The following is a 110679-nucleotide window of genomic DNA, read 5'->3' on the forward strand; positions in this document are numbered from 1 at the left end:
ACCGGCGCCAGCCCCGGCCAGTGGATCACCACCCAGCGCACCGAGCGCGCCCGTCAGCTGCTGGAACGCACCGATCTGACGATCGACCAGGTCGCCCGGGAGTCCGGTTTCGGCACCGCCGCCTCGTTGCGGCTGCAACTGCGCGGCCGCCTCGACGTGGCGCCCAGCGCCTACCGGCGCACCTTCCGCGCCGTCCCCCGGTAGTCCGCCGGCAGTCCGCAGGCAGGCCCTCCGACAGACCGGTCGGCAGACCCGTCGGTGGATCCGTCGGCGGCGGTCCAGCCGGCAAGGCAGCACGGGCAAGGTCCGGACGTCGGCCCGGTGGTGGCCGGATTCCGCCGCTCGACGGCGACGCAGTGGATGGCGGCAGGCCGCGCGCACCCCGAGCACGGCACGGCACACCGCCATCCAACCGCGACGCGCGGGCCCTGAACCCGCGCCGCGGCCTCCGCACTCGCCGAGGAACGGTCCGCGACCGGCAGTCCGCGGCCCCCCTCGCTGACACGATCCCCCTGGACAGCGGCACCGCGGCGGTGGACGGACGAACCCCTCGGCGTCCCCTCGCAACGGAGAGCCGCACCCAAGCGTGATCAGTCGGATACGTCACGTCAATGGGTAGTCGGAAATTCGGAATGGTTGCGTCACCTTTCGGCCGGTGATCGCCACGGGCCCGCGGCCACCGGGAAAGCCGCTATTGCGCCAAAGCCGCCCAGTCCACGTCAGCCAGCGGATCGGCCGGCCGGGCGTCGGCGCCGATCTCGCACCAGACCCGCTTGCCCGAGCCGTCCGGGTACCAGCCCCAGCGCTCGCAGAGCAGCTCGACCAGCTCCAGGCCGCGCCCGTTGGTCGCGTCCTCGTCGGCCCCGGCGTGCCGCGGGGCGGGGGCGGCCTGGCTCGCGTCGGCGACCTCCACCCGCAGCGGGGCGGCCGACCCACCCGCCACCTGCGGCTCCTCGGTCATCGGCAGGCAGAGCCGCAGCACCGCCGGACAGCCGGTGTGCACCACGGCGTTGGTCACCAGCTCCGAGACCACCAGCACCACCGTCTCGGCCATCGGCGCGTCCGGGTCCACCCCGTGGTTCAACAGCCGCGAGCGCACCCACCGACGGGCTCGGCCGACCTCGGCGGGGTCCGCCTGCACCGCAAGCTGTACCTGAAGAACCTGCACCGCTCCACCACCCGCACTCGCAGTTCGGCCTAAGTCCCGATCGGGCCGGATCGACCGGCCGGCGGGCCCTCGCACTCCGCCCGGCGCCACCCGAGCCGCACCCGGGCGACCGCCCGGTCCGTCCACCCGCGCCCACTCGTCCGCGCCGGCTCGTCGGTCGCGCACCGGCCGCGACACGAATACGCCTCAGGATGAGCGGGCCGACGGACCGCAGCAAGCGCTTCGGGCATATTCCGGCGATCGGGGGACAGGGCAGTGCATACTGTCCCGCTCACTCTCGCGAGCCTCGTACCGGCGCTCGTCCGGCCCGGGCCGAACCACCGGTCCCAGCGGGCGCGTCCGAGCGTTCGCGCTGATCCGACGCCGGTCGTCGGCCACGCCCTGGTCCGGAACCTACCGCCGGACACCCCCGGCGCCCCGGCCGCCACTCGCGAACCACCCGTGCGACATATGTCCAGCGGGTCTCGAACAGCGGCATCGGCGGACGGTCCCACGAGCGGACCGTCGCACCATGTGACCGTCCCGGCCGGACGGACGATCCGCGCCGGGCCGACGATCCACGACCGCCCGGCGGTCCGGCGATCCGGCGACGGCGATCCGGACGTCCGGCGATCCGCGAGGGCGGGTTCCGTTCTTGCCGGATTCCGTCCCACCGCGGACCGGCCGCAAGATACCGTTGGGTAAGCCAGCGACCCCGGGCAGGAGGGTGGTTCCCGATGGCCACCCCGGAGCGGCCCCTGCGCTGGGACGAGCAGTTGCAACGCCGCCTCGCGCGCGGCGAGGAGACCGCGCTCGGCGAACTCTACGACCAGCTCGCGCCGATGGTGCACGGCCTGGCCGGACGGATACTGGCCGACCAGGCCGCCGCCGCCCAGTTGACCCGGGAGATCTTCGCCCACGTCTGGGAGCACCCCGAGGACTTCGACCCCGCCCAGGGCACGTTGCGCTCCTGGATCGGCGCGCTCACCCACCGACGCGCCGTCGAACGGCTGCGGGCGCGCCGGGCCGCCGAACACGTGCCGGGCGGCGACCCCGGGGGCGCCGAGGCGGAGATCCGCGCCGTGGCCACCGCCGCACGCGTCCAGTACGTGGTCGACTCCCTGCCCCAACCCCTGCGTGAGACCATCGCCGTGACGTACTACGACGGCCGCACCTACCGGGAGACGGCCCGGCTGCTCGGCATCGGCGAGCAGGCCGCCAAGCAGCGGATGCGGCTCGGACTGGAGCTGCTGGCCACCGAACTGGCCGAGGAGCGGGCCCGCCAGGACGAAGCCGGGAACGGGGAGACGTGAGCAGCACTGAGGAGCAGCACGACGCCCTGCGCTCGCTGCTCGGCGCCTGGGCCCTCGGTGCCTGCCCGACCCGCGAGGCCGGCGACCTGGAACAGCACCTGCGCGGCTGCCCGGAGTGCGCCGAGGAGGGGGCCCGGCTGCGCGACGCGGCCGGCTGGCTCTCCCTGGACGAGCCGCTGGACCAGCCCGGCTCGCTGCGCCAGCAGGTGCTCGACTGGTGCCTGGCCCGCCGACCGGCCGAACTTCCCGTCCCCGCCTGGGGCATGCCGTACACCGCGGAGACCGCCAAGCTCGACGCGCTGCTGCGCGACCTCGGCCCGGAGGAGTGGCAGGAGGTGGCCGAACTGCCGTGGCACGGCGGCACCGAGCGGCTGCGCCCGGCCGAGGTGCTCTCCCGGCTGACCGCGGTGGACGGCTTCCTGGCGCTCGCCCTCGGCCTGCCCGACCCGGTGCCCGCCGTTCCGGGTGCCGCCGCACCCGGCGCCGCTTCCGTGGCCGCCGGACGACGGGTGCCGCCGCAGGACCCGGCCGGTCCGCCCGCGGTTCCGCGCGTCCCGCCGCAGGGTGGCCGGTACGCCGCGATCACCGCGCGCACCGCCCGGTTGCTCGGCGACCAGGGTGCCCTGGCGCCGCAGTCGGTGCGCTCCCGGTGGCGGCGGCAGACCCACGACCTGGTGCGCAGCGCCGCGCTCGCCCCGCAGGGCAACACCCCGGTCGACTACGGCTGCACGGTGCTGCCGCTGCGCGACGCCTTCGTGGACCGCGCCCTGGAGTGCTACGTGCACGGCGAGGACGTGGCCCGCGCGGTCGCCTACCCGTACGACCCGCCGACGCCGCAGCACCTGCGGCAGATGGTGGAGTTGGTGGTCCGGCTGCTCCCCCGGGCGCTGGCCGGCCTGCGTACCGCCCGTCCCGAGCACGCCGGGGCACCGGCCGCGCCGGACGGCGGGCACCGGGCCGCCCGCCGGCTGCGGCTGGTGGTCGACGGCCCGGCGAGCGGCGAGTGGCTGGTCCCGCTGGACGGCGGCGACGGCTCGGGCGGCCCGGGCAGTACGGGCGGCCCGGACGCGGGGCCGTCCGGCGGGGAGCCGGTGGCGTCGATGGTGCTGGACGGCCTGGAGCTCTGCCTGCTGGCCGCCGCGCACCGCGACCCGGACCGGCTACCGGTCGGCGAGCACGGCGACCGGGCCGCGGTGCGCGAGGTGCTGCACGCGCTCCCGCTGCTGTCCCGCCCCTGAGGCTCAGGCGAAGACGACGGTACGGGTGCCGTCGAGCAGCACCCGGTGCTCGCTGTGCCACTTCACCGCACGGGCCAGCGCCTGGCACTCGACGTCCCGGCCGATCGCGACCAGCTGGTCCGGGCTGACGTCGTGGGTGACCCGGGCCACCTCCTGCTCGATGATCGGGCCCTCGTCCAGGTCGGCCGTGACGTAGTGCGCGGTGGCACCGATCAGCTTCACGCCGCGGGCGTGCGCCTGGTGGTACGGCTTGGCGCCCTTGAAGCTCGGCAGGAAGGAGTGGTGGATGTTGATCACGCGCCCGGACAGCTCGGTGCACAGCTGGTCGGAGAGCACCTGCATGTAGCGGGCCAGCACGACCAGTTCGACCGCCTCCTTGGCGACCAGGTCCAGCAGCTGCTGCTCGGCCTGCGCCTTGGTGTCCTTGGTGACCGGGATGTGGTGGAAGGGGACCCCGTAGCTCTCGGTCAGGTCCTGCAGGTCGGTGTGGTTGGAGACCACCGCGACGATCTCCACCGGCAGGGCGCCGATCCTGGTGCGGTACAGCAGGTCGTTCAGGCAGTGCCCGAACTTGCTGACCATGAGGATGATCCGCATCCGCTCGTCGGTCGGGTGGATCTGCCAGTCCATCCCGAAGGAGGCGCCGATCGCGGCGAAGCTGGCCCGCAGCTTGTCCGCGGTGACCGGCTCCGGGGCGGAGAAGTGCACCCGCATGAAGAAGAGCCCGGTGCCGCCGTCCCCGAACTGCTGGCTGTCGATGATGTTGCAGCCGGTCATGAAGAGGTAGCTGGAGACAGCGTGGACGATGCCCTGCTTGTCGGGGCAGGACAGCGTGAGGACGTACTGGGCGCCGGCCGGCTGCTGTTCCACGTGGGGGTATCCCGTTCTGAGTTCGTGGCGTGCGGTGGACGGTCCAGCGTGTCACATCCTGGACAGCCGCCGCCCCGCTGCCCGTACTGCGGGACGGCTTCGTCCGGCCGGGGCCGGACCCGGGCGCCCCCGGGTCAGACCTGGGTGAGGATGCGCAGCACGTCCAGCGACTTGGGCGGCGCGTCCGGGTCGTCCCCGTCGCCCACGGCCAGCAGCACGTGCGCCTCGCGGGCGGCCCGGACGGTCTCCGGCCAGCCGGGGTGGCCGAGGTAGGCGGAGGCCGGGGCGTCCGCACCGACCTCGTGCAGCATCTGCACCGCGCGCAGCACCGCGACGTCGACCAGCGCGGCCTCGGCGGAGTCCCGGAGGATCGTGCCCACGTACTTCTCGGCGGACCAGCGGTCCAGCCAGGTGTCCTCGACGAGCCGGTAGACGGCGTCGGTCACGTCCCCGTACCCCTCCCGGGCGGTCAGCCAGGCCTCCTGCTGGAAACCGGGGTCGGACAGCATGTGCAGCGCCGAGCGCAGTCGGGCTCGCCAGCGCCACCAGGGCAGGTCGTTGAGCGGCATGCCGCCCATGGTGCTGGAGCGGTACCCCGGACGAGAAGTGTTTCGGGCGGACCGGTGCGAAGAATCTGTGCTGGCGGACATGGTCAACGATCGTACGTTCCCCGTCCGTTCGTACTCCACTCGCGATCTACACGCGTACCCCTCCGGTCTTCAGTCGTCGTTTGCCGATCGTTCACACTTCGGCCCTCTCTGCTTGTGGCGCCGGGGCTTGGCTGGTTCCCGGTGCGCCGGAGTGCGCCCCAGAGAGGGAGATCGATGACCAGCCGAAGGGACTCGTTCCGGGCCCGTCCCCCGATCGGGCGGCGCGGCCGCCGCCGTCCGATCGCCGCCGCCGCGACCGCCGCGGCGCTGCTCCCCACCCTCTTCTCGGCCTCCGCGTGCGGCGGACCGGCCGATGCGTCCGCCAGCGGCAGCGAGCTGACCGTGATGACCTGGGCCCCGGCCGGGACCGGGTCCGCCGACCGGCCGGGCATGACCGCGCTCGCCTCCGCGATCGGCCAGGACGTCAACATCAAGGGCGGGCTGAACGGCCACCGGCTGCGGGTGATCACCTGCAACGAGCACAACTCCGTCGACGGCGCCCGCGCCTGCGCCCAGCAGGCGGTGGACGCCAAGGCCGTCGCCGTGATCGGCTCCTACAGCCAGTGGGGCGAGGCCTTCATGCCGGTGCTGGAGCGCGCCGGCATCCCGCTGATCGGCGGGTACGGGCTCTCCCAGCCGGAGTTCGCCAGCCCGCTGTCCTACCCGGTGGACGGCGGCATGCCGGCCCTGATCGCGGGCAGCGGCCGCCAGCTGGTGGACGCCGGCTGCAAGGCCGTGGCCCTGGTCCGCCCGGACACCCCGGCCGGTGACAACCTGATCGGCTACCTCGGCACCGCGCTGCGGCCGGCCGGGCTCAAGCTGCTGGACGTCAAGGCGCCCGAGCAGTCCTCCGACTACACCCAGGTGGCCCGCAAGGCGATCGGCAAGGACGAGCCGGGCAACTGCATCACCAGCGCGCTGACCGCCGAGCCGACCGGCAACCTGCTGGACTCCTACCGTCGGCTGAACCCGAAGAACACCCGGATCGCCTCGGTGATCGGCAGTGTGCAGCAGTCGGTGGTCGACTCCACCGGCGGCGACTCCGGACCGCTCAACGGCGCCTACGTCACCAGCTGGTACCCGCCGGAGTCGGCGAAGATCTGGGACGGCCTGCGCTCGGTGGTGCGCGCCGACACCACCGGCGGCAGCACCATCGACGTCGCCGACCCCGGGGTACAGACCACCTGGGTCGCGTACGAGGTGTTCCGGACGGTGGCGCAGAAGCTGTCGGAGGCCGGCAAGCCGGTCACCCCGAAGTCGATCACCGGGCTGCTGGACGCCGGCGAGGGCATCGACACCGGGATCACTCCGCCGCTGAACTGGGGCACCACCAGCATGCTGCCCAGCACGGCGTCGCCCCGGCTGGTGAACACCTGGGTCACCTACCAGGTGGTCAGGAACGGGCGGATGACCCTGCAGCAGCCGGGCTTCGTGGACGTCCGCTGGGTGCTCGCCGGGGGCCGTCCGCCGGCGTGACGCGCGACGGGGGCGGGCCGTCCTCGGCCCGCCCCGTCCGTCGCCCCGGCTACAGGTCGCCGTCGCCGCGGGCGGGCAGACCGGTCTGGCCGGCGATCGTGTTCCAGAGCGGGGAGGCCTGCTTCTTCGCGTTGGTCGCGCTGCCGCTGGCCTGCACGGCATTCTTGTAGTGCTGGTTGTCCTGCTTCTTCGCGTCGCAGGAGGCCTGGGCGTCCTGCGCCCACGCCGCGTACTCGTCGTCGGCCTGGGCCGAGGCGGCCCAGGCCGCGTTCAGCTGCTCGACCAGCTGCTGGCCGCCGGGCAGCTTGTCCGTCTTCAGCTGGCCCAGCTTGGTCTGCAGCTCGCGCCGCTTGCCGGCCGCGGCGGTGAGCACCTGCTGGGACTCCGGCAGCTTGTCGCACTTCTGCACCGAGGCGACCGCGGAGACCACCGAGCTGCGGCTGTCGCTCGCAGTGCCCAACAGGTCCGACAGCGGCTGTGCCTGCGCCTTGACGTCCGGGTCGACGGCGGCGCCGGAGCCGCTCGCGCTCGCCGTGCCGGGGGCGGTGCCGGCGGTGGTGGCGGCCACCGGAGTGGTCTTCCCGCCGCCCTTGGTGTCGTCGCCGCCGCTCATCAGGACGGCGACCAGGATGCCGGCCGCCGCACAGCCCGCCACCACCCCGCCGATGATCAACTTGTTGGACGGGCGGCTGCCGCGACCGGATCCGCCGCCCTGGGTCGCGTCGAAGCCCTGCCCGCGGTCCGGGGCGTAGCCCTGGTTGTGGTCCTGCGCCGGGTGGGCCGGCTGGGGCTGCGCGACCGGCGGGTACCCGTAGCCGGGCGCGGACTGCTGCTGCGGGAAGCCGGGCTGGGCCTGCGGCGCGGGGTAGCCGCCACCCTGCGGATCGCCGACCGGGTACGGCGGCAGGTACTGGGTCTCCGGGGCCGGGTCGCCCTGCGGGACGCCGTACCCGGGCTGCGGCGCACCCCACGGCGCACCCGGCGCGGGCATCGCCTGGCCTGGCATCGGCTGGCCGGCCAGCGACTGGCCACCCATCGGCTGGCCACCCATCGACTGGCCCGGCATCGGCTGGGCGGGCATGGCCTGGGTCGGCAGCGCGTGCGCGCCCTCGCCGAGGTACTCGGGCTGCCCGGACGGCTGCCCCACCGGCGGCACCGCCGAGTGCCCCTGCGGCTGACCCGGCTGGCCCTGGAACTGCGGCTGCCCCTGGAACTGCGGCTGACCCGGCTGGCCCTGCGGCTGGCCGGGCTCGGGGCGGAACAGGTCGTCCAGGTTGAAGTCACCCGAGTTGGGGTACGAGCGGCGCTGACTCAACGCGATTCCTCACCTGTGCAGGACCGCGCGCTGACGGCGGACCACATCTCGTCGGTTCTTGGGAGCATCACAGTTCCTTGGACGTCGCGCCCACGCTACCGGTTCGCCTCACCGGGTGACCACGTGGGCGGGACATCCGTCACGCTCCCTGCACAGACGGTACGGGTCCGCCGCTGGTCAGGCCGCCTCCGCGTCCGCCCTGGCGTGGAACTCGCGGACCACCCGCTGCTCCCGGTAGGGCTCCAGCCGGCGCCGGAACTCGTCCAGGTACTCCACGCCCCGGTTGGAGCGCAGCCCGCTCAGCAGCCGGACCGCCTGGGTGCCCGTCTCGCAGGCGCGTTCCAGGTCCCGCTGCTGCAGCTGGGCGGTGGCCAGCAGCACCAGGTCCACCGCGCGGCGCCGGACCCGGGTCGGCGGGTGCAGGTCGAGCGCCCGGCGGGCGTAGTGCTCGGCCTGGCCGGCCTGCTCCAGGTCCCGGTGGCAGTGGGCCAGCTCGTCCGCGAGGTAGGCGTCGTCGAAGTGGACGATCCAGTCCGGGTCGTCCTCGGGGCGGCGCTTCTCCATCATCTCCAGCGCCCTGGCCGACACCGCCTCGCAGGAGCGGGCGTCGCCGAGCAGGGCGTGGCCGCGGGCCTCGGCGGCGTAGAACATCGCCATCGCCGTCGGGGTGGCCACCGACCTGGCCCCCTCCTGGGCGGCCCGGGCGAGCTGGGCGATCTCCCGCGGGTTGCCGAGGGTGGCCGCCAGGTGGCTCATCGAGGCGGCCAGCACGTAGCCGCCGTAGCCGCGGTCGTCGGCCGCCTGGGCGAGCCGGAGCGCCTGGATGTAGTAGCGCTGGGCCAGCCCCGGCTGCCCGGTGTCCACCGCCATGTAGCCGGCCAGCTCGGTCAACCGGGCCACCGCGGCGAAGAGTTGGCGACCGGTCTCCTCCCGGTAGGCGCCGCCGAGCAGGCCGGAGACCACCGAGTTGAGGTAGTGCACCACCACCGGGCGCACGTGCCCGCTGCCGAAGCGGTGGTCCAGGTCGACCAGCATCGCGGTGGTCGCCCTGATCGCGGACACGTCGGTCGGGCCGACCCGGGGGCCGCCGGTGCGCGCCACCACCGGGTCCGGCGGGGTGATCAGCCAGTCCCGGCTGGGCTCCACCAGCGCGGAGGCGGCGACCGTCGCCCCGGTGAGGAAGTCCCGCCGGCCGACGTCGCTGCGCCAGAGCTCGCAGACCTGCTCCAGGGCGGCGCCCAGCGTCGGGGCGAACTGCAACCCGATGCCCGAGCTGAGGTTCTTGCCGTCCGCCATGCCGATCTCCTCGACCGACACGCTGCGGCCGAGCTTGCGGCCCAGGGCCTCGGCGATCACCGCCGGGGCCTGCCCGCGCGGCTGCTGACCGCGCAGCCAGCGGGCGACGGAGGTCTTGTCGTACCGCAGGTCCAGTCCGTGCTCGGCGCCGCAGAGGTTGACCCTCCGGGCCAGGCCGGCGTTGGAGCAGCTGGCCTCCTGGATCAGTTGCTGCAGACGCTCGTTGGGCTGTCGTGCGACGAGTGGTCTCGCGGCCATTGGGCTTCGCCTCCCCACACCCTCCGGTCCCGGCCGGCGGGCGACGATTCTGCTGATCTGTTGCCGACTGTCCGACCGTCCAAGGAATCTGACACCAGGTTAGCGATCAGCAACGCCAGCGGGATACCCACGGTGACGATCCGCACCCCCCTTGCGCCCTGGGAAATGCTCCCGTGCGCCCCCGCTGCGCCCGGCCTCGGCCGCCCCAACTCGGTCGAGTAACCGGAACGGGTGACATTGCCGGGATGCGCCCAACCGGGCACCTCCGGGCCGTAACCAGGCTCACACACGGTAGTTGAGCAGCGCGTGGAAGACATCCCCGACGCCTCCGGCCAGGACAAGAACGCCGGCCTGCCCCCGCTGCTCATCGAAGCCGTCGGCTACGCCGAGAACCGCCACTGGGAGGTCGCTCCGGGCGCCTGGCTGATCGACGGCGACGGGACCGCCCGCTGCTCTTGCGGCGACCTGCGCTGCACGCTGCCGGGCGCCCACCCGCTGGACGCGGACTGGGCCCGCAGGGCGAGCGCGGGGCCGGGCGCGGTGCGGCGCTGGTGGACCGAGCGGCCCCAGGCCTCGATCCTGCTGCCCACCGGGCGCTCCTTCGACGTCCTGGACGTGCCGGAGACGGCCGGCTGCCTGGCGCTGGCCCGGATGGAGCGGATGGACCTCCAGCTCGGCCCGGTGGCGGTGCTGCCCGCCGCGCCCGGGCGGATCGGCCGCCGGCTGCACTTCCTGGTGCTGCCCGGGGTCGCGGCCAAGCTCCCGGAGATGCTCCGCAAGCTCGGCTGGCCTCCCGGCCGGCTGGACCTGGTCGCCCGCGGCGAGGGGGACTGGACGGTCGCCCCGCCGTCCCGGATCGGCTCCACCGGGTACGCCCAGTGGGCCCGCTCCCCCTCCGCGCTCAACCGCTGGCTGCCCGACGCCGCCGAGCTGATCAGCCCGCTCGCGTACGCCTGCGGCCGCGAGGCGCCGGCCCACCGCGCCGCCCGGGCCGCCCAGCCGGCGGCGGTGGGCTGAGCGGGGCCTCCCCCGCCGGTTCACCCTCCCCTGCACGGCCGCCCTACGCCGATCGGGCGAGGGCGTGCACCGCGCGACACCACGCGCGCGAGTGACGGGCCTTGCCCCCCACCGGGGGTAGGGCCCGTCATACGCATGTCCGGATAAGGCTTCCGTCTACCCGCTGGTCAACCGGAGAAGCCCCTCGTACGAGTGACAGCGCTCAAGGATTGCCATGATCGGCCGAGGGGAGGAATTGCGGTGTGGGAGCGCCGGAGGGTCGCTCGGACGGGGAAGCCGGGCGAGGCGCCGGAGGGGAGCCGGAGGGGACGGGAGGGAGCAGGGAGGGAGCAGGGAGGGAGTGGAGGGGACGGGAGGGAACAGGGAGGGACGGGGAGGACGAGCGGGGCCCGCTGCACGGAACGCAGCGGGCCCCGGTCGTCGTACCGAACGGTGGAGCCTCGGCCCGGGCGGTGGAGCCCCGGGCCGAGTGGTGCAGCCTAGGCCTGGGCGACGAAGACGTGCTGGGCGATGTCCTTGCCCAGCTCCGCCGCGTTCTCCCCGCTGCCGACCAGCACGCCGCCGACGACGCCCGCGTTCACCTTGACCGTGGAGCCCGGCCGGACGCCGGCCCGGCGCAGCGTGCTCATCAGCGCGCTGTCGGTCTGGATCGGCTCGCCGATCCGGCGCACCACGACGTCGGCCCCGGTGTCGCCCGGCTTGACGCTGTCCAGCGGGACGAGCCCGGCGTCGAAGCCCTCGCCCTCGGCCTTGGCGTCGCCCAGCTCGTCCAGGCCCGGGATGGGGTTGCCGTACGGGGACTGGGTGGGGTGACCGAGCATGGCGAGCACCTTGCGCTCGACCGTCTCGCTCATCACGTGCTCCCAGCGGCAGGCCTCCTCGTGCACCTGCTCCCACTCCAGCCCGATCACGTCGACGAGCAGGCACTCGGCGATGCGGTGCTTGCGCATGACGCGCACCGCGAGCCGCCGCCCCTCCTCGGTGAGTTCGAGGTGACGGTCCCCGGCGACCTGGAGCAGACCGTCGCGCTCCATCCGGCCGACCGTCTGGCTGACCGTGGGCCCGCTCTGTTCCAGGCGCTCCGCGATCCGGGCGCGCATCGGGACGATGCCTTCCTCCTCCAGCTCCAGGATGGTGCGAAGGTACATCTCAGTGGTGTCGATCAGCCCAGACATCGCCGCTGGCTCCGTTCTTCGGTGTCCTCATCGCCAATTCTGACGTACCGGGGCGACAACCGGGGCCGCTCGAGGGCTTCCGGTACGGCATTTCGTTCCTGTTGACAGCGGGACCGCCGGGAAGCGACCGTGCTCGCCGTAGCTTTCTCCACCGGCGGTCTGGACCACCCGGACCGCCCCACCCGGCCGGCTCCCTCACCGGCAGAGAGCGGAGGCACCCGATGAACGACCTGGTCGGCAGGTACTTCGACGCCGCGATCGCCCACCTCCAGCGGGTCCGCGAGGAGGAGGCCGACACCATCGAGGCCGCCGCCGCGCTGCTGGCGGAGGCGATGACCGAGGGCCGCCGGGTCTTCACCTTCGGCGCCGGACATTCCTCGCTGCCGGCCCAGGACGTGGTCTACCGGGCGGGCGGCCTGGTCCCGGTGAACCTGCTGAACGTGCCCGGGACGACCGGGGTGACGGTGATGCCCGCTCCGCTGTCGAGCGCCCTGGAGAGGGTCTCCGGGCTGGCCACCGCGACCCTCGACCTGACCCCGGCGACCACCGGCGACCTGCTGTTCGTGATCTCGCTGTCCGGCCGCCAGGTCATGCCGGTCGAGCTGGCCCGCTACGCCCGGGACCGCGGCCTGAAGGTGGTCGGGGTGACCTCGCTGGCCTATCCGGAGGAGGTGCCCTCGGCGCACCCCTCCGGCACCTACCTGAAGGACCACTGCGACGTGGTGCTGGACAGCAAGATCGCGGTCGGCGACGGCGAGCTGACCCACCCGGGCGCCGAGACCACCTTCGGCCCGGTCTCCACCATCGTGACCAGCGCGCTGATGCAGGCCGTGGTCGCCTCGGCGGTCGGCCGGCTGGCCGACCGGGCCGCCGCCGGGGACGCCCCCGCCCCGCCGCTGTTCCGCTCCGGCAACGTCCCGGGCGGCACCGAGTGGAACGCCCAGCAGATGGCCGAGAACGCCGAGCGGGTCCTCTACACCTACTGAACCGCCCACACCCGCCGAACCGCCGCGCCCCGCACGCTGGGTGGCGGCATGAACACGCGGAGTACCGGACAAACCACCGGGCCTTCCCGGCCATTGCGGGCCGCCCGGGGCCGCGCCAGGCGTACCGGGAAGCCCCCCGGGGCAGGAGAGCGGTGCGACCGGAGCGACGGGTGGGGGCCGAAGATGGCGTCTGGGGCGGGGCGGACCGGGTGGGTGCGCGAGCGGGACCTGCTGCCCGGGTTCTTCTGGGCCGCCGACGCGGCCTCGCTGCACGGGCAGCGCCGCTCGGTGCTGCTCTCCGCCTGGGAGCTGGTCCTGCTGGTGGTCGCCGCCGCGACCGGCTCGGCCGACGGCGAGCCCTGGGCCTGGCCGGCCGCCGCCGCCTACCTCGGCGCGGTCGCGCTGGCGGTGGTGATGAGCCGGCAGAACCCGCAGGGCCTCTGGTACGAGGGCCGGGCGGCCGCCGAGTCGGTGAAGACCCTGGTCTGGAAGTACGCCGTCCGGGCCGACGCCTACCAGCCGCCGCCGCGCACCCTGCCGGACGCCGAGGGGCTGTACCGCTTCCAGCTCGGCCGGGTGCTCGGCGCGTTCCGGGACAGCCCGGTGGCCGTGCCGGGGAGCGGGGCGGAGATCACCCCGGCGATGCTCGACCTGCGCGAGCAGCCGCTCGCGGTGCGCCGCGAGGTGTACCTGGGCGAGCGGATCCAGCCGCAGCACGACTGGTACCGCGCCAAGGCCCGCTACTGCGCCCGGGCCGGCCACTGGGCCGGGGTGCTGGGCGTGCTGCTGCCCGCGCTCGGGCTGGTGCTCGCACTGCTGCGGGCGCTCGGCGCGTTCACCTACGACGCGCTGGGCACCGTCTCGGCGGTGGCCGCCTCGGTCACCGCCTGGGCGCAGCTGCGCCAGTACCGGCCGCTGGCCGCCGCGTACGGGCTGGCCGCCGAGGAGCTGGCACAGATCCAGCGCCAACTCGCCGAGCTGGACCTGGATTCGCCGGAGGCCGAGGAGATCTGGGCCCGTCTGGCCCGGGACGCCGAGGACGCGATCTCCCGCGAGCACACCACCTGGCAGGCCCGCCGGGAGGTGCGCACCACCACCGAACGGGAGCAGGAGCAGGAGCAGGAGCACGACCGGGAGCAGGACCGGGACGGCGCCCGGGAGCCGGAGACCGAACGGGAAAACGGAACCGCCCCGGAGCACCGAACCGACCGGGACTGAGGAGGCCGCAGGTGTCGTTACGGATGGTCAAGACCGCGGACGACCGCGCCCTCGCGGTCGAGTCCCTCGGCGACCCGCGCGGCCGGCCGGTGTTCCTGCTGCACGGCATGCCCGGCAGCCGGGTCGGCCCGCACCCGCGCTCCACCGTGCTGTACCGGCTGGGCGTGCGACTGATCTCGTACGACCGGCCCGGCTACGGCGATTCCACCCGGCTGTTCGGCCGCCGGGTGAGCGCGGCGGCGGCCGACGTGCGGGCCATCGCGGACGAGTTCGGGCTGGACAGCTTCGCGGTGCTCGGCCGCTCCGGCGGCGGCCCGCACGCACTGGCCTGCGCGGCGCTGCTGCCGGAGCGGGTCAGCCGGGCCGCGGTGCTGGTGGGCCTCGCGCCGCGCAACGCGACCGGCCTGGACTGGTACGCCGGGATGACGCCCTCCAACGTCCGCGCCTACCGGGAGGCCGAGCGCGGGCACGGCCGGATCGCCGACGCGATGGAGTTCCGCTCCCGGCAGATCAAGGACGACCCGGTCCGGCTGCTGAACGGGCTGCGCACCGAACTCTCCCCCGCGGACCGGGAGGTGGTGGCCGACAGCGGGCTGCGGCGGATGCTGCAGAGCAACTACGTGGAGGCGTTCCGGCACGGCGCGGACGGCTGGATCGACGACGTGCTGGCCTTCACCGCCGACTGGGGCTTCGAGGTCGGGTCCATCCGGGTGCCGACCTGGCTCTGGCACGGCGCGGACGACCAGTTCTCGCCGGTCGACCACTCCCGCTGGCTGGCCGACCACATCCCGTCCGCCGAGCTGTTCCTGGAGCCCGGCGCCGCGCACTTCGGGGCGTTCCGGGTGATGACCACCGCCCTGGCCTGGGCGGCGGGTTAGCCCGGCCGGTCGGCCCGGGCGGGTCGGACCGCACCGGCTCGGCGCCGTAGCAGCTCGGGGCCGAACCGGGTCAAGACCGCACCGGGTCGAGACCGCACCGGCTCAGGGCCGCATCGCTCGGGCCCGCACGGCTCAGGGCCGCACCGGGGTGAGCGGCTCCGCGCCGCCGAGCACCGCGAGGACGTTGTCCACGGCCAGGCCGCCCATCGCCTGCCGGGTGGCGACGGTGGCACTGCCGAGGTGCGGGGCCAGCACCGCGCGCTCCTGGGCGAGCAGCGCGGCCGGGACGGCGGGCTCGTGCTCGAAGTTGTCCACGGCGGCGGCGAACAGCGCCCCGGACTCCAGCGCGGCGGCCAGCGCCTCCTCGTCCACCACTCCGGCGGTCATGCTGACCACCACCGCGCCGCGCGGCAGCAGCGCCAGCCGGCGGGCGTCCAGCAGGTGCCGGGTGGCGTCGCCGAGCGGGCAGGTGACGACCAGCACGGTGGAGGTCGCGAGCAGCTCCTCCAGCGGCTTCCAGTCGGCGCCCGCGGCCTGCTCCGACGGCAGTTCGCGGCGGTTGTGGTAGCTGACCGGCATGTCGAAGGCGCGGGCCCGACGGGCCACCGCCTGCCCGATCCGGCCCATGCCGAGCACGCCCAGCGGGGTGCCGGCCAGCTCCAGGCCGAGCAGGAAGTTCGGCGCCCAGGTCCAGGGCGCGCCGGAGCGCAGCAGCCGCTCGCCCTCGCCGAGCCGGCGGGTGGCGGCCAGCAGCAGCGCCCAGGCCATGTCGGCGGTGGCGTTGGTGAGCACGCCGGGGGTGTGCGAGACCGGCACGCCGCGCTCGGCGCAGGCGGCCAGGTCGATGTTGTGGTAGCCGACCGCGTGGTTGGCGACGATCCGCAGCCCGGGGCCGGCCGCGTCGAGGAACTCGCCGTCCACCCGGTCGTCCAGGGTGGTGAGCACGGCCCGCCGGCCGCGGACGGCGGCGAGCAGCTCGGCCCGGTCCATCGCCTGGTCGGAGTCGTGGTGGGTGACGGCGTGGTGGGCGGTCAGCCGTTCGATGACGCCGGGTGCGAGGCGCCGGGTGACCAGGACCGGGGGCGGGGTGTCGACCATGGTTCGGCAGCGTACCCCGCCCCCTTCCCCGGCTGGACCGGCTGGACCGGCTGGACCGGCTAGACCGGCTGCGGCTCCAGGTCGCGGTTGATCCGCTTCCAACCGCGTGCCGACACCGTGTTGGGGTGCTCCTCGCCGAACTGCCGGATCAGCTCGGCGATCGACCGCGAGCGCAGCTCGGCGGCCTGGGTGTGCCGGCCGGCCGTCCGCAGGGTGACCGCCAGGTTGGCCTCGCAGGCCACCGCGTCCGGGTGCTGCGGCGAGTAGCGCTCGCACAGGCCCTGGTACGCGGCCCGGCCGAGCTGTTCGGCGAGCGCCAGCTGCCCGTCGTCACCGTAGGCGTTGGCCAGGTTGATCATCGCGTTGAGGGTGTACGGGTGTTCCGGCCCGACCGAGCCGGTCAGCCCCTCGACGGTGAGCCGGCCGCGCTCGATGGCGCCCTGGACGTCGCCGCTGCCGCGCAGGTAGATGCCGAGGTTGTTGGCGCAGGCCAGGGTGAACGGGTGTTCGTCGCCGAACAGCCGCCGGTGGCCTTCGAAGACGGTGGCGCAGAGGTCGCGGGCGGCCTCCTTGTCGCCGGAGGCGCTGTGGTCGGCGGCCAGGTTGAGCGCGCAGGCGAGCGCGTCGGGGGCGTCGGCGCCGTAGCGCTCCAGGTAGCGCTCGTAGGTCTCCTTGGTGATCCGGCGGGCTTCGGCGAGCTGGCCGATCCGGCGCAGTGAGACGGCCAGCGACTTGGCGTTGCGCAGGTTCTCCGGCAGGTCCGGGTCGAGCACGTCGCCGAGGTCGGAGGTGACCTCCTGCAGCAGGTCCACCGAGCCCCGGTAGTCGCCGAGTTCCCGCAGGTCACGGGCCAGGTTGGACTTGGTGGACAGGGTGTAGGGGTGCCTGGGGCCGAGGACGGCGGTGCGCCGGTCCAGGGTCTCCTGGTCGAGTTCGCGGGCGGCTTCGCTGTCGCCGACCAGCCGGTAGTCGATCGCCAGGTTGTTCGCCATGGAGAGCGTGCGCGGGTTGTCGTCGCCGAACAACTCGCGGAACTGGTCGAGGATCTCGCGATCGAGGTCGAGCGCGGCCTGGAACCGGCCGAGCGCCCGGCGGTCGGCGCCGAGCGAGCCGGCCGTCATCAGGGTGTACGGGTGGTGCTCGCCGAGCAGCGCCCGCTGGCGCTCCAGGGTGGACTCGTCCAGGGCCAGCGCCTCGGCGTAGTTGCCCTGGGAGCGCAGCACGTTGGCGAGTTGGAAGCGCAGCAGGAGGGTCTGCCGGTCGTCCTCGCCGAGCTTGCTGGTCCACTCCGCGTCGAGGGCGTGGCCGAGGTCGCGGGCGCGGTCGAGTTCGCCGCGCTTCCACAGGTAGCGGACCCGGTCGATGAGCAGCTGGCGGGTGTCCGCCTCGTCGCAGTTGTGCGCCTTGGACGGCGACAGGTGCGGCCAGATCTCGTCGAAGGCGGGCCAGTTGGCCGGGTCGTCGGTGTCGCCGAGGACGGGCCGGGCGCCGGTGAGGATGCGGTGCACCTCGTGGACGGCGATCTCCTGCTCGTCGGCGGTCATCCCGGCCCGGATCACCGCCTGGACCAGTCGGTGCACCTGGAAGCTGTTGCTGCCGGCGTCGACCTTGGCCAGCGCGTACCGGCCGATCGCCTGGATCACCTTGCCCAGCATGAACTTGTCGCTGAGGTCGGCGTCGTACTTCACCAGCGCCCTGATCATCTGGTCGCTGTAGAACAGGTTCATCGAGATCGGCTCGGGTGCGAAGAAGGCGCACAGCTGCAGCAGCCGCACCGCCGCCGGGGACTGCTGGCGCAGCCGTCCGATCGAGACGTTCCAGGTGGCCGCGACGGGGGTCGGGTAGTCGGCGGGGCGGCCGACGGCGAGGGCGCGGGCCGCCTCGGCGTGCAGCTGGGCGACGTAGGTCTCCACCGGGGTGCCGGTGGTGTCCAGCCAGGCGGCGGCCACCTCGACGGCCAGCGGCAGGTCGCCGACCGCCTCGGCGACCCGGTCGGCGTCCGGGCGGGAGAGGCTGCGGGCGCGCCGGCACAGGTGCTCGACGCTCTCGCCGCGGGTGAAGACGTCGACCTCCAGCGCCTCGGCGTGCCCGGTCCAGGCCTGGTTGCGGGAGGTGACCAGGATGTGGCCGGAGCCGCCGGGGAAGAAGCGGCGGATCTCGGCGGGTTCGTCGGCGTTGTCGAAGATCAGCAGCCAGCGCGAGGTGGGCACGCCGCGGCGCAGTGCCTCCCGGGCGGCCTCGGCGGCCTCGGTCACCGAGTCGCCGACGCGCAGGCCCAGTCGGCGGGCGAGTTCGGCGAGCGCCGGGGCGACCAGCTCGGTCTGCTCGGCGTCGATCCACCACACCAGGTCGTAGTCGGACATGAAGCGGTGGGCGTACTCCAGCGCCACCTGGGTCTTGCCGACGCCGCCGAGCCCGTACAGGGTCTGCGGGGTCGGCAGGACGGCCGCCATGCCGCCGCGCAGCTGGTTGCGCAGCTGTTCCAGGACGGCGGAGCGGCCGGTGAAGGAGGGGTTGCGCGGCGGGACGTCCCACACGGACGGCTTGCTGCCGGGGAAGCGCGGCCCGCCGTTGGGGGCGTCGTCGAGCGCCACGTCGCCGCGGCCGAGCGCGCGCAGCAGGCTCTGGATCGACTGGGTCTCGTCGCGGCCGACCAGGTCGACGGGGTTGCGGTTGCTGAACGGCGCGGTGAGCCGGACGTCGCCGACCCGGACGGGCAGCAGCTGGCGCCGGGTGCCGGACGGGTCGGAGCTGACCACCGATTCCCACAGCGCCCGTGCCTGCGGGGAGCGCTGGTAGGCGGGCGAGAGCACGGCGACCGTGCGGAAGGCGGAGTCGATGCCGCGTTCGGTCTCCTCGCGCGGGTCGGTGCCGGCGCTGAGGTCGCGCGGCAGGACCCGGAAGCCCGCCCGGGTGAGGACGGACTCGATCCAGTCCGCCCACATCCGGTCCTCGGGGACGTAGGAGAGGTAGAGGTCGGCGGGGACGGACGGGCGGCGGCGGGTGAACGCGTCCACGTAGCGCAGCCGGACCGTCTCGTCCACCGCCGGCAGGCCGGAGACCCGGCCCTCGGTGATCATGGAGGTCAGCCGCTCGCAGGCGGCCAGCATGGAGGTGGGCGTGCCGGTCTGGTCGCCGAAGGTGGCGAGGATCTCCTCGTAGGCGTAGAACGGCCGGTACGGGATCTCCACCGAGCCCCAGTACTGGGCGAGTTCCTCCCCGCCCAGGCCGGACGGCAGGCCGTCGAAGCGGACCCGGGCGAGCGCGCGGCCGGCGTCCGCCTTCTCCTTCTCGCCCTCGTCGATGCGCATCGGGACGGGCAGGATGCGGATGCCGCGCTCGCGGTAGCGGTCGTGGATGTGCTGGGCGATCCGGGAGGCGCCGTCGATGGACTGGTCGCTCAGGGTGAAGCAGACCACCAGGTCGTCGGGCATCTGGACGGTGCAGATCTCGGCGATGTCGGACAGGCCGGTGCGGGAGTCGATCAGCACGTAGTCGTAGCGCTTGGCCATGTCGGCCTTGAGGGCGTCGAAGAACTGCCCGCCGTCGAAGCGGTCGTAGAAGATGTCCCAGTCGAGGTGGGTGACGGCCTCGGAGTAGTCCCGGTTGAACTGGCCGGCGGAGAGGAAGTCCAGGCTGCCGCCGGCCGGGAAGTACGGCCAGGTGAGCGACAGCGCGTGCGGGTGCACCCGGGCGAAGTCCAGGTGCCAGCCCTCGGCGTGCTCGACCGGACGCAGCGCCTCCTCGCGGTACTCGGCGATCAGGTCCATCATCCCGGTGGTCCCGGCGAGGGATGCCGGGTCGAGGAAGGGGTGGAAGAACTTGGCCAGGCCGGGCGCCTCCAGGTCCCAGTCCACGGTGAGCACGCGGAAGCCGTTGGCGGCCAGGATCCAGGCCGTGTTGGCGAGGGCCATGGTGCGGCCGGTGCCGCCCTTGTAGGAGTAGAAGGTGATGATCCGGCCGTTGCGGTCCTGCTCCGCGGCCTGCCGCTCGGCCTCCCGCTGGGCGGCCAGGTCGGCGGCGGTGAGGCCCCCGAGGCGGAGGTTCCTGGTGCGGTTCTCGGTCATCGGTTTCCTCGTCCTCCCAGGGGCGCCATCCCGTCATCGGGGTCATCGCCGTCGTCGCGGTACGGGTCGTGCTCGCGGTACGGGTCGTTGCGGTGGCCGGGGCGGTTGCCCGGTCGGTCGCCGGGGCGGTCGCGGTGGCCGTCGTCCGGGGCGCCCCGACCGTCGCCCAGGGCGCCCCGGCCGTTGTCCTGGACGCCCCGGCCGTTGTCCTGGCGCCGGTCCTCGTCGAAGGGGTCCGGCCCGGATCCGTCCGGTCCGTAGCCGCCTCCCCCGCGCCGGAACGCGTCCCGCAGGCTCGGCCGGGGCGGCGGCGGTTCCTCCGGCTCGGCCCTGGTCCGCCCCTCGAAGGCGTACTTGGCCTTCATCGCGGCCCGGGGCAGTGCGTCGTCGAAGTCCTCCAGCGAGTGCAGGCCGGTCGGGCCGGTCACGCCGAGGAAGCTGGGGCGGCTCGCGCGCCGGGTGATGCGCAGCGCGTCGTCGCTCAAGTCGCCCAGTTCGCCGGATTGTTCCTCGCACTCCGGGTCGTCGGCGTTCCACGGCTCCAGGACGCTCACCCAGGTGGCGTCCGAGCGGTCGAAGCGCCGCACCAGCTCGCGCCGGCGCGGGTCGCGCAGCGCCCACCGGTCGAGCAGCAGCAGGCCGGGGGCCTCGGCGTTGCCCCCGATGATCGACTCGACCTCGTCGTCGAACTCGTGCACGGTCGGCTGGAAGCCCAACTGCCGCGCCAGGCGGACCGCGTGCTGGGCGATGGGCGAGCCGACCGGCCGGTACGGGTGCCAGTCGGTGCGCCGCTCGCCGTAGTAGTCGGGGTTGCGGTCGGCCGGCAACTCGCCCTGGTGGTAGGCGAGGACGGAGATCCGCAACTGCTTGGTGGGTGCGGTGACGTTGAACGCGCTGGGCTGGGCGTTGAATTCGAGCCGTCGCCCGATCGGGATCACGGTCTCCTCCGCCACCTGCACGATCCGGGCCGCCAGGCGGTGCACGGCCAGCTCGTACGCGGAGCGGAAGTAGCTGAGCTTCATCAGCGCGTACAGGCCCTCGGTGGCGTAGTCGGGGCCGAAACTCGCGTGGTTGAACTGGAGTTCACTGGCCACCCTGGGCAGCCGGTAGCGGCTCATCGGCGCCCACAGCACCGGGACGATGCCGCTGGTGCGCTCGGAGTCGAGGTTCGCCGGGTAGACCGGGCGGCGGGTGAAGGCGTGCCACTCCTGCCCGCACGGCACGCTGTTGAAGTACCGGGGGGAGTAGAGCGGCACGAACACCCGGCAGCTCGCCAGCTCGTCGGACAGCCGATCGGCCCACAACTCGCCCTGGTGCATGGACTCGTCCATGAAGCCCACCGGCACCCCGTCGGGCACGGTGGTCAGTTGGAGCACCGCTTCGCAGAGGTCCCGGTACAGCTGCCGGACCCAGTGGTTCGGGTCGCCGGCGCCACGCGCACCGGCTTTCGGGGTGTGCGCGTAGGAGAGGAAGAAGTACGGCCGGGTGTCGTCCTCGTCCCAGCCCCGGTCAGTCACACGCGCCTCCCCCGGGCCCGTCGGCAACCTGCCTCCCGCAGCCCCCGTGCGGCGGGGCTTCAGTGTAGGAACGACTGACACCCCAATGGAATAGCACAACGACTCGCACGAATTGACATGACCGAAACGATGCCGCTGCCTTCGTCGCAGGAGCAGTACCCTCGTTCCGGCCGTCGCGAACGATCAGGAGGGGTGTCCGTGGAACACCTGGAGTGGCACAGGTCCAGCGTCAGTGGGGATGCGACCGACTGGCTGGAGATCGCCGCCGAGGGCGACCTCGTGCACATCCGCGGGTCCGACGACCCCGCCCACGTCGTCACCACCACCCGAACCAAGTTCCTCGCCTGGGTCCGCGGCGCCAAGGCCGGCGAGTTCGACCACTTCGTCGCCTGACCGGCCCCTGCCCGTCCCCTTCAGGCGGTGTAGCGGGCGGCCAGGGCCCGCACCGTCGCGGCGATGCGGTCGCGAAGTTCGGCCGGTTCCAGTACCTCGACGTCGGTGCCGAGCCGCAGGAACTCGCCGTGCGCGTGGTCGATCGACTCGATGGGCACCCGGGCCTCCGTCCGCCCTCCCCCGCCCGCGGGTGCCACGCCGAGGCGGCGGGCGCCCTCCGGGGTGAGCCGGACCAGGGCCTCCCCGGTGTGCAGTCGCGCCCGGAAGGCGTCCAGGTAGCCCGCCCAGTACGCGCCCAGGTCGAACCCGTCCGGTACGACGAACTCCTCGTCCTGCTCCCGGAGTCCGATGATCTGATCGACCCGGTAGGTCCGCAGCCCGGACGGCCCCGCCGCGACCAGGTACCAGCGCCCGGCCTTGAGCACCAGCCCGTACGGCTCCACCCGCCGCTCGATCTCCTCCGGCGCCCGCCAGCGCCGGTACCGCAGGACCACCGCCCGCCGCGCCCACACCGCGGCGGCGACGCCGGCCAGGTGCGGGGTGGCGTCCGCGCCGCCGTACCAGCCCGGGGCGTCGAGCAGGAAGCGCTCCTGGATCCGCCCGGCGTGCTCGCGCAGTCCGGCCGGAAGGGCGGCCCGCAGCTTGAGCTGGGCGGCGGCGAGCGCCTCGCCGAGGCCGAGCTCGGCGGCGGCGCCCGGGAGCGCGGCGAGGAAGGCGGCCTGCGCCTCGTCCGCGGTCAGCCCGGTCAGGCGCGTCCGGTAGCCGTCCACCAGCCGGTAACCGCCGGCGTGCCCGGCGTCGCCGTAGAGCGGGATGCCGGCCGCGGCGAGCGCCTGGACGTCCCGGTAGACCGTGCGGACGGAGACCTCCAGCTCCCCCGCCAGCTGCTCGGCCGTCATCCGCCCGCGGTTCTGCAGCAGCAGGAGCAGGGTGACCAGCCGACTCGCGCGCACGGCGCCAGTATCCACTGACGGGGGATGTCAGGGGACCGCCCCTAGCCTGCGGCGCATGACCATCGTCGAGCTCCGCCAGTACACCCTGCACCCCGGCGCGCGGGAGGCCCTGATCGAGCTGTTCGAGCGCGAGTTCGTGACCGGACAGCAGGCGGTCGGCATCACCGTCGGCGGCCGCTTCCGCGACCTGGACGACCCGGACCGCTTCGTCTGGCTGCGCGCCTTCCCCTCCATGCCCGAGCGCCGCCGAGCGCTGGAGGCCTTCTACGGCGGCCCGGTCTGGCGGGCACACCGCGACGCGGCCAACGCCACCATGGTCGACAGCGACGACGTCCTGTTGCTGCGCGGCCCCGGCTTCACCCCGGCTCCGGGCACCCGCGAGGTGCTCGCCACCGTCTGCCGCCCCGCCGACGCGGACGCCTTCGACACCTACGCCGCAGGGAATCTGAGCCCGGCTCATGCGCTGCACCGCACCGAGCACGCCGAGAACGACTTCCCCCGACTGCCCGTCCGCACCGGCGAGGACGTCCGGATCTGGTTCGGCCCCGCCGAACCGGCACCCTGGCCCTTCCGGCGGCTGCGACTGGGGCCCGTGACGCCGTAACAGCGACCCGCAGAGCGTTCACCCTCATCCCATTGCAATGCAAAGGGGTGAGGGTTGTTGCATTAAGTCTGCGCCCAGCGCAACGATTTCTCCGCCTTAACCTGCAGTGATGGAATTTTGAGGCAACGATGCTGTTGCCGGACTTCTGAACGCAACGTAGCTTTTCCGTTGTCAGAAACACCGGCCGGACGCCCCGGCCGGGTCCCGCAACCGAACACCGGAGAGCATGATGCAGAAGTTCGACACCCCCGCCGCGATCACCGCCGTGCTGGACATCCCGGCCGGCCGCGTCCAGCTGATCGCCGCCGACCGCGCGGACACCACCGTCGAGATCCGCCCCGCCGACGCCGGCAAGAACCGCGACGTCCGGACCGCCGAACAGACCACCGTCAGCTACACCGACGGCGTCCTGAGCGTCCGGGTCCCGGAGGCCGAGAACCTGCTCTTCGGCCCCGGTTCGGTGGAGGTCACCGTCCAGCTGCCGGCCGGCTCCGCCGTCGAGGCCAAGGCCGCCTCCTCCGAGCTGCGCGTCGTCGGCCGCCTCGGCGACCTCGCCTTCGACGGCGCCTACCGCCGGATCAAGATCGACGAGGCCGCGAGCGTGCGCCTCACCGCCGTCGACGGCGACGTCGAGATCGGCCGCCTCACCGGCCCCGCCGAGATCAGCACCAACCGCGGCGACATCCGCATCACCGAGGCCCACCGCGGCACCGTCGTCCTCGGCACCCAGCTCGGCAGCATCACCGTCGGCGCCGCCCCCGGCATCTCGGCCGCCCTGGACGCCGCCACCGGCCACGGCCGCATCGCCAACGCCCTGCGCAACGACGGCACCGCCGAGCTCGACATCCGCGCCACCACCCCGCAGGGCGACATCACCGCCCGCAGCCTCTGACCCCTCGTTCCCGGCCCCGGTGGCGCGTCAGCCCGACGACCCCACCACCATCGTCACCACCACCCGCGCCAAGCTCGACGCCTGGATCCGCGGCGCCGGGGCCGGCGAGTTCGACCGCTTCGTCGCCGGCTGAGCTCCTATCCCCGCACCCCGGGCGTTCCGGGGCTCGGGGAGGCGAGCTGCTGCCGGGGCTCGGGGGGCAGCTGCGTCAGGGGGACGCTCCCTTCCGGCAGCGGCGAATCCGAGAAGTAGCCGATCCGCATGGGTGCACCGCCCGGGCTCGCCGCAGGTGCCAGCGCCAGTGCCGCGCCGATGGTTGCGATCGCCACGATCGCCTTCAGATCCCGCGCCACTGTTCCTCGACCTCCAGAGACACACCGAGCACGCAGAGCGATGCCAGTTATACCCTGCGCGCTCGCTCGCGCCGCCCGGTACCGGCGCGTGAGAAGTCGACCCGGCCGACTTCTCACGCGCCGACGGCCCTCGGCGGTGCGGGCTCAGGTGCGGGCGCGGGCTCAGGTGCGGGCGCGGGCCCAGGTGCGAATGCGGGCTCAGGTGCGGGTCCGGGCTCAGGTGCGGGTGCGGCGCAGGATCTGCTCGGCGAGGTCGACGGCCTCCCGGACCGGGATCAGGCGGCAGTCCGCGCCGCCGATGCGAGCGGTGGTGACGCCGCGGCCGGTGCGCAGGACCTCCTCGCCGAGGCGGCCGAAGTGGAGGTCGTCCAGGTCGGGCGCCTCGAAGGTGGTCCAACCGCGCTCCCCCACGCAGCGGTACTCGCGGACGGCGACGTCGGGCATGCGGAGGTCGGCCAGGTGGAAGGCGGTGAAACGGTCCATCGGTACGCCGATCATCAGTACCCGGGCGTCCAGGTCGTAGAGCCGGCCCAGCGGCGAATCGACGCCCAGGTGACACTCGTCCGGGTGGCGGCCGGTGATCTCCTGCGCGCGACGGCCCACCGCCGCCCAGGAGGTCTGCGGGTGGCGGCTGCGGAACGCGCCGCGGTGCGTACGGATCGCCTCCGACAGCGTCCCCATGGTGGGTGACGCGGGGGTGGCGGCCGGGTCGAACCTCGGCATCCCGGCCAGGTAGTCGTCCACTTCCGCCGGGGAGAGACCGACGGTGGCGGACTGGTGGATGCGCGAGGTCGCGGAGTTCTCGGGGGTGGCCGTGTAGGCGACCAGGGTGCCCTCGGGGCCCAGGACGTCCAGCAGGGCGTCGATCACGCCGGCGGCCCCGCCCGGCACCGGGCCGAGCGCACGCAGGGACGCCTGGACGTGCAGCACCGTGCCCGCACGGACCCCGAGGTCGGCGAACTCGCGGGCGAGCGGGCGGATGTGGGTCCGGACGGGTGAGGCGACAGGTGGGGTGACGGGCGGACGGACGGGGTCTGCGACGGCGACGCTGCCGACACGCGGTTCGGTGAGGATGACGGTTCCCCGGGGTTGAGGGCCCCGGGTGAGGGAGGTCCCGGGGCAGGGCGGAGTGGGAGGTCAGACTCCGGCCCGCTCCCGTCGCGCCCGGTCGGCCGCCTGCTCGGCGGCGGCGGGCAGCGGCAGGGCGAGCCAGGGTGCCACGGTGGCACGCATGCCGTCGGCGAAGCGCAAGCCGGTCCCGGTCAGGGCCCCGGTCTCGGCCAGCCGTTCCACGGCCTCGGCGGTGTACCGCCGCCAGAGCGCGAACTGTGCGCGCGCCCGGTCGGCGGCCTCGCCCGGCAGCCCGTCGTACGCCAGGGTTCGGGTGCCCCAGTACTCGGTGACGGCCAGGTGGGCGTACGTGCCTTGGAGGAGCCCTTCGAGCGGCCGGGGGTCGGGCCGCCAGGGGGCGAAGTACAGCGCCGTGTCGGCGCGGTCGTACAGGTCCATCAGGTCCAGCACCGCGCCGAGTTTGACGTGCTGGAACTCGTGCGCGAGCAGCAGCGCGAGCGTCGGCGCGGTGGCCGGCCGGGCGATGCCGACCGCGCCGTACGCCTGTCGGGCCGCCGAGCTGACGTCCCGGCCCGCCGGGCCCGGCCGCAACGGGGTGACCGTCGCCAGTCCGGTCCGGATGCCCTCGGCGTACTCGGGCAGGTCCCGCCCGAGCAGCTCCCAGGCCTCGCGCAACGCGCCCGTCCAGTCGAGCAGTTCGCCGTCCGGCAGCCGGTCCGCCACCGGGTGGTCGTGGCAGTCGCGCAGGGGGTCGGCGTCCTCCAGGGCGACCGTCCAGCCGCCGGCCAGCCGGATCCGCCGCAGCGGCTCGTCCAGGGCCGTGCGCACCGTGCCGTCGCCGGCCCGTACCTCGAAGCCGTCCGGCCGTCCGGTGACCACCGCCTCGCCGTCGGGCAGGGCGATCCGTCCGAGCGTCGGCAGGTGCAGCCACCCGCCCCGCACCGGCACCGCCACCGCGTCCCCCCGCCCGGCCCGGACCACGGCGGCCGCGGCCAGCGAGGCCAGCGGGCCGAGCCCGACCGGCAGGTCTCCGGCGAGCCGTCGGGCCGCCCAGGCGCGGGCGTACGGGTGGGCGAGGACGGCGTCCACGGCGGCGGGGGCCTCGACGTCCAGCTCCGACAGCAGGGCCCACGCCTCGGGGCGCCCCTGTCCGGAGGCGTCCCAGGCGGCGGCCAGCATCGCCCGGGTGAGGGCGAGTTGGGAGCGTCCGAGCGCGGCGACGGTGTCCGCGCCGCCGTAGCCCCGTGCGAGTTCGTCGAGTTGCGACGACGTGAGCGCGCCGGGCAGCAGCGGATCGGTACCGGGCGGCAGCTCGCGGCCGGGGGCCGGCTCCCCGCCCTGGGCCGGCACGGCAGCCGAACCGGCGCTCCCCGCAAGGCCGTTGATGAACGTCATGAGATCACCGCAGTAGACGGAGGGATGGTCGAAGCTGCCTCCTCCATCGTCGCTCCGGAATCGGTGGGCGTACAGCCCGCCTCCGCAGGAGCGCACGACGGAGCAGGCGCGGCAGGCCTCGCTCAGTCCGGCCAGGCCGGACTGGCGGGCGGCGATGCCGGGGTGGCGGGCCAGGTCGTCGAGGCTGTGCGCGAAGACGTTCAGCCCGGTGGCCGGCGCGCCGTCGTACGCGGTCTTCAGGCTGTCGGCCTGCTCGAAGGTGCCGTCCGTCTCCAGGACCGCCAGGTCCGAGGGCTCCAGCCCGAGCGACTCGGTGAGGCTGGAGAACCCCCGCAGGGTGCGGTGCACGGACTCGAAGGTCCGCACGGCGAACGGCCGCCCGTCCGCCTCCCACAACCGGTGGACGGTCAGCAGCCAGTCGGCGTACGGCGTGGCACCCAGGGCGGCGGGACGTTTGGGCTGCTCGTCCCAGGTGGCATGCGGGAGCAAGAAGTCGACGGCGGGAGGGCGGAGTTCGGCCAGGGCGCGGTACACGGCCACCGGGTCGTTCTCGACGTCCATCGTGCAGAGCAGCCCGGCGAAGAGGTGCCGGAACTCGGGCTCGTTCAGCAGCGCGACCGCCCGCAGCACCTGCGGATGGCTGCTGCGTCCGTCGGCGAAGCGCCGGTGGCGGTCGTTGGCGGCCTTGTCGCCGTCCAGCGAGATGCCGACCTTGACGTCCAGTTCCGCGAACAGCGTGCAGAAGGCGCGGCTCAGCAGCACACCGTTGGTGTGGATGCGCAGGTCGAGCGTGCAGCCGGGCGGGAGCGCCGCCCGGAACGCCTCGGCGGCGCGGCGCAAGCGGTCCGGGCCGGCGAGCAGGGGTTCTCCCCCGTGCAGGACGACCCGGACGGCGGGCAGCCGGTGGGCGGCCGCGTGCTCGCCGATGCGTTCGGCGGCCTTGGCCAGGATCCCGTCCGCGATGACCTTCGGGCGGGAGCTCCAGCTGCGGTCCGCGTGCTCGTAGACGTAGCAATGGTCGCACGCAAGATCACATCTGCTATGGATCTTGACCACGAACTGCGTCAAGGGCAGCGGAGTTGACGTCGTCATGGAACTTTTCGGGGATCCGTTCGGATCGGTCGGCTCGGTCTGGTCCGGCTCGGCGGTACGGGCGGGTCAGATCGAGGAGTTGAAGGCCGCGACCGGCACGAGGCCGGATTCCGCACCGGGGAGTGCGCGCTGGATGCGGGCGGCGAGTTCCTCCGCTCCGAGGGCGGCGAGATCGGCGAGGGACGGGCGTTCCGGCGTCTCCTGAGTCTCAGTGAGCTTGCCGGCCGGCCTGGTGCTGGTTACCGGAGTCATATTCGTTTCCTTAGGCGCGGTTAGGACCTGCCGAGGGTGGGTAAGCCCACCCAGTTGCGACCCAATGTAGTGCCCGCAGAGTCTCCGCGCGGCACGTTGTGGACTCACATTGGACTCCCGTCGGGCTCGCCAAGCGGCCGACGTCGTACGACGGGCGCGGAGCCCCGAGATTTTCACTCAAACAGCGGTCGCGCACTTCGCCCTGGCGCGCGCCGAAGCGCGCCGCCGGGGTACGCACCCGGGTAAGCGTTCGAGTCCGCCGGTTGATTCCCCTCATCCGCGGACGGGGCCGGAGCGCCGACCTCAGCACCTCCGAGCGGCACCGCCACCGAGTTCGCGCACGGAACGAATCAGCTCGTCCAGGAACTCCCTGCCGTGCACGGTCAGTTCACCACAGTGCAGCAGAGTGTCGGCAGCCGCCAGGGTGTGCCCCCGCCACCGCGTGAACTCCCGCTCCGCCCGCCCCGCCCCGGCCGCTCCCGTGCCCACACCCCCGGCGGCCTCCGCGCACCAGAAGTCCGCGACGCCCAGGTGCGCGTACGTGCCCTGCAGCAACGCCCCGGCCGGCCGCAGGTCGGGCCGCCAGGGGGCGTGGTAGACGGCCGGGCCGTTGGGCCGGTGCAGCGGCACCAGGTCCAGCAGGGCGCCGAGTTGGACGTGCAGGAACTCGTGGACCAGCGCCAGCGCCAGCAGCACCGGATCCTCCGGCAACGAGGCCGCCACCGCCCCGTACGCCCGGCGGGCCGCGGCGCTGACCGCCTCCCCGCCGGGGGCGGGACGCAGCGGGACGATCGTGCTGACGCATGCCGCGACCGCCTCCGCGTGACGCCGGTGGCGGCGCACCAGGATCCGCCACGCCTCGGCCAACCGCTCCTCCCAGCAGGCGAGTTCGGCGTCGTCCAGCGGCCCGGCCGGAGGGCGGCCGTAGTCCACCCGGCGCGGCCCGACGTGGTCGACGGACGGCGCCCAGCGCAACCCGTCGCACTCCAGTGCCGGCGCCCGGCCGGCGCCGTCCCGGAGGAAGTCCTCCAACCCGCCCAACCCGCCCAGCCCGCCCGGACCGTCCGGTACGTCCGCACCCGCCGCGACGCCACGCAGGCAGTCGGCTGCCCAGGCGTCCAACTCCGGCCGCAGCAACACCTCTTCCCACCGCGCCCGATCCTCCCGCTGCAGCGCCCGCACCCGCGCGTACGCCTCGCGGTAGCCCTCGTGGTCCGGCGCCGCCCGGCGCAGCGCGAGCAGCAGCAGCGCCCGCTTGCTCAACTGCCCCGCGCGCAGCAGCCGGACGGCCTCCGGCCCGCCCCGGGCGCCCGCGATCGCCCGGAACGTCGCCCGGTCCACGCCGTGCCGCGGCAGCCCGTCCGCCCCGCGCGCGCCCGGCACCCAGGCCACCACCGCCTCTTCCGTACCCGCCACTGCTCCTCCTCCTCGCGTGCCGCACCGGCCCCGTCCGCCCGCAGTCTCCCCCCGGCGCACCGGACCATCCGGTCAACGGACACGCATGACCCGAACGGACGAACCCACCCCGTCCAGCCCCCTCCCGAGCCCCCCGCTACCGGGCCCCGCGCAGCGGCACCCCCACCTCCGCCACCCCCTCCCGCAGCCGCCCGCCGATGTGCCGGACCAGCCGGTCCAGGTCCGCGCAGTACACCGACGGGTGCCCGAACCCGTCGCCCGCCCACCGGTGCGCGTACAGCCCGCCCCCGCAGACCCGCGCCAGCGGACAGCCGGCGCAGACCGGCCCGAGCCCGGCGAGGCCGCGCTGGCGGGCCCGGAAGGCCGGGTGCGCGGCGGCCTCCGCGAAGCCGTGCCGCCACACGTCCAGGCCCGTCGCCGGGGCGCCGTCGTACGCCGCCTTGAGGCTGTCCGCCTGCTCGATGGTGCCGTCCGCCTCGACCACCACCAGGTCGACCGGCGTCAGCCCGACCGCCTCGCTGGCCGCCCGGCCGCCGAGCAGCAGCACCGCCAGCTCCTCGAACAGCCGCACCCCGGTCTCCCGCCGCGGCGCGCCGTACCAGCGGTCGAAGGCGGCGATCAGCCACTGCCCGTACGGCGCCGGCTCCGCACCCGTCGGGGGCGCGTCGGGCACCGGCCGCGCCCGCAGCCCGGGCGGCGGCGCGAGCCAGGTCCCGTGCGGCAGCAGCAGGTCGAGCCGGGGCGGCGCGAACTCCAGCAGCGCCTCGTAGGTGTCCACCGGGTCCGCCGCCAGGTCGACGACGCACAGCAGCCCGGCGAACAGCTCCCGGTGCCGGTCCGAGCCGAGCAACCGCACCGCCTCGGCGGTCCGGTCCCAGCTGCCCGCACCCGACGGCAGCCGGCGGTGCCGGTCGTGGTCGGCCCGGGCGCCGTCCAGGGACACCCCGACCGCGACCCGGTACCGGTGCAGCACGTCGAGCAGCGCCGGTTCGTCCAGCAGCCGCAGCCCGTTGGTCTGCAGGCCGAACCGCACCCGCGGCCCGCCGGCCTCCTCGATCCCGCTCAACTCCCGGAGCAGCGCCTCCAGATGGCCCGCACCGACGAGCAGCGGCTCGCCGCCGTGCAGCACCACCGACACCTCGTCCAGCCCGTGCTCGGCCGCGTGCTCGGCGATCCGCCGGGCGGTGCGGCGGACCGTCACCAGCTCCATCCGCCGCGGCCGCCGCCGCCAGCTCTGGTCCGCCCCCTCGTACACGTAGCAGTAGTCGCAGGCCAGGTTGCACCGACTGTGGATCTTCAGCAGGAACTGCCGGAACGCCACCATGCCCGCGAACCTAGCACCGCCCGACAGCCCCACTGATCCACCGTCACACGTGCGGGGGTTCCACGTCCGAGTCCAGCCGCAGCCCGGCCCGCACCGCCACCGTCGTCGGGTGCTCGTCCCCCAGCGTGACCCGCGCCCGCCGGATGCAGTCGCTCCGCAGCTCGGCGGCCCGTTCGGCGTGCCCCATGGTGGCCAGCGACAGCGACAGGTTGGAGTTGATGCCGATGGAGTCGTAGTGGTCCGGCCCGAGGGCCTCGGTCATCAGCGGCGCGGCCTCCAGTTCCACGTCGAGCGCGGCCTGCGTCCGCCCCGCCAGGAAGAGGTCGTTCGCGTGGTTCATCATCGCGATCGGGATGTAGAGGTGGTGGGCGCCGAGGACGGTCCGGAACTGCGCCAGCGTGCGCCCGGACAGCTCCAGGGCCTCCTGGGTGCGCCCGGCCAACCGCAGGTAGACGGACAGGTTGTTGGCGCCGGCCAGCGTCACCGGGTGGTTCTCGCCCAGGTAGTCGCGGTACCGCGCCAGCGCCCGTTCGGCCAGCGGGATCGCCCGGGTGGTGTCGCCGAGCGCGTTGAGGTCGCTGGCCAGGTTGGTGGCCGCGGCCAGGGTGTCGGGGTGCTCGGGGCCGTTGATGTCCAGGTAGCGCTGGTAGATGTCCTCGTCGATCTCCAGCGCCTCGTGGTACCGGCCGGCCCGGCGCAGGGCCACGGCGAGGTTCTTGCGGGCGCGCAGGGTGTCGGTGTGGCTGTCGCCGATGGTCTGCTGGTAGATCCGGACGGTCTCCTCCAGCAGGTCCAGGGCCTCCCGCAGCCGCCCGGTCTCGCGCAGGTCGCGGGCGTAGTTGGAGGCGGAGGACAGCGCGTAGAGGCTGTGCGCGCCGAGCGCGTCGCGCTGCTGGAGGTAGTTGCTGCGGTGCCGCTCCAGGGCGGCCCGGCGGTCGCCGGCCAGGTAGTCGGAGACCGCGAGGTTGTTGGTGATCATCAGGGTGCGCGGGTGGTCCGGGCCGAGGGTGCGCCGGGCGGCGTCCAGGGTCCGGCGGTCGAGCGCCCGGGCCTCGTCGTAGCGGCCGAGGAAGCGCAGGTCGGCGCCGAGGCTGTTGGCGACGGCGAGGGTGTGCGAGTGCTCGGGGCCGAGGGTCGCGGTGAAGCGCTCCAGGATGTCCCGGTCCATCTCGTACGCCTCCTGGAGGGCTCCCTGGGAGCGGCGGATGTTGCTCAGCTGGGTGCGCAGCATGAGCGTCTGGGCGTCGTTGTCGACGTCGAAGCCGGGCCCGCCGTAGCCGTCCTGGCGCCAGTGCTCCAGGGTCCGCTCGGCCAGTTCCCGGCCGGACTCGTGCAGGCTGCGCTTCCACTGGTAGCGGACCGAGTCGATGATCCACTGCCGGACGTCCTCGTCGGCGCTGTCGACGGCCCCGGACGGCCAGAGGTGGGGCAGGAGTTCGGCGTACTCGGCCCAGTTGGCGGGCACGTCCGGGTCGCCGGGGTTGGCGGTGGCGAGCGCGGCGTGGACGACGCCGCGCAGCTCGGCCCGGCGCTCCTCCTCGACCTGGTCCCGGAGCACGGCCTGGACCAGTCGGTGCACGGTGATGGTCTCGCTGCCCTGGTCGGTGCGGGCGAGCCCGAACCGGTTGATGGCGCGCAGGAACTCGCCGATCGCGAGCTTGTCGCGGGGTGCCCGCGGGGGCAGCCGCAGGGCGCGGGTGACGGCGCGGCTGTAGAGCAGCCGCATCGGGATGGCGTCGGGGCCGAAGAAGGCGCAGATCTCCAGGATCTGGGCGGCCGGGGCGTTCATCCGGCGCAGTTCCTCGACCGAGATGCGCCAGGTCGCGGCGGCCGAGTGCGGGTAGTCGGCGGTGCGCAGCCGGGTGCGCTCCAGCATCTCGGTGAGCTCCTCGTCGAGGAGTTCGAGGTAGGTGGCGATCGGCATCGACGTCTCCTGGAGCCAGACGGCGGCCTGGCCGACGGCGAGCGGGAGGTCGCCGAGGCGCTGCGCGACCTGGTCGGCGTCCTCCGGCGAGACGCCGCTGTTGAAGCGGCGCAGCAGCCGGACGCTCTCCTCGCGGAGGAAGACGTCGACCTCCACCAGGCCGGCGTGCCGGGCCCAGCCCTGGTTGCGGGAGGTGATCAGCACGTGCCCGCCGGAGGAGCCGGCCGGCTGCCAGGGGGCGAGTTCCTCGGGGGTGCCGGCGTTGTCGAAGACGAGCAGCCAGCGGCGGTAAGGCTGGCCGCGGCGCAGCGCGTCGAGGACGGCGGCGGCGGTGTGCGCGACGTCGTCGCTGGTGGGCACGCCGAGCCGGGGGGCGAGTTCGGCGAGCTTCTGCGGGATGTTGGCGGGCTCCTCGGCGGGCACCCACCAGACGACGTCGTACGCGGCCTTGAAGCGGTGCGCGTACTCGGCCGCGATCTGGGACTTGCCGGCGCCGCCGAAGCCGTAGAGCACCTGGCTGAGCACGGCGGCGGGGCCGCCGGTGAAGCGGTTGCGGAGCAGTTCGAGCAGCTTGCCTCGGCCGATGAAGGCGGCGTTGCGCGAGGGCGCTTCCTGGACCTGCGGGGCGGTGCCGGGGAACCGGGCGGGTGCGATGATCTCGCCGCTGTCGTTGTCGAGTTGGCGGTTGCTGCCGGGCGGCGGGCCGAGTTCGCCGTACAGCTGGGACTCGGCACCCGCCGCCGAGGAGCGGACCAGGTCGGGGGCGGACTGCCCGGCGAACGGGCGGGGCACCGGCTCGTCCGAGTCCTGCAGCCGCAGCGCGACCAACGCCGGCGATCCGGAGACGAGTTCGCGCCCCTGCAGGAGCTGCCAGACCTCGGCGGCGCGGGGCAGCGCGGTGTACTCGGGCGAGATCAGGGCGAGCAGCCGGCCCTGGCCTTCGAGCGGCCCGGCGACCTCCGGCGGCCGGGGGCCGGTGTGCGGCTCGGCGGCGTTGTGCAGGGAGGTCTGGTAGCCGAAGCGGGTGAGGGTCCCGGCGGCCCATTCGGCCCACATCCGGTCCTCGGGCGCGTAGCTGACGAAGACCTGGCGCGGCACCGCGCGGGCGGAGCGCAGGTAGGCGCCGTAGAGCCGGCGGCGGGTCTCGGCGGTGAGCGGGCGCAGGGTGCGGACCCGCCCGTCGGTGATCCAACCGGCCAGCCGTTCGAAGGCGTTGAGCAGGCTGCGGGCCTCCTGAGGCCGGTCGGCGACGGTGGCGGGAACCTCCTCGTAGGCGTAGAACGGCTTGTACGGCACCTCGACGTCGGCCCAGTAGCCGGCCCGGCGGTCGCCGGCCAGCCAGCGGCCGAGGTAGGGCGCGAAGGCCTCGCGGGCGTAGTCCCGGCCGGCCTCCAGTCGCTCCTGCTCGGCGTCCTCGACCCGCATCGGCACCGGCAGCACCCGGATCGCCCGCTCCTCGGCCTCGGCGATGGCGCGGGCGGCGTCGACGCCGCCGCGGATGTTCTGGGCGCTGAAGGTGAAGCAGTCCACGACGGTGTCGGGCATCAGGACGGTGCAGATGCCGGAGGTGTCGCTGACGCCGGTGCGGCTGTCGATGAGCACGTAGTCGTACCCGCGGGCCCAGCGTTCGCGCAGCTCGCGCAGGAACTCGCCGCCGCGGATGTCCCGGCCGTGGTAGAAGCTGCGCCAGTTGAAGCTGGTGACGGCCGCGGCGTAGGCGGCGTTCTGCCGGCCTGCGGGCAGGAAGTCGAGCCGGCCGCCGGGCGGCAGGTCGAGGGCGAGGCCGCAGAGGTAGCCGTCGAGGCGCCCGGGCTCGTCCAGCCAGGCGGCCGGGGAGAGGCCGACCGGCCCGGTGGCGGAGGGCAGCGCCTGCTTGACGTAGGAGCGCAGCAGGTCGATCAGGCCGTCGGTGGAGTGCAGTTCGGGGTCGACCAGGAGCGGGTGGTAGTACCGGTGGAGGCCGGGCGCCTCCAGGTCCCAGTCGACGACCAGGACGCGCAGGCCCCGGCTGGCGAGGATCCAGCCGACGTTGGCCAGGGCCATGGTGCGGCCGGTACCGCCCTTGAAGGAGTAGAACGTGACGACCGATCCCGGTCCGCCGCGCTCCAGCTCTGCGCCGGGTTCAGTGGTCATCGTCCGTGTCTCCCCTCAGCGGGACAGCGTTGTCCTTGCCGCGACTCTGGTGCGGGAGGTCCCTGTGGCCCTGGCTCCGGTCGAAGCGCGCGGGCGGGACCGGGCGGGGCTCCGTCGGACCGGCGGGGATGGACAGCCCGGGCATGGCCGGGCCGCCGCCGAAGCCGAAGGCGTCACCGCCATCGTCCCCCCAATCCAAGTTGTCGTCCATGAGCTTGTTCTGGGCGACCGTCACCATGATGGTGAGGTCGCTGTCGAAGCTCTCCCGGCTCACTTTGACCCGGAACAAGTGCTCCATGTCGCCCCGGCGCAGCCAGTTGCGCCGGAACACGTCGCGCACGCCCGCCCACAGCACGTCGCGCTCCGGCCCGTCGACCGGGTCGGCGCTGCCGGTGGGCACCATCACGCCGGTGACGGGGTGGTTCTGGTCGTCGTACTCGCGCAGCGCGGAGCGGTAGCGCAGGCCGCCGGCCACCCACGGGTCCACCAGCAGGATGCTGACCTGGCTGTCCTCGCGGGCCTGGTCGAGCTTCCCGCCGAGCCCGCCGTCGACCTCCTCCAGCGTGGTGGTGTGTCCGGCGGCGGTGATCACCTGCTGGGCGCGCACCGCCAGCGAGGGGTGGGTGGGCGGATGGTAGGGCGCCCAGTGCCAGGGCTTGGCCCCGTACCAGCCGCCCTCGTACGAGCCGCCCTCGGCGGCGGCCTCCGCGGCCCGCCCGGCCGCGATGAACAGCCGCACCATGCCGGGGGTGGAGACCACCTCCGGCGCCGCCGGGGGCGGGAAGTAGCCGCGCACCGCGCCGAGGTCGAACTCGGGCAGCTCACCGAGCCGGCGCGCGGCCGCGTCCCGGATCCGCTCGGCGACCACCCGCACGACCTGCTCGTACGCCCCGCTCTGCGCGGTGCGCAGCAGGGCCCGCAGGCCGTGCCGGGCGTAGGCCTCGCCCATGTCCGGCTGGGCCCACTGGATCTTGTTCACCTCGTCGGCCAACTCGCCGGGCACCACGGGCTCCCAGAGCACCGGGACCAGCGCCGGGATGAGCTCCCCGGTGTCCTCGTGGTGGCGCCGGACCCGGCCGCGGAAGGCGGTCCACTCCTTGCCGCAGTAGAGGCTGGTGAAGTACGCCGGGGAGTAGAGCGCGATCATGGTCCGGCTGCGGCCCAGCATCGTCGCCAGCCTCTCGGCCCAGTCGTCGCCGAGCCGCAGCTGCTCGGTGTCCCGGTAGGCGAGCTCCTCGACGCGGACGCCCGTCCCGACCAGCCGGCCGAGTTCGTCGCGCAGGTCGTTGAAGAACTGGTTGACGAAGGCGTCCTCGGCCTCGAAGTCTCGACGCGCGTAGCTGAAGAAGAAGTACGGCCGCTGCTGATCCTGCTCCATCACCTGTTCCCCCCGTGCCCGACGGTGCCGCGACGGCGCTGGTTTCATACCCCAGCATGTCGTGAACTCCACCAGTGGCGCTGGCGAGTTGGTGGATCCAGCGGCCTCGGGGGGTTTAACCGGTGGTCAGGCGCACGCCCGCAGCCGGGAGCGCTCCGGCGCCCGGGGGCGCACCGGCGGGAGCACGGGCGCGCCGGAGGAATCGCGGGCGCCGGAGCCGCACCACCGGCCCGAACACGCGCCACCGGCTACCGGCTACCGGCTACCGGCTACCGGCTACCGGTCGAGCGACGACTGGAAGGCGGCGAGCGGCTCCGCACCGGGCGTCAGGGCATCCGCGACCACCCGGCGCAGCAGGTCACCCAGGACGGTGTCGGGCAGGGCGTCGAGTTCGTCGAGCGGCAGGGCGGCGACGTCGACCAGGTCAGAGCCGAGTCCAGCGGCGGTTTCCGCACCGGTGACGCCCATCAGTCCCTCACTCGATCGTGCCGGCACAGCGCGTTGCTGGCCGGATGTACATCGACCCAGGTCCGCGTCGGGCATCCTACACCCGAGGTGTGACGGAGGGTCAGCTCCACGCCGCCGCCGCGCCCGGGTCGACCCGGGCGGCCCAGGGGTCGTGCGGAGCCCCGGGGTCCTGGTGAGCTCGCCGTCCTCACGGGCAGAGCCGCTCCACCCGCCAGCCCGTCGGGCTCGCCGGGTCGGCGAGGTAGCGGAGGCGGTCGTGCAGGCGGTTCTCGCGCCCCTGCCAGAACTCGACGCTCTCCGGGACGACCCGGTACCCGCCCCAGAACGGCGGGACGGGCACGCCCTCGCCCTCGGGGTAGCGGCGTTCCAGTTCGGCGTAGCGCTGTTCGAGGACCTCGCGCCCGCCGACCGGGCTGGACTGCTCGCTGGCCCAGGCGCCCAGCTGGGAGCCGTGCGGGCGGGTGCGGAAGTAGGCGGCGGTCTCGTCCCGGCCGACCTTCTCCACCCGGCCCTGGACGATCACCTGGCGGGCCAGCGCGATCCACGGGAAGAGCAGCGCGGCGTGCGGGTTCGCGGCGAGTTCGGAGCCCTTGCGGGAGCCGTAGTTGGTGAAGAACACGAAGCCGCGCACGTCGTAGCCCTTGAGCAGGACGGTGCGCGAGCTGGGCCGCCCCTGGGCGTCGGCGGTGGAGAGCACCATCGCGTTGGGCTCCGTCACCCCGGCGTCGTCCGCCTCGTGGAACCAGCGGGTGAACTGCCCGACCGGCTCGGGCGCGAGCTGCTCCTCGACCAGACCTTCGTGGACGTAGTGCTTGCGCATCACGGTGAGGTCCGGGCCGGGGCGGGCCTCGTCGGCCGGGGTCCGGGTGGCGGGGCTCGGGGGCGTCGACTGGGCGCGTTCCGGGGTCTGCACGCCGACATCATCCCGTACGACAAGCAACCGGCACCGCTACCTCCGGACAAACCCCGGTGGGAGATAAGGTGACTCGCCACCGCTCGGCCGCCCGTCGTACGGGGATTTGTCCGGAACCAGGCGTTCGGTTCCGGTCGTTCTCCCGGGCACGACCGACCCTCGGCGGAAAAGTCAAGCGGGCCCACGGCAAACATCACCACGGTGGTGTATGGCGCAATGCACCCCGTGCCTGTCACTCTGGCACCGAGTGCCAACCACGATTCGGTCACTGGTGAGCCGCCCCACCACGGCGGAGCGCCGATCGCAGAACTGAAGGAGCCGTCGCATGTCCGATTTCGTACCCGGGCTTGAGGGAGTCGTCGCGTTCGAGAGCGAGATCGCCGAGCCCGACCGTGAAGGCGGCGCCCTGCGGTACCGCGGTGTCGACATCGACGACCTGGTCGGCAACGTCTCCTTCGGCCACGTGTGGGGCCTGCTGGTGGACGGCAAGTTCAACCCGGGCCTGCCGGCCGCCGAGCCCTTCCCGATCCCGGTCCACTCCGGCGACATCCGGGTCGACGTGCAGTCCGCGCTCGCCATGCTCGCCCCGGTCTGGGGCCTCAAGCCGCTGCTGGACATCTCCGCCGAGCAGGCCCGCGACGACCTCGCCCGCGCCGCCGTGATGGCGCTGTCCTACGTCGCCCAGTCCGCCCGCGGCCAGGGCCTGCCGATGGTCCCGCAGAGCGAGATCGACAAGGCCGAGACGGTCGTCGAGCGGTTCATGATCCGCTGGCGCGGCGAGCCGGACCCGAAGCACGTCAAGGCCGTCGACGCCTACTGGACCTCGGCCGCCGAGCACGGCATGAACGCCTCCACCTTCACCGCCCGGGTCATCGCCTCCACCGGCGCCGACGTCGCGGCCGCCCTCTCCGGCGCGGTCGGCGCGATGTCCGGCCCGCTGCACGGCGGCGCGCCCTCCCGCGTGCTCGGCATGATCGAGGAGATCGAGCGCACCGGCGACGCCACCGCGTGGGTCAAGAACGCCCTGGACAAGGGCGAGCGCCTGATGGGCTTCGGCCACCGCGTCTACCGCGCCGAGGACCCGCGCGCCCGCGTGCTGCGCCGCACCGCCAAGGAGCTCGGCGCGCCGCGCTTCGAGGTCGCCGAGGCGCTGGAGAAGGCCGCGCTGGAGGAGCTGCACAACCGCCGCCCCGACCGCGTGCTGGCCACCAACGTCGAGTTCTGGGCCGCCATCATGCTGGACTTCGCCGAGGTCCCGGCGCACATGTTCACCTCGATGTTCACCTGCGCCCGCACCGCCGGCTGGTCGGCGCACATCCTGGAGCAGAAGCGCACGGGTCGGCTCGTGCGCCCCTCCGCGCGCTACGTCGGCCCCGGCCCGCGCCGCCCCGAGGAGATCGAGGGCTGGGACGCCATCGCCCGCTGACCACCCCGGACGACCGTCCGCACACCGCCTCTGACCAGCGGGTCCGGCTCCGAGCCGGGCCCGCTGTCGGCGTCTCGGGCAGCGAAGATCACAGTCTCAGCGGGCGGACGACCGTACCCTCGCGGAGCCCGCCGCCGGTAGGCTGCGCGCGTGGCTCAGATCCAGATCCCCGCTGACATCAAGCCCGCAGACGGCCGTTTCGGCTGCGGACCGTCCAAGGTGCGCCCCGAGGCACTCAGTGCCCTCGCCGCCACCCAGACCTCCCTGCTCGGCACCTCCCACCGCCAGGCCCCGGTCAAGAACCTGGTCAAGCGCGTGCGCGAGGGCGTGAGCAGCCTCTTCTCGCTGCCCGAGGACTACCAGGTCGTCCTCGGCAACGGCGGCTCCACGGCCTTCTGGGACATCGCCGCCTTCGGCCTGGTGCGGGAGAAGTCCCAGCACCTGGACTTCGGCGAGTTCTCCTCGAAGTTCGGCTCCTCGGTCAAGGCCGCGCCGTGGCTCGCCGAGCCGAGCGTGATCAAGACCGCCCCGGGCACCCACCCGCTGCCGGTCGCCGAGGCCGGCGTGGACGTCTACGGACTCACCCACAACGAGACCTCGACCGGCGTCGCGATGCCGATCAAGCGCCCGGTCGGCGCCGACGAGGGCTCGCTGGTCCTGGTGGACGCCACCTCGGGCGCCGGCGGCCTGCCGGTGGACATCACCGAGACCGACGTCTACTACTTCGCCCCGCAGAAGTCCTTCGCCTCCGAGGGCGGCCTGTGGCTGGCCACCTTCTCCCCGGCCGCCCTGGAGCGCGCCGCCGAGATCGCCGCCTCCGGCCGCTACATCCCGCCGTTCTTCTCGCTGCCGACGGCCATCGACAACTCGTCGAAGGACCAGACGTACAACACCCCGTCGATCTCCACGCTCTTCCTGCTGGCCGACCAGCTGGAGTGGCTGAACGGCAACGGCGGGCTGGACTGGGCCGTCGCCCGCACCGCCGACTCCTCGTCCCGGCTGTACGCCTGGGCCGAGAAGTCCTCCTTCGCCACCCCGTTCGTGGCGAACCCGGCCGAGCGCTCCCAGGTGGTCGGCACCATCGACTTCGACGAGTCGGTGGACGCCGCCGCGGTCGCCAAGGCACTGCGTGCCAACGGCATCGTGGACACCGAGCCGTACCGCAAGCTGGGCCGCAACCAGCTGCGCATCGCGATGTTCCCGGCGATCGACCCGGCGGACGTCGAGGCGCTCACCCAGTGCATCGACTACGTGGTCGAGCAGCTCTGAGCACCCGCTGAGGCATGCGTGAGGGCCACCGCCCACCCGGGCGGTGGCCCTCACGGCCGTTTCCGGCCTACCTGCCGGCCAGTGAGCTGATCAGCACGACGATCAGCAGCAGCACCAGGGTGCCGGAGACGATGCGCATACGAGTCTTGGGATCCACGGTCAACGAGCGTACCTCCGCCTCGTGCCCGGCCGGACGGCGAGGCCACCCGGGCACTCAGCTCCAGTCCGCGAGCGCCCAGGCGCCCAGCGACTCGTAGTGCGCGGAACCGCCGTCCAGGTCGCTCCTCATCAGGTGCAGCTCGGCGGCCTCCCACTCCGGCCCGCGGTAGTCCGCCAACGCCGCCGCCAGACCGTCCAGCTCCGCCGCCGCGACCCGCTGGACGGCCCGCCGGTGGCCGCGCGAGGAGCCCGCCCGGGCGAGCGTGAGGTGCGGGTGGAAGGCGAAGGTGTCGGCCGACTCCCCGATCACCTCGGCGGTGGCCTCGGTGACGGCGTCGGCCAGCCGGCGCAGCGCCCAGGTCTGCCCCTCGATACCGGCCCAGAGCACGCGGTCCCCGAACCGCCCGGCACCCGCGATCCGCAGCCGGTGCACCGGGTGGAGCTCGGCGACACCGGCCAGGCCCGCCGACAGCTCCGGCAACTGCTCGGCGGGCACCTCGCCGAGGAAGGCCAGGGTCAGGTGCCAGCCCTCGACCGTGGTCCAGCGCAGCCGGTCCGCGCCGGGCAGCCCGCGCACCGGCGCGACGGCGTCGGAGAGCCCCTGCAGTGCCACGACCGGCGGGAGGACCGCCACGAAAAGCCTCATGCCGCCATTCTCCCGTTCCGGGCGGGGAGGCGCGTGGGCGCGCTCCGGCGCCGCGGGGCCCCGGCCCTCCTGCGGGCCCCGGCACGGCTCCCCCGTGCAGGCTTCCGGCACGGCTCCCCCGTGCGGGCTTCCGGCACGGGCTTCCGGCGCCCGCGGCTTTGGGCTAGAACAGGTTCATGATCGATTCCAGTGGCATGAAGATCCGCACCGGAGGCCCGGAGGACGTCCCCGACATCCTCGCCCTGCTCGACGGCGCCGTGGCCTGGCTGGCCGCCCGGGGCCGCACCGGCCAGTGGGGCGACCAGCCGTTCAGCACCACGCCCGCCCGGGTCGAGCACATCGAGCAGTACGGCCGCGAGCCGTTCCTGATCCGCCTCGCCGTCGACGGCGAGGGCCGTACGGTCGGCTCGTGCGTGCTCTCCGAGGAGCGCGGCAGGTACATCCCCGCCGTGGACGAGCGCGAGCTGTTCGTCCGCAACCTGGTCACCGACCGCACCCGCAAGGGCTCGGGCATCGGCGCCGCGCTGATCGCCGACGCCGTCGAGGAGGCCCGCCGGCGCGGCATCGGCCTGCTGCGGGTGGACTGCTACGGCGGCGCCGACCGCAGGCTCGTCGCCCAGTACCGGGCGCTCGGCTTCACCGAGACCGAGAGCTTCGAGGTCGAGCAGCCGAACGGCGTCTGGCCCGGCCAGGTCCTCGCCATCCGGCTCTGACACCACGAATACGGCCTGACGCCACGAACCCCCGGGGGCGAGCCCTCGGGGGTTCGACGGCGTGCCGGGCGACGCACCGGACGAGATGCCGGACGCCGCGCCGCACCAGGTGTCAGCAGGCCGTGGCCAGCTCCGACGTGCGCGCCGCACCGGCCCGCGGCACCACGGCCACCACCCGGCCGCCGCGACCCGGGTGCAGGTCGAAGCGCACCCGCAGGTCCGCGCTGCGGGCCAGCACCAGGCCGACCGCTGCGGCCGCCAGCGCGGACACCAGCCCGCAGGCCAGCAGGCCGAGCCGGGGCCCGTACGAGGCGGTCACCCAGCCGACGATCGGGGCGCCGATCGGCGTGCCGCCGGTGAAGACCAGCACCAGCAGGCCCATCACCCGGCCGCGCATCTCGGGGTCGGTGGCCAGCTGCAGCATGGAGTTGACCGAGGTGTTGAAACTCAGCCCGAACACCCCGATCAGCATCAGCAGCAGCGCGAAGGTCCAGTAGTCGGGCGCGAAGGCCGCGACCACCTCCAGGGCGCCGAAGGCCAGGGCCGCCCCGACCAGCCGCCGCAGTCTCGGCGCGCCCCTGCGGGCGGCGAGCAGCGCGCCGGCCAGCGAGCCGACCGCCATCGCGGTGTTCAGCAGGCCGTACTGGCCCGCGCCCACCTTGAACGTGTCGTACGCGAAGCCGGAGAGCAGCGTCGGGAAGTTGAAGCCGAAGGTCCCGATGAACCCGGCCAGCACCATCGGCCAGAGCAGCTCGGGCCGTTCCTTCACGTACCGCAGGCCCTCGCGCAGCTGCCCCTTCTCGCGGGCGATCGGCTCGGTCGGGCGCAGTTCGCTCTCGCGCATCGCGAGCAGCCCGCCGATCACGGCGGCGAAGGACAGCGCGTTGACGGCGAAGGCCCAGCCGCTGCCGACCGCGGCGATCAGCAGGCCCGCGACGGCGGGGCCGACCAGGCGGGCGGTCTGGAAGTTGGCGGCGTTCAGGCTGACGGCGTTGGCGAGGTCCTTGGGCCCGACCATCTCGGACACGAAGGCCTGCCGGGTCGGGTTGTCCACCACGGTGACGAGGCCGAGCAGCAGCGCGAAGGCGTACACGTAGTACGGCGTCACCGCACCGCCGACGGTCAGCACGGCCAGGCCCGCGGCCAGCAGGCCCATCGCGCCCTGGGTGTAGATCAGCAGCCGGCGCTTGGGCATCCGGTCGGCGAGCACGCCGCCGAAGAGGCCGAGCAGCAGCATCGGCAGGAACTGCATGGCGGTGGTGATGCCGACCGCGAGCGGGCTGCCGGTGAGGCTCAGCACCAGCCAGTCCTGGGCAATCCGCTGCATCCAGGTACCGGTGTTGGACACCACCTGGCCGGCGAAGTAGTAGCGGTAGTTGCGGACGCGCAGGGAGGAGAACATCCCCCCGGGCCTGGTGAAACGGGCGCCCGTGGGAGACGGGAGGGGCCGATTGCCGGGGGTCCCCCCGGCCGGAGGCCGGGGAATCGTCGCCGGAACGGTGGTTGCGGGCGACGGGCGGAACGATCGGGTTCGGCCCTGAGCGGCGGGGTCCGCCGCGGTGCGTTCGTCGGGGTCGTCGTCGCCGCTGCCGGGCAGCCCCGTGGGGGCGGGTGCCTGGGCGTCGGCGGCCGCGGCACCTGCCGTGGCGGGGTCGGTGGTCGGGTCGTCGGTACGGATGGCGGCGGCGCTGGCTGCGACCGGCGGTGTCACGGTGTTCTCCCCTCGTGGCGCGACGGCCATGGCGGTGGCCGTCGCGCTGCTGGTGTCGGTGGTCGGTCCTGCGGTGATGCGGGCTCCTTCTTCTCCCGGCGGCCGGCCGGGTTCGGTGTGCCTTGAGGTGTACGAGCTGCAGGCGTACGAGTCACAGGCGTACGAGTTACTGGCGTACGAGCTGCAGGTGCGGGCTACAGGTGGGCGAGCTTGTAGAGCACGGGCGCGGCCTCCCGGAGGACGGCCCACTCCTCCTCGTCGAGCCCCTGGGCGAGCTCGGCGAGCCAGACGTTTCGGCGCCGACGACTCTCCGCGAGGATCGTCTCGGCCTGCTCGGTGCTGCTGACGACCACCTGTCGGCGGTCCTCGGGGTGCGGCTCCCGCCGCACCAGCCCCTTCTCCTCCAGCATCGCGACGATCCTGGTCATCGAAGGAGGCTGCACGTGCTCCTTCCGGGCGAGCTCACCCGGCGTCGCCTTCCCGCACCGGGCGAGGGTGCCCAGCACTCCCATCTCGGTGGGACTCAGCGACTCTTCCACCCGCTGGTGTTTGAGTCGTCGGGAGAGGCGCATCGTGGACGACCGCAGCTGACTGATCGCTGCGAGGTCCTGCTCGGACATCTCGGGCATCTCCTTAGACTACCTCATTACCCTCGCTAAAGAAAATCGGGGTCCCGCCGCCGCGCCGGAGCATCGGCCCGGTGCCATATTGGTCATGGGCCTCAGGTCTCGACTCCCAGAAGGGCCGACCAGTCATGTCCGACCTCGTCTCCGAGCAGTCCGCGCCGTCCTCGCAGGCCACGCCGTCCGCATCGGCCGAGCAGGGCGCACCGGGCGACACCGGGTTCGCCCGGCTCGCCATGGTCACCATCGACTGCGCCGACCCGGTCGCGCTGGCGTCGTTCTACGGCGAGCTGCTGGGGTGGGAGACGCGGCACGTGGACGAGCACTTCGCGATCCTGGACAACCCGGAGGGCGGCAGCCCGCTGGGCTTCGGGCGGGTGCAGGGGTACCGGCCGGAACCGTGGACGGAGCCGGACGGGAGCAAGCACTTCCACCTGGACTTCTACGTGGACGACCTGGAGGAGTCCACGGCGAAGGCGCTCGCACTCGGGGCGACCCAGCCCGCGTACCAGCACGGGCGCACGCTCAAGGTGCTGATCGACCCGGCCGGCCACCCGTTCGGGCTAGCGCCGTTGGAGTAAGGCACGAAGAGGTCCGGGGAGCGTGCGCAGGCGGTGTCAGGGGTTGGTGCCAAGATCATGCAGGCGCCGTAAAGGTCCATCCTGACCTGGGATTTCACGAAAAGCACGAACATTGTGCGAGCGCCCGGCAGTGGCTACTGTCCCCCGTTGTCAGGGGCACCACACGCCAGGTCTCCCCTCGGCGGACCCCGTTTCCCCGTTCCCGTGCCGTTCCCGTACCGGTTTCCGCGCGCCCTTCCCGGCCGTCCCGGCCGGCCGCGTCCGCCCCGACCCTGGCGCCCTCAACCCCTCGTCCAGGGAGCTCAATTGGGTGAGATCCACCATGCCGACCACGGCTGGGTGACACCGGCCGTCTCGTACTTCGTCGCCTGCCTCGGGGCCTTCGTGGCCCTGCGCAGCGCCCGCTGGGCGCTCGTCTCGAAGGGTCGCACCCGGGCCGTCTGGCTGCTCTTCGCGTCGACCTCGCTCGGTGCCGGGATCTGGTCCATGCACTTCATCGCGATGCTCGGCTTCTCGGTGACCGGCGTCGAGATCAGCTACCAGCCCGGACTGACCGTGCTCAGCCTGCTGGTCGCCGTCGTCGTGGTCGGCGTCGGGCTCTTCACCGTCGGGTACTGGCGGCGGCAGCCCGCGCTGGCGCTGCTGGTCGGTGGGCTGACCACCGGCCTCGGGGTCGCCGCGATGCACTACCTGGGCATGGCCGCGATGGTCCTGCCCGGCCAACTCGGCTACGACAAGCAGACGGTGGCACTCTCGATCGCCATCGCCGTGGTCGCCGCGACGGCCGCGCTCTGGGCCGCGCTGAACATCCGGGGCACGCTCGCCGTGCTGGCGGCGGCGCCGGTGATGGGCGTGGCGGTCTGCGCGATGCACTACACGGGCATGGCGGCGCTGTCGGTCCGGGTGGACTTCTCGCACTCCACCCAGAACGGCGTGATGGCGCTGCAGTTCATCTTCCCGCTCGGGGTCGGGCTCGGCTGCTACGTGTTCTTCGGCTCGCTGGCCTTCGCCGTCTCCCCGAGCCGGCCCACCTCTCAGCCCCTGCTGGCCGGCCCGGCCGCCCCGCTGCCGCCCCGGGCACCGCGGGCCCCCCGCGTTCCGCAGCAGCGCCCGGCCGGAGCCGGCGTCCGGCGCTGAGCGCCGGCGGGCGCACGAGCGGACGCCCGGCCGGGCCCCACCCCGGCCGGGCGTCGTCGTACGGGTACGGCGCCGGGCCGGCTACGCCGGCCGCCCCAGCAGCCCGGTCAGGTGCTCCGGGGTCCCCGCCGGGCAGACCTTGTGCACGAAGTCCTGCCGCAGCCGGTGGTACGGCTCGCCCGCCCGGTAGAAGTTGGCGTGCATCCGCCGCAGCTCCTCCGCCCGGTACTCGGCGAGCGGCTTGGCCTCCTCGTCGGCGGCGCGCCGGCGCTTCTTGTCCACCAGCCGCCCGGTGAGCTCCGGCGAGGCGGCGATCCGGGCCGCCTCCCGGGCCACCCAGCGGCGGAACGCCGCCGCGTCCCCGCCGGCCGTACGGTCCACCAGGCCGATCCGGCGGGCGTGTTCGGCCCCGATGGGCAGCGCCTCGGTGGTGAGCCGCTCGGCCTGCTCGGCGCCGACCCGGTTCGGCAGGGTGTACGTCCAGTACTCGGAGCCGTACAGGCCCATCAGGCGGTAGTGCGGGTTGAGCACCGCCGAGTCGCGGCACCACACCTCGTCGGCGGCGAGCGCCGTCATCAGTCCGCCGGCCGCCGCGTTCCCGGCGAGGGCCGCGACGGTGACCTTGTCGGTGGTGGTCAGGACGGCCTCGACGACGTCGTCCATCGCGTTGATGTTCTCCCAGGACTCCAGTGCCGGGAAGGTCGCGCCCTGGATGACGTTGAGCTGGATCCCGTTGGAGTAGAAGTCCCGGGGTGCGCCGAGCACCAGGACCGAGGTGGGCCGGTCGACCGCCTCCCGGTAGGCGGCCAGCAGCCGGCGGCACTGCTCGGTGCTCATCGCCCCGCCCGGGTGGGCGAATTCGAGGTAGCCGACCTCACCCTCCTCGCGGTAGCGCAGCTCGGACCAGGTGTCGCGACGGGCGGCCGCCGCGGGGCTCACCGGCACCTCGCGGACCCGGTACAGCTCGTCGGCGAGCACCGTAGCGGCCGGCAGCTTGAAGGTGACGGGCCCGCCGGGGGTGCGGCGCGGGCGCAGCTGCGGGATCCACACCGCGCCGTCCACGGTGGCCCGGCAGATCGCGCCGTCCCGGGTGGCCAGCACGGCGCCCGGCGCCGGACCGCGCAGCTCGTCCTCGGGGTGGCCGCCGTGCAGGAAGAACTCGCGCCCGTACAGCTCGTCCAGGACGCCGGGCTGGGAGTCGGCGGCGCGCAGCTTGCGCAGCACGGTGGCGGTGTCGTCCTGCTCCCAGTCGATCCGGCGCACCTCCTGCCGCAGGAGGGGCCGCAGCTCGCCGCGCACGTCGGGCCGGCCGTAGTCCAGCGGTTCGGGGGTGTACAGCCCGCCCTCGTACCGCTGGACGGCCAGCAGGACGGCCTCCACGGCGGCGTCCGCGGCCTCGCCCCGGTACAGCTCGCTCTTGCCGCAGTCGGGGACGGGGAAGTCGACGGACGCCCAGATGTCACCGGCGTCCATCTCCTCGACGGCCTGCAGCACGGTGACGGCCCAGCGCTCCGCGCCCTCGGTGATCGCCCAGTCCAGCGAGGAGGGGCCGCGGTCGCCAGCGGGCCCCGGGTGCACGATCAGGACGGTGCGGGTGGACCAGATGTCCTGCGGGACGGCCTTGGTGAGCATCGGGCAGACGATCAGCTCCGGATCGGTCCGGGCCACCCCCGCCCGCATCTGCTCGTCGCCGAGCGCGAGTTGGACGGCGACCTGGTGGCCGCGCTGGCGCAGCTCGGTGTGGACGCGCTGGGTCAGGCTGTTGAACGCACTGGCGATCAGGAGAATGCGCAAGGGGGGCCTCCGGCGGTACAGGGGTCGCGCGGAGGCGATGAAACCAGGGCATGGACACGTAACGATTACGGTCCGTACCTCGGCGCTCTACCCTCACGCACCCCGCACACCTGTGGCCCCGGCGTGGCCCGCGCTTCGCGGTATCTCCCCAGTCCCTTCTCCGAGTTGGACTGGCGCACACCGCTCCGGCCGGGCAGCTCCCGGCCCACCCGGCCGGCCAGGCCCACTTCGGGAACGGCCTACTGCGGGAACGCCCGGCGGGCCCGCCAGGTGGTGTGCTCGTGGGAGACCGCGTCCTCCGCCTCGGCGGCCAGCCGGGCCCAGCGCGCCTCGGCGTCCGGCGCCCTGACGTCCAGGTCCGAGAGCTGGTTGCCGACGTTCTCCAGCTTGCGCGCGGCCAGCTGGTAGGCGGCGGCCAGCGGGCGGAGCTGCTTGAGCTGCGTCCAGGCGATGATCGCCGCGGCCGCGGCCGAGCTGGCGCCGAAGATGTGCACCTGCAGCGCGCCGGTGGACTGGGCGATGGCGGCGGCCGCACCGAGGATGATCAGCGCCGCGATGCCGAGCCCCCAGGAGACCGCCTGCGAGTCGCAGGCCTCGGCCCGGGAGCGGTACCAGGTGCGCTGCCCCTCGACCCGGGTGCGCAGGTAGAGGGTGCGCCGGGCGGTCAGGCTCTCGGCGCGCAGCCGCCGCATCTCCGGGGTGATCTCGGCGACGGTGTCGGGCGACACGATCTCCGGGTCCTCGAAGGCCCGCAGCACGTCCTCGACCTGCAGCAGGTACCCGCGGTCGACGTCCGCGGACTCCGCCTCGCCGTCGAACGGGCGGGCCCGGACGGTGTACTTCCAGGCCAGCGTCTTGACCGATTCGGCCGCCGCCCTGGCCTCGTACCACCGCCCCTGCGGGTTGCTGCGGCGCAGCCGGGACCAGAAGTAGCCGGCCACCAGGAAGGCGGCCACCGAGAACAGCGGCCAGACGTCGAAGTCGCCCTCGTGGTCCGGGCCGGGGAACGACCCGATCATCGCGGCGATCACCAGCATGGCGATCAGGCCGCGGTACCAGCGCAGCGTCTCGCGCTGGCCGTCCAGCGAGGCCTTGTCCGCCGTCCGGAACAGCTCCGGCAGCAGCTGCGCCTCGACACCCCCGGGCGGATCCTGTTGCACCATCGGTCGAGTCCCCTCCCCCTTCTCCGTCCAGCCAGTATTCCCACCGCCAACTGGGCTACACAGGCGCCTTTTTGACACCTCCCGGCGGTCGGCCGATACCCGACCCCCGGGTTGCGCGCACCGACCCGCCCGCGGAACGGGGACGGCCCCGCACCCGGGTGGGTGCGGGGCCGCGCGGGCCGGGCCTCGTCAGAGCAGGCCGAAGGCCGGCATCAGGTAGTAGAAGGCGAACACCGCCGCCACCACGTACATCGGGGCCGGCACGCTGCGCCCGCGGCCGACGGCCAGGCGCAGGATGCAGAAGGTGATGAAGCCGAAGCCGATGCCGTTGGTGATGCTGTAGGTGAACGGCATCATGATCATGGTCAGGAAGGCCGGGATCGCGATCGTGTAGTCGGCCCAGTCGATCTCCTTGATCGAGTTGGCCAGGATCAGGAAGCCGACGGTGACCAGGGCCGGGGTGGCGGCCTGGGCGGGGACCATGGTGGCGAGCGGGGTGAGGAAGAGCGCCACCACGAAGAGCAGGCCGGTGACGATCGAGGCGAAGCCGGTGCGGGCACCCTCGCCGACGCCGGCGGTGGACTCGACGAAGCAGGTGTTGGCGGAGGCGGAGGTGGCGCCGCCGGCCGCGGTGGCGATGCCGTCGACCATGAGGATCCTGTTGATGCCGGGCAGGTCGCCCTTCTCGTCGAGCAGGTGGGCCTCGTCGGCCACGCCGAGGATGGTGCCCATCGCGTCGAAGAAGCACGACATCAGCACGGTGAAGACGAACAGCACGCCGGTCAGCACGCCGACCTTCTCGAAGCCGCCGAACAGGCTCACCTTGCCGACCAGTCCGAAGTCCGGTGCGGCGACCGGGTTGCCCGGCCAGGTCGGGACGGTGAGGCCCCACTTCATCGCCGGGACGTCGGCCACCTTGTCGAGCACCACGGCGAGCACGGTGGAGGCCGCGATGCTGATCAGGATCGCGCCGGGCACCTTGCGGATCACCAGGATCAGGGTGAGCAGCAGGCCGAAGACGAAGACCAGCACCGGGAAGCCGAGCAGGTGCCCGTTGCCGCCGAGCTGCAGCGGGACGGTGGTGTGCGCGGCGTCCGGGATGCGGCTGACGAAGCCGGAGTCGACCAGGCCGACCAGGCTGATGAACAGGCCGATGCCGATCGCGATGGCCTTGCGCAGGCCGAGCGGGACGGCGTTCATGACCCGCTCGCGCAGCCCGGTGGCGACCAGCAGCATGATCGCGAAGCCGGCCAGCACGACCATGCCCATGGCGTCCGGCCAGGTCATCTTCGGGGCCAGCTGGAGCGCCACGATGGTGTTGACGCCGAGGCCGGCCGCCAGGCCGATCGGGACGTTGCCGATCACGCCCATCAGCAGGGTGGTGAGACCGGCGGTGAGGGCGGTGGCGGTGACCAGCTGGGCACTGTCCAGGTGGGCCCCGGTCACGTCCGTGGCGCTGGCCAGGATGATCGGGTTCAGCACCAGGATGTACGCCATGGTGAAGAAGGTGGCGACGCCGCCGCGGATCTCGCGCGGCAGGGTGGAGCCGCGCTCGCTGATCCGGAAGTAGCGGTCGACCGCGCCCTTGGGGGGCTGGGGCGCGGCGTCGGCGGGTTCGGGCGACTCGGTGGTCGACTGGACCACAGGCATGCGTGCGTCCTCTGTGGGGGAGCTGAGGAGTGGGGGTTGACACCCGGGGCGACGGTGGCCGGGTTCAGACCTTTAAGTATGGTTTCCAGGTCGCACACGCGCTATCTTCGCGCGTAGAGCGCGAACCGGCCCGCAGGGAGTCTCCACGACGGCGGCGGACCCCCGCCGCACCGTACGCTTGGCCCCATGCCCAAGACGCCGCTGCACCCCTCGCCCCCTCCGCTGGAGGCCAACGACGTCGCCATCGTCGGCGGCGGCACGGTGCTGTGGTTCGTCGCCTTCCTCGCCCTGCTCCCCTTCCAGAGCACGCTCTCCGCGCACGGCCACGGCACCTGGCCCTGGATCTGCCTGTCCGGCGGACTGCTCGGCCTGATCGGCCTCTGGTACTGCCGCGCCCGGCGGGACGCGATCGCCCGCAGCCGCGCCGCCGAGGCGGACGGCACGGCCGAACGGGCGGCGGACGGCAACGGTCAGGACCCGGCCACCCGGTCGGACTGAATAGTCCTTTAGTAGCACGCATCGGACATAAGGCACCCGTAGAGTCGGTGCCATGACGCAGCCTGCCCAGCCAGCGGACGAGCAGCCGACCGGCGGAGAGCGCCAGGACGGCGCCCACCCCCTCGGGCTGCTGCCCGGCCGGCGCGGCGGTCTGACCGGCGCCGAGGTCGCCGAGCGGGTCGCGAAGGGGCAGGTCAACGACGTTCCGGCGCGGTCCAGCCGCTCCACCGGGGAGATCGTCCGGGCCAACGTCTTCACCCGCTTCAACGCGATCATCGGCGTGATGTTCGGGATCATCCTGATCGTCGGCCCGATCCAGGACGGCCTGTTCGGCCTGGTCATCGTCGCCAACACGGCGATCGGCATCATCCAGGAGCTGCGCGCCAAGAAGACCCTGGACAGCCTCGCACTGATCGGCGAGGCCCGCCCGCAGGTCCGCCGGGACGGCGCCGCCCGGCAGATCGGCGTCTCCGAGATCGTCCTCGACGACACCGTGCTGCTCGGCATCGGCGACAAGGTGATCGTGGACGGCGAGGTCACCGAGGCGGACGGCCTGGAGGTCGACGAGTCGCTGCTCACCGGCGAGCCCGATCCCGTCCTCAAGCAGCCCGGCGACCAGGTGATGTCCGGCAGCTTCGTGGTGGCCGGCGCGGGCGCCTTCACCGCCACCAAGGTCGGCCGCGAGGCCTACGCGGCGCAGCTCGCCGAGGAGGCCAGCAAGTTCACGCTGGTGAAGTCCGAGCTGCGCAGCGGCATCGACAGCATCCTGCGGTTCATCACCTACCTGCTGATCCCCACCGCGATCGGCCTGATCATCAGCCAGCTGGCCGTCGAGGGCCGGGACTGGCGCGAGGCCGTGCGGCGGATGGTGGCCGGCATCGTGCCGATGGTCCCCGAGGGGCTGGTGCTGCTGACGTCGGTGGCCTTCGCGATCGGCGTGATCCGGCTCGGCCGCAAGCAGTGCCTGGTCCAGGAGCTCCCGGCGATCGAGGGCCTGGCCCGGGTCGACACCGTCTGCCTGGACAAGACCGGCACCCTGACCGAGGGCGGCATGGACGTGATCGACCTGCGGGTGCTCTCGAACGGGGAGCCCGGCGCCGTCGACCCGGACACCGTCAAGCACGCGCTCGCCGTGATGGCCGGCGCCGACGCCCGCCCCAACCCCTCCATGCAGGCGGTGATCGACGCGTACGGGCGCGGCGAGGGCGGCTCCCCCGGCGAGGACGGCGGCTCCCCCGGCGCCGACGATGGATCCCCCGTGGGCGGCCGGCGCGCCGGCGACGGCTGGCGGGTGATCGAGGCGATGCCGTTCTCCTCGGCTCGCAAGTGGAGCGGCGTGCAGTTGCTGGAGCCGCAGGGCGGCGAGGCCAGCTGGCTGCTCGGCGCGCCCGACGTGCTGCTGCCCGCCGGGCACCCGGCCCTGACCGAGGTGGACGAACTGGGCGCGCAGGGCCTGCGGGTGCTGCTGCTGGGCCGGACGCCCGCACCGCTGGACGCCCCCGATCCGGCGGCCGGGCTCACCCCGCTCGCGCTGGTGGTGCTGCAGCAGCGGCTGCGCGGCGACGCCGCCGAGACCCTGCGGTACTTCGAGGGACAGCGGGTCCGGGCCAAGGTCATCTCGGGCGACGCGGCGGTCTCGGTCGGCGCGGTGGCCGGCCACCTGGGCCTGCCCGGCGCCGACCAGCCGATGGACGCCCGCACCCTGCCCGCCGACCCCGAGGAGCTCGCCGAGACCGCCGACCGGACGAGCGTCTTCGGCCGGGTCACCCCGCAGCAGAAGCGCCTGCTGGTCGGGGCGCTGCAGTCCCGCGGCCACACCGTGGCGATGACCGGCGACGGCGTCAACGACGTGCTGGCGCTCAAGGACGCCGACATCGGCGTGGCGATGGGCACCGGCTCCGACGCGACCAAGGCCGTCGCCCAGATCGTGCTGCTGAACGACTCCTTCGCGACCCTGCCGTCGGTGGTCGCCGAGGGCCGCCGGGTGATCGGCAACATCGAGCGGGTCGCCTCGCTGTTCCTGGTGAAGACGGTCTACTCGGTGCTGCTGGCGCTGCTGGTGATCTTCACCCACTCGCCGTACCCGTTCCTGCCCCGGCACTCCACCGTGCTGTCCTCGCTGACCATCGGCATCCCGGCCTTCTTCCTCGCCCTCGCCCCCAACAACGAACGGGCCCGCACCGGTTTCGTGAAACGCGTGCTGCGGCTCGCCGTCCCCGGCGGCGTGATCGCCGGCACGGGCACCTTTGTCGCCTACGCGCTCGCCCGCGCCAACCACTCCACCGACCTCGAGGCCGACACCAGCGTGGCCACCCTGACGCTCTTCCTGATCGCCATGTGGGTCCTCGCCATCGTCGCCCGCCCGTACTCCTGGTGGCGGCTGCTGCTGATCGGCACCATGGGCGGCGCGTTCGCGCTGGTCCTGGTGGTCCCGCCGCTGTCCGAGTTCTTCCAGCTCTCCCTGGTCGGCACCCGCGACCCCCTGGTGGGCGTCGCCATCGCGCTGATCTGCGGCATCGCCCTGGAGATCACCTGGCGCTACATGAAGCGCCACGGCCTGGAGTGAGCACCAGCGGGCGAGCGGCCCCGGGTGCGTGGCGCCGGGTGAGCGGCCCCGGGTGCGTGGCGCCGGGTGAGCGGCCCCGGGTGCGTGGCGCCGGGTGAGCGGCCCCGGGTGCGTGGCGCCGGGCGACGGTGACACGCACCGCGGCATTCGTGACAGTCCCGGGCCCGGGGCCGATGATGGACGCGAGAGGGGGTGCCAAATGGCACGCAGGGGTGGGGATGTGGAGGCGTTCATCGCCTTCCTGGGCGGACTGCTGGCGGCCGGAGCGACCGCGCTGGCGATGGCGGGCGTCGGCCTGGCGATCAGGCCGACGCCCGCGCTGCGGGAGGCCGCGCTGGTGACCCTGGGCGCGGTCTGGCTGACCGTCACCGTCACCGTGTACGGCCGCCTGCGGGCGCGCACCCGCTGAACCCGGCCGGCGCGCGCCCCGCCGGGCTCAGCCCTCGAAGTCCCGGGCCGCCGACAGCTCGTACGCCCGGTCCGGCTCGCTGAGCGCGGCCAGCACCTCGAAGCGCCGGTGCCACTGCCCGACCGACCAGGCGAGGCCGGCCGCGAGGCCCTCCGGGGTGGCCGCGTGCAGCAGGCCGGGCACCGGCGGGACCTCGAACTCGTCGTCCTCGTCGTCGGCTTCGGCCGACTCCGGGTCGTACGGCGGCTCCGGGGTGTCCGCCCCGGTGTCCCATCGCCAGTCCACCGCGGCCTCGCCGCCGTCCGGCCCGACGACCAGCAGCTCCTCGTGCTCCTCGTACGCGACGGGGCAGCCGGGCAGCAGCTCGCGCACCACGGCCGGGACCCGGTGCAGCACGCCCTCGGACAGCACCCGGCCGCCGGCCACCTCGCTGGCCAGCGACACGTGCAGCCGCTCGGCGAGGTCGGCCGCGAGCGCCGGGGCGACCGGCAGCAGCGGGTACGAGTGCAGCAGCTGGACCAGGTCGGGGGCGTCCGCGACGACCGCCTCGGTGGCGTCCACCACCACGGTGTGGGCCGGTCGCCGCCCGGTGGCCGGGTCCAGCGGGGGCAGCGCCCGCACCACGTCCAGCGACTCGATCCGCTCGCGCTCCACCCGGGCCAACGCGCTGTGCAGACCGTGCAGTTGGCGGTGTCCGACCTCGGCGGCCGGGTCGGTCATCCGGTCCAGCACCTCGTCCGGCCCGTGCGGCTCGGCGAGCAGTGCGGCCAGCGTGGTGCGCACCCCGAGCGCGTGCAGGAACTGGTCGTCCAGGGTGGTGCGCGCCTCGTCGTAGAGGCCGCGCAGCAGCGGGTCGGCGCCGGCGGCGCGCAGACCGGCCGGCTCGCGGCCCGCCAGCACCGGGTGGTCGCGCAGCCACCACGCGGTGTACGGCGGCAGGTCGGCGTAGGAGCCGTCCGGCAGCAGGGTGCGCACCGGGTTGACCACGGCGTCCCGGTACGGCGGGCGGGCCAGTGCGGCGAGCGCCTCGGGCCAGGCGTCGTCGTCCACCAGGTCGAGGTCGCGCACGGCCAGCAGCTCGGCGGCCACCGGCGGGACGCCGACGGCCTCGTCGGCCTGCAGGGCCTCCAGCACGTCCTCGGCCCACTCGGCGAGCCCGTCCGGGGCCTCGTCCAGCAGGCCGGTGGGGTGGCCGCCGGCCGCCCGGTCGGCGGGGACGGTGGGGTCGAGCCGCTCCAGGTCGTCCGGGTCGAGCACCACGTCCTCGGCGTGCACCAGCACGAAGTCGGCCAGCACGCCGACGGCCGCGAGCACCCCGGGCCCCCACCGCTCCAGCAGCTCGTCGTCCACCCAGCCGGCGTCCTCCTCGCGCGCGAGCGCGGCGAACGGGCTGCCGGGCAGCACGAGTTCGCCCGCGCGGGCCGGCTCGCCCTCGTCGTCGAGCAGCGCCAGCCGGGCCAGCCAGGGGTGCTCACCCGGCTCCGGGGCGGCGGCCTTCACCAACGCCAGGACGGCGTCGGCGAGTTCGATCGCCGCATCCAGGTCGTCCTCGGCCAGTTCGTAGGAGCGGGCGACGGCGGCCCGCACCTCGGGGGTGTCCAGCACCCCGGCCGGAGTGGCGGTGCCCGCGCCGAGCTTGGACAGCAGCGGGTGCGCGGCCTCGGGGTGCGCCAGGCGCAGGTCGAGTGCGGCCAGCGCGCCGGCCAGCGACTCGGGGTAGCCCGGGAAGGCCGCCCAGTCGGCGTCCTCCGAGGGCAGCAGGACCCGCCGCGGCCCGGTCACCGTCCGGCCGTCCGCGAGCGGCACGGGCAGCGCGCCGAGCGCCTCCGGATCGACCCCGCCCAGCGCCGCGTACAGGTTGCGCCACCAGCCGGGCTCGCGGTCCAGTCCGCCGAGCTGGTCGACCACCTCGGCCAACGGCACCCGGCGCACGTTCAGCACCCGCAGCTCGGTGCGGCGCTCCAGGCCGGCCGGCAGCAGCCCGGGGAAGATCGGCGCGAGCGCCTCGACCACCGAGCCGTCCGCGCCCTCCAGCAGCGTCGCGTCCCGGGGCCGCAGCGCCGGCGTGCCCTCCTCGACCGGCGCCGGGTGCGGCAGGAACGGCGTGCCGGGCAGCCGGGACAGCACCGCCGCGCGCAGCGCGTTGTCCAGCGCGCCCTGGCCGAGCGGCCCGGGCACGAGGCCGAGCGAGCCGAGGTCGGCGCCGCGGGCGCGCAGCAGGTCGGCGTAGCTGTCGGCGGCGCGCTCGGTGAGGAAGTCGGCCAGCGGGCCGGGCGCGACGTGCCGCCGGGTGGAGTCCAGCGGGTAGGAGGCGATCAGCAGAGCGGGCAGGCCGATCGGCTCGTCGCTGGGGGTCGGCGCGTGCAGCACGGACGCGATGCCGGGCTGCTGCGGGACGCCGTCCGCGCCGACCGGCACGGCCCAGGTCACCGTCCAGTACGGGCGGGTGCGCTCCTCGGTGGGCCGGTCGACCAGCAGCTCGGCGTCCAGGCTGCCGGAGGCGCCGGCGGTCTGCCACACCGTCTGCCGCAGCCGGCCGCCCGCGTCGTCGGTGACGGTGACCTCGGTGACGCCGTCCGGGCGGGTCTCGGCGGCGACCCGGGTGAGCGTCCGGGTGCCCTCGGGGGTCTCCACCACGACCTCGGCGAGGCCGGGCAGGGTGAGCAGCAGCGCGTCGTCGATCCCGGCCAGCAGGCGGCGGGTCAGGTCCTCGGCCGCGGCGTCCCGCATCGGCAGCACGACCACCGTGTCGTAGCCGTCGGGGGCCGGGCCCTCGGCCGCGAACGGCAGCCGCAGCAGCGGCACGTGGCCGTCCCGGCGGCGCAGCTCGTCGGCCAGCGCGGGCTGCGCCTCGGCGAGCGACCGGGCCTCGCCGAGCGACCAGCGCACCCCGCCGGTGGCGCTGAGCACGGCGGGCTCGTCGGTGACGGCGAGGACGGCGGCGAAGCCGACCCCGAACCGGCCGACGGCGGGCGCCTCGCCGCGCTTGGAGGAGGCGCGCAGGGTGGACAGCGACTCGACGGCGGCCGCGTCCAGCGCGGCGCCGGTGTTGGCGACGGCGAGCACGCCGTCCGCGAGGGTCAGCCGCAGCCGCCCGGGGCCGTGCCCCGCTCGGACCGCCGCGTCGGCCGCGTTCTGCGCCAACTCGACCACCAGGCGGTCCCGGTAGCCGCCGAGCGCGAGCTCCTCCTCGGCGTTGGCGTCCTCCCGGAACCGGGCCGGCGAGGCGGCCCAGGCGTCCAGCACCCGCCGCCGCAGCGCAGCGCTGCCGAAGGGGTCCGAGAGGTGCTCGTCCGTGCCGCTGCCGATGATCCGAGGTTCCACGGGACCTGCCGCCTTCCGCCGCCCTGTACGTCGTAGGGCATTCTTCCCTGCCCGGGGACCCCCGGCGGACCAGGGGCGCCCGCTGCCCGCGCCGAGGCCCCGTTCCGGTCGACGGGGGGAGCCGCACGGCCTCCGACGGTTCCCGGTCCGTCCTGATCGAGCGTGACACGCAGGACCGCAGCCGGGCGGCCGGTGGCCGGCCACGTACCACCGGTGACCGCCGAACGAGCCCCGGGAGGGCCCGGGAGGCCCCAGGAGGGCCGCGCACGGGCCCCGGCCCTGGCCGGGGAGGCGGCCCGCACGTTCGGCCGCCGCTGAGCCCGGGAACGCCGCACGGCCCGCCCCGGTGCGTCACCGGGCGGGCCGTGCGGCGGACGGCTCAGGAGTGGCCGAGCTCCTCGGCGGGGGCATCGGGCTCGACGGAGCCCGAGGCGCGGTCCGGGTGCAGCTGCAGGGGTTCGACCACCAGCTCGTCCAGGATCAGCTCGGACGGCGCCGGCGGGGCCGGGATGACGGCCGCCTCGGAGTGGCCGCCGCAGCCGTACGCGAACGAGACGATCTGGCCGTCGGCCGGCCCGAACTCGTTGCCGCACACGCCGAAGGCCTGCCCGAGCGAGCCGCCGATCGGAATCAGGAAGCCGCAGCTGTTGCACGAGGCCGGCGCGGCCTGCGCCATCGGGGTCTGCGGGCCGTGGGCCTTCTCCCAGCGGTCGGCGGCCAGGTGCAGGCCGAGCCGGGAGAGCACCCGGTTGCGGCCCAGACCGAGCTCCTCGGCGACGGCGTTGATCCGGGCGCGGGCCGGGGCGGGCTGGACGTGCGGGTCGGTGACGACCAGGTCCTCGTCGTCGACGAGGGCGACCGCGGAGTTCGGCGCGGGCTCGTCCTCGCCGGTCCAGCCGGGCTCCAGCCGCAGATCGTCGGCGCCGGTCGGCAGCAGGTCGCCGGGGCCCATGTCGCCGGGGCGCAGCCGCTCGCTCCACGGCACCCACTGCGGGGCCAGGACGGCGTCGGAGCCGGGCAGCAGCACGACCTCGTCCAGGGTCACGTTCTTGGCGCGCGGGGCGCGGGCGACGGTGACCGCCCAGTGCCAGCCGCGGTACGCCGCGTCCAGGCACTCGAAGGTGTGGGTGACGACGCGCTCGGCATCCGCCTGGACGCCGAGGTGCGGCCCGACGGCCTCCGCACCGACGGCCTCCTCGGCTGCCTGACGGGCGAGTTCGACGGCCTCGGCACAGAGCCGGTCGGGGGTACGGCTTCGCATCGCAGCACTCACGGCGTCGATTCTCTCCCAGTTCTTCTGTCGCCCACGGCGTGTTGCCTGTTCCGTCGCGGCTCGGTAGTCCCTCGTCCATTCTGCGCGACCGGAGGCCCCCTCGGGTACCGGCCGCGCCGCTCGACCGGCCTGCCGGCGCCCCGGCGCCCGGCGGGCGGACCTTGGGCAGGCTACCCGTCGCCCGGCACCCCGGCACAGTCCGGGGCGGACGCCGACGTTCCGCGGACGCCCCGCGAGCACCCGACGACCGCGCCGAGCGGAGCGCAATCCCGCGTCGCCACGGCGAATCTGGGGCAGGATGGGCTTGTGGCGGACGACAACCCGTCGCAGCACGCACTGCGCGCCTCGCAGGCCGGCAGCCCCGACCAGGCGGACGCCGTGCCGCGACAGCAGCCCCCGGTCCCCGGCGCGGGCGAACCGCAGCCGGCGGGCGGAACCGAGGCGCCCGCCGCCCCCGTGAGCCTGGTCAAGCCGCCCCGGTCCGCCGCGCCCGGCGAGGCACCCGGCGGCGTCCCCGGACCGAACGGCTTCCCCGGACCCGGCGGCGTCCCAGGGCCGGACGGCTTCCCCGGACCGGACGGCATCCCCGGACCGGACGGCATCCCCGGACACGACGACGTCCACGCCCGCCACCTCGCCGCCCTCGACGAGGACCTGGAGGAGGAGGTCCCCGAGCCCCGCCGGCACTTCCTGGTCCGCACCGCCTCCGCCGCCGGCTCCCGCACCGGCAAGGTGGTGCACGGCACCGGCCGCCGGATCCGTCGGGCCACCGCCGCCGAGGGCGCGGGCGAGTCCGGCCTCGCCAAACTGATCGAGCTGCACGCGCTGAACTCCTTCGGCGACATGCTGATCACCATCGCGCTGGCCTCCACCATCTTCTTCTCGGTGCCCACCGGCGAGGCCCGCGGCCGGGTGGCGCTCTACCTGCTGATCACGATGGCCCCGTTCGCCGTCCTGGCCCCGGTGATCGGCCCGCTGCTGGACCGCCTGCCGCACGGCCGCCGGGCGGCCATGGCGATGTCGATGCTGGCCCGGGCGGTGCTGGCCTGGACGATGGCCGGGGTGATCGCCGGCGGCGGCATCGCGCTCTACCCGGAGGCGCTCGGCGTGCTGGTGGCGTCCAAGGCGTACGGGGTGGTGCGCAGCGTCGTGGTGCCCCGGCTGCTGCCGAGCCGGCTCTCCCTGGTGAAGGCGAACTCCCGGGTCACCCTGGCCGGGCTGCTGGCCACCGGCGTGGCGGCCGCGGTGGGCGGACTGCTGCACCTGATCGGCCCGGGCTGGCCGCTGCGCGGCGCCTTCCTGGTGTTCGTGATCGGCACGCTGATGGCCTTCCACCTGCCGCACAAGGTGGACTCGGCCAAGGGCGAGCAGCGGGCCGTCCTGCACGCCGAGGTGCACGGCGAGGGCTCGCACCTGATCCACCACAAGCCGCCGCCCGTCAAGGCCTCGCTGCGCACCGTCGGCCCGTCGGTGATCCTGGCGCTGCGGGCGATGTCGGCGATGAAGTGGCTGGTCGGCTTCCTGGTGATGTTCCTGGCCTTCCTGCTGCGGGAGGAGCCGATCGGCGGCCTGCAGCCGACGCTGGCGCTGGGGCTGGTGGCCCTGGCGGCGGGCACGGGCAACGCGCTCGGCTCGGTGCTCGGTTCCTGGCTGCGCACCCGCGGCCCGGAGACGACGGTCACCGCGATGCTGCTGCTGGCGACCTGCGCGACGGCGGCGGCCGCGCTCTGGTACGGCGTGGTGACGGTGGTTCTGGTCGCGGGGGTCGCCGGGATGGCGGCCTCGCTGGGCAAGCTGGCGCTGGACGCGCTGATCCAGCGGGACGTCCCGGAGGCGGTGCGGACCTCGGCCTTCGCCCGCTCGGAGACGCTGATGCAGCTGTGCTGGGTGGCCGGCGGCGCGGTCGGCATCCTGCTGCCGCTGAACGGGGTGCTGGGCCTGTCGATCGCCGCCGCGGTGGTCGGCCTGATGCTGCTGTGGACGCTCCGCTCGCTCTTCCGGGTGGGTCTGCGACGGCATCCCGCGGCGCCCCGGGTGGCCTGAGCGGAGGTGCGGCAACACGCGGTGGCCGACCCCCGCGTAGCGTGATCGGCCAGGCCCGGTAGATTCTGACGCATGAGCCTCAATTCCCGTGCCATCGCCGCCCTCGGCGCCGTCGTCGTGGTCGGCGCCGCCACGGTGGGCACCTCCGTCGCCATCGCGGCCGGCCAGACCGAGCACAACTCGCACCGTGCCACCCTCACGGTCGGCAACTCCTCGACGGTCGCGGACCCGCTGTGCTGGAACAACGGCAGCCCGATCACCGAGGACCTCCAGGACAAGTGCCAGGAGGACGCCAACACCGCCCTGAAGAACGGCACGCTGCCCACCATGGACGTGGTGGCGAGCGACCGGGTCGGCGTCGGTGTCTCCCCGAACGTGGCCGACTCCGGCTGGTGGGCCTTCAGCAACGGCGGCTCGACCGCCTCCGGCGGGCGCACCAGCCTCGCCGCGTACGCGAAGGGCCCGACCTGGTCGGGTTCCCAGCAGGCGAACAAGATCCTCAACGCCGGCGGCAAGACCCTGATCACCGTGGTCGAGGGCGACAAGAACTCGGACAACCCGATCGCGGTCTGGTACTTCCAGCTGAACACCCAGGACAGCTGACGGTCCTGCGATGACCGCGCACGACGCCGGGAACGGCGAGCACGAGCAGTCGGGCCCCGCACGGGCCCGGCTGCTCGTCGTCGTCGCGGTGGCCGCCGAGGCCGAGGCGGTGCTGCGCGGCCTTCCGGGCGGGGCCGGCGCCCTGCCGCTGCCCGGGGGCACCCTGCACCGGTCCGCGGGCGCTCCGGTGGACGTGCTGGCCGCCGGGGTCGGCCCGGCCGCCGCCGCGGCCGCCGCCTCCGCCGCCCTGGCCGCCCACCCGTACGCCCTGGCCGTCTCGGCCGGGATCGCGGGCGGCTTCGCCCCGCACGCCCCGGTCGGCGCCACCGTGGTGGCCGACGCGATCGTGGCCGCGGACCTCGGCGCGGAGACCGCCGAGGGCTTCGCCGACGTCACCGAGCTGGGTTTCGGCACCGTCCGGCACACCCCGCCCCCGGCCGCCGTCGCGCTCGTCGCGGAGGCCTTGGCAGGCCGGGACGGCGCCACCGGCCCGGGCGCCGTCGTCGGCCCGGTGCTGACCGTCTCCACCGTCACCGGCAGCGCCGAGCGGGCCGCCGCGCTGGCCGCCCGCCACCCGGGGGCAGCCGCCGAGGCGATGGAGGGCTTCGGCGTGGCCGAGGCCGCCGCCCGGTACGGCGTGCCGGCCCTCGAACTGCGCACCGTGTCCAATCCGGTGGGCCCGCGCGACCGGACCGCCTGGCGGATCGGCGAGGCGCTGGCCGCCCTGGAGCGGGCCTTCGCCGCGCTGCCCGTCCACGAACTGGCTGCGCTGCCCGTCCACGGACCGGCTTCGCGGCACGAACCGATCGAGGAGGCCGGCCGTGGCTGAACGGCTGAGCATCGCGTACTCGCCCTGCCCGAACGACACCTTCGTCTTCCACGCCTGGGCGCACGGCCTGGTGCCCGGGGCGGACGCCCCCGAGGTGACCTTCGCCGACATCGACGTCACCAACGGCCTGGCCGAGCGCGGCGAGCTGGACGTCCTGAAGATCAGCTACGGCGCGCTGCCGTGGGTCCTGGACAAGTACACCCTGCTGCCCTGCGGCGGTGCGCTCGGGCGCGGCTGCGGGCCGCTGGTGCTCACCCTGCCGGGCGTGGAGTCCCCCGCGGACCTCGCCGGGAAGACCGTCGCGGTGCCCTCCGAGCGCTCCACCGCGTACCTGCTGTTCCGGCTCTGGGCGGCGAAGGCGGTGCCGGGCGGCTTCGGCGAGATCGTCGTCCTGCCGTTCCACGAGATCATGCCCGCCGTCCGGGACGGCCGGGTGGACGCCGGCCTGGTGATCCACGAGGCCCGCTTCACCTACCGGCAGTACGGCCTGCACTCCCTGGCCGACATGGGCGAGGCCTGGGAGGCGGAGACCGGCCTGCCGATCCCGCTGGGTGCGATCGTCGCCAAGCGCTCGCTCGGCGCCGAGCGGCTGCGGGCCGTCGCCGACGCGATCCGTGCCTCCGTCCGGCAGGCCTGGGCGGACCCGGAGGCGAGCCGCGCGTACGTGCTGGAGCACGCCCAGGAGATGGACCTGGACGTCGCGAAGCAGCACATCGGGCTGTATGTCACCGAGTTCACCGAGGACCTCGGCGAGGAGGGCTACGCGGCCGTCCGCGCGCTGCTCACCCGGGCCGCCGCGGAGGGGCTGGTGCCCCCGCTCGACCCGGGTGCGCTCGCGTTCGGGTAGCCGCCCGCGCCGCCCTACACGTCGAACTGGTCGGCCACCGCGCGCAGCAGGCCGGCCAGCTTCTGGCCGGTCGGCTTGGCGGGGTAGCGCCCGCGCTGGAGGCCGGGCAGCACCGCGTCCAGGGTGGTGATCAGGTCCTGGACGATCGGGGCCATGTCGTCCGCGCTGCGACGCTGGGCGGCGGCCACCGAGGGCAGCGCCTCCAGCAGCTGCACGGCCATCGCCTGGTCGCCGCGGTGCCCTGCGACCACGCCGAACTCGACCCGCTGGCCCGGCTTCAGCACGGTGACACCGGCGGGCAGCGCCTTGGTGTGGACGAAGACGTCGCCGCCGTCGTCGCGCGACAGGAAGCCGAAGCCCTTCGTCTCGTTGAACCACTTGACCTGGCCGGTGGGCATCTCGAACAGTCCTCGAATGGGTGTGAGGGATCCCGGCCCTGGCCGGGGATCACTGGGTGGTGGAAGATGCGGCCGACCTCGGCTGCGGCGCCCGTGGGCGCTCATGGTCAGCACACTGTCGGGAGCAGACTAACGGTCCGTGACTACCTCATCCGCGTTCCGCGAAGGATCCGCGTTCCGAGGCCCGATCGGGGCGGTCGGGGTGCGGGGATCTCGCGACCACGGGCAACCCGGTACTGGCACGGCCGGGTCGCGGCGCTGCGCGGTCCATCGGCTCACACCCCCGGGTCTGAGGACGCGGGGCGCACCTGTAGCGCCCCTCGGCACCCCCTGCATACCCCCGCTCAGCAGGGATCAAAACGTTGAGCTGCCGAGAAACTGCGCAACGTGACGAAGCCGCTCCGGTGGGCGGCCCCACCGGCCGCTCTGCCAGACTGGGGGCGGTCCGGCCCAGCCCCGAGGAGTGAGCAGACGTGAGCAGCCAGAGCGCCGATCCCGGCGACGTGTACGTCAAGGCCGGGGCGATCGTCTTCGGTATCGGTGCACTCGCCACCCTGGTCACCTTCGTCCCGCTGTTCCTGCACCTGACGCCGCTGCCGACGGCCGCGTACTGGCTGAGCATGCTGATGCCGGCCGGCTTCCTGGCCGCGCTGACCGGGCTGTTCCTGAACGCGCGCGACCAGCGCCGCCGCGTCGAGTCCTGACGCGGCGGGCCCAGACACGGCGGGCCCTGACACGGGGGGGTCCTGACACGGCGGGTACCCCGGCCGGGTGGCGGTCCTAGGCCAGGTGGCGGGCCAGCCAGTCCGGGAAGTCGGTGAGGTCCGCCAGGACCACGTCCGCCCCCGCCTCGCGCAGCTCGTCCGCCCCGTACGGGCCGGTGGCCACCGCGACCGCGACCGCGTCCGCGTGCCGGGCACCCACGATGTCGCCGAGGTGGTCGCCGACGTAGATGCTCGCGCCGTGCTCGCGCAGCGCCGCGCCCTTGGTCTCGGCCCAGAGGTCGCCGACCAGCACGTCCGCCGGCAGACCGGCGTGCTCCAGGTGGAGGCGGGCGTTCGGCTCGTACTTGCCGGTGATCACGGCGACCCGGCCGCCGTGGGCGCGGACCGCCTCGACGGCGGCGTGCGCGCCGGGCAGGGCCACGGTCGGGGCGAAGGCGTGGTCGCGGTAGAGCTCGCGGTAGCGCGTCGCGGCCCGCTCCACCTCCTCCTCCGGGAACCAGTTGCGGATCTCGTCGAGCAGCGGCGGGCCGAGCCTGGTGATCGCCAGGTCGGCGTCGATCGGGGTGCCGGTCTCGGCGGAGAGCGCCAGGTAGGTGGCGTGGATACCCGGCCGGGTGTCCAGCAGCGTCATGTCGAGGTCGAAGCCGACGGTGAGCGGGGCCTGTGAGGTCGCGGGCATGCCGCCAGGCTATCCAACGGACGGCCGGGGCCACGAGGCAATTTGCCCCGCCTTCGCGGCGGAACTTAGGTTTGCCTGAGTTGTCTGCGGAGAGGGCTCATGACCGACGACACCACCGCACCACCCGCCGCGCCGCGCACGTCGAACCGGGCGCCGCGGCGCCGAATACCGTGGTTCGCCGTCGCGCTGGCCGTCCTGGCCGCCGCGGTGCTGCTGAGCCTCGCGGTCGGCAGCCGGACCGTCCCGTTCGGCGAGACCCTCGACGCCCTGCTGCACGGCGGCAGCACCGCGAACGCCGTGGTGATCCGCGAGCTCCGGGTGCCGCGCACGATCGTCGGCCTGGCCGTGGGAGCGGCGCTCGGCCTGGCCGGGGCCGTCATGCAGGGCCTGACCCGCAACCCGATCGCCGACCCCGGCATCCTCGGGGTCTCCCAGGGCGCGGCGGCCGGCGTGGTGGTCGCCATCTCCGGCTTCGGCGTCTCCACCCTCACCGGGTACGTCTGGTTCGGCTTCGCCGGCGCGGTCATCGCCACCGTGCTGGTCCACGGGCTCGCCGGGCGCGGCCGGGGCGGGGCGACGCCGATCAAGCTGGCGCTGGCCGGCTCGGCGACGTCCGCGTTCATCGCCTCGCTCAACACCCTGGTGCTGACCACGGACGCGGCCACCATGGACCGGTTCCGCTTCTGGCACGTCGGCTCGCTCTCCGGACGGACCCCGGACGTGGCCTGGCAGCTGCTGCCCTTCCTGGCCGTCGGCACGGTACTGGTCGTCGCGGTGGCGCGCGGGCTGGACGCGCTGGCGCTCGGCGACGACACGGCGAAGGGGCTGGGTGCGAAGACCGGCGCGGTCCGGGCGGTCGGGGCCCTCGGCGCCACCGTCCTCACCGGCTCGGCGGTCGCGGCGGCCGGCCCGATCGCCTTCATCGGCCTCGCCGTCCCGCACGCGGCCCGCGCCGTCGCCGGCGCCGACCACCGCTGGGTCCTCGCCTTCTCCGCCGTCCTCGGCCCGGCCCTGCTGCTGCTCGCCGACACCCTCGGCCGGGTCCTGTTCCCGCCGTCCGAGGTCCCGGCGGGCGTGATGACGGCGCTGGTCGGCGTCCCCGTGCTGGTGGCCCTGGTCCGCCGCCGGAAGGTGGTCGCCGCATGAGCGCGGTCACCCTGCGGGGCTACTCCGTGGTGCGGGCCGGTCGGGCATCCTTCCTGCTGCACCGGCGCTCGGCGTGCGTCGCCGCCGGGCTGCTGCTCGCGCTCGCCGGGGCGGTGGTGGCCTCGCTGTGCCTGGGCGAGTCCACCGTGTCGCCGGCCGAGGTGGTGAAGGTGGTGCTCGGGCAGCCGAGCCCGGACGAACTGGTGGTCGGCGAGTTCCGGCTGCCCCGGGTGGTGGTCGGACTGCTGGTCGGTACGGCCCTCGGCCTGGCCGGCGCGCTGATCCAGACCGTCGCCCGGAACCCGCTGGCCAGCCCCGACGTGGTGGGCGTGACCTGGGGCGCGACCGCGACGGTGGTCGGCCTGACGGCGTACGGCGTGGTCGGCTCGACCGGCCAGGCGCCGTACGCGGCGGTGGCCGGCGGCCTGGTCGCCGGGCTGCTGGTGTACGCGCTGGCCTGGCGGCGCGGGCTGCACGCGCAGCGCTTCGTGCTGATCGGCATCGGGATCAGCGTCGCACTGTCCTCGCTCACCTCCGTCTTCCTCACCAAGGGCGACGGCTTCCAGGCGCAGGCCGCCAAGGTCTGGATGACGGGCAGCCTGAACGGCTCCGGCTACGACCAGGCCGCCTGGCTCGCCCCGGTGCTGCTCGCGGCCCTGCCGGTCGCGCTGTGGGCGGCCCGCGCCCAGCGGTCGATCTCCTTCGACGACGCGACCGCCGTGGGCCTCGGCCTGCGGCTGGACCGGATCCGGCTGGGCATGGCGCTGCTGGGCATCGTGCTGGCCTCCTGCGCGGCGGGGGCCTCCGGGCCGGTGGACTTCGTCGCGCTGATGGCCCCGCAGATCGCGCTGCGGCTGGCCCGCTCGGCGCAGGTCCCGCTGTTCTGCTCGGCGCTGACCGGCGCGCTGGTGGTCGTCCTCGCCGACCTCGTCGCCCGGCGGCTGCTGGCGCCGACCGAGCTGCCGGTGGGCGTGGTGACCGGCCTGGTCGGCGCGCCGTACCTGATGTGGCTGCTGATCCGATCCCGCCGTGGAGGTTCCTGAGATGTCCGCTCACCGTCTGGAGGCCCGGGGCCTCACCCTGGCCTACGAGGCGCGCACGGTCGTCGAGGGCCTGGACGTCCGCATCCCCGACGGCCGGGTGACGGTGATCGTCGGCCCGAACGCCTGCGGCAAGTCGACCCTGCTGCGGGCCCTCGGCCGGCTGCTGAAGCCGGTCCGGGGCGCGGTGCTGCTGGACGGCGAGGAGCTGGCGCGGATCCCGACCAAGCGGATCGCGCAGCGGCTGGGCCTGCTGCCGCAGTCGCCGACCGCCCCGGAGGGCATCTCGGTGGCGGACCTGGTCTCGCGCGGCCGCCAGCCGCACCAGAGCTGGTGGCAGCAGTGGTCGCCGGAGGACGAGGCGGCGGTCTCGGAGGCGCTGGAGCGCACCTCGACCGCGGAGCTGGCCGAGCGCAGCATGGACGAGCTGTCGGGCGGCCAGCGCCAGCGCGCCTGGATCGCGATGGCCCTGGCCCAGGGCACCGACATCCTGCTGCTGGACGAGCCGACCACCTACCTGGACATCGCGCACCAGGTGGAGGTGCTGGACCTGGTGCGCCGGCTGAACGTGGAGCGCGGGCGGACGGTCGTCGCCGTGCTGCACGACCTCAACCAGGCGGCCCGGTACGCCGACCACCTGGTGGCGATGCGGGACGGCCGGGTGGTGGCGCAGGGTGCCCCCGGGGAGGTGGTGACGGCGGAGCTGGTGCGGGAGGTGTTCGGGCTGGACTCGGTGGTGGTGCCGGATCCGGTGACGGGCACGCCGTTGGTCGTCCCGGGCGCTCCGTGGGCGGCGACGACGACGGCGGCGGTGGACGCCTGACGACACGCTTAGCGGCACTTTAACCGCCATTTCGGACATAATCGACGGCGCCCCGACCCCGCCCGTCTCCCGAGGACCGCCGATGCCCCGGATCACCCGCCGCACCCTCCTCACCGGCCTCGGCGGGGCCTCGCTCGCGGCCTGTACGGGCGGCACCACCCGGACCCCGACCCCGGCGACCGCCGACGACCTCGGCGCGAGCACCTCGCCGACCGCCACCCCGGCACCGCCGGTGACCGTGAACACCGCCACCGGGCCGGTGCTGGTCCCGGGTGAGCCGATGCGGGTGGTCGTGCTGGACACCGACGTGCTCGACTCGGCGCTGACCCTCGGCATCACCCCGGTCGGCGCCGCGCTCCCCGCCCGCGACACCCGCTACCCCGACTACTGGCCGACCTCCCGGACCACCGGGATCCGGCTGGTCGGCCCCGCCGGTTCGCCCGACCTGCCGACCGTACGCGCGCTGCGGCCGGACCTGATCCTCTCCAACCAGGCGCGCGACGGGGACCGCTACGACCAGCTGCGCGAAATCGCCCCCACCGTGCTCACCCAGACCACCGGCGCGCCCTGGAAGGCCAACGTCGGGCTGCACGCCCGGGCGTTGGGCCGGGTGGCGGCCGGGGAGGCCTTCGCCGACGCCTACGAGAAGCACGCCGGGCAGGTGGCGCAGGCCCTGTCTGCGGCCAAGCTGTCCGGGCGCAGGGTGAGCCTGGTGCGGTTCGTGGCGGGCGGCGGGATCCGGTTGTACGGCCGGCAGAGCTTCCCCGGGACGGTGCTCGCCGACGCCCAGGTGGGGCGGCCGGACGCGCAGAACGTCGACCAGTCGGACTTCGAGGTCCCGCCGGACCAGATCGGGAAGGCGGACGGCGACCTGCTGCTCTACGCGACGTACGGCGATCCGGAGCAGGCGGGCCTCGACGCGATGCTGGCGAGCCCGGGCTGGCAGGCGCTGGGGGCGGTCAGGGCGCACCGGGCGTTCCCGGTGGACGACCAGCTGTGGTTCCAGGGGATCGGCTACACCGGGGCCAACTACGTGCTGGACGAGCTGCAGCGCTTCCTCGGCGCGTGAGCAGGGGCCCGCTCGGGCACGATCGATCACGATTCGGTCCGACGTTAGGCGCTTGACCTGCCGCTCCGTCAGAATGAGCCGAGAAATCACGGCTACTCCGGGGGACGACACAGTGTCAACTACCGCGCCCACTACCGCAGCTCCACAGGCTCCCGCCCGCAAGGGGAAGGCAGCCGCCCTCGGCTGGCTGATCAGCATCGGCTTCAACGTCGTCGCGCCGATCATGATCTACAACCAGCTGCACGACCACGGCTACAGCGAATCCACCGCCATCCTGCTCTCGGGTCTGGGGCCGGTGATCGACACCCTGATCTACCTCGTCTGGCACCGCCGGATCGACGAGTTCGCCGTGGTCTCCCTGGTCTTCGTCGCCCTGACCCTGGTCGTCGCGCTGATCGGCCCGCAGGACCCGAAGATGCTGCTGGCCAAGGACTCCTTCGTCTCCGGCCTGCTCGGCGTGCTCTACCTGGTCTCGCTCGCCGCACCAAAGCCGATCATGTTCTACTTCGGGCGCAAGTTCGCCACCGACGGCACGCCGGACATGGTCGCCTGGTGGAACTCCATGTGGCAGTACCCGGGCTTCCGCCGGGTCCAGCGCAACCTGACCATCGTGTGGGGCGTGGCCTTCGTCCTGGAGGCGGTGCTGCGGATCGTGCTGGTCTACACCCTGTCGCACGGCACCGTGGTGACGGTCAACAACATCCTTCCGTACGTGGTGCTCGGCGGGCTGGTCTACTTCACCATCGCCTACGCCAAGCGGGCCAGCGCCAAGGGCCGGGCCGCCGCGGAAGCGGCCGCAGCCGCGGCCGCCCAGGCCGGTCAGGCCGGTCAGCCCGCCGCCGCGTAGCGGGCCGGGGATTCACCCACGGCGGCGGTGAAGTCGCGGGTGAGGTGGGCCTGGTCGGCGTAGCCCAGTTCGGCGGCGAGTGCGGCCAGGTCCAACTCGCCGCCGGTACCGGCCCGTTCGGCCGCCTCGTGGAGCCGGGCCCGGCGCAGCACCCACTTCGGGGAGGCGCCGACGTACTCGGCGAACAGACGCTGGAGGCGCCGCACGCCGACACCGAACTCCTCCGCCAGGTCGTCCACCCGGCGCAGGTCCGGTGCACCGGTGATCCGGTCCACCATCGCCGCCACCTCGCCGGCGACCGGGTCCGGCGCGGGCAGCCGGGGCAGCAGGAAGGCGTCGGCGAGGGCCGCGTCCGGACTGTCGAGGATCCGGGCGTTGAACCGGTCCGCGTCGGCACCGAAGTACTCGGCGGCGGGGACGGACCGGTCGGCCAGCTCGCTCACCGGCCGGCCCGCGAACGGCCGGAAGGCACCCGGGCGGAACTTCACGCCCAGCACGTGCCCGGTGTTCTCGAGCCGGCGGACGAAGAGCGAACGGTCCACCCCGTACACCCGGGCCCGCGGGGCCTCGAAGACCAGGTGGACGTTGGGGTGGGCGAGCACCTTCTGCTCGTACGGGGGCAGGCCGTGCAGGTCCCAGCGCACCAGCCAGTAGAACTCGACGAACCGCGCCACCTCGGGGTGGGGCGTGAGCCGATCCACGCTGATCAGCTCGGCCGCCCGGGCCCGGTGCAGCACACCGCGGCCGAGATCGGGAGAGTCGGCGGAGTCCATGGCAGCCAGGCTAGCCGTCGCGTTTCTTCAAGACCCCGGAGCCTCACCCGGCGCAGGCTGGACGGCATGAACGCCCACCCGATGCACCCGTTCCTGGCCCGCGCCGCCTCCGCTGCGGCCGGCGTCGCCGCCGCAGTCCCGGCCGACCACCCGCTGGACGCGCCGACGCCCTGCGGGGACTTCGACTCCCGCGCGCTGATCAACCACTGGGTGCTCTACACCTCGCACGGCCTGGAGCACCGGGCCCGGCGGGTCGAACTGCCCGAGGAGCTGGTCTCTCGGGACTTCGCGGCCGACGCCGACTGGCGCTCCGCGTACGCGACGCAGCTGGAGCGCGCGGTCGCGGCCTGGGCCGAGCCGGCCGCCTGGGAGGGGGACGTCGACCTCGGCGGCTCGCCGATGCCCGCGCTGGGCATCGCCCGGATGCTGATCCTGGAGCTGCTGCTGCACGGCTGGGACGTCGCCCGGGCCGTCGGCCTGCGGATCGACGTGGACGACGAACTCGCCGAGCTGGTCGGGGAGATCGTCGCCGAGAACGCCGAGCTGTACCGGCAGTACGAGGGCTTCGCCGGGGCGGTCGCCCTGCCGGACGACGCCTCCGCCTGGGACCGCGCACTCGCCGCCTCCGGCCGCGACCCGCACTGGAAGGCCTAACAACCACCCAGCGCCGTACGGAGCTTGTCGCGCAGCAGCCGGACCGCCGGGGAGTGCTGGTCGGGCCGGGCGGCCAGGCCGAGCCGGGCGTACGTCGCGGCGTCGGCGAGCGGGACGGCCCGTAGGCCCGCGCCCTCCACGGAGGAGGCGCTGAGGACGGCGACCCCGGCGCCGCGCTCGGCGAGCCGGAGCACGGCGAGCGGGGAGCTGGCGTCGATGTCCACGCGCGGGTCGAGGCCGAGCCGGCGGCAGGAGTCCTCGTAGGCGGCCCGGAGACCGGTGCCCGGGGAGAGGCAGAGGACCTTCTCGCCCCGGAGGTCGGCGAGCTTCAACTCCTCGCGGTCGAGCGGGTGTCCGGCCGGGACGACGGCGACGATCCGCTCGTCCACGACGACGTCGACGTCCAGGCCCGGGTCTGCCTCACCGGCGAAGCCGATCAGGGCGAGGTCCAGGTCGCCGGAGCGGACCTGCGCCTGGAGCAGGTCGGAGTGGCCCTCGTGGAGGCTCAGTTCGATGCCGGGGTGGGTGCGGCCGAGGTCGGCGACGGTGTCCAGGAACGGCGGGATCGAGCAGCCCATGATCATGCCGAGGCGGACCCGGCCGCGCACCGCGTCGGCGAACTCGGCGGCGGTGTGCCGAATGGCGTCGAGCGTGGCGAGGGCGTTCCTGGCGAGCGGGAGAACAGCCTCCCCGACCGGGGTCAGAAGCACCTTCCGGCCGGACCGGTCGAGCAGCTGCTGGCCCAGCTCGCGTTCCAGCTTGGCCACCTGCGTACTGACCCCCGACTGGCTCACGTGCAGGCGCTGGGCGGCGGCGGTGAAGGTTCCCTCGTCGATCACGGCGGCGAGGTAGCGCAGCTGGTGCATCTCCATATCCGAGGATGATAGCCAGCATCCGATCCATCTGTTGGACGGATGGATCAGCGCGCGGAAGCATGGAGGCATGACGACGACGACGACTGCACGCGAGCTTGCCGAGGCCTACTTCACCGCCTGGGAGGCGGGCGACTTCGAGACCCTCCGTGGGCTGCTGGCCGACGACGTGGACTTCGTCGGGGCACTGGGAGCGGCGTCGGGCGTGGAGGAGGCGCTGGCCGGGCTGCAGGGGCTCGGGCGGGTGCTGGAGAAGATCGACGTGAAGGTCCGGGTCGCCGAGGGCGACGAGGTGATCACCTGGTTCGAGCTGAACACCAGCGTCGCGGAGCCGACCCCGACGGTGAACTGGATGCACGTGGAGGACGGGAAGATCGCCCGGATCCGGGTCACCTTCGACCCGCGCGGCCTGCTCGCCGGATTCGAGAAGAAGAGCTGAGCCCGGAGGGGCAGCCGGGAGCGCAGGGGGGCCGTGACCAACGGGGGTGGTCGCGGCCCTCCTCTGCGTGCTCCTACGCGTCCTCGTCCGGCGGGGTCGGGGTCGCACGGAGAGCGGTGACGACGCCCAGGGCGACCGTCGCGAAGGCGAGGGCGAGGAGGACGGCGAAGGCCGCCCCGATCAGGAATCGCACCAGGTCTCGCGGTCGACGTCGAGGAGGAGGGTGAGGAGGTTGAGGAGGGTGGAGGCGGGGGCGGTGCCGAAGCGGACGAGGACCCGGCCGTCGAGGGTCCTGTCGGTGCCGGCCGAGGGCCAGATCAGGCCGAACTTCTTGCCGCGCTCCTGGACTTCGGCGAGGAGGGTGCGGATGTGGTCGTCCGTGTAGTGCCGGATCCGCGGGTCGGTCGGCTTCATGGGGTGGCGGTTCACGCGGCACCGTCCAGCTCGAACCAGACGGACTTGCCGCGCTCCTGCGGGTCGACACCCCAGCGGTGGGTGAGGCCGGCGACCAACTGCAGGCCCCGGCCGGACTCGGCGAGGAGATTGGGGGCCTGCAGGTTCGGAACGATCGGGCTCTCGTCCGTGATGGAGACGCGGAGGGTCCGGTCGACGGAGATGATCTGGACGATCGGCGCGGGGGTGTCGCCGTGCCGCCAGGCGTTGACCAGGAGTTCGACGAGGGCGAGCTGCGCGTCGAAGATGCTGGAGGGGGACCAGCCGACGCGGGTCATGGTGTCGAGGAGGGACTGACGGGCGATGGCGATCGAGGGCGTGTTGAGGTGACGCATGGGACTTCTCCCGAGGCGTGAGTGAGGGAAGAACCGGCGGAACACATGTCGCCGTGAGCCAGGCCAGGTGGAAGGACATGGCTGCTCTGCGGTGCTTGCTAGCAGGCGTTACTGACGATCCGTCGGATCGAGGTGATGTCGACCATAGCGCACGCGGGCTCAAATTTGAGCCGACCCTGGAAGGGTTCCCCCAAACGGGGCACACCCGTGCTCTCGGCCTGCGGCAGACTTGTGACTATGGCCCTACGACCGAACCCGACACTCCGCCAGCGGCGGATCGGGACCGAGCTGCGACGGATGCGGGAGCATGCCGGCCTGGGCGGCAGTCAGCTGGCGCGCGAACTCGGCATCCAGCCCGCGCAGATCACGCAGATGGAGAGCGGAAAGGGCGGGATCAGCGTCGAGCGGCTCCGGACCATCGCAGCCGTCTGCATGTGTGACAACCACGCTCTGATCGACGCACTGGCCGACATGGTCACCGAACGAGACAAGAGCACCTGGTGGGAGCAGTATCGAGGAACGGTCTCCACGGACCTGCTCGACATCGCAGAGCTCGAAGGCAGCGCGAAGAAGCTGACCAGCTACACGATCACATTCGTTCACGGGCTGCTACAGACAAAGGCCTATGCCGCATCCGTCTTCGCGCGTGCCATTCCGCCACTCCCGGACCACGAAGTCGATGTACGCACGGAGTTCCGGATGAGGCGACAACACATCGTTCAGCCGGACACGACGCCCATCTGCGCCTTCATCCATGAGGCCGCGCTACGGATGCAGTTCAGCGGACCAAAGGTCCTCGCCGAACAGCTCGACGCTCTGATCGAGCACTCCGAGAACCCGCGGATCTCCATCCGGGCGGTACCGTTCGATGTCGAATCGCTACCTGGTCCGAGCGAGAACTTCACCTACGCGGCGGGCGCCGTGACCGAACTGGACACTCTCCAGATCGATACCAGCCACAGCAGCATGATCTTCGACTCGCCCGCACAGCTCGCGAGCTATCGCGAGATTCTCAGGCGGATGGCAAAGGTTGCCCTCTCCGAGCAGGAGTCTCGCGACTACATCCGCAGAATCAAGAAGGAGATCGAGGGTAAGCATGGATAGCTCGACGTGGCAGAAGTCCAGCTATTCCGGCTCAAGCAACGCGTGCGTCGAGGTCCGCAAGGTCGACGGAGTGGTCGAACTCCGTGAGTCCGACGAGGGCCACATCATCCTCCGCACCACCTCCGCCGCCCTCGCCGCACTGCTCCACAGCGCCAAGGCCGGCGAACTCGACCACCACGCCTAACGCGCGTGCCATCTGCACCCAAGCCCCCGGAGGGATCATGCCTAACGTCCAGTGGCAGAAGTCCAGCTACAGCGCCTCAGGAAACGAGTGCGTCGAGATCCGGACCGTCGAGGGTCTGATCGAACTCCGCGAGTCCGACGAGGGCCGCACCATCCTCCGCACCACCCCCGCCGCCCTCGCCGCACTCCTCCACAGCGCCAAGACCGGCGAACTCGACCACCACGCCTGACCCGCCTTGGAGTGGGAAGTCGGCCACGCCGACTTCCCACTCCCACCCCTCCCTACCGTTCACTCGCCGAAGCGGAACCGGCTCGCCGACCCACTGGAGGTGGGCCGGCGATCTCGCGGTAGGACCTGTTTGCCCAATGAGAGGCCGAAGATGACCGACTCCGACTGGCAGAAGTCCTCGTTCAGCGGCAACGTCGAGAACTGTGTGGAGGTCCGTTCAGCGGACGGGGCAGTCGAACTCCGCGAGTCCGACGAAGGCCACATCATCCTCCGCACCACCCCCGCCGCCCTCGCCGCACTCCTCCACAGCGCCAAGGCCGGCGAACTCGACCACCACGCCTGAACCCCAGCGGCCCCTCACCCGCGCGAGGGGCCGCAACACCCGCCTCACATCCCGGAAGGCACCTGAGCCCAGAACTCCCCGTAGGGCGTCGCGTGGTGCCAGGCGACGTCACGGGCCTGGCAGGCTCGCAGGACTTCCAGTGGCTCGGTGACCAGCTCCATGCCCACGGTGCGCTCCCCTTCGAAATGGAAGCGCGCGACCGTACGGGAGTCGAAGAGCCAGAAGTCCGACAGCCCCGTCAGCCCAGCCGCCTCGGCGTCCGACCGCCACATGCACCGGATGTCCTCACCGGCAGCCACGTTGGTCCGGGCACACGCCAGGAGATACCGCTGCCCCTCGGTCGGCGGGTTGTCCACCAGGCGCACCCGCTCGAACCTCTTGCCCTTGTCGACCATGCGGCGCACGTTCTCGAACCACGGGTGCCCGACCTCGCCAGGGGTGTCCCCCGTGCGCAAGAACTCCGCATAGGAGGGCATCTGCTTGTCGGAGAGGTACCCGGTCCTCGTCTCCAACCGCCAGGCGGTGTGCTCGAACCCGTCGTTGATGAACTCGGTGATCCTCTGCTGGGGAACGAACTCCGGCACTGGCGTGGCTCCTTCGGCACGATCCTCACGACCGGTTCGCGAGGGCTGCAACCCAGCCATCATCAAACTAGGTCCGTGACCGGTCGACTACAGCAAGTCCCAGTCTTGCGCGAATATTCGAGAATCACCGCTTCCTGCCTGACAGTTCCAGGGCATTCTGATCCCGCCTGACCGACTTGGAGGGAGCGGAAATGAGCCGACGACTGCGATACATCGGAAGCAACTCGGGCCTCAACGGGTGCCCGACGTTGTACGAGGACGTGCGAACCGGAGAGGTGCTCGTGCAGGGTGACGTGGTCACCGATCCCGCAGAGCTCGCCCAGCTGCGCAACGTCAAACCCAGCGAGGGCGCTGTGGCCGTGCCGCGCGTTCTGCTCGCCGACTTCGCTCCGCGCGACGTCAACCGAAAGCGCGTACTGATCGACTACGAGCAGTTCGACGACATGTTCGTGAGCTTCCAGCACACGGCGTTCCGGCTGGAGACCCGTCGACAGTACCGCTCCGACGAACAGAGCGAGACGTACCAGCGGTTCGCCGCCGGCTTGGGATTTGACTGGGACCTCGACCACCCCTGGTGCATCTCGCGCCGTGAACAGTCGGCCCTGGGAAAGCGGTTCGAGCGGGTGCGGATCGTGGACAACCCGCCCACCATGGGGCAGCGGTACCTGCTCCACAATGCCGAACGGAACAACCTCGTCGGCGAGGACGTCCGCTACCTCTGGCGTGCTGACGCCGACCGGCTGGACCTCCCGGCGGAGGACGCCTGGCTGTTCGACTCCCGCGTCATCGCTCTGCTGCACTTCAACACCGAGGACGAGATCACGGAGATCGAACTGATCACCGATCCGGTGCAGGTGGCCCGTGCCTGCCAGGTCCGGGACGCCGCCTGGCACCACGCAGTCCCGAGCCGTGAATTCGCCGCTGGGGTACCGTCCGAAGCGTGACCACCGACTTCCAGCACGCCAGGATCGCCCTCGGTCAGCGGCTCCGCGAGCTGCGGGCCGAGGGCGGTCTCACAGGTCGGCAGCTGGCCGATCTCCTGTGCTGGACGCAGTCCAAGGTCAGCAAGCTGGAGACCGGCCGGCAAACGGCCACCCACGACGACCTCAAAGCTTGGGCCGAGGCTGTCGGACAACCCCGCACGGCAGCCGAACTGTCAGCCCGACTGCGGTCCTTCGAGTCAGGGACCCGGTCGTGGCGACGGCAGTTGGCCGCCGGACACAAACCGGTGCAGGACACCCTGACTGCCGAGCACGACCGTTCGCACTTCCTGCGCGCCTGGGAAGGCGCCATGATTGTCGGGATGCTCCAGACCGCCGACTACGCCCGGCACATCTTCAGCGCGTACGTCGATCTCCACCGGTCCCCACGTGACATAGACGATGCTGTACGAGCCCGCATTCAGCGCCAGGAGAGCCTGTACCGGTCCGGCAAGCAGTACCACATCCTCATGTGGGAATCCGCCCTTCGCGCCCTGGTCTGCCCTCCGCCCGTGATGGCCGCGCAGCTCGACCGTCTCGCTGGCGTCATCGGCCTGGACACCGTCTCACTCGGCATCGTCCCGTTCGAAGCCTCGCTCAAGTTGCCCGCTGCCAACGGCTTCTGGATCCACGACGAGCGGCTCGTCATCGTCGAGGACTGGCACGCCGAGCTCTGGCTCGACCAGCCAGAGAACGTGTCCCTCTACCTGCGCGTCTGGGAGACCCTGGCCGCTTCCGCCGTCTACGGTGCGGACGCCCACAGGGTGATCACCCGCTGTCGCAGGGCGCTCGGAGACCTCTGAAGAATCTCCGCGAACCCCGCCGGCCCGTGCCCGGAATATTCGGGAATCGCGCGCCGTCCCGCCCGCTCCGCCGCCCTACCGTCTTCCTCAACGGCGGCATCCAGCGCCGCCGTTGAAAGGGGAATCACATGCCCGTGTTCGACAACGGCAAGCACGGAGGCGGCTCCGGCTCCGGCAAGGGCGGCGGTCAGCAGGACGACAGCAGCAGCGGCAACAAGCACGGTGGCGGCGGCAGTGACGAGGGTGGCAACTCCTCGGACGGCAGCGGCCCGGCGTCGGGTGACTGACGCGTGATCGAGCAGCATGAAGCGGAGGCCGGCCGGGCCCGGCTGGCCTCCGCGCTGACCGCGAACGGGGCCCTCACCTCGGACTGGCTGTCCTCCTACGACGCCGTCCCCCGCCACTGGTTCGTCCCGGCCCTCGTCTGGCCCGGCCGGGGCGACGGTGTCCGCCAGGGGGACGCCGTGAACAGGCACGCCGATCCGGCCGCCTGGTGGCACGCCGTCTACTCCGACGTCCCGCTCACCACGCAGTGGGACGACGGCGACCACACCGGGGAGGGCCGGGGCATCACGCCCACGTCCTCCAACTCGATGCCGACCATGGTGTTCTCGATGCTCGCCGCCCTGGACGTCGAGCCCGGCGACCGGGTGCTGGAGATCGGTACCGGCACGGGCTGGAACGCCGCGCTCCTCTCCCACCGCATCGGGTCCGGCCGCGTCGTGACGGTCGAGGTGGACGAGGACAACGCCGCCGAGGCGCAGCTCCGACTCAAGCGCGCCGGCTGCTCGCCGACGCTCGTGGTCGGTGACGGAGCCGTGGGCCACCCGCCCGGCGCGCCGTACGACCGGGTGATCGCCACGTGCTCGGTCAGCCGCATCCCGCCCGCCTGGGTCGAGCAGACCCGCCCCGGCGGGCTGATCGTCGCCCCGTGGGGGCCCGAGTACGGCGGGGAGGCCGTCGTCCGGCTGACCGTCGGCGACGACGGCACCGCGAGCGGCCGGTTCGTCGGATCATCCGCCTTCATGCGGCTCCGCCGGCAGCGCGCCACCCGCCCCGGCAGCCTGGAGTACCTGTCCGGGCCGTGGCCGGCGGACGGCACCACGTCGTCGACGTCCCTCTCCCCGGAGGCCGTCGGCGGCTGGCCGGCCATGTTCGCCATCGGGGTGCAGGTGCCCGGGGCCTTCCCGCTCATCGAGCGCTACGCGGACGGCAGCTACACGCTCTGGCTGCACGACACGGCCGTCACGTCCTGGGCCACCGTCGACTGGGAGCCCGGCCGCACCGCGTACGAGGTCGTCCAGTCCGGCCCCCGCGGCCTCTGGGACGAGGTGCGGTCCGCCTGGCACTGGTGGGACGACCGGGGCCGCCCCGGCTTCGAGCGCTTCGGCCTCACCGTCACGCCCGACGGCGGCCGGACGGTGTGGCTGGACTCCCCGGACAACCCGGTGCCCTCCCGGAACTGACAACGCCAAACCGGGAGTGGGAAGTCGGCCCCACCGACTTCCCACTCCCCACCACTCGCCCCGACCTCACTCGCCGAAGCGGATCGGCTCGCCCGTCCGGTGCAGGTGGGCGAAGACCTCGCGGTACGAACGGAGCAGGCCCGTCTCGCAGTAAGGGATCCCCTCCTCCGCGCAGAACCCCTTGGTGATCCGGGCGGCCCGCCCGAGCGCGGGGGTCGGCATGCTGGGGAACAGGTGGTGCTCCACCTGGTAGTTGAGGCCGCCCATCACCGCGTCGATGACCGCGCCGCCGCGCACGTTGCGCGAGGTGAGCACCTGGCGGCGCAGGAAGTCCAGCTTCATCTCCGGCGTCACCATCAGCATGCCCTTGTGGTTCGGCGCGAAGACGCAGCCCAGGTACACCCCGAGCAGCGCCTGGTGCACGGCCAGGAACGCGATCGCCTTCCCGGTCGGCAGCGCCGCGAACACCAGGCCGAAGTAGGCGACGAAGTGCACCACCAGCAGCACGCCCTCCAGCACCGGCCGCTTCATCGTGGGGCTGCGCAGCGCGCGGAAGCTGTTGAAGCTGAGGTTGAGGCCCTCCAGCAGGAGCAGCGGGAGGAACAGGTACGCCTGCCGGCGGCCGATGAACCGGGCGATCCCGCTCGCCTGCCGGGCCTGCCGCTTGGACCACACCAGGAGGTCGGGCGCGACGTCCGGGTCCCGCTCCTCGTGGTTCGGGTTGGCGTGGTGGCGGGTGTGCTTGTTCATCCACCAGCCGTAGCTCATGCCCATCAGCAGGTTGGCGGCGATCCGGCCGCCGATCTCGCTCGGCAGCCGGTGGCTGAACACCTGGCGGTGCGCGAGGTCGTGCGACAGCAGGGCGACCTGGGCGAAGACGACGGACATGGCCGCCGCCAGGCCCAGTTGCCACCAGGTGTCGCCCAGGGCGAACAGCGCGTACCAGCCGCCGAGGAACGCGGCGAGCACCGTGCCCACGCGTGCGGCGTAGTAGCCGGGGCGCCGGTCGAGCAGTCCCTCGGCGGCCATCCGGCGGCTCAGTCGGGCGAAGTCGCTGCCGGCGCTGCGCTCCGCCTGCGGGGCGGGGGCGGCCGTCGTCACGGTCTGTGTGGGCATGCCCCGAGTCTGGTTCGGCGGGGGGCCGCGAAGAACGGGGGAAGCACCCGTCCCGTACGGGTGTTAACCCCCGCCCGGCGAGGGGGGACACCCCTCGCGCGCCGACCGTCTACGATGGCCGCCGACACCCATCAGGCCGACACAACGGGGGATTTGATGACGGGTCACTGGCAGGAGATCGGGACGCCGGGCGGCATCGAGGCCTACGTCCACCACCCGGAGGGCCAGGTCCGCGGCGCGGTCGTGGTCTGCTCCGAGCTGTACGGGGTCAACGCCTACGTCCGCGGGATCTGTGCCGAGCTGGCCGCCCTCGGGTACGTCGCGCTGGCACCGGACTTCTACTGGCGCGACGCCCGCCGCACCGAGCTCGGCTACAGCGCCGAGGAGCGCGAGGCCGGTCTCGTCCTGATGCGCGCCCTGGAGCGCGACCAGCTGGTGGCCGACGCCGCCGACGCGCTGGCCGCGGCGCGCGGCCTGGCGGACGGCCACGGGGTGGCGTTCCTGGGCACGAGCATGGGCGGCCACATCGCCGTCCGCGCCGCCACCGAGCTGCGCTTCGAGCTGGCCGCCGTGTTCTACCCGGGGTGGATGCTCAACTCCGGTTTCCCGCTGGTCGGTCCGGTCCCGCCGATGGAGACCGCCGACCGCATCGCCGCCAACGGCGTGTTCCTGCTGGGCTTCAACGGCGACCGGGACCACATCCTGCCGCTCGCGGAGTGGCGGGCGGTCGAGGAGAAGCTCACCGAGGCCGGGGTCGTCCACGAGCTGGTCACCTACCCGGGCGCCGGCCACGGCTTCGCCGCCGACCGCGCCGACCAGCACGACGCCGCGGCCACCGAGGACGCCTGGCAGCGCATCCACCGCGCCCTGGCCAAGCACCTGTAGGCCGTCCGGGCCGGCGGGCCCCCTCGTACGGACGAGCGCGAGGGGGCCGCGGGGCGCCGCCACCGGGCGCCCTACACGGACGCCCGCAGCTCGCTCTGCGCACCGGGCGAGCGCAGGATGTCCAGCAGTCGGCCGTTGTTGCCGATGCCGGCGAAGAGCAGATCCGCTTCGCTCCTCACAGCCTGTCTCAGCATCGCCTGGAACACTCCGGCGAAAGGCTGGTCCTGGATCACGCTCAGCGCGCGGGACATCTCGTCGGGGAGCCCTCGGTCCCTGGCGGTCCACCACTGCTCAAGGGCGAGGGACATCACGTCCCGTGCGTGTCGACGGGCGTCGGGGCGCTTGTCGGCATTGAGGCCGCAGGTGCTGACGGTGTACTCGCCCCGGGGGCTCAGACCGCAGTACTCGCCCGTGTCCAGGACCAGGTGGAGGTGGACGAACGGGTCCTCGACCGTCGGGTTGACGAGCATGGGAGTTCCCGTGTCGTCGACCGCGTGCGTCCCCTTTTTGAACCTGCTGTTGCACGCGCTGCAGGCGAGGAGGTAGTTCAGCCATGAGAAGGCCTGCAGCGGATCGTGGTTCATCGGCACATAGTGGTCTATGTGGTCCGCGAGGTTCTGGCCGCAGTACATGCAACAGTCGTGCCCCGGCGCCATCTCCTTGAGCCTGCCGAGTGCCGGCGTGTACGCATCCCGCCGGAAGGTCTGTCGCTTCCATGCCCGATGGGCTGTCCTCACACGCTCGGTGGAGTCGGTGACCACCGTGATCTCCCTGGTCAGCGCGTCGAGCCGCAGCTCGACCGGACCGGGCAGGTCTAATCGGCGAACCGGGATCAATGGGCACCGCCGCCGGACTCGCCGAGCAGCCTCGCGGAGATTTCGTCGACACGCGTCACCGGAGAGCTCGCGAGATGCAGTTTGAGGTCCCGGAGAAGGCTCAGTTCCTCCTCCGTCGCCCGGCCGGTGACGAGCTTCCGCTCCAGTTCCACCAGACTCTTCCGGATGTCCTGGGCCTTGGCGGAGTACGGGGTGTCCAGTCCGAAGAGGTCCGAGATGACCGCGTCGTCACCGGTGCCGTACACCACCCGCCGGTACAGGTCGGGTTCGACGATGCTCGGTGGACTCATCTCGCCGGGCCCGGGCAGCCTGATGAGTCCGTTCTCGTCGGCCGCCTGGCAGACGTAGGGGCTGTGGGTCGTGACGATGAACTGCACCTGGGGGAAGTGCGCCTTCAGCCAGGCTCCGATGCGCTGTTGCCACGACACGTGCAGGTGCGCGTCCACCTCGTCGATCAGCACCACCCCGGGGTGCCGGAGGGTGGGGGTGTCGTTCTCGTAGACGACCCGGTGAAGGTCCGGATAGGGGTATGCGGCGAACATGCGCCGGATGATGTCGAGCACCAGCGCGACGACCGTCCGGTAGCCGTCACTCATCTGCCGGAGCGGGGTGGACCTTCCGGTCTCCTCGTTGGTGATCCAGAGCCCCTGGAGGTCGACCCGGGAGACCTTGTAGTGATCCGGCAGGAGCCCGTCCTGGAGCAGCGCGAAAATCGACTCCAGGAGGTCCGATGATCCGCTCCCCTTCTCGCCGCCCTGCAGGTCCTCAAGCCGTTGCATGTGCAGGCGGATGAGCCAGCTGACCGCTTCGGAAAGCGAGTCGCGCTCATTGAACAGGGTCCGGACGGCGGACAGCTTGTTCGCGTAGGCGGGGATTCTGCGGGAACTGACCTCCTTGGCGCGCTCGGAGAACCGGTCGTCCTCCTCGCTGCCCCCGGTCAGACGCCGAAAGGGGCCGTATCCGGCAACGAACCATCCGGGATATCCCACACCCGACCAGAGGACTTCTTCCAGCGAGTCGGGGGCCTTGAAGGACACGCGTGCGAACGACCGGCGCTCCTCGAACTCGGACTCGAAGCGCTCGCTGATCTCGATCGGGAGCCGATCCCTGATCCCACGGGGGAGGATGCGCTCCCCGCCCCGGTTCTTCGCGGCCCCGATTCTCCAGATCATCTCGACCGCGCCGACCGCGTCGTCCGGATATCCGGCATCCCACAGCGCGTCGTTCGACACGTCGAGCCGGATGCTTCCCTGCTTCCGGTTCTCGGAAAGCCATCCCTCCAGCGAATCCTCCACCTGGGACGCCAACCGCTGCCCGATGAGGCCGATCGCGATCGCCCGGAGAATCGTCGTCTTGCCCGACCCGTTGCGCCCGGCCAGGACGGTCCAGCCCGCGTAGCTTCCGTCGGGTCGCGAGAAGTCGAGTTCGAATTTCCGTCGACCGTCGAACCCTCGGATGCCGCTCATGGCCAGCTTATTTACGTACATTCACGACTCCCTTCTCGCGGTCGTACGCGAGTGTATAGAGGTCCGCTGACGGCTCGGCAGTCCGCCGTACGCACCTGACCCGATCGCGCCTCACGGCGTTCGGAACAGCTCGTCCAGGTGGTACGTGAGGATCGCCAGCGCCTCCTCGCCGCTGCGCTGGCCGCCCAGGACGCTCGACCCGAGGCCGTTGACCATCGCCAGCAGCCCGGCCGCCGTCACCCCGGTGTCCCGGCCCGGGTCGATCTCGCCGGCCTCCTGCGCGGCGCGGAGCTGCTGGGCGAGGAAGCCCTCCAGCAGCTCGGGCTGCCGGGCGCCGTGCCGCTCCATCGCCTCCGGGTCGCCGAGCACCAGCGTGTAGTACGCCGTGTAGGTGCGGGTGATCCGGCGGCTCTCCGGGTCGGTCGGCAGGATGCAGGACAGGATCGCCGTCACCACCTCGCGCGGAGCGCGCGCCTCGCCGATCCACCGCTCCATCCGGGCCTGGAGCTGGGCGCCGAGCCGGGCGAAGGCGTCGAGCAGCAGGCGCTCCTTGGTCGTGAAGTAGTACTGCACGAGCCGCAGTGAGACGCCGGCCTCCGCCGCGACCGCCCGCATGCTGGCCGACTGAAGGCCGTCGGTGTCGGCGATGCGCAGCAGGGCCTCGGCGATCTGCCGCCGACGCTCTTCGTGGTCGACCTTCGCGGTCATGTTCCGACCTCCGTGGCGGGGCCCGACGGTCGGGGCCCTTCTTCTGGTACACCCGTATCATGCATGTGATACACATGTATCATGCGAATCAGCGAGTTCAGCAACGGCAAGGCCGAAGCCCGCTTCCGCACCGCCTACGAGCGCGCGCTGACCCGGCTGTGGCCGGGCCCGCGGACGTCGCTCGACGTCCCCACCGGCTTCGGCACCACCCGCGTGCACCGCACCGGCCCAACGGAGGGGCAGCCGGTCGTCCTGCTGCCCGGCTCGGGCGGCAACGCGCTGATGTGGCACGGCTACCTCGACGACCTCGCCCGCCGGCACCCCGTCATCGCCGTGGACACCGTCGGCGAACCCGGCGCCAGCGTGCAGAGCGCCCCCATCCGGAACGGACGCGACGCCGCCGCATGGCTGGAGGACCTCCTCACCGGGCTCGACCTGCCGGCCGTCCACCTGGTCGGCTGCTCCTACGGCGGCTGGATCGCCCTCAACCACCGGATCCACCACCCCGGCCGCGCCGCCACCCTCACCCTGGTCGACCCGGCGGGCCTGGCCGACCCCGGCCGCCGCTTCTACACCTGGCTCATCGCCGGCGGCCTCGCCGCGCTGGCCCCGCGCCCGCTCCGGCCCCGGCTGTCGAAGCTGGTCGGCAACAGCGCGATCCTGGAAACCGAGCTGATGGCCCTGATGCGCGCCTCGATGGGATTCCGCCGCCGACTGCCGCTCGCCACCACCCTCACCGACGAGGAACTCGGCCGCCTCCACGGCCCGGCGCTCTTCCTGCTCGGTGAGCGCAGCGCCCTGCACGACGCCCGGGAGGCCGCCGCCCGGCTGCACCGCCTCGTCCCGGGCGCCCGAGTCACCCTGGTTCCGGGTGCCGGCCACGCCCTGCCGACCGACGACCCGGCGGCCGTCCTCGACGGCATCCTCGGTACGGCCGCCGGGCAGGCCGGTTGACCTCGGCGTCAACGCGGGCCGGTCAGCCGGTCGTTCAGGTGAACCTGCCGCGCAGCGACCGGGGGCACCGGCCCCCACGGGAAGCCTCGTGCGTGACGGCCGCTCGCCCGGAGCGGCCGCACCGCACCACGGAGACCTCCCCATGCGTCCGTCCCCACGCACCGCCGCGCTCGTCGGCGCCGCCCTGTCCGTCGCCGCCCTGGTCGGCCCGGCTCCCACCGCCGCCGCGAGCACCGCTCCGCAGCCCCCGGCGGGCCGGTACCTGAACCTGCACCAGTGCGTCTACCACGGCCCGTTCCTGCCGACCAGCTTCGACCTCCTGACCACCCTGGTCCCGAGCAAGGACGGACGGTTCAGAGCCGGGACGGACGTCTCCGACACCCCCGTTCCCGCCGCCGTCTGCGGTCCGGGCGACGGGAACTACCAGCCCAGCGTCTACACCGCCGCCGAAGGCTACGACCTGACGGCCGGGCGCTACCTCAACCTGCACCAGTGCGTCTTCTGGAGCGACTACGACCAGGACCACCTCACCACGGTGGTCGGGACCACGGACGCCAAGTTCGTCGCCGGCACCAACGTCTCCGACTCCCGTGACAGCGCCGTCAGTTGCGGCGGCGGAGGCACCGACCTCCCCATCCCCCTGCTGTCGAGCGCCACGCCCCTGGACCTGACCGCCGGGCGGTACCTCAACCTGCACCAGTGCATGTACTACTACGACGGCTACCACGACCACTTCACGACCTTCGCCCCGAGCGGGGACGGGCGGTTCAAGGCCGGCACGAACATCTCCGACACCCCCGACACCACGCCGTCCTGCGGCGCCGGGGACGGCCGGTTCCAGCTCATCCCGGTGCTCTCGGGCGTCAAGGCGCTCCCGCTGCGCTGAGGCCGCCGGACCGGCTCGCTACGCCGCCGCCCCCGGCCCGCCGAGGGCGGCGCGGACCAGGCGGGTGACCGCCGGCACGGCCGCGGTCAGATCGTCCCCCGGCTCCGCCGCCGCCTCCGCCGCCAGGGCGTCGTAGGTCTCGAACGCGGTCAGGACGAACAGCAGGCCCGCCGCGTCCGGCGGGGCGGCGGGCAGGCGGCCGGACAGGACCGCGGCGCCCTCGCGGCGCCGGGCGTCGCGGTCGGCGATGACCCGGCCGACTTCGTCGTCGAGGGCGGCGAGGGCGCGCAGCCGGCGGGTGCAGACCCGGTCGAACGCCCAGAAGCCGCCCATCACCTCGACGAAGCGGTCCACCGCCGCCCACGGGTCGGCCAGGGTGAACGCCTCGGCCAGCCGGGCCATGCCGCCCTGCTCGGCGAGGGCGTCGCAGACCGCCTCCAGCAGGCCCGTCTTGGAGCCGAACTGGTAGTAGACGGTGGCCCGGGCGACGTCCGCGCGGCGGGCGACCGCGTCCAGCGAGAGCCCGCCGGTCTCCGCGAGGTGCACCCGGGCGGCCGCGACGATCCGGGCCCGGGTCTCGTCGACCTCCGCCTGCCGCTGTCCCATCCGGTAGGACCGGGGGCTCATCCCGCTCGCCTCCACTCGTTCCGCGTGCACCGTCCGCGTGAACCGGCGGTTCCGCGTGAACTGGCAGTATCGCGTGAACCGGCGGGCCGCCGACCGGTCACCCGCGCCGGGCCGCCCCGGCACTCACAGGATGACCCGGCCGCCGCTGACGTCCAGGGTCTGGCCGGTGATCCAGGACGAGGCGTCGGAGGCCAGGAAGAGCGTGGCGGCGGCGAGGTCCTCCGGCTCGCCGAGGCGGCCCAGCGGGTGCGCGGCGGCGACCGTGGCCTGGACCTCCAGCGGCATCTGTGCCGCGGTCCGCTCGGTGCGGACGGCCCCGGGCGCGATCGCGTTGACCCGCACGCCCTCGCCGGCGACCTCCAGCGCCAGGTGGCGGGTGAACATCAGCACCCCCGCCTTGGCCGCGGCGTACGCGGCGGAGGCCCCGCTGGGCAGCCGGCCCGCCGTCGAGGCCATGGTGACGATCGAACCGCCGCGACGGGCCGAGAAGCCGGGCAGGAAGGCCCGGACGGTGAGGAAGGTGGCGGTGAGGTTGCCGTCCACGACGGCCCGCCAGTGTTCCTCGGTCTCGCGGACGGTCGGTACGGGGTAGCCGTCGCCGCCGGCGAACGCGGCCAGGACGTCGACCGGGCCGAGCTCCCGCTCGATCCGGGCGGCGGCGGAGTCGAGCGCCGCCGGGTCGGTGCAGTCGGCGACCAGTGCGAGCGTCCGGGCGCCGTTCGCGCGCAGTTCCTCCGCCACCTTCGCCAGCGCCGCCTCGTCCCGGCCGAGGACGGCCACGGCCGACCCCTGGCGGGCGAAGGCCCGGGCGGTCTCCGCGCCGATGCCGCGGCTGCCGCCGGTGATCACGACGACCCGGCCGGCCAGGTCGGGGTACCGCGCCTGTCGAACTCCCATGTCCCATCGCTCCTTCGGGCTTGCTCTCGGGCTTGCTCTCACGGTGTGCTGTGGTTCACTGGATTCATTCATACAGTCCGTCTGAATGAATCGCAAGGGCGAACCGCCCCGGCCGCACCGGCCGGCGGAGAGCCCGGAGATCACAAGGAGGAACCGATGAGGATCGCAGTCGTGGGCGCCACCGGACGCACCGGCCGCCTGGTGGTCGACCTCGCCCTGGCGGCGGGACACGAGGTCACCGCCGTCGCGCGCACCCCCGCCCGGCTACCGGACTTCGCACACGGCACCCCGCGCACCGCGGCCGCCGACGTCCACGAACCCGCGTCATTGCTGGAACCGCTGGACGGCCAGGACGTCGTCGTCGCCGCGCTCGGCACCACCGGCCGCCGGGCCACCACCGTCTTCTCCGACGGCGCCCGGGCCCTGACCGCCGCCGTCCGGGCCGGCGGCGCCGAGCACCTGGTGACCATGGGCTCGGCCGGTCTGGACACCAGCCGGCTCCCCCTCGCCCAACGGGTGGTGACCAGGCTCGTGGTCGACCGGCTGTACCGGGAGATCCACCACGACCTGGCCCGGATGGAGGAGGTGCTCGCCGAGTCGGACGTCGACTGGACGGTCGTCCGCGTGCCGATGCTCAAGGACGGGCCGCCCTCCGCCCACCCCCTGGTCTCCTACGACCGGCCGCTCCCCCGCGCCGGCACCGCCGCCCGCGCCACCGTCGCCCGCTGGATCACCGACCACCTCGGCGACCCGGACACCTTCCGCCGGCTCGTCCACCTCGCCGACGGGTGACCGACGCCGACGGCTGACCGACGCCGACGGGTGACCGACGCCGACGGCTGACCGCCTCCGGCTGCGAGCCGACCCGCCGCGTACGACCGCGAGCCGACGGCCCCAGCGGCCGTCGGCGCCTCAGCCCTGCTGCTGCGGCGGACGGCGGCGCATGCCGACCAGCAGCAGGACCACCGCGGAGATCACCGCCGAAACCCGCAGCACGTTCGGGGCCGACGACCAGCTGATCTGGCCCAGCGGGGAGCCCGACTGCAGACCGCCGCCGCCCTGGGCACCGGCCTGCTTGGCATGCTGCATGCTGTACAGGGTGGTCGCGCTCATCGTGATCAGCGGAATGCCGAGGATCGCGAACTTGCGCATCAGGTCCGAGAGTTGGCGGGACAGGTAGCCCAGGCCCCAGCCGGCCAGCATGACCGGGAAGAAGCCGGTGACGGCGCCGCCGACCAGCAGGGCGCTGGAGAGCAGGATCAGCGGGGACGCCTTGCGGGCCCCAGCGTCCTTGCCCGCCGCCCCCTTCCCGGCGCCCTTCCCGGCGCCCTTCCGGCCGGCGGGAGCCCCGGGCGCGCCGGCGGCGGCCTGCTGTGCCGCCTTGCCCTTGGCCGAGCGCAGCTTCCGCGCCTTCCGCGCCGCCTTCGGGTCCGCCCCGGTCCCATCCGACTGCGCCGCCGCGGCCTCGGCCGACCCGGCGGCCGGCTCCGGCGCGCGCTGCTCGGGGACCGGGTTCGGCGCGGGCTCCGGCCCGTCCGAGAAGTCGAACACCGTCATGGTCCACGGTCCGGTGCTGCTCACCGTCGGCGGCGGGATCGCGGACGCCCGCCGCTCCGCCTCGACCGCGTCCGGCGGGTTCAGCGGGACGGACGGGATCCCGGCCGCACTCGGCGCCGGCGGGTCGTACACGCTGTCAGGATCCGGCGCGGGCGCGGGCGGTACGGACGGCGCGGGCGGTACGGACGGGGCGCCTGCGGCCGCCGGGGCGCCCGCCCCGGCCCCGGGCACGGCACCGCCCCGCGCGGCCCGGTCCTCCGCGTCCCCCGCAGGACGCTCGCTCCACGGCCCGCTCTTGCGCCACCACTCGCCGTCCGTCATCTCCGACACCCCGCCTCGCCCGGCCCGCCCATGGAGAGCGCGGCCGCCCACCGAACCGCCCTCGGCGTGACGCTACCCACCCCGCACCCGACCACGCGAGTCGGACCGCCGGGGTGGAGAACCGGCCGGTCCGGCCGTGCGCGGGACACCACGCCGTCGGCCCGCCCGACTAACCTAGGTCGAATGACCACACAGCAGGGCCCCCAGCGCCGGGGCAGGTCCACCACCGGTCCGCGCACCCTCGCCGAGGAGCTGCGCGCCCGTCCCGACGACGCGCTCGCCGCCCTGCTCCGCTCCCGCCCCGACCTGCTGAACCCCGTCCCCGGCGACCTGACCCAGCTGTCCGCCCGGCTCTCCTCGCGCGCCTCCGCACTGCGCGCCCTGGAGCGGCTGGACCGCTTCACCCTGCAGGTCGCCGAGGCACTGGCCACCGCCCCCGACGGCACCTCCGTGACCACCGTCCGCTCCCTGCTGACCGGCCCGGCCAAGGTCAAGCCGCACCCCGGCGCGACCCCGCTCACCCCGGCCGACCGGTCCGCCGTCGCCGCCGCCCTCCCCCGCGCGATCGCCACCCTGCGCGACCGGGCGCTGCTCTGGGGCCCGGACAACGGCCTGCGGCTGGTCCTCGCCGTCCGCGAGGCGCTCGCGCCGACCACCTCCAACCCCGGCCGCACCGGCCTCGGCCCGACCCTCGCCGACGCCACCGTCGGCACCTCCCCGGCCCGGCTGCAGCAGCTGCTCGCCTCGGCCGGCCAGCCCCCCACCGCGGACCCGGTCACCGCCGTCGCCGCACTCGCCGCGCTGCTCACCGACCGCGCCCGCTGCACCGCGCTGCTGGACACCGCCCCCGAGCCCGCGCTGCGGCTGCTGGACCGGCTGGTCTGGGGCCCGCCCACCGGCACCGTCCCGGACGCCACCCGCCCGGTCACCGCCGAGGACGCGCAGAGCCCCGTCGAGTGGCTGCTCGCCCGCGGCCTGCTGCTGCCCACCAGCCCCGGCAGCGTCGTGCTGCCCCGCGAACTCGCCCTGCACCTGCGCGGCGGCCGCACCCACCGCACCGTCGAACCGGTCCAGCCCGAGCCCGCGCCCGCCGCCGCCCCGCGCGATCCACAGGCTGTGGACGGCGCCGCGGCCGGCCAGGCCCACACCGCCGTCAAGACCGTCGAGGAGCTGCTGGACGGCTGGGGCCTCACCCCACCGCTCACCCTGCGGGCCGGCGGCCTCGGCGTGCGCGACCTCAAGCGCGCCGCCCAGGCCCTGGAGACCACCGAGCAGCAGGCCGCCTTCTGGCTCGAACTCGCCTACACCGCGGGCCTGCTGGCCCCCGACGGCGAAGTGGACGAACGCTGGGCCCCCACCCCCGGCTACGACAGCTGGCTGCAGCTCGGCACCGCCGAACGCTGGTCCGTCCTCGCCACCGCCTGGCTCGCCGCCACCCGCGTCCCCGCCCTCGCCGGCACCCCGGACGGCAAGGGCAAGGCACGCGCCGCCCTCGGCCCCGAACTCGACCGCACCCTCGCCCCGTCCGTCCGCCGCGCCGCCCTCGCGCTGCTCGCCGAACTCCCGCCCGGCACCCCGGCCACCGCCGAGGAACTGCTCCCCACCCTGCGCTGGCAGCGCCCGCTGCGCGGCGGCCCGACCGGCCAGGACGGCCGCGAACTGCGCGACGACCTCACCGCCTGGACCCTCGACGAGGCCGAACTCCTCGGCGTCACCGGCCGCGGCGCCCTCGCCGCCCCCGCCCGCGCCCTGCTCACCGCCGAGGCCGACCCGACCGAGGTGCTCGCCCCGCTGCTCCCGCAGCCACTGGACCACGTGATCCTCCAGCCGGACCTCACCGCGATCGCCCCCGGCCCGCTGCTCACCCCGCTCGCCCACGCCCTCGCCCTGTGCGCCGACATCGAGTCCAAGGGCGGCGCCACCGTCTACCGCTTCACCCCGACGTCCGTCCGCCGCGCCCTGGACGCCGGACGCACCGCCGCCGACCTGCGCGCCTTCCTGGAGCAGCACAGCCGTACGCCTGTCCCGCAGCCGCTCGCGTACCTGATCGACGACATCGCCCGCCGGCACGGCGTCCTACGGGTCGGCGCCGCCTCCTCCTACCTGCGCTGCGACGACCCGTCCCTGCTGAACGAGGTGCTCGCCGACCGCCGCTCCGCCGACCTGCGGCTGCGACTGCTCGCCCCCACCGTCCTCGCCTCCCAGGCCGCCCCGGACGTCCTGCTCGCCGCGCTGCGCACCATGGGCTACGCGCCGGCCGCCGAATCCGCCGAGGGCGACGTGCTGATCACCCGCCCGGACAGCCATCGCACCCCGCCCCGGACGGCACCCGTGCCCGTCCCCGACGGCCCGCCCACCCCCGACGACACCCTGCTCGCCGCCGCCGTCAAGGCCGTCCGGGCCGGCGACCGCGCCGCCACCGCCACCCGCCGCGAGCCCACCCCCGACCCGCACCGGCTCCCCCGCACGGCCGCCGCCGAGACGCTGGCCGCCCTCCAGACGGCCGTCCTCCTCGGCGAGCGCATGTGGATCGGCTACCTCAACGCCGAGGGCATCGCCAGCCAGCGCATCATCGACCCGGTCAAGGTCGAAGGCGGCTTCGTCACCGCCTTCGACCACCACGCCGACGAACTGCGCACCTTCGCCCTCCACCGCATCACCGGCGTCGCCGAGCTCCAGGAGTAGCCGGGGCCGGGCAGGTGGCAGAGCGTCAGCGCACCGTCGGCGCCCCGTCAGTGCCCCTGCGACTCCTTCGTCTTCTCCTTGACGGCCTGGTCCGCCAGACTGCCGATCTGCCCCTGCCCGACCGGCAGTTCACCCCCGGTGACGGTGTCCGCGAGCAGGAAGCCCGGCGCCGCGAGCAGGCCGCCGGGCCCCTCGCCGATGCCCGCGAGGGCGTGGGCGGAGCCGGCCGAGGAGGCGGTGGCGGCGAACGCCGTGCCCATCAGGGCGAGGGCGGTGAGAACGCGCTTCGACTTCTTCATGACCAGCTCAACGAGCGAGTACGCACGGTGGTCACTCGACGCGTTGCCGTGCTCCCCTGCGCGGGCGCAGTCTGGAGTGGGGGAATCCGGAAGGAGACATCATGCTCGGCGATCGGATAGCGGAAGTCACCACCACGGAAACCGGCCGACGGGTCCTCCCCACGGTCGGCGGTCCCGCACTGGAGGTCTCGATGACCGGCACCGGGCAGTTGCTCGGCCACCAGGTCCGCGAGTTCGCCACCTACGAGTCCGAGCTGCGGCCCGACGGCTCGCTGTTCGGCGAGGGCCAGGGCGTCGGCATGACGGACAAGGGCGAGACGTACAGCTGGCACGGCAGCGGCATCGGCCACTTCACCGAGGGCGGCGCGGTCAGCTGGCGCGGCAGCCTCTACTTCGAGACCACCGCCGACGCGTTCCTGCGCCTCAACGACCTGGTCGCGCTGTTCGAGTTCGACAACGACCCCCAGGGCAACGGCAAGTCCGTCCTGTTCGAGTGGAAGTAGCCCGTCCACGCAGCCCGCCCACGCCGGCGGCGGAATGCGCGACACTGGAGGGTCTGCGTCAATACACCCTGACAGCCAGTGGAGGGCTCCCCCGCGTGAACGACGGACCGCTCATCGTCCAGAGCGACAAAACTCTTCTCCTGGAGATCGACCACCCCAAGGCCTCCGACTGCCGCCGCGCCATCGCGCCGTTCGCCGAGCTGGAGCGGGCGCCCGAGCACGTGCACACGTACCGGGTGACCCCGCTCGGGCTGTGGAACGCGCGGGCGGCGGGGCACGACGCCGAGCAGGTGGTGGACGCCCTGGTGACGTACTCGCGCTACCCGGTGCCGCACGCGCTGCTGGTGGACGTGGCCGACACCATGGGCCGGTACGGCCGGCTCCAGCTGCTCAAGCACCCGACGCACGGGCTGGTGCTCACCACCACCGACCGGCCGGTACTGGAGGAGGTGCTGCGCTCCAAGAAGATCGCCCCGCTGGTCGGCGCCCGGGTCGACCCGGACACCGTGGTGGTACACCCCTCCGAGCGCGGGCAGATCAAGCAGGTGCTGCTCAAGCTCGGCTGGCCCGCCGAGGACTTCGCCGGGTACGTGGACGGCGAGGCGCACCCGATCGACCTGGAGGAGGACGGCTGGCAGCTGCGCCCGTACCAGGCGCAGGCCGTCGAGGGCTTCTGGCACGGCGGCTCCGGCGTCGTCGTGCTGCCCTGCGGCGCCGGCAAGACGCTGGTCGGCGCGGCCGCGATGGCACAGGCCAAGTCGACCACGCTGATCCTGGTCACCAACACCGTCTCGGCCCGCCAGTGGAAGCACGAGCTGGTCAAGCGCACCTCGCTCACCGAGGACGAGATCGGCGAGTACAGCGGCACCAGGAAGGAGATCCGCCCGGTCACCATCGCCACCTACCAGGTGATGACCACCAAGCGGAAGGGCGTCTACGCGCACCTGGAGCTGTTCGACGCCCGCAACTGGGGCCTGGTGGTCTACGACGAGGTGCACCTGCTGCCCGCCCCGGTGTTCAAGTTCACCGCCGACCTCCAGGCCCGCCGCCGCCTCGGCCTGACCGCCACGCTGGTGCGCGAGGACGGCCGTGAGGGCGACGTGTTCAGCCTGATCGGCCCCAAGCGCTTCGACGCGCCGTGGAAGGAGATCGAGGCGCAGGGCTACATCGCGCCCGCCGACTGCTGCGAGGTCCGCGTCACCCTGACCGACTCCGAGCGGCTCGCCTACGCGACGGCCGAACCGGAGGAGCGCTACCGCTTCTGCGCCACCACGGCGACCAAGCGGCGGGTGGTGGAGGCCCTGGTCAAGAAGCACGAGAAGGACCAGACGCTGATCATCGGCCAGTACATCGACCAGCTGGACGAACTCGGTGAGGCCCTGGACGCCCCGGTGATCAAGGGCGAGACCAGCAACGCCCAGCGCGAGAAGCTCTTCGACGCCTTCCGGAACAAGGAGATCGGCGTCCTGGTGGTCTCCAAGGTCGCGAACTTCTCGATCGACCTGCCCGAGGCCACGGTGGCCATCCAGGTCTCCGGGACCTTCGGCTCCCGCCAGGAGGAGGCCCAGCGCCTCGGCCGCGTGCTGCGCCCCAAGGCGGACGGCCACGCGGCGCACTTCTACTCGGTGGTCGCCCGGGACACCGTGGACCAGGACTTCGCCGCCCACCGGCAGCGCTTCCTGGCCGAGCAGGGCTACGCGTACCGGATCATCGACGCGGACGACGTGCTGTAACCGCAGCGGGAGAGTAACCCAGAGCCTCCAACAGGCTGTCCACCGACGTGCACGGGTTACTGACGCACCAGCACTCGATCTGCTTGCTCAGCTGCTCATGCCGGGCATGCAGATCGAGTGCTGCTTTCCGTGCCGCTCCAGTCTGTCCGCGGACGTCATCGAAGTCGAACGCCTTGCCCTTCGGGTCATAGCCTTTGAGTACCTTCGACAGCTCCTTGGCAGCCTGGTGGCTGTCGAGGTACGACCGACCCCGGTCGAAGTGCAACAGGAGCCAGAGCTCGAAGCACGGCGAGGAAACGGCGCACTTGACGTCGTTCTTCCTGGCCGCCAGCAGTGCCTGCGCAAGCGACGGATGCTGTCGAGGCGCCTCCACATCCATCACGCACCACACCTCGTCAAAAGGCTCGTCAGCCTTGCGGGCATGCCGAATCGCCGTGTTCACAAGCGAAAGCGGCTCTCCGTGGGTATTGCCGATCTTCAGTGAGATCGGCCTGTCCTTGAGGTCCCGAACGAGGCCGCGAAAGTAGATGGTCTCGGTGACTTCCCCCTCGCAGTAGATCAGGAAGCGCCGCTCCGGTTCACGCGTGCGGGCGTTCTGCCTCTTCGTCCCCAGCGGCTTGCCACGCTTCATCGACCCCACGCTTCGCCCCGATCCCCACCAGAAGCTCCTCGTCGAAGAACGGTAGCGCACCGTAACGACCTGCGAGGTAGCGCTTCTCCAAGTTCTCGCCGCCGTCCCTGACCTTGAACTCGACCAGTGCGGTGAGTTCGGTCGCGCCGGTGCGGGCCTCCTTGGTCGCCAGGTAGATCTGATCCCGGTGCAGGCTCGCCTCGCTGTGCGGGGCCAAGAGAGTGGCGTCGTGGGTGTTGAACAAAAGCTGCGCGCCATTGACGTTTCGCTCTGGTTGCTGGAACAGAGCCACCAACCGTGAGGCCAGATGAGGGTGCAGGCGCGCATCGAGTTCATCGACAACGAGAAGTGAGCCGTCCCGAAGCGCCGAGATGACAGGCCCCAGCAGCCCCGCCCAGGTCCGGGTCCCGTTGGACTCCTCGTTCAGGTCGAGCAGAACCGGTCCGTCTTCGGCTGTGTGCAAGAAGCGAATCTGCAAGGGCGGCTCGAACTGCGCCAGATCGGACTCCGTGAGAGACGGTGCGAGTATCCGCATCGCCGCCTTCATGCGCTCTGCGAACTCCGGCTCGATCTCCTCGGCGGACAGGTCCGTGATCCCAAGGTCCGCGTACTGTAGGAGCCTTCTGACCTCGGCCCGGCTTTCAGGGCTTTCGTCCCATAGGGCCTGGGTGACCTCCAGGCGCAAGGGGAAGTTGGCGTCCACCGCGACCGTGAGCCCCGAACTGAACCAGCGGTGGATACGCCGGAGAAGCTCATGGTTGTTACCGGCGCCGGCCGAGAGGTACAAGCTGTTGGGCCGAACGACATCCTCAATCAGCTTCTTCCGGCCGCGGAAGCTCGGGCCATACTCGAATCGAGATGTCCCGTCGTCCTCCACGACCCGTTCGAACAGCCGACGAACCCGGCCTTCCGGGTAGCTCCGCAGCCACTCTTCGCGAATCTGGCGATCATCGAGCTCGAAGCCGTACTCGAAGTGCACACCGCCCAGCACGATGTCCACCGCGAAAGCGGACCGTGCGCTCCGACCTTCATGACTGAGTCGAAACGGGGTTCGATCCGTGCCGCCGTCGGGCAGCCAGCGGGCGTGCGACTCAAGAACAGCCCGCTGCATGTACGCCAGGGCCTTCAAGGCGTTCGACTTCCCGGACGCGTTGGCCCCGAGAACTGCGAGCACCGGAAGCACGTGCTCGCCCGCCGTCGCAATGTGGGTCATCGCGATGTCGTCATGCTCGTCGGCAGCGACCAGGCTCAGCTCCTGCTCCTCCAGGAGGGACGCGTGGTTGGCCACCCTGAACCGCATCAACATCGCTGGTCCTCCTCATCTACCGATGGGAAGACTACCCAAATCAAACCCGCGGAATCTGCAGAATTCCGCGAAATCTACCTTCTGATTGCGTCCTGCTCGCTCAGTAGCGGACACCGTCGCGCCCGAGGAAGATCACGCGCGCGGCGGTGTCCAGGGCGATGCCGACGTTGCGGACGGCGGTGCTCAGACGGTTGTGGTGGCGCCCGACAGCGGCGGTGGCGCCGGCCGGACCGGTCCGGGGATTGCGGTTCTGGGTGCTCATGTCTTCAACGGTAGGCACCCGACCGGCCGAAGGCATCACTCCAAAGGCCGTATCCGCCGGGACGGAGGTCGTCCTCCGGGTGTACCGACGACCCCGGGGCCGGGGTAGGGGCAACCCCGAGACGTGCACGGCTGGAACCCCGGACCGGACGGGTCTAAGATCGTCCGTCTGCCCCCTCCCGAACCGTGGTACCTGCTGAAGTCCCGCAGGCAGCCGGGGGAGGCGCCGACCGTTCGGCAACCGGTCGGCTGTACCCCACCGTGAGCTCCATCGATCCGCTGCGCCCGCCACCGGGGCAGCCGGGAAGGTTCGCTGTGCCCGCCACCCCCACCACCGACCCCCTCCAGCGCGAACGCGACCACCTGGCGTCGTCCCGGGCAGCGCTGCGAGCGATGCGCGAGGACGTCGAGTCCCTGGACCTGCGCGACGTGACCGGCACCTGGGTGTCCGCCGCCGTCCTCCAGAACCAGATCGAGGCCAGGATCGCCGCCCTGGCCGACCTCTCCCACACCCCGCTGTTCTTCGGCCGCCTCGACTACCTGCACGCCATCAGTGAGGAACTCTCCGAAGGCGGAGGAGGAGAGAACTTCTACATCGGCCGCCGCCACGTCCACGACGCCGACGGCGACCCGATGGTGATCGACTGGCGTGCGCCGGTCTCCCAGCCGTTCTACCGGGCCACCCGCACCGATCCGATGGACGTCGAGCGCCGTCGCCGCTTCGGCTACACCGGCGGCGAGCTCACCGCCTACGAGGACGAGCACCTCACCGACCCGGCCGAGGAGGAGACCTCCTCCGCCCTGCTCGCCGCCGAGATCGAGAAGCCCCGCGTCGGCCCGATGCGCGACATCGTCGCCACCATCCAGCCCGAGCAGGACGAGATCGTCCGCTCCGACGTCACGGGCACCATCTGCGTCCAGGGGGCGCCGGGCACCGGGAAGACCGCCGTCGGCCTGCACCGCGTCGCCTACCTGCTGTACGCGCACCGCGAGCGCCTGGCCCGGACCGGCACGCTGGTGATCGGGCCGAACAACGCCTTCCTCTCCTACATCGAGCAGGTCCTCCCGGCCCTCGGCGAGCTGGACGTCGCCCAGGCCACCGTGCAGCAGCTGGTCGGGCACGTCGACGTGCGCGGCGAGGACACCCCGGAGGCGGCCCGGCTGAAGGGCGACGCCCGGATGGCCGAGGTGCTGCGCCGGGCGGTGCGGGCCGGCATCACGCCGCCCGCCGAGCCCTGCGTGGTGATCCGCGGCTCGCGCCGCTGGCGCGTCCCGGTGTACGAACTCGTCGAGATCATCGAGGAGTTGAAGGGCCGCGAGGTGCGCTACGGCGCCGCCCGCGACGCTCTGCCACAGCGCATCGCGCACGCCGTGCTGCTGAAGATGGAGCAGGGCGGCGAGGCCCCGGACGACCGGGTGCAGGACGCGGTGGCCCGCAACGGCGCGGTCAAGGCGGTGGTCAAGGAGTGCTGGCCGGCCGTCGACCCGGCGAAGCTGGTGCTGCGGCTGCTCTCCGAGCCGGAGTTCCTGGCCGAGTGCGCCGAGGGCGTGCTGACACCCGAGGAGCAGCGGGCGGTGCTGTGGCCCAAGCCCGGCCGCTCGGTGAAGTCCGCCCGCTGGACTCCGGCCGACGCCGTCCTGGTGGACGAAGCGACCGACCTGGTGCAGCGCACGCCCTCGCTCGGCCACGTGGTGCTGGACGAGGCGCAGGACCTGTCCCCCATGCAGTACCGCGCGGTCGGCCGCCGCTGCACCACCGGCTCGGCCACCGTCCTCGGCGACCTCGCCCAGGGCACCACCCCGTGGGCGACGGCGAGTTGGCCGGACGCGCTGCACCACCTGGGCAAGCCGGACGCGCACATCGAGGAGCTGACCAAGGGCTTCCGGGTGCCGGAGGAGGTCATCGCGTACGCCTCCCGGCTGCTCCCGGAGATCGCCCCGGGCCTGGCCCCGGCGACCTCGGTCCGCGAGGCGCCCGGCTCGCTGACGCTCCGCCACGTCCCGGACGGGGAGCTGCCGGAGGCGGTCGTCGCCGCCTGTCGGGAGGCCCTGGAGCGCGAGGGCTCGACCGGCCTGATCGCCGCCGACGCCAGGATCCCGCTGCTCGCCGAGGCGCTGGCCGCGGCCGGCCTGCCGCACCTCGCCCCCGGCACCGAGACCAGCGCCGAGGCCCGGCTGACCCTCGTCCCGGCCTCGCTGGCCAAGGGCCTGGAGTACGACTACGTGGTGCTGGACGAACCCGCCGCGGTGATCGCCGGCGAGCCCGACGAGCGGACCGGCCTGCGGCGGCTGTACGTGGCGCTGACCCGTGCCGTCTCCGGGCTGACGGTCCTGCACGCCGAGCCGCTGCCGGACCGGCTCCGCTGACGACGCGGAGAGGGGCCCGGCCGCGAACGGCCCGGCCCCTCTCCGCGCGACGGGCTGACCACCCGGCTGTCGGCGCTTCCACGCTCAGCCGTCGATCAGGTCCCGCCACTCGGCGACCTTGGCCGCGTCCACCGGCGTGTGCCAGCCGTCGACCCGCACCGCGCCGCCGACGTGGAAGGCGTCGAAGCCCTCCGCCCGCAGCTCCTTCAGGTGCTCGGCCCGCAGGCCGCCGCCGATCAGGATCCGCTGTCCGTACCCGGGCTCGCCGGCGCGGGCCAGCTCGGCCGACAGCACCTCGCGCCCGGCGTCCACCCCGGCGGCCGCACCCGAGGTGAGGAAGGTGTCCAGCCCGGGCAGCGCGCCGACGGCGGCCCGCAGGGCGGCCCGGTCGGCGCTGTGGTCGATCGCCCGGTGGAAGGTCCAGCGGCAGCCGGCCACCGCCTCGGCGACGGCCGCGGTGGCGGCCGGGTCGACGGCGCCGTCGGCGTCGAGGAAGCCGAAGACGAACTCCTCGGCGCCCTCGGCCCGCAGCGCGGCCGCCCGGGCGCACAGCCCGTCCAGGTCGCCGGGGGCGAAGCCGTCCCGGATCCGGAGCATGACGCGCAGCGGGATGCCGACGGCGGCCCGGATCCGGGCGAAGTCCTCGACGGACGGGGTGAGCCCGTCGGCGGCCATGTCGGTGACCAGTTCGAGCCGGTCGGCGCCGCCCGACTCGGCGGCCTGGGCGTCCTGGGGCGTCAGCGCGATGACTTCGAAAATTGGTCTAGACATATCGACAGCCTGCCACACCCGCCCGGCCCCGGCGAGACCGCCCCGGGCCCCGGGTCACGCCGCGGCACGCTCCTGCCCGGCGTCACCGCCGGCCCCCGGACCGCCCGCGCCGCCCCGCCCGATCCGGTGCACCGCCATCGCGACGACCACCAGCAGCCCCACCACCGGCAGCGCGATCGGCAGCAGGTTCGAGATCCCGTGCGACTCGCGCCAGATGTTGAACAGGCTCGCGAACGTCGTCAGCGACAGCATCGCGACGCCCACGGCGGCCGGCAGCTCCCGCCCGCGCAACGCGGTGAAGGTCAGCAGCACCGGCACCAGCAGCAGCACCGCGAACCACTGCGCGTCCAGCGGGAAGGTGGTGTCGTCCCAGCGCTGGAGCGCCACCAGCAGCCCGCCTCCGGCCACCGAGCCCAACGCCATCCCCCGGGTGCGCCAGGTCGGCCGCGGCAGCAGTTCCGTCGGCGCCGCGAGCAGCAGCACCGCGCCGAGCGCGGCCGGAAGGGTCGCCATGCCGACGTACCCCATCCACCACCAGTCGATGAACGTCGGCCCGCCGAACGCCTGGGCCAGCACGGCCAGCCCCAGCACCGCCTGCACCAGCGCGATGACCCGCACGGCCGTCCAGCGCCCCAGCACCACCGCCGCCGCCAGCAGCAGCGCGGTCACCGGCGGCGCGAGGATCGTGGCGTACGAGGTGTACGAGCGGTCCCAGGTCAGCCGGAACGAGGCCTGGTCCGGGTCGGTGATCCAGGGCACCAGGCCCGAGCCGGCCAGCGCGCCGGCGACCATCGGGGCGGCCAGCGCGAGCACGCGCCCGACCACCGAGGAGCCGGTCAGCCCGAGCCGCACCCGCAGCCCGTACGCGGCCAGGTCGAACACCTCCCGGGCGACGGCCGAGCGGTCCGCCTCCGCCGTGGCGTCGGCGAAGACCGCCACCATCTCGTCGCCGTTCTCCCTCCGGTAGCCGGCCGGGAACAGCTGGAGCGCGGCCCTCAGCGCGGCCGGGGGCGCTCCGATCGTCGGCGTGGTCATGCGAGACCTCCTCCCCCCAGGGCCCGTCCCTCGGGCCCCGGATTCCGCTTCAACACCGACCGGAGCGTGGCGAGCCGGCGCTCGGCCTCGGTGGCCACCGCCCGCAGGCGCGTGGCCTCGGCGGCCAGCGCGCCGCGGCCGGCGTCCGTCAGCGCGTAGGTGCGACGGGCGCGGCCGTCGACCACCTCCTCCGCGGCGACCTCGATCAGCCCCTGGCCCAGCAGCCGGTCGAGCGCGCCGTAGAGCGTGCCGGTGCGCATCTTGACCCGGCCGTCCGAGATCACGGCGATCTCCTGGATGAGCGCGTAGCCGTGCCGCGGGGCATCGGCGAGCGCGGTGAGCAGAAGCAGTGTCGGCTCCTGCATGGAGCGTTCTGTCATGGTCAACATATATCGCCCAACGGCATATACCGTCCACCTGAACCGCCGGACAGAATGGAACCCATGACGATCTCCGAGGAGCTGCTCTCCGCCTGGACCCCCCTGCTGCAGCGCTGCGGCACCGCAGCCGACCCCGAACCGTACGGCCGGGAGCTGCTGCGCCGCTGGTCCGAGCCGCAGCGCCGCTACCACACCCGGGACCACCTGAGTGCGGTCCTGCGGCACGTCGACGACCTCGCCGGACACGCCGCCGACCCGGACGCCGTCCGCCTCGCCGCCTGGTTCCACGACGCCGTCTACCGGCCCGACCGCACCGAGAACGAGGAGCGCAGCGCCGCCCTGGCCGTCCGGGCGCTGACCGCCGCCGGCCTGCCCGCCGAGCGCGTCGCCGAGGTCGAACGGCTCGTCCTGCTCACCGTCACCCACGACCCCGCACCGGGCGACCGCGACGGCGAGGTGCTCTGCGACGCGGACCTCGCCGTCCTCGGCGGCACCCCCGAGACGTACGCGGCGTACGCGGCCGCCGTCCGGGAGGAGTACGGCTTCGTCCCCGAGCCGGACTTCCGCGCCGGCCGCGCCACCGTCCTGCGCGGACTCCTGGCGCTGCCCGCGCTCTACCGCACCCCCACCGCCCGCGAACGCTTCACGGACGCCGCCCACGCCAACCTGACGGCCGAACTCCGGACGCTGGAGAGCCAGGCCTGAGCTAGGCCAGCTCCCCCACCGCCGCCACCACCGCGCCCTGCTTGCCGCACACCCAGTGCGGCTCCGGCCCCAACTCCGGCTCCACGCTGAGCGCGTGCGGGTCGCCGTCGGCCGCGCAGGCGGTGCACAGCGGCCAGCGCCCGTACGCCTCCAGCAGCGCGTCCTGGACGTCCTGGGCGACCAGCCCGAGCACGTACTCGGTGCCGTCCGGCCATTGCTCCAGCCACCAGCGCCGGTGGGTGACGGCCTGCTCCACCAGCGAGACGACGGCGGCGTCCGCCACGTCCCGCGCGGTGAGGTCGGCCAGGATCAGTGCCCGCGCGTTGTGCAGCGCGGTCTCGATGTCGTCAGCAGCCATCCGTCCATCCTCTCCTCAACCCCCCGGAACACCGAAACGCCGCGTGGGCGGCTCCCCGAAGGGAACCGCCCACGCGGACGAGGTCCAACCGATCCGATCGAAGCGATCAGGATCAGAAGTCCATGTCACCGCCCGGCATGCCGCCGCCGGCGGCCGCGGCGGCCTTCTCCGGCTTGTCGGCGATGACGGCCTCGGTGGTGAGGAACAGCGCCGCGATGGAGGCGGCGTTCTGCAGCGCGGAGCGGGTGACCTTGGCCGGGTCGATGATGCCCGCGGCGACCAGGTCGACGTACTCGTTGGTGGCGGCGTTCAGGCCGTGACCGGCGGGGAGGTTGCGCACCTTCTCCACCACGACGCCACCCTCCAGGCCGGCGTTGGTCGCGATCTGCTTGATCGGGGCCTCCAGCGCGACCTTGACGATGTTGGCACCGGTGGCCTCGTCGCCGTCCAGCTCCAGCTTGTCGAAGGCGACACCGGCCTGCAGCAGGGCGACGCCACCACCGGCGACGATGCCCTCCTCGACGGCGGCCTTGGCGTTGCGGACGGCGTCCTCGATGCGGTGCTTGCGCTCCTTGAGCTCCACCTCGGTGGCCGCGCCGGCCTTGATGACGGCCACGCCGCCGGCCAGCTTGGCGAGGCGCTCCTGGAGCTTCTCGCGGTCGTAGTCCGAGTCGCTGTTCTCGATCTCGGCGCGGATCTGGTTCACGCGGCCCGCGACCTGCTCGCTGTCGCCGCCACCGTCGACGATGGTGGTCTCGTCCTTGGTGATGACCACCTTGCGGGCGGTGCCCAGCAGGTCGATGCCGGCGTTCTCCAGCTTGAGGCCGACCTCCTCGGAGATGACCGTGCCACCGGTGAGGATGGCGATGTCGCCGAGCATGGCCTTGCGGCGGTCGCCGAAGCCCGGGGCCTTGACGGCGACGGACTTGAAGGTGCCGCGGATCTTGTTCACGACCAGGGTCGACAGGGCCTCGCCCTCGACGTCCTCGGCGATGATGACGAGCGGCTTGCCGCTCTGCATGACCTTCTCCAGCAGCGGGAGCAGGTCCTTGACCGAGCCGATCTTGGAGTTGGCGATGAGGATGTAGGGGTCCTCGAAGGTCGCCTCCATCCGCTCCAGGTCGGTGGCGAAGTAGGCGGAGATGTAGCCCTTGTCGAAGCGCATACCCTCGGTGAGCTCGAGCTCCAGACCGAAGGTGTTGCTCTCCTCGACGGTGATGACGCCTTCCTTGCCGACCTTGTCCATGGCCTCGGCGATCAGCTCGCCGATCTGGGTGTCGGCGGCGGAGATGGAGGCGGTGGAGGCGATCTGCTCCTTGGTCTCCACGTCCTTGGCCTGGGCCAGCAGCTGGTCCGAGACGGCGGCGACGGCCTTCTCGATACCGCGCTTCAGGGCCATCGGGTTGGCGCCGGCGGCGACGTTGCGCAGACCCTCGCGAACCAGGGCCTGGGCGAGCACGGTGGCGGTGGTGGTGCCGTCACCCGCGACGTCGTCCGTCTTCTTGGCGACCTCCTTGACGAGCTCCGCGCCGATCTTCTCGTACGGGTCCTCGAGCTCGATCTCCTTGGCGATGGAGACACCGTCGTTGGTGATCGTGGGGGCGCCCCACTTCTTCTCCAGCACGACGTTGCGGCCCTTGGGGCCGAGCGTGACCTTCACTGCGTCGGCGAGCTGGTTCATGCCACGCTCAAGGCCGCGGCGAGCTTCCTCATCAAAGGCGATGATCTTGGCCATCAGAAGTGGTCCTCCGGGACACGGTCGACTGCTCGGACCAAGGGGTGCCCGCGACGGACGGCCCTGGTGTGCGGGGGTCTTTTCCCCTACCGCTCCCGGGGGCCTCACCGACCCGGTCCGCTGTCACTCTCACGCTGTGAGTGCTAACGCCAATGATTAGCACTCCGGGTGGTCGAGTGCAAGCCCAATCGCCAACCCGCGAGCCGCCGCTGGGGCCGCCCGGGAACGGCGACGGGCCCGCACGACGCGTGTCGTACGGGCCCGTCGAGAAGCGAGCGGTCACCAGCCGTGGGCCGCGCCGAGCTCCTGGAGTCGGAAGGGGTCAGACCGCCGCGCGAACCATGTCCGCCTGCGGGCCCTTCTGTCCCTGGGAAATCTCGAACTCGACCCGCTGGCCCTCCTCAAGGGTGCGGTAGCCGTCCATCTGGATCGCGCTGTAGTGGACGAAGACGTCCGCACCACCGTCGACCGCGATAAAGCCGTAGCCCTTCTCCGCGTTGAACCACTTGACGGTGCCCTGAGCCATTCCGAACTCCCCTAGTGCTGTGCTGGCCCTTCACGCGCCCGCAGGTCGCGGGCCCGGGTTGGTTGACGGCCCGCCCGGGGACCCCCCCTGGGCGCAGCCGTGCACGCCGCAACCCTCCGCACGGAACGCCCAACGGCCTCCGGTGAGCGGGTGATTGCGCCGACCGCCGCTGAATGTATCCGGACCGAAGCCCTCTGCAACAGGGTCAACCGCCGGTAATTCCGCCTCGATATCAAGGGACAGGACGGGCCGAATCGGAAAAATCTCGGCATTCCACGCGGGGCATAGCGGACGAATTACCCAAATCCCCACGGTAATTCTGACATCGGCCTGACATGTTTCACGGGCCGGACCCACCGGCCGGACGCCCGCCGGCGGAACACCGCGGATGGCCGAGAGGGAACCCCTGTTCCCAACCGAGCGACACTCTACTCCGACTCGACTCGGAAATATTCCCGCCGGAATGCAACCGGCCGCCCGTACATACGGAGAGCGGAATTCCGTACGTACGGGCGGCCGAAAGGCGGGCGGAACGGCTCAGCAGCCGCCGGCCACCGCCGGAATGATCGAGACGCCGGCGCCGTCCTTGATCTCGGTCGCCAGGCCCTCGGCGAAGCGCACGTCGTCGTCGTTCACGTAGACGTTGACGAAACGGCGCAGCTTGCCGGTGTCGTCCAGGATGCGGGCGGAGATGCCCGCGTGGTTCTTCTCCAGGTCGGCGATGACCTCGGCCAGGGTGGCGCCCTCGGCGGTCACCTCGGCCGCGCCGCCGGTGTAGGTGCGCAGGATGGTGGGGATGCGGACGTTGGCGCTCATGGCTCTCCTTGCGGGGGTGGGGCCTGGTGGGGCAGTGGTTCGAGGCCGGCGGCGACCGGTTCGAGGCCGGTGGCTCAGGCGGACGCGAGGCCGGCGGCGCGGAACGAGTCCAGCGTCGGGCGGATGACGGCGCTCATCCCGGCGTCGGAGACGGCGTCCAGGGTCTTCAGGCCGTCGCCGGTGTTGATCGCGACGGTCTCCTTGGCCGGGTCCAGCTGCCCGGTCTCGACCAGCTTCTTCAGCACGCCCACGGTCACCCCGCCCGCGGTCTCGGCGAAGATGCCCTCGGTCCGCGCCAGCAGCCGGATCGCCGCGACGACCTCGGCGTCCGTGACGTCCTCCACCGCGCCGCCCGTGCGGCGGGCGATGTCCAGCACGTACGGGCCGTCGGCCGGGTTGCCGATCGCCAGCGACTTGGCGATGGTGTCCGGCTTGACCGGCTTGATCACGTCCCGGCCGGCCTTGAAGGCGGCCGACACCGGCGAGCAGCCCTCGGCCTGGGCGCCGAAGATCCGGTACGGCCGGTCCTCGACCAGGCCGAGCTTGATCAGCTCCTGCAGCCCCTTGTCGATCTTCGTCAGCTGGGAGCCCGAGGCGATCGGGATCACGATCTGCTCCGGCAGCCGCCAGCCGAGCTGCTCGCAGATCTCGTACGCCAGCGTCTTGGAGCCCTCGCCGTAGTACGGCCGCAGGTTGACGTTGACGAAGCCCCAGCCCTCGCCGGCCGGGTCGCCGATCAGCTCCGAGCAGAAGCGGTTCACGTCGTCGTAGTTGCCCTCGATGCCGACCAGCTCGCCGCCGTACACCCCGGCCATGACGACCTTGCCCTGCTCCAGGTCGTGCGGGATGAACACGCAGGACCGGAACCCGGCCCGGGCGGCCGCCGCGCCCACCGCACCGGCCAGGTTGCCGGTGGAGGAGCAGGACAGCGTCGTGTAGCCGAACGCCCGCGCCGCCTCGATGGCGCAGGCCACCACGCGGTCCTTGAAGGAGTGCGTCGGGTTCCCGGAGTCGTCCTTGATGTGCAGCCGGGCGGTGAAGCCGAGCTCCCGGCCCAGGTTGTCCGCCTTCACCAGCGGGGTCCAGCCCGGGTTCAGGTTGGGCTTGGACGCCACGTCGGCCGGCACCGGAAGCAGCGGCGCGTATCGCCAGATGGACGCCGGGCCGGCCTCGATCCGCTTGCGCAGCTCCTCGGCGCCCTCGCTGCCGAACTCGTAGGCGATCTCCAGCGGGCCGAAGCACTCCAGGCACGCGAAGCTGGGACCGAGCGGGAAGCGGGTGCCGCACTCCCGACAGGACAGGGCGGCGGCGGGGCCGAGGTCCACGGAAACCGGTGCGACGGTGTCGATAGCCATGATGGCGAGGCCTCTCTCCTCATCTTCCCCGCAGCGCGGTCGCGCCACAGGCCGGAATTGGCACCTGTCCCGCCGGGGCCTGTCGACGACAGCCGAGCGAGAAGGTTGCCGGGACGTCAACGGGCCGTTCCCTCAGTCCCTCTGGATGAGCTTGTGAAATTGTGGTGGTGCTCAACGGCGACCCCGGCGTGCAAAGGTCCGACCGCTGTACGAAGACTGTATCCGAAGGCGTCAATCCTGAACGGGACCGTCCGCCACGCGAGATGACGCGTCCCACCGACCCGCCGAGGAGACTTCCGTGCCCGCCGAACCGACTCCCGAGCTCCTCCCGCAGGCGGCGTCCTGGCTACGCCGCCGCTCCTGGAGCGCGGCCGACCGGCCGGTCGACACCCTCCTCGCGGCCAAGGAACGGACCGGCCGCACGATCAGCGTCGTCCTCCCCGCCCTGGACGAGGAGGCCACCGTCGGCGACATCGTCCGCACCGTCCGCCGCGAGCTGATGGAACGCCTCCCGCTCGTCGACGAACTCGTCGTGGTCGACTCCGGCTCCACCGACGCCACCGCCGCCGTCGCCGCCGAGGCCGGCGCCCGGGTGGAGCACCGCGACGCCATCCTGCCCCGGTTGCCCGCCGCCCCCGGCAAGGGCGAGGTGCTCTGGCGCTCGCTGCTGGTCACCCGCGGCGACATCGTCTGCTTCGTGGACGCCGACCTGCGCGCCTTCGACCCGGCCTTCGTCTCCGGCATCGTCGGCCCGCTGCTGACCGACGAGTCCATCCAGCTGGTCAAGGCCATGTACGACCGCCCCCTCGAAGTGGCACTGAGCGGTTCCGCCGCGGGGGACCGCGCCGCCGTCCTCCCGGCCGGCGGCGGCCGGGTCACCGAACTCGTCGCCCGCCCCCTCCTCAACCTCCACTGGCCGGAACTCGCCGGCTTCGTCCAGCCCCTCGGCGGCGAGTACGCGGCCCGCCGCTCACTGCTCGAACGACTGCCCTTCCCGACCGGCTACGGCGTCGAACTCGGCCTGCTGGTGGACGCGTTGGAGCTGGTCGGCCTGGACGCCCTGGCCCAGGTGGACGTCGGCGTCCGGCACCACCGCCACCAGGACGGCCAGGCCCTCGGCCGGATGGCCGCCACCATCTACCGCACCGCGCTCGAACGCCTCGACCGCGCCCACCGGCTCAAGGCCTCCGCCGACCTGGTCCGCCCGGAACTCACCCAGTTCGCCCGCGACCCGGAGACCCGCGCCTTCCTCGCCCACACCCACCCGGTGACCGCCCTGGAACGCCCCCCGATGCACACGATCCCCGAATACGCCACCCGGCACTGACGGGTTTGCCACCCCGGGCCCCCGGCAACATGCCAACCATGGGCGATCTCACGACCGAACGTTCGAGTGCGACCGGCACCGCCCCCGTCCTGGTGGCCTCCAACCGGGGACCGGTGTCGTTCAGCACCGCCGACGACGGCACGCTGACCCTGCGGCGCGGTGGCGGGGGTCTGGTCTCCGGCCTCTCCGCCATCGACGACCCGAACGCCGTCTGGGTCTGCGCGGCCCTCGGCGCCGCGGACCGCAGAGCCGCCGCGGAAGCCCCCGACGGCCGCCTCGACCTGGCCGGCCACGACGTCGGCGGGCAGGCCGTCCGCATGCTGGACATCGACCCCGAGACCTTCGCCCGCGCCTACAACGGCGTCGCCAACTCCACCCTCTGGTTCGTCCACCACCTGCTCTACGCGACCCCCACCGCGCCCGCCTTCGACGCCGACTTCCGCACCGAATGGGCCGCCTACCGGGCCTACAACGCCGCCTTCGCCGAGGCGCTGGCCGCCGAAGCCGCCCCGAACGCCGCCGTCCTCGTCCAGGACTACCACCTGTCCCTGGCCCCGGCCCTGCTCCGAGCCGCCCGCCCCGACCTGCGGATCGGCCACTTCTCGCACACCCCCTGGGCCCCGCCCGAGTACTTCCGGATGCTCCCCGACGACGTCGCCCGCGCCGTCCTCACCGGCATCCTGGGCGCCGACCGGGCCGGCTTCCTCACCGAACGCTGGGCCCGCGCCTTCGCCGCCTGCTGCGCCGACCTGCTCGGCGCCGACGTCGACCACGAGGCACTCACCGTCACCCTCGACGGCCGCACCACCAGCCTCGGCGTCCACGCCCTCGGCGCCGACGCCGACTTCCTGCGCGAACGCTCCCACCGCCCCGACGTCGACGAACGCCTCGCCGCCCTGCGCGAGGCCGTCGGCGACCGCCGCACCATCGTCCGGGTCGACCGCACCGAGCTGAGCAAGAACATCGTCCGCGGCCTGCTGGCCTACCGGCACCTGCTCCGCACCCGCCCCGAGTGGCACGACCGGGTGGTCCACATCGCGTTCGCCTACCCGTCCCGGACCGACCTGGCCGAGTACCGCAGCTACACGGCGCAGGTCCGCGAACTCGCCGACGCCATCACCAGCGAGTTCGCCACCCCGAGCTGGCAGCCCCTGATCCTGCACGTCAACGACGACTTCCCGCGCTCCCTCGCCGCCTACCGCCTGGCCGACGTCGCCCTGGTGAACCCCATCCGGGACGGCATGAACCTGGTGGCCAAGGAGGTCCCGGTCGTCTCCGACCGCGGCTGCGCCCTGGTCCTCTCCCGGGAGGCCGGCGCCCACGCGGAACTCGCCGACGACGCCCTGACGGTCAACCCCTACGACGTCATCGCCACCGCCGACGCCCTGCACACCGCCCTCACCATGCCCGAGGAGGAACGCGCCGGCCGCACCAAGCGCCTCGCGGCGGCGGCCACCGCCCTCCCCCCGCAGCAGTGGTTCCTCGACCAGCTCAACGCGCTGGCCCCGCTCAACTCCCGGTAAGGGCCTCCCCCAACGCCGCCAACAGCTCCACCACCCCGGCCGGCCCCGCGACCACCAGGTCCGCGCGGTCGGCCAACTCCTTCACCGGCGCGTCCCCGACCGCCGCGCTGCACACCAGCAGCCCGGCCACACCGTCACCCCGCAGCTCCTCCACCGCCGCGAACGCCGCCACGTCCCCCAGGTCGTCCCCCGCGTACAGCACCGACCGGGCGTCCCGCTCCCGCAGGAACCCGGCCAGCGCCGCGCCCTTGTCCACCCCCGGCGGACGCAGCTCCAGCACCAGCCGCCCGGGCTCCACCACCAGCCCGTACGCGGCGGCCAACTCGCCCACCGGCGCCCGCAGCAGCTCCAGGGCCTCCTCCGGCGCCGCCGTACGCCGCGTGTGCACCGCCACCGAGCGCCCCTTGTCCTCCACCCACACCCCCTCGGGTGCCCCCACCCGCGCCAACACCGGCGGCAGGTCCTCCCGCGCCCCGGCCACCCCCGGGTGCACCTCCGGCGCCGTCACCTCCCCGTCCTCCCAGCGCTCGGCCCCGTAGTGCCCCAGCACCACGACCCCCGGCACCCCCGCCAACCCGCCGTACTCCACCGCCAACGCCGCCGGCCGCCCCGTCACCACCACCACGGCCCCCACGGCCGGAGCCAGCACCCGCAACGCCCCCGCCACCCCCGGATGCGCCCTCGCCTGCCCGGGGTCCGCCACGATCGGCGCCAACGTCCCGTCGAAGTCCAACCCGATCACCGCGTCCCGGGGCGCCCGCAGAATCGCCCGCACCCCGTCGCGCCCGGCCTCGGTCCCCGGCACCCACGTCTCTTCGAAT

Annotated in this window: 105 protein-coding genes and 1 riboswitch (1 of these 106 only partly in view); of the genes, 50 read left to right on the forward strand and 55 right to left on the reverse strand. The window is 73.2% G+C overall.

What is annotated here, in order from left to right; translation table 11 throughout:
* A partial coding sequence (locus ABTY56_RS18210) for a helix-turn-helix domain-containing protein (protein WP_350629831.1) occupies positions 1–204 on the forward strand: 204 nt, incomplete at its 5' end.
* A 487-nt stretch (positions 205–691) separates the two neighbouring features.
* Here the strand turns inward: ABTY56_RS18210 and ABTY56_RS18215 are convergent.
* A complete protein-coding gene (locus tag ABTY56_RS18215) occupies positions 692–1168 on the reverse strand; it encodes an ATP-binding protein (RefSeq protein WP_350629833.1) in 477 nt (158 codons plus the stop codon).
* Positions 1169–1884: 716 nt separating this feature from the next.
* Between ABTY56_RS18215 and ABTY56_RS18220 the strand changes: the two genes are divergently transcribed.
* Together ABTY56_RS18220 and ABTY56_RS18225 are read left to right on the forward strand one after the other, a co-directional pair.
* The gene (locus tag ABTY56_RS18220) at positions 1885–2460 is read left to right on the forward strand and encodes a sigma-70 family RNA polymerase sigma factor (protein WP_350629834.1); all 576 of its coding nucleotides are present in this window, start codon (positions 1885–1887) and stop codon (positions 2458–2460) included.
* Positions 2457–3698 carry a zf-HC2 domain-containing protein gene (locus ABTY56_RS18225; RefSeq protein WP_350629835.1) on the forward strand — a complete coding sequence of 414 codons (1242 nt, stop codon included), beginning with the start codon at positions 2457–2459 and terminating at the stop codon, positions 3696–3698. The genes ABTY56_RS18220 and ABTY56_RS18225 overlap by 4 nt, the downstream gene beginning before the upstream one ends.
* A 3-nt stretch (positions 3699–3701) precedes the next feature.
* On the opposite strand, the gene purU is transcribed toward ABTY56_RS18225, so the two are convergent.
* On the reverse strand, positions 3702–4568 hold the full coding sequence (gene purU / locus ABTY56_RS18230; protein WP_350629836.1) for a formyltetrahydrofolate deformylase: 867 nt from the start codon (positions 4566–4568) through the stop codon (positions 3702–3704).
* 134 nt (positions 4569–4702) lie between these two features.
* Positions 4703–5137: an SCO4402 family protein gene (locus ABTY56_RS18235; protein ID WP_350629837.1), complete on the reverse strand. Its 435-nt coding sequence runs from the start codon at positions 5135–5137 to the stop codon at positions 4703–4705.
* 255 nt (positions 5138–5392) lie between these two features.
* Between ABTY56_RS18235 and ABTY56_RS18240 the strand changes: the two genes are divergently transcribed.
* On the forward strand, positions 5393–6694 hold the full coding sequence (locus ABTY56_RS18240; RefSeq protein ID WP_350629838.1) for an ABC transporter substrate-binding protein: 1302 nt from the start codon (positions 5393–5395) through the stop codon (positions 6692–6694).
* 49 nt (positions 6695–6743) lie between these two features.
* On the opposite strand, the gene ABTY56_RS18245 is transcribed toward ABTY56_RS18240, so the two are convergent.
* A complete protein-coding gene (locus tag ABTY56_RS18245; RefSeq protein WP_350629839.1) occupies positions 6744–8009 on the reverse strand; it encodes a hypothetical protein in 1266 nt (421 codons plus the stop codon).
* 177 nt (positions 8010–8186) lie between these two features.
* A complete protein-coding gene (locus ABTY56_RS18250) occupies positions 8187–9563 on the reverse strand; it encodes an NsdA family TPR-like regulatory protein (RefSeq protein WP_350629840.1) in 1377 nt (458 codons plus the stop codon).
* A 315-nt stretch (positions 9564–9878) separates the two neighbouring features.
* Here ABTY56_RS18250 and ABTY56_RS18255 point away from each other — a divergent pair, with 315 nt between their 5' ends.
* A complete protein-coding gene (locus tag ABTY56_RS18255; protein WP_350630013.1) occupies positions 9879–10580 on the forward strand; it encodes a bifunctional DNA primase/polymerase in 702 nt (233 codons plus the stop codon).
* Positions 10581–11059: 479 nt separating this feature from the next.
* On the opposite strand, the gene ABTY56_RS18260 is transcribed toward ABTY56_RS18255, so the two are convergent.
* Positions 11060–11755: an iron-dependent transcriptional repressor DtxR gene (locus ABTY56_RS18260; RefSeq protein WP_350524908.1), complete on the reverse strand. Its 696-nt coding sequence runs from the start codon at positions 11753–11755 to the stop codon at positions 11060–11062.
* 221 nt (positions 11756–11976) lie between these two features.
* On the opposite strand from ABTY56_RS18260, the gene ABTY56_RS18265 reads away from it, so the two are divergent.
* The 3 genes from ABTY56_RS18265 to ABTY56_RS18275 all read left to right on the forward strand — a co-directional run bounded on the left by ABTY56_RS18265 (position 11977) and on the right by ABTY56_RS18275 (position 14837).
* Positions 11977–12741 (forward strand): sugar isomerase domain-containing protein, encoded by a 765-nt coding sequence (locus ABTY56_RS18265; RefSeq protein ID WP_350629841.1) that lies wholly within the window; start codon positions 11977–11979, stop codon positions 12739–12741.
* 213 nt (positions 12742–12954) lie between these two features.
* The gene (locus ABTY56_RS18270; protein WP_350629842.1) at positions 12955–13959 is read left to right on the forward strand and encodes a DUF4231 domain-containing protein; all 1005 of its coding nucleotides are present in this window, start codon (positions 12955–12957) and stop codon (positions 13957–13959) included.
* 23 nt (positions 13960–13982) lie between these two features.
* Positions 13983–14837, forward strand: a complete 855-nt coding sequence (locus tag ABTY56_RS18275; RefSeq protein ID WP_350630015.1) for an alpha/beta fold hydrolase — start codon at positions 13983–13985, stop codon at positions 14835–14837.
* 132 nt (positions 14838–14969) lie between these two features.
* Here ABTY56_RS18275 and ABTY56_RS18280 read toward each other — a convergent pair whose 3' ends face one another.
* The 3 genes from ABTY56_RS18280 to ABTY56_RS18290 are packed head-to-tail and all read right to left on the reverse strand — an operon-like array spanning position 14970 to position 21519.
* Positions 14970–15935 carry a 2-hydroxyacid dehydrogenase gene (locus tag ABTY56_RS18280; protein WP_350629844.1) on the reverse strand — a complete coding sequence of 322 codons (966 nt, stop codon included), beginning with the start codon at positions 15933–15935 and terminating at the stop codon, positions 14970–14972.
* 59 nt (positions 15936–15994) lie between these two features.
* Positions 15995–20002: an FxSxx-COOH system tetratricopeptide repeat protein gene (gene fxsT, locus ABTY56_RS18285; RefSeq protein ID WP_502893149.1), complete on the reverse strand. Its 4008-nt coding sequence runs from the start codon at positions 20000–20002 to the stop codon at positions 15995–15997.
* Positions 19999–21519, reverse strand: a complete 1521-nt coding sequence (locus tag ABTY56_RS18290; protein WP_350629846.1) for a TIR-like protein FxsC — start codon at positions 21517–21519, stop codon at positions 19999–20001. The genes fxsT (ABTY56_RS18285) and ABTY56_RS18290 overlap by 4 nt, the downstream gene beginning before the upstream one ends.
* Before the next feature lie 198 nt (positions 21520–21717).
* Here ABTY56_RS18290 and ABTY56_RS18295 point away from each other — a divergent pair, with 198 nt between their 5' ends.
* Positions 21718–21912 (forward strand): DUF397 domain-containing protein, encoded by a 195-nt coding sequence (locus tag ABTY56_RS18295; RefSeq protein WP_350629848.1) that lies wholly within the window; start codon positions 21718–21720, stop codon positions 21910–21912.
* A gap of 20 nt (positions 21913–21932) precedes the next feature.
* On the opposite strand, the gene ABTY56_RS18300 is transcribed toward ABTY56_RS18295, so the two are convergent.
* Positions 21933–22865 carry a helix-turn-helix transcriptional regulator gene (locus tag ABTY56_RS18300; RefSeq protein WP_350629850.1) on the reverse strand — a complete coding sequence of 311 codons (933 nt, stop codon included), beginning with the start codon at positions 22863–22865 and terminating at the stop codon, positions 21933–21935.
* A 55-nt stretch (positions 22866–22920) separates the two neighbouring features.
* Between ABTY56_RS18300 and ABTY56_RS18305 the strand changes: the two genes are divergently transcribed.
* Together ABTY56_RS18305 and ABTY56_RS18310 are read left to right on the forward strand one after the other, a co-directional pair.
* Positions 22921–23469, forward strand: a complete 549-nt coding sequence (locus tag ABTY56_RS18305) for an NIPSNAP family protein (protein WP_350629852.1) — start codon at positions 22921–22923, stop codon at positions 23467–23469.
* Positions 23470–23698: 229 nt separating this feature from the next.
* Positions 23699–24361 carry a DUF4097 family beta strand repeat-containing protein gene (locus ABTY56_RS18310; protein WP_350630019.1) on the forward strand — a complete coding sequence of 221 codons (663 nt, stop codon included), beginning with the start codon at positions 23699–23701 and terminating at the stop codon, positions 24359–24361.
* A gap of 137 nt (positions 24362–24498) precedes the next feature.
* Here the strand turns inward: ABTY56_RS18310 and ABTY56_RS18315 are convergent, their stop codons facing one another.
* The 10 genes from ABTY56_RS18315 to pdxH all read right to left on the reverse strand — a co-directional run bounded on the left by ABTY56_RS18315 (position 24499) and on the right by pdxH (position 37987).
* Positions 24499–24690, reverse strand: a complete 192-nt coding sequence (locus tag ABTY56_RS18315) for a hypothetical protein (RefSeq protein ID WP_350629854.1) — start codon at positions 24688–24690, stop codon at positions 24499–24501.
* Between the two features lie 240 nt (positions 24691–24930).
* Complete coding sequence (locus ABTY56_RS18320; RefSeq protein ID WP_350629856.1) at positions 24931–25644, reverse strand: AAC(3) family N-acetyltransferase; 714 nt, start codon at positions 25642–25644, stop codon at positions 24931–24933.
* 207 nt (positions 25645–25851) lie between these two features.
* Positions 25852–28272 carry an FxsB family cyclophane-forming radical SAM/SPASM peptide maturase gene (locus ABTY56_RS18325; protein ID WP_350629858.1) on the reverse strand — a complete coding sequence of 807 codons (2421 nt, stop codon included), beginning with the start codon at positions 28270–28272 and terminating at the stop codon, positions 25852–25854.
* Between the two features lie 66 nt (positions 28273–28338).
* Positions 28339–28524 carry an FxSxx-COOH-like cyclophane-containing RiPP peptide gene (locus ABTY56_RS18330; protein ID WP_350629860.1) on the reverse strand — a complete coding sequence of 62 codons (186 nt, stop codon included), beginning with the start codon at positions 28522–28524 and terminating at the stop codon, positions 28339–28341.
* 303 nt (positions 28525–28827) lie between these two features.
* Positions 28828–29940 (reverse strand): aKG-HExxH-type peptide beta-hydroxylase, encoded by a 1113-nt coding sequence (locus ABTY56_RS18335; protein ID WP_350629862.1) that lies wholly within the window; start codon positions 29938–29940, stop codon positions 28828–28830.
* Between the two features lie 136 nt (positions 29941–30076).
* Positions 30077–31264, reverse strand: a complete 1188-nt coding sequence (locus ABTY56_RS18340; protein WP_350629864.1) for an FxsB family cyclophane-forming radical SAM/SPASM peptide maturase — start codon at positions 31262–31264, stop codon at positions 30077–30079.
* A 43-nt stretch (positions 31265–31307) separates the two neighbouring features.
* Entirely contained in the window at positions 31308–35321 is a 4014-nt protein-coding gene (gene fxsT, locus ABTY56_RS18345) for an FxSxx-COOH system tetratricopeptide repeat protein (protein ID WP_350629866.1), read from the reverse strand.
* Entirely contained in the window at positions 35311–36699 is a 1389-nt protein-coding gene (locus ABTY56_RS18350; RefSeq protein WP_350629868.1) for a TIR-like protein FxsC, read from the reverse strand. Before ABTY56_RS18350 ends, fxsT (ABTY56_RS18345) begins: the two co-directional genes overlap by 11 nt.
* Positions 36700–36975: 276 nt before the next feature.
* Complete coding sequence (gene fxsA / locus ABTY56_RS18355; protein ID WP_350525106.1) at positions 36976–37167, reverse strand: FxSxx-COOH cyclophane-containing RiPP peptide; 192 nt, start codon at positions 37165–37167, stop codon at positions 36976–36978.
* Between the two features lie 187 nt (positions 37168–37354).
* Positions 37355–37987, reverse strand: coding sequence for a pyridoxamine 5'-phosphate oxidase (gene pdxH, locus ABTY56_RS18360; RefSeq protein WP_350630021.1), 633 nt, complete (start codon positions 37985–37987; stop codon positions 37355–37357).
* Between the two features lie 418 nt (positions 37988–38405).
* Between pdxH and ABTY56_RS18365 the strand changes: the two genes are divergently transcribed.
* The gene (locus tag ABTY56_RS18365; RefSeq protein WP_350525107.1) at positions 38406–39506 is read left to right on the forward strand and encodes a citrate synthase 2; all 1101 of its coding nucleotides are present in this window, start codon (positions 38406–38408) and stop codon (positions 39504–39506) included.
* Positions 39507–39656: 150 nt separating this feature from the next.
* Positions 39657–40775: a phosphoserine transaminase gene (gene serC, locus ABTY56_RS18370; protein WP_350629871.1), complete on the forward strand. Its 1119-nt coding sequence runs from the start codon at positions 39657–39659 to the stop codon at positions 40773–40775.
* Between the two features lie 214 nt (positions 40776–40989).
* On the opposite strand, the gene thpR is transcribed toward serC, so the two are convergent.
* Positions 40990–41580, reverse strand: a complete 591-nt coding sequence (gene thpR / locus ABTY56_RS18375; RefSeq protein WP_350629873.1) for an RNA 2',3'-cyclic phosphodiesterase — start codon at positions 41578–41580, stop codon at positions 40990–40992.
* Positions 41581–41756: 176 nt separating this feature from the next.
* Here thpR and ABTY56_RS18380 point away from each other — a divergent pair, with 176 nt between their 5' ends.
* Positions 41757–42293, forward strand: coding sequence for a GNAT family N-acetyltransferase (locus tag ABTY56_RS18380; RefSeq protein WP_350629875.1), 537 nt, complete (start codon positions 41757–41759; stop codon positions 42291–42293).
* Positions 42294–42405: 112 nt separating this feature from the next.
* Here the strand turns inward: ABTY56_RS18380 and ABTY56_RS18385 are convergent, their stop codons facing one another.
* Together ABTY56_RS18385 and ABTY56_RS18390 are read right to left on the reverse strand one after the other, a co-directional pair.
* On the reverse strand, positions 42406–44034 hold the full coding sequence (locus ABTY56_RS18385) for an MFS transporter (protein ID WP_350629877.1): 1629 nt from the start codon (positions 44032–44034) through the stop codon (positions 42406–42408).
* A 164-nt stretch (positions 44035–44198) separates the two neighbouring features.
* Entirely contained in the window at positions 44199–44633 is a 435-nt protein-coding gene (locus tag ABTY56_RS18390; protein ID WP_030235202.1) for a MarR family winged helix-turn-helix transcriptional regulator, read from the reverse strand.
* Positions 44634–44758: 125 nt separating this feature from the next.
* Here ABTY56_RS18390 and ABTY56_RS18395 point away from each other — a divergent pair, with 125 nt between their 5' ends.
* Positions 44759–45208, forward strand: a complete 450-nt coding sequence (locus ABTY56_RS18395; RefSeq protein WP_350525111.1) for a VOC family protein — start codon at positions 44759–44761, stop codon at positions 45206–45208.
* A gap of 306 nt (positions 45209–45514) precedes the next feature.
* On the forward strand, positions 45515–46345 hold the full coding sequence (locus ABTY56_RS18400) for an MHYT domain-containing protein (RefSeq protein ID WP_350629879.1): 831 nt from the start codon (positions 45515–45517) through the stop codon (positions 46343–46345).
* Positions 46346–46426: 81 nt separating this feature from the next.
* Here ABTY56_RS18400 and ABTY56_RS18405 read toward each other — a convergent pair whose 3' ends face one another.
* The 3 genes from ABTY56_RS18405 to ABTY56_RS18415 form a co-directional block, all read right to left on the reverse strand.
* Positions 46427–48139, reverse strand: coding sequence for a hydrogenase maturation protein (locus ABTY56_RS18405; protein ID WP_350629881.1), 1713 nt, complete (start codon positions 48137–48139; stop codon positions 46427–46429).
* 239 nt (positions 48140–48378) lie between these two features.
* On the reverse strand, positions 48379–49302 hold the full coding sequence (locus ABTY56_RS18410) for a DUF4231 domain-containing protein (RefSeq protein ID WP_350629883.1): 924 nt from the start codon (positions 49300–49302) through the stop codon (positions 48379–48381).
* Positions 49303–49491: 189 nt separating this feature from the next.
* Positions 49492–50952 carry an NCS2 family permease gene (locus tag ABTY56_RS18415; protein WP_350629885.1) on the reverse strand — a complete coding sequence of 487 codons (1461 nt, stop codon included), beginning with the start codon at positions 50950–50952 and terminating at the stop codon, positions 49492–49494.
* Positions 50953–51138: 186 nt separating this feature from the next.
* Between ABTY56_RS18415 and ABTY56_RS18420 the strand changes: the two genes are divergently transcribed.
* The 3 genes from ABTY56_RS18420 (at position 51139) to ABTY56_RS18430 (ending at position 54425) form a co-directional block, all read left to right on the forward strand.
* A complete protein-coding gene (locus ABTY56_RS18420; protein ID WP_350629887.1) occupies positions 51139–51450 on the forward strand; it encodes a DUF2530 domain-containing protein in 312 nt (103 codons plus the stop codon).
* 52 nt (positions 51451–51502) lie between these two features.
* On the forward strand, positions 51503–54016 hold the full coding sequence (locus ABTY56_RS18425) for an HAD-IC family P-type ATPase (RefSeq protein ID WP_350629889.1): 2514 nt from the start codon (positions 51503–51505) through the stop codon (positions 54014–54016).
* A 199-nt stretch (positions 54017–54215) separates the two neighbouring features.
* Positions 54216–54425, forward strand: a complete 210-nt coding sequence (locus ABTY56_RS18430) for a hypothetical protein (RefSeq protein ID WP_350629891.1) — start codon at positions 54216–54218, stop codon at positions 54423–54425.
* 27 nt (positions 54426–54452) lie between these two features.
* Here the strand turns inward: ABTY56_RS18430 and ABTY56_RS18435 are convergent, their stop codons facing one another.
* Both ABTY56_RS18435 and ABTY56_RS18440 read right to left on the reverse strand, forming a co-directional pair.
* Entirely contained in the window at positions 54453–57749 is a 3297-nt protein-coding gene (locus ABTY56_RS18435; protein ID WP_350629893.1) for a sacsin N-terminal ATP-binding-like domain-containing protein, read from the reverse strand.
* A gap of 379 nt (positions 57750–58128) precedes the next feature.
* Positions 58129–59010 carry a DUF3027 domain-containing protein gene (locus ABTY56_RS18440; protein ID WP_350630022.1) on the reverse strand — a complete coding sequence of 294 codons (882 nt, stop codon included), beginning with the start codon at positions 59008–59010 and terminating at the stop codon, positions 58129–58131.
* Positions 59011–59712: 702 nt separating this feature from the next.
* On the opposite strand from ABTY56_RS18440, the gene ABTY56_RS18445 reads away from it, so the two are divergent.
* The 4 genes from ABTY56_RS18445 (at position 59713) to ABTY56_RS18460 (ending at position 63344) form a co-directional block, all read left to right on the forward strand.
* Complete coding sequence (locus tag ABTY56_RS18445; RefSeq protein WP_350630023.1) at positions 59713–61065, forward strand: MFS transporter; 1353 nt, start codon at positions 59713–59715, stop codon at positions 61063–61065.
* Between the two features lie 72 nt (positions 61066–61137).
* On the forward strand, positions 61138–61668 hold the full coding sequence (locus tag ABTY56_RS18450) for a hypothetical protein (RefSeq protein ID WP_350629895.1): 531 nt from the start codon (positions 61138–61140) through the stop codon (positions 61666–61668).
* Positions 61669–61678: 10 nt separating this feature from the next.
* The gene (locus ABTY56_RS18455) at positions 61679–62497 is read left to right on the forward strand and encodes a futalosine hydrolase (protein WP_350629897.1); all 819 of its coding nucleotides are present in this window, start codon (positions 61679–61681) and stop codon (positions 62495–62497) included.
* Positions 62490–63344 (forward strand): 1,4-dihydroxy-6-naphtoate synthase, encoded by an 855-nt coding sequence (locus ABTY56_RS18460; protein ID WP_350629899.1) that lies wholly within the window; start codon positions 62490–62492, stop codon positions 63342–63344. The genes ABTY56_RS18455 and ABTY56_RS18460 overlap by 8 nt, the downstream gene beginning before the upstream one ends.
* Before the next feature lie 14 nt (positions 63345–63358).
* Here the strand turns inward: ABTY56_RS18460 and ABTY56_RS18465 are convergent, their stop codons facing one another.
* Positions 63359–63742 (reverse strand): cold-shock protein, encoded by a 384-nt coding sequence (locus ABTY56_RS18465; protein ID WP_270144901.1) that lies wholly within the window; start codon positions 63740–63742, stop codon positions 63359–63361.
* A 473-nt stretch (positions 63743–64215) separates the two neighbouring features.
* Between ABTY56_RS18465 and ABTY56_RS18470 the strand changes: the two genes are divergently transcribed.
* Positions 64216–64446, forward strand: a complete 231-nt coding sequence (locus tag ABTY56_RS18470; protein ID WP_350629901.1) for a hypothetical protein — start codon at positions 64216–64218, stop codon at positions 64444–64446.
* A 76-nt stretch (positions 64447–64522) separates the two neighbouring features.
* Here ABTY56_RS18470 and ABTY56_RS18475 read toward each other — a convergent pair whose 3' ends face one another.
* Positions 64523–65146 (reverse strand): HAD family hydrolase, encoded by a 624-nt coding sequence (locus ABTY56_RS18475; protein WP_350629903.1) that lies wholly within the window; start codon positions 65144–65146, stop codon positions 64523–64525.
* Between the two features lie 99 nt (positions 65147–65245).
* Here ABTY56_RS18475 and ABTY56_RS18480 point away from each other — a divergent pair, with 99 nt between their 5' ends.
* The 5 genes from ABTY56_RS18480 (at position 65246) to ABTY56_RS18500 (ending at position 70071) form a co-directional block, all read left to right on the forward strand.
* Positions 65246–66292: a FecCD family ABC transporter permease gene (locus ABTY56_RS18480; protein ID WP_350629905.1), complete on the forward strand. Its 1047-nt coding sequence runs from the start codon at positions 65246–65248 to the stop codon at positions 66290–66292.
* Positions 66289–67335, forward strand: coding sequence for a FecCD family ABC transporter permease (locus tag ABTY56_RS18485; RefSeq protein ID WP_350629907.1), 1047 nt, complete (start codon positions 66289–66291; stop codon positions 67333–67335). The genes ABTY56_RS18480 and ABTY56_RS18485 overlap by 4 nt, the downstream gene beginning before the upstream one ends.
* Position 67336: 1 nt before the next feature.
* Positions 67337–68155 (forward strand): ABC transporter ATP-binding protein, encoded by an 819-nt coding sequence (locus ABTY56_RS18490; protein WP_350629909.1) that lies wholly within the window; start codon positions 67337–67339, stop codon positions 68153–68155.
* Positions 68156–68237: 82 nt separating this feature from the next.
* A complete protein-coding gene (locus tag ABTY56_RS18495; protein ID WP_350629911.1) occupies positions 68238–69224 on the forward strand; it encodes an ABC transporter substrate-binding protein in 987 nt (328 codons plus the stop codon).
* 112 nt (positions 69225–69336) lie between these two features.
* On the forward strand, positions 69337–70071 hold the full coding sequence (locus tag ABTY56_RS18500; protein ID WP_350629913.1) for a VC0807 family protein: 735 nt from the start codon (positions 69337–69339) through the stop codon (positions 70069–70071).
* On the opposite strand, the gene ABTY56_RS18505 is transcribed toward ABTY56_RS18500, so the two are convergent.
* Positions 70053–70844 carry a DUF6597 domain-containing transcriptional factor gene (locus tag ABTY56_RS18505; RefSeq protein ID WP_350629916.1) on the reverse strand — a complete coding sequence of 264 codons (792 nt, stop codon included), beginning with the start codon at positions 70842–70844 and terminating at the stop codon, positions 70053–70055. The two genes, ABTY56_RS18500 and ABTY56_RS18505, sit on opposite strands and share 19 nt — an antisense overlap.
* Before the next feature lie 66 nt (positions 70845–70910).
* Between ABTY56_RS18505 and ABTY56_RS18510 the strand changes: the two genes are divergently transcribed.
* Positions 70911–71498 (forward strand): TIGR03086 family metal-binding protein, encoded by a 588-nt coding sequence (locus tag ABTY56_RS18510; RefSeq protein WP_350629918.1) that lies wholly within the window; start codon positions 70911–70913, stop codon positions 71496–71498.
* Here the strand turns inward: ABTY56_RS18510 and ABTY56_RS18515 are convergent.
* Positions 71495–72370, reverse strand: a complete 876-nt coding sequence (locus tag ABTY56_RS18515; protein ID WP_350629920.1) for a LysR family transcriptional regulator — start codon at positions 72368–72370, stop codon at positions 71495–71497. The genes ABTY56_RS18510 and ABTY56_RS18515 overlap by 4 nt on opposite strands.
* Before the next feature lie 70 nt (positions 72371–72440).
* On the opposite strand from ABTY56_RS18515, the gene ABTY56_RS18520 reads away from it, so the two are divergent.
* Positions 72441–72809 (forward strand): nuclear transport factor 2 family protein, encoded by a 369-nt coding sequence (locus ABTY56_RS18520; RefSeq protein ID WP_350629922.1) that lies wholly within the window; start codon positions 72441–72443, stop codon positions 72807–72809.
* A 180-nt stretch (positions 72810–72989) separates the two neighbouring features.
* On the opposite strand, the gene ABTY56_RS18525 is transcribed toward ABTY56_RS18520, so the two are convergent.
* On the reverse strand, positions 72990–73238 hold the full coding sequence (locus ABTY56_RS18525; RefSeq protein WP_350629924.1) for a hypothetical protein: 249 nt from the start codon (positions 73236–73238) through the stop codon (positions 72990–72992).
* A complete protein-coding gene (locus tag ABTY56_RS18530; protein ID WP_350629926.1) occupies positions 73235–73597 on the reverse strand; it encodes an ATP-binding protein in 363 nt (120 codons plus the stop codon). Before ABTY56_RS18530 ends, ABTY56_RS18525 begins: the two co-directional genes overlap by 4 nt.
* A gap of 237 nt (positions 73598–73834) precedes the next feature.
* Here ABTY56_RS18530 and ABTY56_RS18535 point away from each other — a divergent pair, with 237 nt between their 5' ends.
* The 4 genes from ABTY56_RS18535 to ABTY56_RS18550 all read left to right on the forward strand — a co-directional run bounded on the left by ABTY56_RS18535 (position 73835) and on the right by ABTY56_RS18550 (position 75456).
* Positions 73835–74701, forward strand: coding sequence for a helix-turn-helix domain-containing protein (locus tag ABTY56_RS18535; RefSeq protein WP_350629928.1), 867 nt, complete (start codon positions 73835–73837; stop codon positions 74699–74701).
* Positions 74694–74885 (forward strand): DUF397 domain-containing protein, encoded by a 192-nt coding sequence (locus tag ABTY56_RS18540; RefSeq protein ID WP_350629930.1) that lies wholly within the window; start codon positions 74694–74696, stop codon positions 74883–74885. The genes ABTY56_RS18535 and ABTY56_RS18540 overlap by 8 nt, the downstream gene beginning before the upstream one ends.
* 37 nt (positions 74886–74922) lie before the next feature.
* Entirely contained in the window at positions 74923–75114 is a 192-nt protein-coding gene (locus tag ABTY56_RS18545) for a DUF397 domain-containing protein (protein WP_350629932.1), read from the forward strand.
* 150 nt (positions 75115–75264) lie between these two features.
* Complete coding sequence (locus tag ABTY56_RS18550; protein WP_350629934.1) at positions 75265–75456, forward strand: DUF397 domain-containing protein; 192 nt, start codon at positions 75265–75267, stop codon at positions 75454–75456.
* Positions 75457–75500: 44 nt separating this feature from the next.
* Here the strand turns inward: ABTY56_RS18550 and ABTY56_RS18555 are convergent, their stop codons facing one another.
* Positions 75501–76040, reverse strand: a complete 540-nt coding sequence (locus ABTY56_RS18555) for a DUF6879 family protein (protein ID WP_350629936.1) — start codon at positions 76038–76040, stop codon at positions 75501–75503.
* A 191-nt stretch (positions 76041–76231) separates the two neighbouring features.
* Here ABTY56_RS18555 and ABTY56_RS18560 point away from each other — a divergent pair, with 191 nt between their 5' ends.
* The 4 genes from ABTY56_RS18560 (at position 76232) to ABTY56_RS18575 (ending at position 79289) form a co-directional block, all read left to right on the forward strand.
* Complete coding sequence (locus ABTY56_RS18560; RefSeq protein WP_350629938.1) at positions 76232–76984, forward strand: DUF6879 family protein; 753 nt, start codon at positions 76232–76234, stop codon at positions 76982–76984.
* Positions 76981–77823: a helix-turn-helix domain-containing protein gene (locus ABTY56_RS18565; RefSeq protein WP_350629940.1), complete on the forward strand. Its 843-nt coding sequence runs from the start codon at positions 76981–76983 to the stop codon at positions 77821–77823. Before ABTY56_RS18560 ends, ABTY56_RS18565 begins: the two co-directional genes overlap by 4 nt.
* A 128-nt stretch (positions 77824–77951) precedes the next feature.
* Positions 77952–78110, forward strand: a complete 159-nt coding sequence (locus tag ABTY56_RS18570; RefSeq protein ID WP_350629942.1) for a hypothetical protein — start codon at positions 77952–77954, stop codon at positions 78108–78110.
* A gap of 3 nt (positions 78111–78113) precedes the next feature.
* Positions 78114–79289 carry a methyltransferase domain-containing protein gene (locus ABTY56_RS18575; RefSeq protein WP_350629944.1) on the forward strand — a complete coding sequence of 392 codons (1176 nt, stop codon included), beginning with the start codon at positions 78114–78116 and terminating at the stop codon, positions 79287–79289.
* 66 nt (positions 79290–79355) lie between these two features.
* On the opposite strand, the gene ABTY56_RS18580 is transcribed toward ABTY56_RS18575, so the two are convergent.
* On the reverse strand, positions 79356–80405 hold the full coding sequence (locus ABTY56_RS18580) for a fatty acid desaturase family protein (protein WP_350629946.1): 1050 nt from the start codon (positions 80403–80405) through the stop codon (positions 79356–79358).
* 156 nt (positions 80406–80561) lie between these two features.
* On the opposite strand from ABTY56_RS18580, the gene ABTY56_RS18585 reads away from it, so the two are divergent.
* On the forward strand, positions 80562–81290 hold the full coding sequence (locus ABTY56_RS18585; RefSeq protein WP_350629948.1) for a dienelactone hydrolase family protein: 729 nt from the start codon (positions 80562–80564) through the stop codon (positions 81288–81290).
* A gap of 71 nt (positions 81291–81361) precedes the next feature.
* On the opposite strand, the gene ABTY56_RS18590 is transcribed toward ABTY56_RS18585, so the two are convergent.
* The 3 genes from ABTY56_RS18590 to ABTY56_RS18600 form a co-directional block, all read right to left on the reverse strand.
* Positions 81362–82051 carry an HNH endonuclease gene (locus tag ABTY56_RS18590; protein WP_350629950.1) on the reverse strand — a complete coding sequence of 230 codons (690 nt, stop codon included), beginning with the start codon at positions 82049–82051 and terminating at the stop codon, positions 81362–81364.
* 71 nt (positions 82052–82122) lie between these two features.
* Positions 82123–83613, reverse strand: coding sequence for an AAA family ATPase (locus ABTY56_RS18595; RefSeq protein WP_350629952.1), 1491 nt, complete (start codon positions 83611–83613; stop codon positions 82123–82125).
* 90 nt (positions 83614–83703) lie between these two features.
* Positions 83704–84300: a TetR/AcrR family transcriptional regulator gene (locus tag ABTY56_RS18600; RefSeq protein WP_350629954.1), complete on the reverse strand. Its 597-nt coding sequence runs from the start codon at positions 84298–84300 to the stop codon at positions 83704–83706.
* Between the two features lie 81 nt (positions 84301–84381).
* Between ABTY56_RS18600 and ABTY56_RS18605 the strand changes: the two genes are divergently transcribed.
* Both ABTY56_RS18605 and ABTY56_RS18610 read left to right on the forward strand, forming a co-directional pair.
* On the forward strand, positions 84382–85254 hold the full coding sequence (locus tag ABTY56_RS18605) for an alpha/beta fold hydrolase (protein ID WP_350629956.1): 873 nt from the start codon (positions 84382–84384) through the stop codon (positions 85252–85254).
* 142 nt (positions 85255–85396) lie between these two features.
* Positions 85397–86140, forward strand: coding sequence for a hypothetical protein (locus ABTY56_RS18610; RefSeq protein ID WP_350629958.1), 744 nt, complete (start codon positions 85397–85399; stop codon positions 86138–86140).
* A gap of 18 nt (positions 86141–86158) precedes the next feature.
* Here the strand turns inward: ABTY56_RS18610 and ABTY56_RS18615 are convergent, their stop codons facing one another.
* Positions 86159–86767, reverse strand: a complete 609-nt coding sequence (locus ABTY56_RS18615; RefSeq protein ID WP_350629960.1) for a TetR/AcrR family transcriptional regulator — start codon at positions 86765–86767, stop codon at positions 86159–86161.
* A gap of 123 nt (positions 86768–86890) precedes the next feature.
* Positions 86891–87664 carry an SDR family NAD(P)-dependent oxidoreductase gene (locus ABTY56_RS18620; RefSeq protein ID WP_350629962.1) on the reverse strand — a complete coding sequence of 258 codons (774 nt, stop codon included), beginning with the start codon at positions 87662–87664 and terminating at the stop codon, positions 86891–86893.
* 156 nt (positions 87665–87820) lie between these two features.
* Here ABTY56_RS18620 and ABTY56_RS18625 point away from each other — a divergent pair, with 156 nt between their 5' ends.
* Entirely contained in the window at positions 87821–88456 is a 636-nt protein-coding gene (locus ABTY56_RS18625) for an NAD(P)-dependent oxidoreductase (RefSeq protein ID WP_350629964.1), read from the forward strand.
* Positions 88457–88576: 120 nt separating this feature from the next.
* On the opposite strand, the gene ABTY56_RS18630 is transcribed toward ABTY56_RS18625, so the two are convergent.
* Positions 88577–89542, reverse strand: coding sequence for a hypothetical protein (locus ABTY56_RS18630; RefSeq protein WP_350629966.1), 966 nt, complete (start codon positions 89540–89542; stop codon positions 88577–88579).
* A gap of 183 nt (positions 89543–89725) precedes the next feature.
* Between ABTY56_RS18630 and ABTY56_RS18635 the strand changes: the two genes are divergently transcribed.
* Positions 89726–92227 carry a helicase-associated domain-containing protein gene (locus ABTY56_RS18635; RefSeq protein WP_350629968.1) on the forward strand — a complete coding sequence of 834 codons (2502 nt, stop codon included), beginning with the start codon at positions 89726–89728 and terminating at the stop codon, positions 92225–92227.
* A 47-nt stretch (positions 92228–92274) separates the two neighbouring features.
* Here ABTY56_RS18635 and ABTY56_RS18640 read toward each other — a convergent pair whose 3' ends face one another.
* Positions 92275–92526: a hypothetical protein gene (locus ABTY56_RS18640; RefSeq protein ID WP_350629970.1), complete on the reverse strand. Its 252-nt coding sequence runs from the start codon at positions 92524–92526 to the stop codon at positions 92275–92277.
* A gap of 101 nt (positions 92527–92627) precedes the next feature.
* On the opposite strand from ABTY56_RS18640, the gene ABTY56_RS18645 reads away from it, so the two are divergent.
* Both ABTY56_RS18645 and ABTY56_RS18650 read left to right on the forward strand, forming a co-directional pair.
* Positions 92628–93029 carry a hypothetical protein gene (locus ABTY56_RS18645; RefSeq protein WP_350629972.1) on the forward strand — a complete coding sequence of 134 codons (402 nt, stop codon included), beginning with the start codon at positions 92628–92630 and terminating at the stop codon, positions 93027–93029.
* 95 nt (positions 93030–93124) lie between these two features.
* Positions 93125–94762 (forward strand): DNA repair helicase XPB, encoded by a 1638-nt coding sequence (locus tag ABTY56_RS18650; protein ID WP_350629974.1) that lies wholly within the window; start codon positions 93125–93127, stop codon positions 94760–94762.
* Here the strand turns inward: ABTY56_RS18650 and ABTY56_RS18655 are convergent.
* The 3 genes from ABTY56_RS18655 to ABTY56_RS18665 form a co-directional block, all read right to left on the reverse strand.
* The gene (locus ABTY56_RS18655; RefSeq protein ID WP_350629976.1) at positions 94737–95393 is read right to left on the reverse strand and encodes an RloB family protein; all 657 of its coding nucleotides are present in this window, start codon (positions 95391–95393) and stop codon (positions 94737–94739) included. The two genes, ABTY56_RS18650 and ABTY56_RS18655, sit on opposite strands and share 26 nt — an antisense overlap.
* Positions 95341–96699, reverse strand: a complete 1359-nt coding sequence (locus ABTY56_RS18660) for an AAA family ATPase (RefSeq protein ID WP_350629978.1) — start codon at positions 96697–96699, stop codon at positions 95341–95343. Before ABTY56_RS18660 ends, ABTY56_RS18655 begins: the two co-directional genes overlap by 53 nt.
* A 100-nt stretch (positions 96700–96799) precedes the next feature.
* Entirely contained in the window at positions 96800–96961 is a 162-nt protein-coding gene (locus tag ABTY56_RS18665; protein WP_350629980.1) for a hypothetical protein, read from the reverse strand.
* A gap of 314 nt (positions 96962–97275) precedes the next feature.
* Here ABTY56_RS18665 and ABTY56_RS18670 point away from each other — a divergent pair, with 314 nt between their 5' ends.
* Positions 97276–99327, forward strand: a complete 2052-nt coding sequence (locus tag ABTY56_RS18670) for a HelD family protein (RefSeq protein WP_350629982.1) — start codon at positions 97276–97278, stop codon at positions 99325–99327.
* 84 nt (positions 99328–99411) lie between these two features.
* Here the strand turns inward: ABTY56_RS18670 and ABTY56_RS18675 are convergent, their stop codons facing one another.
* The 3 genes from ABTY56_RS18675 to ABTY56_RS18685 are packed head-to-tail and all read right to left on the reverse strand — an operon-like array spanning position 99412 to position 101513.
* Positions 99412–100098: a copper homeostasis protein CutC gene (locus ABTY56_RS18675; protein ID WP_350629984.1), complete on the reverse strand. Its 687-nt coding sequence runs from the start codon at positions 100096–100098 to the stop codon at positions 99412–99414.
* 54 nt (positions 100099–100152) lie between these two features.
* Positions 100153–101133, reverse strand: coding sequence for a hypothetical protein (locus ABTY56_RS18680; RefSeq protein ID WP_350629986.1), 981 nt, complete (start codon positions 101131–101133; stop codon positions 100153–100155).
* Complete coding sequence (locus ABTY56_RS18685; RefSeq protein ID WP_350629988.1) at positions 101130–101513, reverse strand: PadR family transcriptional regulator; 384 nt, start codon at positions 101511–101513, stop codon at positions 101130–101132. Before ABTY56_RS18685 ends, ABTY56_RS18680 begins: the two co-directional genes overlap by 4 nt.
* Before the next feature lie 63 nt (positions 101514–101576).
* Here ABTY56_RS18685 and ABTY56_RS18690 point away from each other — a divergent pair, with 63 nt between their 5' ends.
* Positions 101577–102218 (forward strand): HD domain-containing protein, encoded by a 642-nt coding sequence (locus tag ABTY56_RS18690; protein ID WP_350629990.1) that lies wholly within the window; start codon positions 101577–101579, stop codon positions 102216–102218.
* 1 nt (position 102219) lies between these two features.
* Here ABTY56_RS18690 and ABTY56_RS18695 read toward each other — a convergent pair whose 3' ends face one another.
* The 5 genes from ABTY56_RS18695 to thrC form a co-directional block, all read right to left on the reverse strand.
* The gene (locus ABTY56_RS18695; RefSeq protein ID WP_350629992.1) at positions 102220–102576 is read right to left on the reverse strand and encodes a DUF8819 family protein; all 357 of its coding nucleotides are present in this window, start codon (positions 102574–102576) and stop codon (positions 102220–102222) included.
* Positions 102577–102688: 112 nt separating this feature from the next.
* Complete coding sequence (gene groL / locus ABTY56_RS18700) at positions 102689–104311, reverse strand: chaperonin GroEL (RefSeq protein ID WP_045692318.1); 1623 nt, start codon at positions 104309–104311, stop codon at positions 102689–102691.
* A gap of 322 nt (positions 104312–104633) precedes the next feature.
* Positions 104634–104837 carry a cold-shock protein gene (locus tag ABTY56_RS18705; protein WP_030289665.1) on the reverse strand — a complete coding sequence of 68 codons (204 nt, stop codon included), beginning with the start codon at positions 104835–104837 and terminating at the stop codon, positions 104634–104636.
* A gap of 537 nt (positions 104838–105374) precedes the next feature.
* Positions 105375–105653, reverse strand: a complete 279-nt coding sequence (locus ABTY56_RS18710) for a MoaD/ThiS family protein (protein WP_188297580.1) — start codon at positions 105651–105653, stop codon at positions 105375–105377.
* 74 nt (positions 105654–105727) lie between these two features.
* Complete coding sequence (gene thrC, locus ABTY56_RS18715) at positions 105728–107008, reverse strand: threonine synthase (protein WP_350629995.1); 1281 nt, start codon at positions 107006–107008, stop codon at positions 105728–105730.
* A gap of 16 nt (positions 107009–107024) precedes the next feature.
* Positions 107025–107160: riboswitch (SAM riboswitch) on the reverse strand.
* Positions 107161–107306: 146 nt separating this feature from the next.
* On the opposite strand from thrC, the gene ABTY56_RS18720 reads away from it, so the two are divergent.
* Together ABTY56_RS18720 and ABTY56_RS18725 are read left to right on the forward strand one after the other, a co-directional pair.
* Entirely contained in the window at positions 107307–108335 is a 1029-nt protein-coding gene (locus tag ABTY56_RS18720) for a glucosyl-3-phosphoglycerate synthase (RefSeq protein ID WP_350629997.1), read from the forward strand.
* A gap of 38 nt (positions 108336–108373) precedes the next feature.
* Entirely contained in the window at positions 108374–109858 is a 1485-nt protein-coding gene (locus ABTY56_RS18725; RefSeq protein WP_350629999.1) for an alpha,alpha-trehalose-phosphate synthase (UDP-forming), read from the forward strand.
* On the opposite strand, the gene otsB is transcribed toward ABTY56_RS18725, so the two are convergent.
* On the reverse strand, positions 109845–110679 hold the 3' portion of the coding sequence (otsB, locus tag ABTY56_RS18730) for a trehalose-phosphatase (protein ID WP_350630001.1). It continues 5 nt past the right edge of the window; the window shows 835 of its 840 coding nt (coding positions 6–840); its start codon lies off the right edge, out of view; its stop codon occupies positions 109845–109847. The two genes, ABTY56_RS18725 and otsB, sit on opposite strands and share 14 nt — an antisense overlap.

This window comes from Kitasatospora sp. NPDC097691 (assembly GCF_040302665.1).
Taxonomy (GTDB): Bacteria; Actinomycetota; Actinomycetes; order Streptomycetales; family Streptomycetaceae; genus Kitasatospora.

Bases quoted from the DNA above. Each gene is read 5' to 3' on its own strand.
- ABTY56_RS18640 (WP_350629970.1), bottom strand. From the start codon at position 92,526: ATGAAGAAGTCGAAGCGCGTTCTCACCGCCCTCGCCCTGATGGGCACG.
- ABTY56_RS18605 (WP_350629956.1), top strand. From the start codon at position 84,382: ATGCGAATCAGCGAGTTCAGCAACGGCAAGGCCGAAGCCCGCTTCCGC.
- ABTY56_RS18710 (WP_188297580.1), bottom strand. From the start codon at position 105,653: ATGAGCGCCAACGTCCGCATCCCCACCATCCTGCGCACCTACACCGGC.
- ABTY56_RS18695 (WP_350629992.1), bottom strand. From the start codon at position 102,576: ATGGCTGCTGACGACATCGAGACCGCGCTGCACAACGCGCGGGCACTG.
- ABTY56_RS18645 (WP_350629972.1), top strand. From the start codon at position 92,628: ATGCTCGGCGATCGGATAGCGGAAGTCACCACCACGGAAACCGGCCGA.
- ABTY56_RS18560 (WP_350629938.1), top strand. From the start codon at position 76,232: ATGAGCCGACGACTGCGATACATCGGAAGCAACTCGGGCCTCAACGGG.
- ABTY56_RS18675 (WP_350629984.1), bottom strand. From the start codon at position 100,098: ATGTCTAGACCAATTTTCGAAGTCATCGCGCTGACGCCCCAGGACGCC.
- ABTY56_RS18690 (WP_350629990.1), top strand. From the start codon at position 101,577: ATGACGATCTCCGAGGAGCTGCTCTCCGCCTGGACCCCCCTGCTGCAG.
- ABTY56_RS18725 (WP_350629999.1), top strand. From the start codon at position 108,374: ATGGGCGATCTCACGACCGAACGTTCGAGTGCGACCGGCACCGCCCCC.
- ABTY56_RS18430 (WP_350629891.1), top strand. From the start codon at position 54,216: ATGGCACGCAGGGGTGGGGATGTGGAGGCGTTCATCGCCTTCCTGGGC.
- ABTY56_RS18415 (WP_350629885.1), bottom strand. From the start codon at position 50,952: ATGCCTGTGGTCCAGTCGACCACCGAGTCGCCCGAACCCGCCGACGCC.
- groL (WP_045692318.1), bottom strand. From the start codon at position 104,311: ATGGCCAAGATCATCGCCTTTGATGAGGAAGCTCGCCGCGGCCTTGAG.
- ABTY56_RS18600 (WP_350629954.1), bottom strand. From the start codon at position 84,300: ATGACCGCGAAGGTCGACCACGAAGAGCGTCGGCGGCAGATCGCCGAG.
- ABTY56_RS18350 (WP_350629868.1), bottom strand. From the start codon at position 36,699: ATGGAGCAGGATCAGCAGCGGCCGTACTTCTTCTTCAGCTACGCGCGT.
- ABTY56_RS18610 (WP_350629958.1), top strand. From the start codon at position 85,397: ATGCGTCCGTCCCCACGCACCGCCGCGCTCGTCGGCGCCGCCCTGTCC.
- ABTY56_RS18505 (WP_350629916.1), bottom strand. From the start codon at position 70,844: ATGGACTCCGCCGACTCTCCCGATCTCGGCCGCGGTGTGCTGCACCGG.
- ABTY56_RS18465 (WP_270144901.1), bottom strand. From the start codon at position 63,742: ATGCCCACCGGCCAGGTCAAGTGGTTCAACGAGACGAAGGGCTTCGGC.
- ABTY56_RS18440 (WP_350630022.1), bottom strand. From the start codon at position 59,010: ATGCGAAGCCGTACCCCCGACCGGCTCTGTGCCGAGGCCGTCGAACTC.
- ABTY56_RS18275 (WP_350630015.1), top strand. From the start codon at position 13,983: ATGGTCAAGACCGCGGACGACCGCGCCCTCGCGGTCGAGTCCCTCGGC.
- ABTY56_RS18395 (WP_350525111.1), top strand. From the start codon at position 44,759: ATGTCCGACCTCGTCTCCGAGCAGTCCGCGCCGTCCTCGCAGGCCACG.
- ABTY56_RS18265 (WP_350629841.1), top strand. From the start codon at position 11,977: ATGAACGACCTGGTCGGCAGGTACTTCGACGCCGCGATCGCCCACCTC.
- fxsT (WP_350629866.1), bottom strand. From the start codon at position 35,321: ATGACCACTGAACCCGGCGCAGAGCTGGAGCGCGGCGGACCGGGATCG.
- ABTY56_RS18635 (WP_350629968.1), top strand. From the start codon at position 89,726: ATGACCACACAGCAGGGCCCCCAGCGCCGGGGCAGGTCCACCACCGGT.
- ABTY56_RS18235 (WP_350629837.1), bottom strand. From the start codon at position 5,137: ATGCCGCTCAACGACCTGCCCTGGTGGCGCTGGCGAGCCCGACTGCGC.
- ABTY56_RS18450 (WP_350629895.1), top strand. From the start codon at position 61,138: ATGAGCCTCAATTCCCGTGCCATCGCCGCCCTCGGCGCCGTCGTCGTG.
- ABTY56_RS18620 (WP_350629962.1), bottom strand. From the start codon at position 87,664: ATGGGAGTTCGACAGGCGCGGTACCCCGACCTGGCCGGCCGGGTCGTC.
- ABTY56_RS18625 (WP_350629964.1), top strand. From the start codon at position 87,821: ATGAGGATCGCAGTCGTGGGCGCCACCGGACGCACCGGCCGCCTGGTG.
- ABTY56_RS18580 (WP_350629946.1), bottom strand. From the start codon at position 80,405: ATGCCCACACAGACCGTGACGACGGCCGCCCCCGCCCCGCAGGCGGAG.
- ABTY56_RS18385 (WP_350629877.1), bottom strand. From the start codon at position 44,034: ATGGCCGTCGCGCCACGAGGGGAGAACACCGTGACACCGCCGGTCGCA.
- ABTY56_RS18390 (WP_030235202.1), bottom strand. From the start codon at position 44,633: ATGCCCGAGATGTCCGAGCAGGACCTCGCAGCGATCAGTCAGCTGCGG.
- ABTY56_RS18380 (WP_350629875.1), top strand. From the start codon at position 41,757: ATGATCGATTCCAGTGGCATGAAGATCCGCACCGGAGGCCCGGAGGAC.
- ABTY56_RS18550 (WP_350629934.1), top strand. From the start codon at position 75,265: ATGACCGACTCCGACTGGCAGAAGTCCTCGTTCAGCGGCAACGTCGAG.
- ABTY56_RS18495 (WP_350629911.1), top strand. From the start codon at position 68,238: ATGCCCCGGATCACCCGCCGCACCCTCCTCACCGGCCTCGGCGGGGCC.
- ABTY56_RS18240 (WP_350629838.1), top strand. From the start codon at position 5,393: ATGACCAGCCGAAGGGACTCGTTCCGGGCCCGTCCCCCGATCGGGCGG.
- ABTY56_RS18310 (WP_350630019.1), top strand. From the start codon at position 23,699: ATGCAGAAGTTCGACACCCCCGCCGCGATCACCGCCGTGCTGGACATC.
- ABTY56_RS18410 (WP_350629883.1), bottom strand. From the start codon at position 49,302: ATGGTGCAACAGGATCCGCCCGGGGGTGTCGAGGCGCAGCTGCTGCCG.
- ABTY56_RS18455 (WP_350629897.1), top strand. From the start codon at position 61,679: ATGACCGCGCACGACGCCGGGAACGGCGAGCACGAGCAGTCGGGCCCC.
- ABTY56_RS18475 (WP_350629903.1), bottom strand. From the start codon at position 65,146: ATGCCCGCGACCTCACAGGCCCCGCTCACCGTCGGCTTCGACCTCGAC.
- ABTY56_RS18305 (WP_350629852.1), top strand. From the start codon at position 22,921: ATGACCATCGTCGAGCTCCGCCAGTACACCCTGCACCCCGGCGCGCGG.
- ABTY56_RS18655 (WP_350629976.1), bottom strand. From the start codon at position 95,393: ATGAAGCGTGGCAAGCCGCTGGGGACGAAGAGGCAGAACGCCCGCACG.
- ABTY56_RS18585 (WP_350629948.1), top strand. From the start codon at position 80,562: ATGACGGGTCACTGGCAGGAGATCGGGACGCCGGGCGGCATCGAGGCC.
- ABTY56_RS18660 (WP_350629978.1), bottom strand. From the start codon at position 96,699: ATGTTGATGCGGTTCAGGGTGGCCAACCACGCGTCCCTCCTGGAGGAG.
- ABTY56_RS18530 (WP_350629926.1), bottom strand. From the start codon at position 73,597: ATGCGTCACCTCAACACGCCCTCGATCGCCATCGCCCGTCAGTCCCTC.
- ABTY56_RS18365 (WP_350525107.1), top strand. From the start codon at position 38,406: ATGTCCGATTTCGTACCCGGGCTTGAGGGAGTCGTCGCGTTCGAGAGC.
- ABTY56_RS18420 (WP_350629887.1), top strand. From the start codon at position 51,139: ATGCCCAAGACGCCGCTGCACCCCTCGCCCCCTCCGCTGGAGGCCAAC.
- ABTY56_RS18220 (WP_350629834.1), top strand. From the start codon at position 1,885: ATGGCCACCCCGGAGCGGCCCCTGCGCTGGGACGAGCAGTTGCAACGC.
- ABTY56_RS18515 (WP_350629920.1), bottom strand. From the start codon at position 72,370: ATGGAGATGCACCAGCTGCGCTACCTCGCCGCCGTGATCGACGAGGGA.
- ABTY56_RS18425 (WP_350629889.1), top strand. From the start codon at position 51,503: ATGACGCAGCCTGCCCAGCCAGCGGACGAGCAGCCGACCGGCGGAGAG.
- ABTY56_RS18260 (WP_350524908.1), bottom strand. From the start codon at position 11,755: ATGTCTGGGCTGATCGACACCACTGAGATGTACCTTCGCACCATCCTG.
- fxsA (WP_350525106.1), bottom strand. From the start codon at position 37,167: ATGGGCGTCACCGGTGCGGAAACCGCCGCTGGACTCGGCTCTGACCTG.
- ABTY56_RS18595 (WP_350629952.1), bottom strand. From the start codon at position 83,613: ATGTACGTAAATAAGCTGGCCATGAGCGGCATCCGAGGGTTCGACGGT.
- ABTY56_RS18665 (WP_350629980.1), bottom strand. From the start codon at position 96,961: ATGAGCACCCAGAACCGCAATCCCCGGACCGGTCCGGCCGGCGCCACC.
- fxsT (WP_502893149.1), bottom strand. From the start codon at position 20,002: ATGACCGAGAACCGCACCAGGAACCTCCGCCTCGGGGGCCTCACCGCC.
- ABTY56_RS18615 (WP_350629960.1), bottom strand. From the start codon at position 86,767: ATGAGCCCCCGGTCCTACCGGATGGGACAGCGGCAGGCGGAGGTCGAC.
- ABTY56_RS18630 (WP_350629966.1), bottom strand. From the start codon at position 89,542: ATGACGGACGGCGAGTGGTGGCGCAAGAGCGGGCCGTGGAGCGAGCGT.
- ABTY56_RS18325 (WP_350629858.1), bottom strand. From the start codon at position 28,272: ATGACGACGTCAACTCCGCTGCCCTTGACGCAGTTCGTGGTCAAGATC.
- ABTY56_RS18535 (WP_350629928.1), top strand. From the start codon at position 73,835: ATGGCCCTACGACCGAACCCGACACTCCGCCAGCGGCGGATCGGGACC.
- ABTY56_RS18510 (WP_350629918.1), top strand. From the start codon at position 70,911: ATGAACGCCCACCCGATGCACCCGTTCCTGGCCCGCGCCGCCTCCGCT.
- pdxH (WP_350630021.1), bottom strand. From the start codon at position 37,987: ATGCGCAAGCACTACGTCCACGAAGGTCTGGTCGAGGAGCAGCTCGCG.
- ABTY56_RS18280 (WP_350629844.1), bottom strand. From the start codon at position 15,935: ATGGTCGACACCCCGCCCCCGGTCCTGGTCACCCGGCGCCTCGCACCC.
- ABTY56_RS18705 (WP_030289665.1), bottom strand. From the start codon at position 104,837: ATGGCTCAGGGCACCGTCAAGTGGTTCAACGCGGAGAAGGGCTACGGC.
- ABTY56_RS18545 (WP_350629932.1), top strand. From the start codon at position 74,923: ATGCCTAACGTCCAGTGGCAGAAGTCCAGCTACAGCGCCTCAGGAAAC.
- ABTY56_RS18570 (WP_350629942.1), top strand. From the start codon at position 77,952: ATGCCCGTGTTCGACAACGGCAAGCACGGAGGCGGCTCCGGCTCCGGC.
- ABTY56_RS18330 (WP_350629860.1), bottom strand. From the start codon at position 28,524: ATGACTCCGGTAACCAGCACCAGGCCGGCCGGCAAGCTCACTGAGACT.
- ABTY56_RS18480 (WP_350629905.1), top strand. From the start codon at position 65,246: ATGACCGACGACACCACCGCACCACCCGCCGCGCCGCGCACGTCGAAC.
- ABTY56_RS18680 (WP_350629986.1), bottom strand. From the start codon at position 101,133: ATGACCACGCCGACGATCGGAGCGCCCCCGGCCGCGCTGAGGGCCGCG.
- ABTY56_RS18520 (WP_350629922.1), top strand. From the start codon at position 72,441: ATGACGACGACGACGACTGCACGCGAGCTTGCCGAGGCCTACTTCACC.
- thrC (WP_350629995.1), bottom strand. From the start codon at position 107,008: ATGGCTATCGACACCGTCGCACCGGTTTCCGTGGACCTCGGCCCCGCC.
- ABTY56_RS18485 (WP_350629907.1), top strand. From the start codon at position 66,289: ATGAGCGCGGTCACCCTGCGGGGCTACTCCGTGGTGCGGGCCGGTCGG.
- ABTY56_RS18490 (WP_350629909.1), top strand. From the start codon at position 67,337: ATGTCCGCTCACCGTCTGGAGGCCCGGGGCCTCACCCTGGCCTACGAG.
- ABTY56_RS18340 (WP_350629864.1), bottom strand. From the start codon at position 31,264: ATGGTGGCGTTCCGGCAGTTCCTGCTGAAGATCCACAGTCGGTGCAAC.
- ABTY56_RS18540 (WP_350629930.1), top strand. From the start codon at position 74,694: ATGGATAGCTCGACGTGGCAGAAGTCCAGCTATTCCGGCTCAAGCAAC.
- ABTY56_RS18250 (WP_350629840.1), bottom strand. From the start codon at position 9,563: ATGGCCGCGAGACCACTCGTCGCACGACAGCCCAACGAGCGTCTGCAG.
- thpR (WP_350629873.1), bottom strand. From the start codon at position 41,580: ATGAGGCTTTTCGTGGCGGTCCTCCCGCCGGTCGTGGCACTGCAGGGG.
- ABTY56_RS18685 (WP_350629988.1), bottom strand. From the start codon at position 101,513: ATGACAGAACGCTCCATGCAGGAGCCGACACTGCTTCTGCTCACCGCG.